This window comes from Janthinobacterium woesei (assembly GCF_051380875.1).
In the GTDB taxonomy this organism is placed as follows: Bacteria; Pseudomonadota; Gammaproteobacteria; order Burkholderiales; family Burkholderiaceae_D; genus Janthinobacterium.
In genome coordinates this window covers 224,817-334,861 of record NZ_JBNYXW010000003.1, presented here as the reverse complement: position 1 = coordinate 334,861, position 110,045 = coordinate 224,817, and the positions used below count along the sequence as shown (strand labels likewise).

Sequence of the window (110,045 nt, the reverse complement as noted above, 5' to 3'; positions counted from 1 at the left end):
CATTATTTCTTGTGAACATTTGATATTTTAAGTTAGACGCCAATCCGAAGATCGACGCTGCACTTGCATCAAATGTCCACACTTATCGACTGTTAATTGTTAAAGAACTGTGATCGGTACTACTTTCGCGCTATCGACAAAGCGTTGTGTTTGTCAGCTGCGAAGAAGAAAGAGTATGAAGCGTTTCGGCTACTTTGTCAACCTTCGTTTTTCAGCGCATTGCGCTTAAAAACTTACTACCCAGCCCCTGAAGGCTGTCCCTTTTGTGCCGCAAACCAGTGCGTCTCATCGGGGAGGCGAACTATAACAAAGCACCCCAGCGGACGCAAGGCTTTTCCGGGCTAATTACGTTCAACTGCTACAATTTCGCCCCCTCAGCGCAAATCCGCGCCTACCTACTATAGAACCATAGAAGATTCACCATGAAACAACAAGCTCAAGGATCAGGCCTGACCCTGAAACGAGCTGGCTTTACCACTGGCTTCGGCGTGCTCGCCGCCACCCTCGGTTCCGCAGTCGGTCTCGGCAATATCTGGAAGTTCCCGTATCTGACGGGCGCCAATGGCGGCGCAGGCTTTCTGCTCATCTATTTACTCGCCACCTTATTAGTGGGCCTGCCCGTGATGATCGCGGAAATCACCCTGGGACGCCGCGCCAAGGTCAACCCCATCTCAACCATGGAACAGCTGGCACCCAAAGGCAAGCCCTGGTGGCTGGTCGGCCTCATCGGCATGGTGGCGGCGTTCCTGATCGTCGCGTTTTACTCGGAAGTGGTGGGCTGGGTGTTTGCCTATATCGCCAAGGCCATCGACGGCTCCATTCTCAGCAGCGACAAGCTGGTGACGCAAGCAGCCTTCGCCTCATTGATCAGCAATCCCCTGCAATCGCTGTTGTGGCAGTGGGGCGTGCTGCTGTTTATTGGCGGCATCCTGATGCTGGGCGTGACCAAGGGCATCGAGGCGATCGCCAAGAAACTCATGCCGCTGCTGTTCCTGCTGCTACTGTTGTTATGTGCGGTCAGCCTGTCGCTCGATAAAGCGGGTGAAGGCCTGGCCTTTTTGTTCCGCCCGGACTTCAGCAAGCTGACGGCTTCCGTCGTGCTGACGGCCATGGGCCTGGCTTTCTTCAAGTTGTCCGTCGGCATGGGCACGATGATGACCTACGGCAGCTATTTCCGCGACGACCAGAATATCCCCGTTACCACCTTGCGCGTGATGGCGGCCGACCTGGGCGTATCCATGCTGGCCGGCATCGCCATCTTCCCCGCCGTGTTCACGTTTGGCTTCGCGCCCAGCGCGGGACCGTCGCTGGTATTCATTACGATCCCGGCCGTGTTCTCGCAAATTCCCATGGGGCAAACCCTGATGGTGGTGTTTTTCATCCTCGCCGCCGTCGCTGCTACGGGCGCGATGCTATCGCTGATGGAAGTGCCCGTGGTGATTTTCCATGAGCGCTTCGGCTGGACGCGTCCCAAGGCAACCGTCGTGACCATGCTGCTGCTGGCCGTGCTCGGTTCCGTGTGCGCCCTGAGTAACAGTACCCTGGCCGATTTCAAGCTGTTTAATTTGAATATGTTTGATCTGTTCGACTTCGTCTCGTCGAATATCTTCCTGCCCGTGGGCGGCATCGCGATTGCCTTGTTTGCAGGCTGGGCCTGGGGCAAGGACAATTTTATCGAAGCGATCAGCAATCATGGCCAATTGCAGAACAAGAGACTGGCGCATGTGCTGCTGTTCCTGTTGCGCTTTGTCTCGCCCGCGCTGATCCTGATCGTGATGCTGAAAGGCCTCAACGCATTCTAGTAACTAGAGTACCCGGGTGTAGGTCTGGCGCACCAGCACCCGGTCGCCGCAATCGAAATGCCACCATTCACTGTTGATGCCGAAGAAGCCTGCCTGGAACATGGCGCCGCGCAACATGCGCCTATGCGCCACTTGCTGCTGCGTGATTTCCCCTCGCTCCAGCAACATCAACTCCAACGCTGGGTGCGAGCGCTCACTCAAATCGTCAAACCCCGTGCCCATGTCCAGTTCCTGTCCGTCGGGGCCGACAATCGTGATGTCGAGCGCCATGCCAAACGAGTGGATGGAGCCGCGCGACGGTTCGGCGATATAGCCCAGCAATTCAGTTCCCTGCAGCGCATCCCACAGTTGCTGCTGCACCCGTTGCGGGCGCAAGGCGTCGAGCACCAGCAGATGATGCCCGGGATGCTGCCCGGCCAGCCACGCCACGGCCGTTTCCAGTGCAGCGGCGGCATCGCGGTGCAGCCAGGCACAGTCGATGGGACTATACAGATCGCGGCCGACGAAATTATCGGGCGTGGCGTAGCGCAAGTCGATGGCGATGCCGGCGATGCTGCTCAGGTGGCGAAATTGCGGATCGCTGTCGACCGCTTCCAATTGCAAACTTGCAACAGACATTACATTCCTCTTTCCAGACAGTTGCGCGCCGCCACGCCGATGCTGTCGGCCAGGCGCCGCGCGCCATGCGACAGCGGCGAGTGGCTGGCCGTCAATAAATACAGTTGTATGGGAATGGCTGGCGCCCATGGCCGGCGCTGCAGGCGCTCGGGCGAACCGGACGCGGCCGTAAATGGATCGACCACGGCCATGCCGCCGCCCGCTTCCACCAGCGAACGGGCAATTTGATAGGTCTGCACTACGGTACTGAATATGGGGTGGATGTCTTGCGCTTCACAGGCGGCGACCACTAATTCGCCCAGCGGATCATTGTCGGCATGGCCGATCAGCTCGCCAGACAGGCCATGCGCCGTCAGCGGCGTGCCGCAATCGGCCGCATGCCAGGTGCCCGCCGGGGCGATCACCGTCATGACGCCATGCGCGATCGGTTCGGCCACGATGCCAGGGTGGCGCGGGTCTTGCAAGGAGACGGCCAGGTCCGCCTCACCCAAGCGCAGGGTGTTGACGATCTCACCCGTGTGGTGGGTGGCTAATTGACAACGTGTATGGGGAAAGTCGCGCCGCCATTCGGTCATGGCGAACGGCAAGACGCTGATGGCAATGGTCGGCGTGGAGACCAAGCGGATGGTTTCCACCGCATGGCCCTTCAGGCTGGCCGCCAGGCGGCGGATGCCCAGCAAGTCGCGGTTGAGCTTTTCCGTCTCGACAAACAGGCGGTGCGCCTCGGGTTTCGGATACAGCTTGCCCCGCACGCGCTCGAACAGCGGCATGCCCAGTTGCAATTCACAATGCTGCAAGACCTTGGTCACGGCCGGCTGCGAGATATGCAGCACCTGGGCGGCACCGCTGATGGTGCCAACTTGCATGATGGCGTGAAACACTTCGATATGACGCAGCCGCATGAGCTATTCCTTTACCTTGCTTTGACCACCTGGGCCGTAAGAGTTCAGCATATAAGAAAAAGTCATGGGCTGGAACGGCCATGCTACTTTGTTGCAACAGCTGGCGCCGGCGTCGTCAGCACTTCCAGCAAGGCTGCCGTTTCACCATCCGGTGTACCGTCGAACAGCTTGTTGCGGTATTTCATCTGGAAGGCGATCAGCACATTGCGCGTCGCTTCATCGAATTCGCCTGTAGCCGGCGTCGCATAGCCATGCTGGGCCAGCTTTTTCTGGAACCAGACGGCATCCGGCACTTGCTGCTCAAAAATAAGGCGTTGCGCGGCAACACGGTTGGCATCCGGCCAGACGATCAAGCCCGCATCGGCCAGCTGACTCCACGGAAACAGCGGTCCCGGATCCTGCTTGCGCTGCGGTGCAACTTCGTTGTGACCCAGAATGTTTTCCGGCGCAATGTTGTAACGGGAGACGATATCCTTGAGCAGCGGAATCAACTCATCGATCTGCGCCTGCGAAAACGGATACCAGATGCGGCCTTCCGGCGTGTCCTTGAAACCGGGATTGACGATCTCGATGCCGATCGAGCTGACGTTCAACTGTGTATAAGTCTTCCAGTTACTCACCCCCGCATGATTGGCCTGGCGCGATTCGTCGACCAGCACGTAAAACTTGGGCTTGTCCGTATCCGTCAGCAAATAATGGCTGCTGACCACTTGTTCCGTCAGGATCTTGATCGAGCGGGGCAGGTCGGCAACCGTGTAATGGATGACGATGAACTTCACGCGCGGGCTCTGGCTGCGCGCCGTCAAGCTATGGTCGAGGTGCGGCGCGGGCGTGCTACAGGCGGACAGCAGTGCCACCAGCATGGCGAGGGCGATTTTTTTCATGAAAGATCCGTGATCTGGTTAATAAAATGTTCAGTTTTTACAAGCGCCATGGCAGCCACCTTGGCCGCCTGCCTGGCCGCTGCCTCATGCGGACGGGCAATTTTTTGCTCCATTGTCAACGATACCGGCAAGGCGGCGCGCATGGCTGCCGCGATGGCCGGGTGCAACTGTGCCGCGCGGCCCGCCAGCACCACGGGACGCGGACCGTGGCGCGCCGTCAGCGCCAGCGCCAATCGCGCCAGTTCCTGTCCCGCGCGCTGCAAGATCTCCAGCGCCAGCGGATCGGCCTCGGCACTGGCGGCAACAGCCAGCGCCAGCCGGCCGATGCTGCCCCGCTCCTGGCCATACATGAAGGCGCGCGACAGCGACCAGTCGCTGCCGCCAATATGCGCAAATACGGCCTTGGCCATCGGTGACGCCTGCCAGCTGCCGGGTGCTTCATCTTCGCGGCGCCAGATCTGGCGCAACGCTTCGCGGGCGATCCAGTAGCCACCGCCGCCATCGTCGAGCAGCACGCCGCGCCCGCCCGCACGGTGAAACACGCCATCCGTATCGATCCAGGCGGCAATCGAGCCCGTGCCAGCGTAGACCAGATAACCCTGGCCCGGCTCAAAACTGTCGCGATAGGCGATCTCGATATCATTGCATATCGTCACGTCGCCGGCATCGAGCGCCAGCAGGGCCGCCAGCGTTTGCGCCAGCGCAACATCGTCGCCGCCAAAGCCCGTCAAGCCCGCCACCACGGCGCGCGGCTGGCCGACCGCCAACACGGCGTGGCACAGCTTGGCAAACGTCGCGTGCAGACCTGCGCGGCCAGACTCGCTGCCCATTTGCAAGGCAGACAAGCCGTCCACCGCGCCGTCGGCCACGATGGCGCCATCCACGCGGGCCAGGGCCCAACGCGTCTGCGTGCCGCCCGCGTCGATGCCCAGGCCCAGCACGGAGGTGGCAGTATTGGCGGTAGGAAAGGAAATCATGGCATAAGTGTAAAGCCAAGCGGGGCTTGCAGGCATGAAAGCTTGCGCATGTTTCATGCCTGCAGGTTATAGACCGCCGGTGAAGGCTGAAAAATTACCTGGCGGCGGCGGCAAATGGAGCGCGCAAGGTGACGCGCGCGCTTTCATTGCCCAGGCGGTCCACGGCGCTGACCACCACCGCGTTGACTTTACCGCTGACATCGTCGACCAGGGTCAGTTCTCCTTGCAAACCGGAAACGACGCTAAAGCGCCAGTCTTCGCCATAGCGCGCCCAGAGCGCATATTGGGCCACGGGTTTGCCGCCGCCCGCCGTCAGTTTCACATTCAGGCTGGTGGAATCGCGGCGCACGGCCAACGCCGGCGTGCCGGGCGCTTGCGTGCCCAGCCACGGCGTGGCGGGAATCAAGGCAGGGCTTTGATACACGGTGGCTTTGAGTTGCTCGCTAACACCCTTGCGGTTCTGCATCAGGGGCGCCATGCTGAAATGCACTTGTCCATTCGCGCCGGGGCGCGTGCGCGTCACTTCGATCTGCTTGATGATCTCTTGCGGCGTGAAGGATTTGGCGGAATTGTCGATGCGGCTCGTGTACAGGCCCGGCCACACATGGCGGCCATAGGGATTTTGCGCCAGCCAGTAGTCGAGCAGCACGCCAAACGCCTGCGGTGCCTGCGCCACCGGCCAGTACAACTGCGGCGACAGGTAGTCGAGCCAGCCCTTGGCCAGCCACAGTTCCGCATCCGCATACAGTTTATCGTATTGGCTGAAACCGACGATGCCGGCAGGGCGGCGATCGGGACGGCCGATGCCAAACGGACTGATGCCGAAACGCACCCAGCTCTTTTCGCGGTGGATGCCAGTATACAAGGCTTCGATCAGCTGGTTGACGTTCTGGCGGCGCCAGGAAGGGCGGTCCAGTTGGCCGCCGGCCAGCAGATATTGCTGCCAGGAAGGCTCATCGGGAAACGGCAGTTCGCGCCTGGCGCCGCCATTGCCGGCGTCCAGCGCGGCGGTCTCGGCACCGGCACCGGCCCCGGTCCCGGCGCCAGGCACGTCGATCGGATACGGATAAAAGTAGTCATCGATGTGCACGCCGTCAATATCGTAGCGGCGCACCACGTCGAGCACCACGTCCGTCGTGTGCTTTGAGGCGGCCGCATCGCCCGGGTCCATCCACAGGTAGCGCCCGTATTGCTTGACGGACGCCGGGTTGGTGGAGGCGAAACTGTCGCGCGCCAGCGGCGACTTGGCCGTGGCGTGGCGCGCCCGGTAAGGGTTGAACCAGGCGTGCAATTCCAGGCCCCGCGCATGTGCCTGGGCTACCCAGAAGGCCAGCGGGTCATACAGCGGCAATGGCGGCTGGCCTTGCTTGCCGGTCAGGTATTCCGACCATGGCTCCAGCTGCGAGGGGTAGATGGTGTCGGCGCTGGGCCGCACCTGCAGCACGATCGCGTTCAGATTCAAGGACTTGGCGCGGTCGAGGATGGCGATGGCCTCGGCTTGCTGCTTGGCCACCGGCAAGTTATTGCGGCTGGGCCAGTCGATATTGGCCACCGTCGAGACCCAGGCGGCGCGAAATTCGCGCGGCGCCGGCGGCGGCACTTCACCCGTGATGTGCTGTACGGGCGGCACGGCAGGCAGGCTCGTTTCGCCCGGCGTCACTGCGGATGGCATTTTGGTGCTGGTGCAGCTGCTGAGCAATGTGGCGGTAGCCAGCGCAGCGAGCACGCCGGCGGTGGCGCCCAGGCGTTTTTTTAAAGTAGACAACAAAACAATTCCTTGCAGTGGTGGAGCGCAGGTCTATCGGTGCGGGTATTTTACTGTGCACCCGCCTTCCTTGCGGGCGCACAATTGAACAGTGTCAAAGAATCAGGGTAGCGCCTTCTTGCCGAATTCCGGGTCGATTTTCACCAGCGCGGCCAGGATGAAGGCGGGAATGGTGGCGATGCAGACCCAGATGAAGAAATGCTGGTAGCCCAGCATTTGCTGGATCCAGCCGCTGGCCATGCCCGGCAGCATCATGCCCAGGGCCATGAAACCCGTGCAAATGGCGTAATGCGCCGTTTTATGCGCGCCATCGGAGACCATGATCATGTACAACATATACGAAGCGAAGCCGAAGCCATAGCCAAATTGCTCCAACGCAATACCCCCGGCGATCAGATAGATATTGCTGGGCATGGCGGTGGCCAGGTAGACGAACACCAGGTCGGGCAAATGCACGGACAGCACCATGATCCACAGGCAGCGTTTCAAGCCGAAGCGGGAAATGATGAATCCGCCCAGCAAGCCACCCAGGGTCAGGGCGATCACGCCGATGGTGCCATAGACCAGGCCCACCTGCTCTGTCGTCAAGCCCAGGCCGCCCTTGGCGACGGGGTCGAGCAGGAAGGGCGCGGCCAATTTGAGCAATTGCGCTTCGCCCAGGCGGAACAGCAGCAAAAAACCCAGAATGACGAAAATGTCCTTCTTTTTAAAGAAGGCGGCAAAGGTGGCGACGAATTCCTGCAACGGAGAAATACCCGCTTCCTGGATGCTGGACCGGTCATCCAATGGTGTCGGCAAGACAAAATAGTGGTACAGGAAGAGGGCGATGAACAGGCCTGCCAGGATGGCAAACACGACAGACCAGGCCAGCTGCACATTACCCGTGGCGTGCGTCAGGTAGCCGGCCAGGTACACCAGGCCGCCCTGGCCGGCGATCATGGCCAGGCGGTAAAACGTGCTGCGCACGCCGACAAAGGCTGCCTGCTGGTGCTCTTCCAGGCCCAGCATATAAAAGCCGTCGGCGGCAATATCATGCGTGGCGGAACTAAATGCCATCAGCCAGAAGATGGCCAGGCTGAGCTGGAAGAAATGGGGTAGCGAGGTCGTCAGGGCCACCAGCGCCAGCGCGGCGCCGATCACCAGTTGCAGGCCGACGATCCAGAAACGCTTGGTGCGGTACATGTCGATGAAGGGCGACCACAGCGGCTTAATGACCCATGGCAAGTACAGCCAGCTCGTGTAGAGGGCGATATCGGTGTTCGAAAAGCCGTAATTCTTGTACATGATCACGGACAGCGTCATGACCACGACGTAGGGAATGCCCTGGCCGAAATACAGGGAAGGGATCCACAGCCATGGGTTTTTCGCGCGCGCAGGGGCGGTTTGTTTCACAAGCTCCATACATCCTTCGTTGTCTCCCAGACAGAAGAATGCCGCGCCATCGGATCACGCCGCCAGTGCCGCCCGCACACTGCCGTCCGCGCCGGCCAACAATGCCTGTGCCTGGTTTGTAGTGATTTTTTTTACCAAGGCAACAATCGCCACCTTGACGTGATATTGGCATTGCTCCAGCACGGCCCTGGCCTGCACCTCGTCAGCGCCGGTGGCATGCATGGTCAGACGCACCGCCCGCCAGATCAGCTTGGCGTTGGTCGGCTTCAAGTCTACCATCAAGTTTCCGTACGTTTTATGCAAACCGACCATCAAGGCACTGGAAATCGTGTTCAAGGTGATTTTTTGCGCCGTGCCCGCCTTCAAACGCGTGCTGCCGGAAATGACTTCCATGCCCGTGTCGAGCACGATGCCGCATTGCGCCTCGTTCGCCACGGGCGCGTCCACGTTGTTGGCGATGCCGATGGTCAAGGCGCCCGCCTTACGCGCGGCCAGCAGGGCGCCCAGCACATACGGCGTGGCGCCGGACGCGGCCAGCAGGATCACCACGTCGTTTGCTTGCGGCTGCAGGGCCAATAAATCGCTCTCGCCTTGCGGCAGGTCATCTTCCGCGCCTTCGACGGCCACGAACATGGCGCCCGCGCCGCCAGCCAGGATGGCCACGGCACGCTCGGGCGGCCAGGAAAACGTGGGATTGAGTTCAACGCTGTCGAGCACGCCCAGGCGGCCCGAGGTTCCCGCGCCCACATACAGCAAACGCCCGCCGCCAGCGATGCGGGGCAGGGCGGCCGTGATGGCCGCCGCGATCTGCGGCGACGCCAGGCGCACGGCTTCGACGGCCCAGAACTGGTCATCGACCAGCACCGCCACCAGTTGCTCGACCGGATACAGATCCAGATCCGGATGCCGCCGGCTCGGGGTTTCAGTTTTCAACATGATTTCCGAACATGGTTGAAGATGAAACCAGTTTAATACCGATGGGAGCAAGCAGCCATGAAAGCTTGGCGTGCGGGCATAACAGGAGCTTATGGGTAAGAATTATGGATAAGACGAAACTGAGCCGTTACCAGCTCAGGCCGCGTCGTTACGGGGCGCGGCGCATCTCGGCGACGAAATCGTAATGGTCGCTGCGGCAATACGAATGCGTCAGTTCCACCGCTTCGCCCGACTCCAGGTAGGCGATGCGCGTGATGAACAGCACGGCCTGGCCATCGGGGATGCCCAGTTGCTTGGCCAGCACGTCCGTCGCATTCATGGCGCGGATATGCTGCAAGGCGCGCACGGGAGCTTTCCTGATGCTACTCAAGTATGTATACAGCGAGTCGCCCACGGCGCCCGGGTCCGGCACCACGCTGAACGGCAGCACGCTCACTTCATACGCCATTACCACATCGTCGGCCAGGCGCAAGCGCTCCAGGCGCGCCACTTTCGTATTCTGCGCCAGGCCCAGGCTCAGCTGTTCATCGCTGCTGGCGATGACGACATCGCGCTTGAGCCAGCGCGAACCGGGACGGTAGCCGCGTTGCTGCAGTTGTTCGGAAAAGCTGGACAGGTTCGACAGCGGCTGCTCGATGCGCGGGGCAATATAGTTGCCCGAACCGCGGCGGCGCACGACGAGGCCTTGCTCGACCAGTTGATCGATGGCCTTGCGCGCCGTCACGCGCGATACGTCGAGCAGTTCGGACAGGCTACGCTCAGAGGGCAGTGCCTGGTCCACCTGGTAGCGGCCGTTGCGTACGTCATCGCTCAGCTTGCGGGCGATCTGCATATATAAAGGCGAATTGTCATTCAAATCGACCTTGAGTGCTACGCTGGTCTGGCTCATACAGTTCTCCTTGTCTGCCTAGTGTAATAGCGATGGCGCTTGCGCGTATCCCATCCACCCATGAATAAATGGAAATTAGGCATAAATAACGGTTATACGCTTAAAAAAACGATGTTTTACCGTACGTATAACCAGGCATTATAGATAAATAAGCAATTTTCATTAGCCTTGGAAACTTTCCCACCCTATGCTGGCAACGCATCCACACGGGCCAGAAAACAGATGAAAAAGACAATGACGGGTTTATTCGGTTTGCTGCTGCTGGGCGGTATCTGGCCAGCCATGGCCGCAGCGCCGGGCAGCAGCGCCAGCACCAGCGTGCCAGAGAAGCAGCGCGCGCTCGATGCGGCCCTGTCGGCCATCGTTGACGATGCCGCCCACCCGCTGGCCAGCCTGTCCGTGCTGGCCATACGCCAGGGAAAAGTGTCGTATCAGAAACAATTTGGCTACCGCCATCTGGGCGCCACGCCGGCAGACAGCTTGCCGGTGACACCAGCCACCTTGTTCCGCATCGCTTCGATTTCCAAGATGATGACCACCCTGGGCCTGATGCGCTTGCTGGAACAGGGCAAGCTGAGCCTGGACCAGGATGTCGGCATTTACCTGGGATTTTCACTGCGTAACCCGCACTTTCCCCAGCAAGCCGTGACCTTGCGCAGCTTGCTCAGCCATACTTCCTCGCTGCGCGATGCGGGCGGCTACTCCTGGGGCCCCGAGCGCAGCTTGCGCGACGTGTTTACGGCCGGTGGCGATGCCATGTGGGACCGCGCCAAGACCCCCGGTCATTACTTTACGTATGCCAACCTGAACTGGGGCGTGATCGGCACGGTGATGGAAAAAGTCACGGGCGAGCGCTTCGACTTGCTGATGCAGCGTTTGCTGCTCGATCCCATGGGGCTGCGCGGCGGCTACAACCCGGCAGCCTTTTCGGCCGACGAGGTGGCAAATACGGCCACGCTGTACCGCAAGCGCACGCTCGACACGGAAGTGTGGCAGCCGCAAGGACCGTGGATCGCGCAAGTGGACGATTTCCATGCCCGCGCACCCGCCGCACCGGCTGGCCTCGATCGCTACGTGATCGGCAACAATGCCACCGTCTTCAGCCCCACGGGCGGCTTGCGCATCTCGGCCGCCGGCCTGGGCACGGTCATGCAGATGCTGCTCGATAGCGGGCGCTACCAGGGAAAACAGATCTTGCAGCCGGCCAGCATCGCGCTGATGTTTGGCCGGCAATGGCAGCTGGCGCCCGATGGCAGCAATGGCGATAGCGAGCGGGGCCTGTTCCGCGCATGGGGCCTGGGCAACCAGCAGTTTGATACGGTGGCGGGGCAAGGCAACCGCCTGGTCGAGGGCGCCAGCTTCCAGGCAGTAGGCCACTTGGGCGAGGCGTATGGCCTGGTGTCCGCCTTCGTGCTCGATTTTAAGAACAAGCATGGCATGGTGGCCCTGGTGGGTGGCACGGGCAGCGATCCCGAGCGCTACCCGGGCAGCTATTCCGCCATGGCACGCTCCGAGGAATTGATACTCACGGCGCTGTATCGTGGTGTGATTGCCAACATTCAATAATTGCACCAACATAGTGCATTCCTGAAAGTTATGGCTGCACCATGATGTTTCATTGGCTCCGTTCACGGCCAGCCTCTAAGCTCTTCCCGAATGCTCCCGCACCATGGGAGCGCAACGCAGCGAGGCAACATGCAACAACAAGTCATCATCATCGGTGGCGGCGTCGTCGGTCTGACTTCGGCCTGGTGGCTGGCCGAGGCCGGCTACAAGGTCACCCTACTGGAACGCAACGAACAGGTGGCGATTGCCGCCAGCTACCGCAACGGCGGCCAGCTCAGCTATCGCTATGTGGCGCCCCTGGCGGACACCGGCGTACCGTTGAAAGCCCTGCAATGGCTGCTGCAGAAAGACGGCCCGCTACGCTTCCGTCCCGAGGCTGACTGGCGCCAATGGCGCTGGATGGCCAGTTTCTTGCGCAATTGCAACAGCGCCAGCAATGCCCGCACCACGGCCAAGCTGCTGGAACTGGGCGAATGGAGCCGCGCCGGCATGGCGCAACTGGAATTGAGCATCGCTCCTGAAGCGTATGCGCGGCGCGATGCGGGTAAGCTCATCGTCTACCGTTCGCCCGCCATTTTTCAACGGGCCGTGGCCCGCCCGGAATCGGAAGAGGCGCGCGTCGTGCTGTCGCCAACGGAAGCGGTGCAGCGCGAACCGGCGCTGGCCGCCTTGCAGGGCTCATTGGCGGGCGGCATCTTTACCGAAGGTGAAGCGGTGGCCGATTGCCATGCTTTTTGCCTGGCCCTGGAAGCGCAGCTACTGCAACACCCGAATTTCTCGCTCTTGTTAAAGGGCGAAGCGCGCCGCCTCGTCACGCACGGTGGCAAGATCACCGGCATCGACACCAGCCTGGGCCTGCTGCAAGCGGATCATTACGTGCTGGCGGCGGGCATCCAGAGCCGCGACCTGGCCGCCACGGCGAATATTTACCTGCCCCTGTATCCATTGAAGGGCTACAGCCTGACGGCGCCCATCCGCGCGCAGGACCGGGCGCCCGAGATCAGCATCACCGATTTCGAGCGCAAGGTGCTGTATGCGCGCATCAAAGGCAATCTGCGCGTGGCCGCCATGGTCGACATGGTGGGCGCCAACAACAGTATCGACTGGGGCCGCATCGCCGGCCTGACGCGGCTGGCACGCGAAGCCATGCCGCACGGCGCCGATTACGACCAGGCCACGGCCTGGGCCGGCTTGCGCCCCGCCACGCCGAACAGCGCGCCGCTGGTGGGCGCCAGCAAATATGCGAACTTGTGGCTGAACGTGGGCCACGGCCCGCTAGGCTTTACCTTTGCCGCCGGCACGGCGCGCATCCTGGCAGACTTGATGCAGAACAAAACGCCACCGTTCGCGCTGGACTTCCTCAGTCCCAAAAGATAGACGGCAAGCGGCGCCCGGCGCCGCCGTTATGGCGGATAATTGCGGAACTTTCCTATTCCCACGTCTGCCAGCGCATGCCCACACCCTCCAAATCGCCTGCCTGCCCCTGTGGCGGCGCGGCCTACGCCAGCTGCTGCGGCCCGTATATCACGGGCGCGGCCCTGCCGCCGACGGCCGAAACACTGATGCGCTCGCGCTACACGGCCTTCACCATGCGCGATGAAGCGTACCTGCGCGCCACCTGGCATGCCAGCACCTGTCCCGCCGACGCTTTATTTGCCGAAGAAGAAAAAGTCCACTGGCTGGGACTTGAGGTAAAATCTGCTTTACGTTTACGTCAACGTAAAGCAGAATCTGCCAATCAAGCCGAAGAGATGAACCGCGACAGCGTGGAATTCGTGGCCCGCTACAAGGTCAACGGCCGCGCGCACCGCCTGCATGAAGTGAGCCGCTTCGTGCGCGAAGCCGGTGTTGGTGGCATGCGCTGGTTTTATCTCGACGGCAGTTTTCCCGAATAGCGCGACCCGAGAGACCGGGCGATAAGAAAAAGGAAGCACCATGCCGCACATCGAAAGCAAACTCAATCCGCGCAGTGACGATTTCAAGGCCAACGCCGCGGCCATGCAAGCCATCGTCGACGATTTGCGCGACAAGGTGGAGAGAATCGCGGCCGGTGGCGGCGAAGCGGCGGCCGCCAAGCACCTGGCGCGCGGAAAACTGCTGCCGCGCGACCGCGTGCAGATGCTGCTCGATCCCGGCACGCCCTTCCTCGAGTTTTCCCAGATGGCGGCCTACGCCATGTACCAGGACGCCAAGGGCGTCGATGCGGCGCCTTGCGCCGGCATCATCACCGGCATCGGCCGGGTATCGGGCCAGGAATGCGTCATCGTGTGTAACGACGCCACCGTCAAGGGCGGCACCTACTACCCGATGACGGTGAAAAAGCACTTGCGCGCCCAGGAAATCGCCGACCAGAACAATCTGCCGTGCATTTACCTGGTCGATTCTGGCGGCGCCAACCTGCCGAACCAGGACGACGTCTTCCCCGACCGCGACCATTTCGGCCGCATCTTCTACAACCAGGCGAATCTGTCGGCCAAAGGCATCCCGCAAATCGCCGTGGTGATGGGCTCTTGCACGGCTGGCGGCGCGTATGTGCCAGCCATGAGCGACGAATCGATCATCGTCAAGGAGCAGGGCACGATTTTCCTCGGCGGCCCGCCGCTGGTGAAGGCGGCCACCGGCGAAGTGGTGACGGCCGAAGACCTGGGCGGCGGCGACGTGCATACGCGTTTGTCCGGCGTGGTCGATCATTTGGCGCAAAATGACTTGCACGCGCTGTCGCTGGCGCGCACCATCGTCTCGAACCTGAACCGCACGAAGCCGCAGCAGATGGCCTTGCGCGACTCCGTCGAGCCGAAATACCCGACGCAGGAACTGTATGGCGTGATCCCCGTCGATACGCGCAAGCCCTTCGATGTGCGCGAAGTGATCGCGCGCATCGTCGACGGCAGCGATTTCGACGAATTCAAGGCCCGCTACGGCACCACCCTGATCTGCGGCTTCGCGCATATCTACGGCGTGAAGGTCGGCATCATCGCCAATAACGGCATCTTGTTCTCCGAGTCTGCCCTGAAAGGCACGCATTTCATCGAATTGTGCTGCCAGCGCAAGATCCCGCTGGTCTTCCTGCAAAATATCACCGGCTTCATGGTGGGCCGCAAATACGAAAACGAAGGCATCGCCCGCAATGGCGCCAAGATGGTCACCGCAGTAGCCACGGCTGCCGTGCCGAAATTCACCGTCATCATCGGCGGCAGCTTCGGCGCCGGCAATTACGGCATGTGCGGGCGCGCGTTTTCGCCCCGCTTCATGTGGATGTGGCCCAATGCGCGCATTTCCGTCATGGGCGGCGACCAGGCGGCCTCCGTGCTGGCGACAGTCAAGCGCGACGGCATCGAAGGCAAGGGCGGCCAGTGGAGCGCGCAAGAGGAGGCGGCCTTCAAGCAGCCGATCAAGGATCAATACGAGCACCAGGGCCACCCGTATTACGCCACCGCGCGCCTGTGGGACGATGGCGTGATCGATCCGGCCGACACCCGCATGGTGCTGGGCCTGGGCCTGTCGGCCGCGCTCAATGCCGAAATTGCCGAGACGAAGTTCGGCGTCTTCCGCATGTAATGGAGAGTGAGCATGGAATTTGAAACCCTGAAACTGGTCATCGAGGGCAATGTCGCCACCGTGACCCTGAACCGCCCCGACGTGCGCAATGCCTTCAACGAGACGACGATTGCCGAGCTGGCACGCGCCTTCGAAGGGTTGGGGCGCAGCGACATGGTGCGCGCCATCGTGCTGGCGGCGAATGGCGCGGCCTTTTGCGCCGGTGCGGACCTGAACTGGATGAAGAAGATGGCCGGCTACACGCATGCCGAAAACCAGGCTGACGCGCTGCAGCTGGCGCAGATGCTGCGCACCATCTACCTGTGTCCCAAGCCCGTGGTGGCGAAGGTCCAGGGCGACTGTTATGCGGGCGGCATGGGCCTCGTCGCCGCATGCGATATCATTCTGGCTGCGGAAGACGTGCATTTCTGCCTGAGCGAAGTGCGGCTGGGACTGATCCCGGCCACTATTTCACCGTATGTCATCAAGGCCATGGGCGAAAACTCGGCGCGCCGTTACTTTATCTCCGCAGAGCGATTCTCTGCTAGGGAAGCGCTGCGCATCGGCTTTGCCCACGAGGTAGTCGCCGGCGACGCACTGGACGCGAAAACCGCGGAAGTGCTGAAAGCGCTGACGGGCAACAGCCCGCACGCCGTGGCGCAAGCGAAAACGCTGGTGCGCGAGATCGCCGGCCAGCCGGTCAGCGACGCGCTGCTGGAGGACACGGCCGAGCGCATCGCGCAGATCCGCGCATCGGAACAGGGCCGCGAAGGCGTGCAATCGTTCCTCGACAAGCGCAAGCCGAGTTGGCTCATGGGCTAGCAATATCATTGGAGCAGTTTTGAAAGCAGAAAAACAATCGGGCTGGGTCGAACGCAGTCTGCGCAGCGTGTGGCATCCGTGCACGCAAATGCAGCATCATGCGAATGGCAACGACAGCGTTCCCTTGATCCCCGTCAGCCACGGCCGTGGCGCCTGGCTGTACGATCACGAAGGCAGACGCTACCTGGACGCCATCAGCTCCTGGTGGGTGAATCTGTTCGGCCATGCCAACCCGCGCATCAATGCGGAACTGAAAGACCAGCTGGACCGCCTGGAACACGCCATGCTGGCCGGTTTCACGCATGAACCGGTGATCGAACTGTCGGAAAAACTCTCCGCCTTGACGGGCGGCGTGCTGGGACACAGCTTTTATGCCTCCGATGGCGCATCGGCCGTGGAAATCGCCCTGAAAATGAGCTTTCATGCCTGGCGCAACAGCGGCAAGAGTGAAAAACAGGAATTCGTCTGTCTGAAAGGCAGCTACCACGGCGAAACCATCGGCGCGCTGGCCGTCACCGACGTCGCCCTCTTCAAGGATGCCTACGGCCCTCTGTTGCGCGCCTCGCAGACCGTGATGTCGCCCGACTTCCGCCAGGCGAACGAAGGCGAAACGCCACAGGACGTGGCGCGCCGCGCCGCCGCCGAGGTGGAACGCCTGTTCCAGGAAAAATCCGGGAAAATCGCCGCCATCATCATCGAGCCGCTGGTGCAGTGCGCCACCGGCATGGCCATGCATGACCCGCTGTACCTGTCCCTGGTGCGCGCCCTGTGCGACCGCCATCAGGTGCACCTGATCCTTGACGAAATTGCCGTCGGCTGCGGCCGCACGGGCACCTTCTTTGCCTGCGAACAGGCCGGCATCTGGCCCGATTTCGTCTGCCTGTCGAAAGGCATCAGCGGCGGCTACCTGCCCTTATCCTTGGTAATGACGCGCGAAGATATCTATCAAGCCTTCTACAGCACCGACGTGCGCCGCGGCTTCCTGCATTCGCACTCGTACACGGGCAACCCGCTGGCTTGCCGCGCGGCGCTGGCGACGCTCTCCATCTTCGAGGAAGACGATGTGCTGGTGGCCAACCGGGTGCGCGCCGACAAGATCACGCAAGCGCTGGCGCCGCTAGCGCAACACGAGCGCGTGCGCCACTTCCGCCAGCAGGGCATGATCTGGGCCTTCGACGCGGTCGATGCGGCGCCTGATTTTTCGCGCCGTTTCTTCAGCACGGCGCTGGAACACGAACTGTTGATGCGCCCCATCGGTTCCACCGTCTACCTGATGCCGCCGTATATCCTCGACGACGCGGAAATCGCCGGCCTGGGCCAGCAGACGCTGGCTGTCTTCAATCAAGTGATCGGATCCTGAGATGGAACTGATCACGCGCTTGAAACAGCAGTTGCAAGCCCTGGAAGAGCGCAGCCTGATCCGCCGCCGCCGCACCGTCGACACGCCGTGCGCGCCGCGATTGAGCGTGGACGGGCGCGACATGCTGGCCTTTTGCAGCAATGACTACCTGGGCCTGGCCGCGCATCCGCGCATCGTCGCCGCACTGAAAGAAGGCGCCGACCTGTATGGCGCCGGCAGCGGCGCCTCGCACCTGATCAGCGGCCATAGCCGCGCCCACGCGCAGCTGGAAGAACGCCTGGCCGATTTTGTTGGCGCCAACCTGGAACAGGCGCGCGCGCTGTACTTCTGCACCGGCTACATGGCCAACCTGGCCGTGCTGACGGCCCTGTCGGCGGGCGATGCGCAAGCCGAGATTTTCTCGGAAGCGCTGAACCACGCCTCGCTGATCGACGGCACGCGCCTGGCGCGTGTCAAGACGCGCGTGTATCCGCATGCCGATCTCACCGTGCTGGCGGCCCTGCTGGCGGAAAGTAAAGCGACGACGAAAATCGTCGTTACCGACAGCGTCTTCAGCATGGACGGCGACCTGGCGCCGCTGCCCGCGCTGCTGGCCCTGTGCGAACAATACGGCGCCTGGCTGGTGGTCGACGATGCGCACGGCTTCGGCGCACTGGGTGAACAGGGACGGGGGGCGCTGGAGCACTTCGATCTGCATTCGCCGCACCTGGTGTATGTGGGCACCCTGGGCAAGTCGGCTGGCGTGGGCGGCGCTTTTGTCGCCGCACACGACGCCGTGATCGAAACCCTGATCCAGAAGGCGCGCCCGTATATCTTCACCACGGCCGCCGCGCCCGCGCTGGCGCATGCACTGCTGGCCAGCCTGGATATCATCGCCGGCGACGAGGGCCGGCAGCGCCGCACCCACCTCGCTGCGCTTGTGGCGCAATGGAACGCCGGCTTGCAGCTGCAACGCTGGCAAGCCTTGCCGTCATTGACCGCCATCCAGCCCGTTATCGTCGGCGAGAACGCCGAAATGATGGACATCGCCGCCAGCCTGTACCAGCAAGGCCTGTGGGTCGGTGCGATCCGCCCGCCCACCGTGCCCGTGGGCACGGCGCGCCTGCGCGTGACCCTGTCGGCCGGCCACACGGCGCAGGAAGTGGCGCAATTGATCAACGCAGTCAACACACTGGAAAGGACTCGCCATGAGCCTTGATGACCCTATCGTAGCCGACGTGCTGGCAGACCTGGCGCCGGCCGTACAGCGACAGCCCGCGCCGGCTGGCGCCGGCCTGCCATCGCGCTTTGCCTGCTTCGTCACCGGTACCGACACGGAAATCGGCAAGACCCTGACCTCGTCGGCCCTGCTGCATGCGCTGGTGGCGCGCGGCGTGCGTGCCTGCGGCATGAAGCCCGTCGCCGCTGGCGCGGAAATGCGCGATGGCGAACTGCATAATGAAGACGCCGACAGCCTGATCGCCGCCGGCAACGTCAGCATGCTGCGCAGCCTGACCACGCCCTACATGCTCAAGGAACCGGCGGCGCCGCATATCGCCGCCGCCCTCGAAGGCGTCAGCATCGAATCGGTGCCCATCCTGGCCGCCTACCTGGAAATCGCCGCCGCCTCGGACGCGGTGGTGGTCGAAGGCGTGGGCGGCTTTCGCGTGCCGCTCTCCATCGGATTCGATTCGGCCGACCTGGCGCAGCAGCTCGACCTGCCCGTGATCCTGGTGGTGGGCATGCGCCTGGGCTGCATCAGCCAGGCCTTGCTGACGCTGGAAGCCATCGAAGCGCGCGGCTTGACGGTCATCGGCTGGGTCGCCAACACCCTGGAAGTGGAAATGCGCTTCCTCGACGAAAATATCGATGCGCTGATCGAGCGCATTCCGGCGCCGCTGCTGGGCAGGGTGCCGCGCCTGGCGCAGCCCAGCGCCGCAGCGGCGGCGTCCCATCTCGATTTCACCGGCTTGCCCAACTGGCCGGCGCAGCACCCGAACAATTAAACATCTCCAAAAAATAGAAGCGAAGGAATCACCATGTCTCACGTCCAAGAAACTGCAAAAACCGTCGAACTGCACCGTCCTGCAGCGCGCATCACCCTGCCGGAAGCGGCCACCTGGCCCATCGATGATGTGCTGGCCCTGTTCGACCTGCCGTTCAATGACCTGATGTTCAAGGCCCAGCAAACCCACCGCATCAACTTCCCCGATGGCGACGTGGAGCTGGCAACCTTGTTGTCGATCAAGACGGGCGGCTGCGAGGAAGACTGCGGCTACTGCCCGCAGGCAGCCCGCTACGACACGGGCGTGGAAGCGAAAAAACTCCTCGACATCGACACGGTGCTCGACGCGGCGCGCCAGGCGAAAGCCAACGGCGCCACGCGCTTCTGCATGGGTGCCGCCTGGCGCAGCCCGAAAGAGCGCGACATGGAAAAAGTCGAAGAAATGGTGAGCAAGGTCAAGGCGCTGGGCCTGGAAACCTGCGCCACCCTGGGCATGCTGGAAGAAGGACAAGCGGACCGCCTGAAAAACGCTGGCCTCGATTTCTACAACCATAACCTGGATACGGCGCCCGAGTTCTACGACAACGTCATCTCCACGCGCCAATACCAGGACCGCCTGGACACGTTGGGCCGCGTGCGCGAAGCGGGCTTGAAAGTGTGCTGCGGCGGCATCGTCGGCATGGGCGAGACGCGCTTGCAACGCGCCGGCCTGATCGCCCAGCTGGCCAACCTGAATCCATATCCTGAATCGGTGCCCGTGAACCACCTGGTGCAGGTGGAAGGCACGCCTTTGTTTGGCCTGGAAGCGCTCGACCCGTTCGAATTCGTGCGCACCATCGCCGTGGCCCGCATCACCATGCCGAAAGCGCGCGTGCGCCTGTCCGCCGGCCGCCGCCAGATGGGCGAAGCCGTGCAGGCGATGTGCTTCCTGGCTGGCGCCAATTCCATCTTCTACGGCGACAAGCTGCTCACCACCGACAACCCGGAAGCGGAAGACGACCGCACCCTGCTGGGCAAGCTGGGCCTGCAGACGCGCGGTGCCATGCTCGACTCGGTGCAGAAAGAGAAGTGCGGCTGCTGATCCAGCCATCGGGATGCGCCCCGCCAGGGCGTATCGCCTCCCAGCGACACCTCAGATAAAAAAACTTCCAGCCACGAGCTGCAAAGAGAGAGACCATGTTCACTAAAATCCTGATCGCCAACCGCGGCGAAATCGCCTGCCGTGTCGCCGCCACCGCGCGCCGCATGGGTATCCAGACTGTCGCCGTGTATTCGGCAGCAGATGCCAATGCCAAGCACGTCGCCGTGTGCGACGAAGCGGTGCTGATCGGCCCCGCGCCGGCCAAGGAAAGCTATCTGTGCGGCGACAAGATCATCGCCGTGGCGCTGGCGACAGGTGCCCAGGCGATCCACCCGGGCTACGGTTTCCTCTCCGAGAACGCCGACTTCGCCGATGCCTGCCACGCAGCAGGCCTGGTCTTCATCGGCCCGCCGGCATCCGCCATGCGCGCCATGGGGTCGAAGTCGGCCGCCAAGTCGCTGATGGAAAAGGCCAATGTGCCGCTGGTGCCCGGCTACCATGGCGAAGAGCAGGATGCCGACTTCCTGCACGCGCAAGCCGACAAGATTGGCTACCCCGTCCTGCTGAAGGCATCGGCCGGCGGCGGCGGCAAGGGTATGCGCGTCATCGACAATTCAAACGATTTCAAGGCCGCGCTGGCCTCGTGCAAGCGCGAAGCGATCAGCTCTTTCGGCGACGACAAGGTGCTGGCCGAAAAATACCTGTCGCGCCCGCGGCATATCGAAATCCAGGTGTTTGCCGACACCCTGGGCAACTGCATCTATCTGTTCGAGCGCGATTGCTCGGTGCAGCGCCGCCATCAAAAGGTGCTGGAAGAAGCGCCAGCGCCGGGCATGCCGTTTGACCGCCGCGCCGCCATGGGCGAGGCGGCCGTCGCTGCCGCCAAGGCCGTCGGCTATGTGGGTGCGGGCACGGTGGAATTCATCGCCAACCAGGATGGTTCGTTCTACTTCATGGAGATGAACACGCGCTTGCAGGTCGAGCATCCGGTGACGGAAATGATCACCGGCACCGACCTGGTGGAATGGCAGCTGCGCGTCGCCTTTGGCGAAGCGCTGCCGAAAAAACAGAGCGAATTGACCATCCACGGCCACGCCATCGAGGCGCGCATCTATGCGGAAAATCCGGAAAAAGGCTTCCTGCCGTCGATCGGCACCCTGCGCCACATGCAGGCGCCGCCCGCCGTCACGTTCGAGCTGGGTGGCACGCCCGTGCCGGCCAGCGTGCGCATCGATTCGGGCGTGCGCGAAGGCGATGCGATCTCGCCATTCTATGACCCGATGATCGCCAAGCTGATCGTCTGGGGCGCGGACCGCCGCGAGGCGCTGGCGCGCATGGCGCAGGCGCTGTCGGAATTCCAGATCGTCGGCCTGGCCAGCAATATCGCCTTCTTGAAACGCCTGGTCGAAGGCCAGGCATTTGCCAGCGCCGACCTCGACACGGGTTTGATCGAGCGCAATCACGATACCCTGTTCCCCGCCCTGCAGGCAGCGCCCGACACGGCCCTGGCGCTGGCGGCAGTCAGCCTGCTGCTGGAAGAAAAAACAGCCAGCGAAGCGCAATCAGCCAACCGCGCCGACCCGTGGGGCAATGCCCTGGGCTGGCGCTTGAACAGTACGCTGGGGCGCAAGCTGTCATTTGCCGACGAATTTACGCTGGCCGGCGACAGCAAGGCCTATGTGGCGCGCATCGCGTACCAGACAGACGGCTGGCTGTTCAACGGCCAACCCCTCACCTTGACGGCACGCAAAGGCCTGGAGCTGCACATCAAGCTCGGTGAGCGGGCCGTGCATGGCACCGTGCTGCGCGACGGCGAACAGTTCCACGTGTTCATGCGTGGCGCGCACTACACCTTGCACTACAACGACCCGATGGCGCATGCCGGCGAAATGGAGGCGGAAGGCGGACGCCTGACGGCGCCGATGCCGGGCAAGGTCGTCGCCGTACTGGTCAATAAAGGGCAAGACGTCAAGAAAGGCGAGCCTCTGGTGATCATGGAAGCGATGAAGATGGAGCACACCATCGCCGCGCCGCACGACGGCCTGGTGGAAGACGTGCTGTATGCGGTCGGCGACCAGGTCGCCGATGGCGCGCCGCTGCTGGCCTTCAAAGCGGCCGCTTAAGGGTAGCTCACAATGCGCATACTCCTGCAACGTGCGGACGGCAAAGAAGCGGCGTGGATCGCCGACTTCAAGGACTTGCTGCCCGAAGCCGAGATCCACTTCTGGCGTGAAGGCACACCAGCGCCAGCTTGTGATTACGCCGTCGTCTGGCAACCGCCAGCGGCCATGCTGGCGCATCTGGCCAATATAAAAGCCATCTTCAATATGGGCGCCGGCGTCGACGCCCTGCTCAAGTTCAGCGAGTCGCTACCGGCACACGTGCCGCTGGTGCGCCTGGGCGATGCGGGCATGGGCGTGCAGATGGCGGAATATGTCAGCCACGCCGTGCTGCGCCACTTCCGCCGTTTCGACGACTACGAAGCGCAGGGCCGCGCGGGCATCTGGCAGCCGCTGCCCGCGTTTGACAAGGCGGACTTTCCCGTCGGCGTGCTGGGCATGGGCGTGCTGGGCACGCGCGTACTGGAAGCGCTGGCGCAATTTGAATTTCCCCTGCGTGGCTGGAGCCGCAGCCAGAAGCAGCTCGATGGGGTGCAGTGCTTCGCGGGCGAAGAGGGGCTCGACGCCTTCCTGCGCGGCACGCGTGTGCTGGTGTGCATGCTGCCGCTGACACCCGACACGCATAACCTGCTGGACCGCGCGCGCCTGTCCATGCTGCTGCCGGGCGCCTACGTCATCAACGTGGCGCGCGGCGCGCATATGGCCGAACCGGATTTGCTGACCCTGATCCGCTCGGGGCATATTGCGGGCGCCACCCTGGACGTGTTCCGCAACGAGCCGCTGCCGCAGCAGCACCCGTTCTGGCAAGAACCGCGCATCACCATCACGCCGCATATTTCGGCCGCCACCCTGCGCCGCGAAAGCGTGGCGCAAATCGCCGCCAAGATGCGCCGCCTGCATGCCGGAGAGCCTGTGGCCGGCATCGTCAACCGTTTGCAAGGATATTGACATGAACGTACTACCAAATTTGCCGAAACAGGTCAAGATCGTCGAAGTGGGCCCGCGCGACGGCCTGCAAAATGAAAAGGAAACCATCAGCGCCGCCGTCAAGATCGAGCTGGTCGACAGGTTGACGCTGGCGGGCTTCGCCAATATCGAGGCGGCGTCGTTCGTCTCGCCCAAATGGGTGCCGCAGATGGCCACCAGCGCGGAAGTGATGGAGAAAATCGCGCGCCGTGCCGGCACCATGTATTCGGCGCTGACGCCGAACATGCAAGGTTTCGAGGCTGCGCTGGCGGCAAAGGCTGATGAAGTGGTGATCTTCGGTTCCGCCTCCGAGGCGTTCTCGCAAAAAAACATCAATTGCTCGATCGCCGAATCGATCGCCCGCTTCGAGGGCGTGGCCAAGGCGGCCAAGGATCATGGCCTGCGCCTGCGCGGCAGCATCAGCTGCGCCTTCGGCTGCCCCTACCAGGGCGACGTGCCGCTCGACGCCGTGGCCGACGTGGTGGGACGCATGCGCGACCTCGGTTGCGACGAAATCGACATCGCCGACACCATCGGCGTGGCCACGCCGAGAAAAACGCAGGCGGTAATGGAGCGCGCCATCGCGGCCTTCCACGTGGGCGGCCTGTCTGGCCACTTCCACGACACCTACGGCCAGGCGCTGGCAAATATCTACGCCAGCCTGGAGATGGGCATTGCGATTTATCATTCGTCCGTCTCGGGCCTGGGCGGCTGCCCGTACGCCAAGGGCGCCACCGGCAATGTCGCCACGGAAGACGTGCTGTACATGATGGCCGGCCTGGGCATCGCCACCGGCATCGACCTGGACCTGGTGGTGGACGCGGGCCAGTTCATCGCGCAGCAACTGGGCCGCAAGGGTTCCAGCCGCGCCGGCAACGCCATCGCGGCGAAACGCCTGGGGTAAATGGAAAGGGGCTACGGCCCTGCTGCATGCCGCTGGGGCATGCAGTACGGACGAAAAAAAACCCAAGAGTCGAAACTCTTGGGTTTTTTTCTACAAATTTGGTCGGAGTACAAGGATTCGAACCTTGGACCCCCTGGTCCCAAACCAGGTGCGCTACCGGGCTGCGCCACACTCCGAAGACCAAGATAATACAGCCCGTATCGACTTCGGTCAAGGGTCAGGTGAAACTCTGTGTAAATTATTTACGCGCGACACCGATACGCATGTATTTATCAACACTATCGAAGTATGCGACACTCACCAGGCAAGTTTTCCCGCTCAGACATGAAGGCGACGACGGCAATGGAATTGCGTATGGAAAGAAGCGGCGCTGGCCAGCCCATGGCGAATCGCCGCGGCATCGCGCTGGGCATTGCCGTGTCCCTGCTGCTGCATGGCGCGCTGGTGTACCTGTGGCGCCATGCGCAGCCACCCGCCCTGCCAGACGCGGCGCGGCGCGTGGAATCGGTCACCGTGTGGATACGCCCGCTGGCTGCCAAGCCGCCGCCACCGCCCGTCGAAGTGCTCAAGCCGAAACACGAACCCAAGCCCATCAGCAAGGCAAAGCGCAACACCGTCCGGAAAACGCCAACGACGGCAGCCACACCAGCATCGAGCCAGAATACGATCACCGTGGCGCCCACGGCAGCAATCACGCCAACGGTCAGCCCCACTACGCTAACGCCAGATACGCCGAAGTTCGACATGGACGCGGCCAGGAAGACGGCGCGCAAGGTGGCTGGCGAACGCGACCCGTCCAAGGTGGGTACGGCCGTGGGGCAAATCCCCGACAAGCCGCTGCAAACGGAAAGCCAGCTGGCGCGCGACATCGCGCAAGGCAAGCGCGGCGATTGCCGTACGGCCTATGCGGGCGCGGGCTTGCTGGCGCCCGTGCTGATGCTGCTCGACAAGAAAGATAGTGGCTGCAAGTGGTAATTATGTAAGGGCATACCCAATCGGGCATGCCGGAATCGCGTTATTCCTGCCCCTTCAACTGCAGCGCCCGCTCGTACAGGGCGTTTTTCTTGCGGCCCGTGATCTGCGCCGTCAGGTTGGCAGCCTGCTTGACGCTGCATTCGGCCAGCAAAATGTTCAGGATGCGCTCCGCTTCCACGTCTTCCGCGTCCTGCGCTTCGGTGGCGCCTTCCAGCAGGACGACAAATTCGCCCTTTTCGCGGTGCGCGTCGGCACGTATCCACGCTTCGGCTTCGGACAAGGGGCAGCGGTGGATTTCTTCGAACATTTTCGTCAGCTCGCGCGCAAACACTACCTGGCGCGTCGGCTCGAACGCCTCCACCAAGGCCGTGGCGCAATCGAGGATACGGTGCGGCGCTTCATAGAACACCATGGTGGCCGTCACGCCGCGCAGGCTGTGCAGCATGTTTTCGCGCTGCTTGGCCTTCGCCGGCAGGAAGCCGATAAAGTAAAACTGGTCATTGAGCAAGCCGCTGGCGGAAATGGCGGTGATCGCCGCCGACGGGCCGGGCAAGGGCAGCACGCGCAAGCCGGCCGCGCGCACGGCGTCGACGATGCGCGCACCGGGGTCGGAGACGGCAGGGGTTCCCGCGTCGGAGACCAGCGCGATGCGCTCGCCGGCATGCAGGCGGGCAATCAGGGTTTGCGCCACTTCGCGCTCATTATGTTGGTGCGCCGCAATCAATGGCTTGTTCAGGCCAAAGCGCGTCAGCAGGTGCGCCGTGTTGCGCGTATCTTCACAGGCAACGGCATCGGCAATGCTCAGCAAATGCAGCGCGCGCAGGCTGATATCGGTCACATTACCGATCGGCGTGGCCACTATATACAATGTTGCGATAGGATAGACCTGGTGCGCCGCCTCTGTCATGATGGGCAGGCTGGCGATGGAGCTGATTTCTTGTACGGTCATTTTGGAGGTTAAATGCTTGCTAATAGTGTGAAGTTACTGCTTGTTTGTGCCGCGACCGGCATGCTGAGCGCTTGCAGCACGCCTTGCGACGCGCCCGGGCAATTGTGCGCGCCTATTGAATCTAACACAAGGGCACTGCCGCCTCCGCCACCGCTGCCACCACCCGTGCCGCCCAAACCGCAGCCGCCCGAACCGGTCACCTTTGCCGTGGCCGTGCCCGATATTACCTCGTACGACGAGAATGGCGCGCCGCTGGCGCCCGTCAGGAACAAGCCGGCTACCGGCACGGCTATCGATATGCCAGCGGCCACGGCGCCGGCACCCGCCGATGGCAATGTCCACCACATCGGCCTGCTGCTGCCGCTGCGTTCGGCGTCCCTGGGACCGGCCGCCGAACTGCTGCGCGCCGGCTTCATGGCCGCCTATGAGCGCGACCGCAGCGGCTTTGAAGTGACGGTGATCGACACGGGCGACGGCAGCAGCGACACCCTGAACAAATTTGCGCAAGCGCAAGAAGAGCAAGACATCGTCGTCGGCCCCCTGTCGCGCTCGGCCGTCACGGCCGTGGCCAACAGCAATCTGGTGCGTAAACCCACCATCGCCCTGAACCACCCGGATAACCGCGGCAACGCGCGCCTGCCGGAAAAAATGCTGGTAATGGGTTTGTCGATCGAGGCGGAAGCACGCCAGGTCGCCGCCTGGGCTGCCAGCGAACAGCCTGGCGCCAGCGCACTGATCCTGTCGGCCGGCTCGCCCTCGCAGCGCCGCACCAGCGCCGCCTTCAAGCAGGAATGGCTGCGCCAGGGCGGCAAGATCGAAACGATGGACTTGACGGCCACGAATGGCTACCTGAGCGATGCCGAACTGGTGCAGCTGCGCGCGCGTCTTGCCGCCACGCCGCCGGGCCTGCTGTTTGCCGCGCTCGACGCCGACCAGGCGCGCCAGCTGCGCGTGGCCATCGGCGGCGATTTGCCCCTGTATGGCACCTCGTCCATGAATCCGGGCGCCGGACGCGGCGCCAGCGGCCCCGAGCTCGACGGCGCGCGCCTGCTGGACTTGCCATGGCAGGTGCAGCGCGACCATCCGCAGGTGATGGTGTATCCGCAGCCGCCGCAGCCAGGCGAACGGCGCCTGACGGCCGACATGGAACGCCTGTATGCGCTGGGCATCGATGCCTTCCGCGTGGCGCGCGAAGTGGCGCTGCGCCCGGATGCACCATTCACGCTCGATGGCGTGACGGGCCGCCTGGCCGTGCGCTTTGAAGATGGTCAAACCATCTTCGAACGCACGGAACAGGCCGCCAGCTACCAGCAGGGCGTGCTTGGCACCTGGCCACCGAAGGAAATCGCCACGCCAGCGGCCTTGCCGCAGGCACAATAAGGACCTTCCATGCCGCGCCTGCCTTTCCAGACGAAACAGGAACGGGGGCGGCAGGCGGAAGACGATGCGCTGGCCTACCTGTTGCTGCAAGGCTTGGTGCTGCTGGAGCGCAACTATCTGTGCAAGGGGGGCGAGCTGGACTTGATCATGCGCGATGGTGATGGCGTCGTCTTCGTGGAAGTGCGTCTGCGCTCGGGCGCGGCCTTCGGCGGCGCCCTGGCCAGCATCACGCCGGCCAAGCAGCGGCGCATGGTGGTGGCCGCGCAAACCTGGCTGCTGGGGCAAAAGCGCTTGCCGGCCTGCCGCTTCGATGCGCTGTGCATCGATGGCGGGCGTATCAGCTGGCTGAAAAACATTTTGGATATGTAAGCATTTTTAACAGTGCTTGTCCGCCACGCCGCGCGCCTGCACTATAATCGGCAGACTATGAATAATCAACGCATCCTCTCGCACTTCCACGAAAGTGCCGAACTCAAGATCCAGGCCGCTAGCGTACTGGCGCCGCCTATTGCGCAGGCGATCGACCTGATGTTTTATGCATTGTCCAACGGCAACAAGATCCTGGCCTGCGGGAATGGCGGTTCCGCCGCCGACTGCCAGCATTTTGCAGCCGAGCTGGTGGGCCGCTTCGAGCGCGAGCGCTTTCCGCTGCCGGCCCTGGCGCTGACGACGGACACCTCGATCCTCACAGCCGTGGCGAATGACTACAGCTACCGCGAGATTTTCTCGAAACAGGTGCAGGCCTTCGGCCAGGCGGGCGACATCCTGCTGGCCATCTCCACGTCGGGCAATTCGGCCAACGTGATGGCCGCCGTGGAAGCGGCGCTGGAGCGCGAAATGCGCGTCGTGGCGCTGACGGGCAAGGACGGCGGCGCCATCGGCAAGATGCTGACGGATGCCGACGTGCATATCTGCGTGCCCGCCGAACGCACGGCGCGCATCCAGGAAGTGCACCTGACCACCATACATTGCATTTGCGACGGTATCGATGTCGCCCTATTCGGAGGAGACGTGAATGACTAAATTCGGTACTGGCCCAGGCTGGAAAGGCGTACAACGCCCGTTGGCGACCTTTCTTTTGTGCGGTGCCATGCTCACCTCGCTCACCGGCTGCATCGAATTGATGGTCGGTGGCGCGGTGATGGGCGGCGTCGCCGCCGCAGACCGCCGCACCCTGGGCGCCCAGACTGAAGACAAGTCGATCGCCCTGAAAGGCGAGTCACGCATCCCCTCCATCGTTGGCGACGTGGGCCATGTGAACGTCACCAGCTTCAACCGCCGCGTCCTGCTGACGGGCGAAGTGCGCGATGAAGCGATGAAAAATGCCGTCGAGCGCGAAGTGCGCAACATCGATGGCGTGGAATCGGTGGCCAACGAGCTGATCATCGCCGGCCCTGCCACCTACACCTCGCGTTCGAACGATGCGCTGATCACCACCAAGGTCAAGGCCAGCCTGGTGGACATGAAAACCATCTCGGCCGCCTCGTTCAAGGTCGTCACGGAAAACGGCACCGTCTTCCTGATGGGCCGGGTCACCCAGCGCGAAGGCACGGTCGCCTCCGACGTGGCGCGCGGCGTGGGCGGCGTGCAGAAAGTGGTCAAGCTGTTCGACTACATCTCGGAAGCGGAACTGAAGCAATTGCAGCCCGATGCGCCGCAGCGCACCACCAGCGACGCCGTCAGCCAATAAGGCGCGCCGTCTGACCTGCAGCAAGGACGTCACGATACGGCTACAATAGCCGCATCGTGGCCGCATCGCCGCGCTTTTCAAGTGAACTTATTTCAACTTCGCCATGTCAACTTCGCCATCCGTTAGCAAATCCTGGCTCAAGCCAGCCCTCATCGCCGTCTTCGTGGCGGGCGTGGCAGCGGCCGGCTATCTGTCGCTGAATGACAAGCAAAGCGCGCCGGACGTGACCTTCCATGGCATCCATGGCGAGAAAATCACCTCGGCCAGCCTGCGCGGCAAGGTGGTGATGGTCAATTTCTGGGCCACCTCGTGCACCACCTGCGTGGCGGAAATGCCGGAAATGGTCGACACTTACAACAAGTACAAGGGGCAGGGACTGGAATTCGTGGCCGTGGCCATGAAATACGACCCGGCCAACTACGTGCTGAACTTCGCCGAAACACGCCAGCTGCCGTTCAAGGTGGCGCTCGACGTGACGGGCGAGGCGGCCAAGGCCTACGGCGACGTGGCCCTGACACCCACCACTTTCGTGCTCGACAAGCAGGGCAAGATCCTCAAGCGTTATGTGGGCAAGCCCGAGTTTGCCGAATTGCACAAGCTTTTGGAAACAGCCATCGCCGGCTGATCCACCCCATCAACACCGCACAAAACCTTGTTGCCAACTGTTGCCAAACTGTTATAACCTTCTCATGCGTGATCCGATTCACCTTGTGAAGGCCAGCCGTGTCCCTAGCCGCTCAACCGCCCGACCCGCAACAACTCAAAACCTGGCTGCTTGCCGCCGGCAACAAGGACGCCATCGCGTTCCGCCAGCTATATAACTGCACATCATCGAAACTGTTTGGCTTCGCGCTGCGTATATTGCATAAGCAAGAGCTTGCTGAAGAAGCCTTGCAAGAGGGTTTCGTCGCTATCTGGAACAATGCCGCCACCTACCAGAGCCATCTGGCGGCGCCCATGACCTGGATGGCCACCATCGTGCGCAACAAGGCGTTCGATGTGCTGCGGCGCAGCGACGACACCGTGGAAATCGATGCCGAACAGTTTGATAGCGAAGTCATGAATGCACTCCGAGACCCCCAGGCCACGCCCATCGAGTCGCTGCAAATGAGCGGCGACGCCAAGGCGCTGGCGTTTTGCATGTCGGCCCTGGAAGGGCTGCACCGGCAGGTGGTCGCCCTGGCGTATTACCATGACCTGTCGCACAGTGAAGTGGCACAGCAGATGTCGCTGCCGATCGGCACCGTGAAGACCTGGATACGCCGCAGCCTGGAGCGGCTGCGAACGTGCCTGGCGAAACGGGAGGCACCATGAATATCCGCGGCAATGACAGCCTGCGCCAGAAACTGGCATCCGAATACGTGCTGGGCACCCTGAAAGGGGGCGCGCGGCGGCGTTTCGAAGGCTGGCTGCACAACGACGCCGACTTGCGCAATATCACGGCCGAATGGCGCCAACGCCTGGAACCGATGGCGGAATTTGCCACGCCGGTGGCGCCGAGCAAGCGCGTGTGGCAGCAGATCGAGCGGCGCTTGCACCTGGCGCCGCAAGACAGCTGGGCTTTTTTCCGCGATTCGCTGTCATTCTGGCGTTCGTTAAGCATGGCGTCGAGCGCCATCGCGGCGCTGCTGGTGATCGTCATCGCCACGCGCCTGTTTGACGCACCGCAAATCAGCTATGTTGCCAGCCTGACGGACGAAAAAGCGCAAACGGCCCTGCTGCTGACGGCCGACAGCCGCCACGGCGCGCTCGAGGTGCGCATGGTGGGCAACGCGCCCGTACCTGCTGACCGCGACCTGGAACTGTGGGCCGTGCCGAAGAGCGGCAACCCGCGCTCCCTGGGCTTACTGGCCGACAAGGGCAGCGTGAAACTGGCCCTGTCGGAGCGCGCCATCGGCAACGACGTGGCCTTGCTGGCCGTTACCCTGGAGCCGAAAGGCGGCTCGCCCGATCCGAACGGACCGACGGGACCGATACTCTACAAGGGTAACTGGATAAAAATCTAAGCTTGCTTGGGATACAGAATCATCTGCGTGCAGCGAAACAGGGCAATCGTCTTGCCCGTTTCCTTGCTTTTCACCACGGCATCCCACACTTGCGTGTTGCGGCCCTTGTGTTCGACCTTGGCCGTGCAGGTGATGGTGCCATCGCGGGCCGTGCCCAGGTGGTTCGACTTGAGTTCGACGGTGGTGAAATTGCTGGCGCCTTCGGGCAGGTTGACGATGCAGCCATAACCGGACGCCGTGTCGGCCAGGGTCACCACGCTGCCGGCATGCAGATAGCCATTCGGCGCCAGCAAATGCGGCAGCACGGGCAATTCTGCCGTCAGCTGGCCATCGCCCACTGCCGTGATAACGATGCCCAGATGGCCGGGCAGGCGGCCCACGCCGCGTTCATTCAACAGTGCTACGGTGATTTCCGGATTGCTCATAGTGCTCCTTGTGAACCTCGTGGTCCTTGTGATTGAGTGGCTCCGGACAGGAAGGCTGCCGGAAAACACTGTGATCATAGCAATGATCCACGCTTCGGTTTGAAGACCCGCTATTTCCCCTTGCGCCGCCGTTTCCACCACACCAGGGTGCCAGTCAGCATGAACAGCAGGGGCATCAGGCCGAAAAGCGTAATAAAGCTGCGCCCGGCCACGCCGAAGGCCTGGCCCGAGTGCAGCGGGAATTGCCAGCCCAGGAAGCGTTCGCCATACGACGCCGTCAAGGGGTCGCGGATGCGCAGGGCCATGCCGCTGCGCGCATCGAGCGTGAGGCGGGTGGCGCCGTCGCCCTGGGCGATTTCGTCTGGCTGGCGCACGCGGATGTCATACGGCTGATCCTTCCTGGCCGGCAGCACGATGCGCGACACGCGCGCCTGCGGGTAAATCCTCTGCGCGGCCACCATGGCCTCGCCCGCATCGAGCAGCGCCCCGTCCTGCGGCACATTCTTGAGCTTTTCCGTGGCCGGTACCGTCGACACCAGCCCCACCAGCGGCACCACCAGCTGCGGCAAGTTGAAATAGATGCCGGAAAAGGCGATCACGGCCAGCACGGGCGCGGCAAAGAAGCCAGCGGCCTTGTGAAACGTGTAGTTGAAACGGGGCCAGGAACCGCCATGCGACACCGTCAAGGCGCGCCGGATGGCCGTCCACTGCAGGCGCGGCCACCACAGGTAGATACCGCTGATGGCCATCAGCAGCAGCATCACGCCGGAAATGCCGGTGACGGTCTTGCCCACTTCGCCCGACAGCAAATAGCGGTGCAAATGAAACATGCCCGACATCAAGAGCGGGCGCGTGAGGCCGAAGCGGCCCCATTCCCGCTCGCCCTTCACTTGCAGGGTGTACGGGTCGACCATCACCTGGCGCACGATGGCCTGGCTGAACATGGACGGCTTGCCGGGCTGGCGATACGAGGCCACATACACGTCGCGCGCATCGGCGGGCGGATTGATCTGCGCGGGCTTGCCATAGGCGGGATCGGCCGTGAGGCGCTCCACCACCGTTTGCACGGCGCGCGGCGTGACCTGGAAAACCTGGCCAGGCGGGGGCGTGCTGGCCTGCAATAGGGTGGGATTCAGATACGCATCAAGCTCCGGCATCCAGGCGATGGCGGAGCCCGTCAAGCCCAGCAGGACGAACAGGGCGCCGAACCATAGCCCCGCATACAGGTGCAGCTTGGTGATCAACCACTTGCTCAGGCGTTTCGACATTTGAGGGGAGACTCGGGGAATTTTGGCTGCGGAACGATAGCATGAAAGAAGCGGAGTGAAAATCATTATCAGGCGGCCACCCTGTCATGCCCCCATTAGCGCAAATGAATTGCAACAAGCGCTGACAACGATGCGATTTTCTTGCTACTATTCGCCCATGTCTTCCCGCCACTCCACCCGCAAGCGTGCTCATCACGGGACGTCCGCCCTCGCGCGCACGCCGTGGCGTTTGTGCGTGGCCCTGTTCAGTGCGCTGGCCCTGGTGTTTTTGCTATCGACGGCCGCCTCGCACTTGCACAAGACCAGCCTCGGCGCGGAAGAGTGCGCGCTGTGCACCACGGTCATCGACAAGGTGGCCGATATCGCCGTGCCGCCGGCCATCGTGGAGCCGCCCGCACAATTATTGCCCTACCGCTTGCTGGCCGCCGCGCCAGCCACCCTGGCGCCCGTCGCCGCCATCGTCTTGCCGCCCGTGCGCGGCCCGCCTGCTACCTCGCTGTAATTCCCACGCTCTTTCTTTTTTTCAGGCTGCACCGCCGCGTCTTATGCGCGCCGGGCCGCCTGGCGTTGACTATTTTCGAGGTATCCCATGCAACACACTCCCCGCCTGAGCGCGCTATCGCTCGCCCTTGCCAGCCTGTTTACTATTTCCGCCCATGCCGCCGAGCCTGCGGATGCCAGCACGGCAGCAGATGTTGTGCCGCAAGACATGCAGACAGTGGAAGTGACTTCCGCCCACCTGAAAAGCGCCCGCATCGACCTGTCGCCAAAAGTCGGCACCACCATCTACAGCATCGACAGCCACATGGTGGACATGCTGGGGCAGGGCGACAACACGCCATTCAATGAAGTGCTGCTGCGCCTGCCTGGCGTGTCGCAAGATTCGAAGGGTTCCGGCGCCCTGCACGTGCGCGACGATCATGCCAACGTGCAATACCGCATTAATGGCGTGCAATTGCCAGAAAGCATCAGCGGCTTCGGCCAGGCTATCGACACGCGCTTGATCGACCATACGGATTTCATCACGGGCGCCTTGCCGGCCCAGTTCGGCCTGCGCACGGCGGGCATTGTCGATATTGAAACAAAAGAAGGCGGCATGACGCCGGGCGGGCGCATCGGCATCCTGGTGGGCAGCCACGACCATGTGGAGCCGAGTGCTGAATTTTTCGGCAGCGTCGGCAAGTTCAATTATTACCTGTCCGGCAGCTACCTGGGCAATGCGCTGGGCGTGGAAAACCCGCAAGACACGCGCAGCGCCCTGCACGACAAGACGCGCCAGAACAAGTCGTTCGGCAGCCTGTCGTATTTCCTCGATGACAACACGCGCCTGGGCGCCATGTTCGGCACGTATAACGGCCGCTTCCAGATTCCCAACAACCCGGACCAGGCGCCCGCCTTCTCCCTGGCCGGTCACAGCGATGCGCAGGCGGGCACGTCCAATCTGCCGTCCTCGCAACTGGACGAAAACCAGCGCGAAGTGAACCGCTTCCTGGTGCTGTCGCTGCAAAAAAGCATGGGCGACATCAATTACCAGCTATCCGCCTTCCACCAGTATTCGGAACTGCACTTCACGCCCGATCCCATTGGCGACCTGATCTACAACGGCGTGGCCTCCGATTCGCGCCGTTCGAACAACGCTTCCGGTGCCCAGTTCGACATCAGCTACAAATTGCAGCAAGACCACACCCTGCGCGCCGGCCTGGCCTACACGCGCCAAAAAACCACCAGCGACAACACGGTGGCCGTCTTCCCCGCCCTGGACGGCGCGCAAAGCGCCAGCACGCCCGTCACCATTCTCGACAACAGCGGCAAGACGGGCACCCTGGCCAGCTTTTACCTGCAGGATGAATGGCATATCAGCAAGCCCTTGACCCTGAACTACGGCGCCCGTTTCGACAAGGTCTCGGCCTACACCAGCGAGCAGCAATGGAGCCCGCGCATCAACCTGGCGTATCAAATTGCCCCGGGCACGGCCCTGCACGCAGGCTACTCGCGCTACTTCACGCCGCCGCCACAGGAACTGGCCGCGCAGGGCAGCATCGACCTGTACGCGAACACGACGAATGCGCCGGAAATCGGCCAGTCGGACAACGTCAAGGCCGAGCGCACGCACTATTACGACGTGGGCATCAGCCACCAGGTCAATTCAAAACTGACCCTGACGGCGGACGCCTATTATAAAAAGATCAGCAACCTGCTCGACGAAGGCCAGTTCGGCCAGGCGCTGATCCTCACGCCATTCAATTACGCGCAAGGCTACGCCAAGGGACTGGAATTGTCGGCCATCTACAGCGAGAAGAACTGGGGCCTGTTCCTCAATGCCAGCACGCAAAAGGCGCAGGGGCGCAACATCAATTCGGGCCAGGCCCTGTTTGGCGCCGATGAGTTGAACTACATCAGCTCCCATTATGTCTACCTCGATCATGACCAGAAATATACGATGTCCGGTGGCGCCCATTATCACTTCGGCGATTCGAAAGTGAGCGCTGACTTCCTCTACGGCAGCGGCCTGCGCATGACGCCGGATGGCGGCGCACCGAATTCCGCTCATCTGCCCAGCTACTTCACCGTCAACACGGCGCTCACGCACACGTGGAAAAACACGCCCGTGGGCAAGGTGGAAGGACGGCTGGCCCTGCTCAACCTGTTCGACAAATCGTATCTGCTGCGCGACGGTTCCGGCGTGGGCGTGGGGGCACCGCAATACGGCGCCCGCCGCAGCCTGTATGCGGGCCTGTCGACCAGCTTCTAGGGCGCGCGAGGACAGCGGCAGGGAGCAACGCCTGCCGCTGTCTCAAACGCAACACGTCATACCCGGCCCCGGACGACCACCGCCTGGCCATGCACAGGCAAAAAAAAACCGCCCGGCTCTACAGCGGGCGGCTCTTGATACAGCGCAAGGTGCTTAGAAATTCAGCGCCGATTCCACGCCGGCGCTGTGCGCCTGTTCGTCCGCGTGGTAGGAGCTGCGCACCATGGCGCCCACGGCGGCGTGGGTGAAGCCCATTTTATAGGCTTCTGCCTCGAACATCTTGAAGACGTCCGGGTGCACGTAGCGGCGCACGGGCAGGTGGCTGCTTGAGGGCGCCAGGTACTGGCCGATGGTCAGCATGTCGATGTCGTGCTCGCGCATGTCGCGCATCACTTGCAGGATTTCCTCGTCCGTCTCGCCCAGGCCCACCATAATGCCGGACTTGGTTTTCACGCCCGGGTACATGGCCTTGAAGTCTTTCAGCAGTTTCAGCGAATGCATGTAGTCCGAACCGGGGCGCGCTTCCTTGTACAGGCGCGGCGCCGTTTCCAGGTTGTGGTTCATGACGTCAGGCAAGCCATCCTTGAACAGCAGCAAGGCTTTTTCCAGGCGGCCGCGGAAGTCGGGCACCAGCACTTCGATGCGGGTGTTCGGCGACAGGGCGCGCGTTTGCTGGATGCACTCGACGAAGTGGCCGGCGCCGCCGTCGCGCAAGTCATCGCGGTCGACGGAGGTGATGACGACGTAGTTCAGGCGCAGCTTGGCGATGGTTTTCGACAAGTTGGCCGGCTCGTCCTTGTCCAGCGGGTCCGGGCGGCCATGGCCGACGTCACAGAACGGGCAGCGGCGCGTGCACTTGTCCCCCATGATCATGAAGGTGGCCGTGCCCTTGCCGAAGCATTCGCCGATATTCGGGCAGCTAGCTTCTTCGCACACGGTCACGAGCTTGTTTTCGCGCAGGATGTCCTTGATTTCATAGAAACGGGTCGATGCCGAGGCGGCCTTGACGCGAATCCAGTCCGGCTTTTTCAGGCGCTCGACTTGCTCGATCGGAATGATCTTGATCGGGATGCGCGAGGTCTTGCTGGCGCCTTTTTGCTTTTCGCTCGGATTGTAGGCGGGAGCGGCGGGGGCGGGGGCGGTGCTGGAAATGGTCTCAGAAGTCATGGCTGCAAGCCCTTGACGGGCGTGTTGGTTTGTTTGCTCAGGCATCCGCTGCCTGAGGCGCGCCTGCGGCGCTGTTTACTTCGGTTACATCGAGTAATACGGTCAATTCTTGGGCCAGGGCCCGCTGCACCTCGGCCAGCGGCGCCACCACGCCCATGCTGCGCATGTCCACCGTCTTCAGGCCGGAATAACCGCAGGGGTTAATCCAGGAAAACGGCGCCAGGTCCATCGCCACGTTGAGCGATACGCCATGGTAGGTGCAGCCATTGCCGCGCACTTTCAGTCCCAGCGCGGCGATCTTCGCACCCTTGTCTGGCCCGCCGGCAATATAAATGCCAGGCGCGCCATCGATGCGCTCGCCAGCGAGATTATACGCCGCCAGCACGTTGATGATGGCTTGCTCGATTTTTTGCACGAACTGGCGCGCATACAGCTTGCCGCCCGGCTTGTTGCGGCGCAAGTCCATCAGCAGGTAAATCACCACCTGGCCGGGGCCGTGGAAGGTGACTTCGCCGCCCCGGTCGGTCTGGATCACAGGAATCGCGTCGGCGCCGGCCAGCAAGTGGCCGCGGTCGGCCGCCAAGCCCAGGGTGAACACGGGCGGATGCTCGACGATCCACAGTTCGTCGCGCGTGTCCGTCGTGCGCGCATCGGTAAAGGCGCGCATGGCGGCAAAGGTCGGTTCGTAGTCGACGCGGCCCAGCTCGCGGATCAGCGCCGCTTCGGTTCGGGTGGTGGTCATGACAGATTCTGTGCTCAGGCGGCGAAGCCGTGATTATAAGCCAGGCCGCCGTTTCATTCAGGCCCAGGCACGGGCAGCAACAGCAGCCTGCCCAATTTTTGTGCAGCATGGCGCACCTGGGCCAGGTTGAGGGCCGTGTAGCCAAGCAGCACGGCCGGCGCCAGCCTGGTGCTATGGCAAAAATCACCGAGCGGCTGCAGCGCCAGCCCTTCCTGCGCCGCGCGCGCGCAAAATTGGCGCTCATCGCTGCCCGCTGGCAGCCACAGCACGCAATGAAAGCCCGCCTGCTGGCCCGAAATGGCATAGCGCCCGGGCGCGGCCTGTTCGAGGCAGGCCAGCAACAGGTCGCGCCGCTCCTTGTAGGCCAGCCTGGCCTGGCGCAGATGGCGCACGAAACCGCCTTCCTCCATCCAGGCGGCCAGCGGGAGTTGTTCCGTCACGCCCACCGAACGGCCCGTCAGCTGCAAGGTGCGCAGCAGCAGCGGGCGCAAGCCGGGTGGCAGCACCATGAAGCCCACGCGCAAGCCCGCAAACAAGGTCTTGTTGAAACTGCCACAGTAAATGACGCGCTGGTACTGGTCGAGCGCCTTCAGGGCCGCCAGCGGCGCACTGTGGTAATTGAATTCACTGTCGTAATCGTCTTCCACCACCCAGGCGCCGTTGTCGTTCGCCCATTCCAGCAAGGCCAGGCGGCGCGTGACGGACATTGTCACGCCCAGCGGCGACTGGTGCGCCGGCGTCACATACGCGAGGCTGGCGTCGCCGTGCAGGCGCAGCACGGCGCTGTCGATGCCCTCGGCGTCAACGGGGATGTCCACTGGCACGGCACCGGCGAGGGCGAACAGGGCGCGCGCGGCCGGATAGCCGGGCTCTTCCAGGCAGACCTTGTCGCCATCGCGCACGATGCTGCGGGCCAGCAAGTCGATCGCATGGCGGATGCCGGTGGTGACAACGATGTCTTGCGGGTCGCAGCGGATGCCACGGTATTTGCCCAGGAAATCGGCGATCTCCTGGCGCAGCCGGGGCTCGCCGGCCGGATCGGCGCTGCACAGCTGCTCCGGCGTGGCGGCGGCCAGCGCCCGCGCAGCGCATTTGGACCAGGCGGCCATGGGAAACAGGCTGGCGTCGGCGCGCCGGGCAACGAAGGGCAGGCCGTCGCGCACGCCAGTATCGGACACAGGTGCCGGCTCGGAAAATGGCCCGGCCGGGGTGGCATCTCCAAATCCTGCCATCAAAAACCGTTCCGGCACCACGGCGCACACGCGCGTGCCGGAACCGGGCACACGCGTCACATACGCTTCCGCATGCAAGCGGTCGAAGACGGTTTCGATGGTGCCGCGCGACAACTCCCACCGTTCGGCCAGGGTGCGGCTGGACGGCAAACGACCGCCCGCCGGCAGCATCTTCGTCAGGATGGCCGAGCGCAGCGCTTCATACGCGCCGTCCTGCTTGTTGACGCCAGCCTTGTCGAGCCAGCTGGTTGGGCGGGGCAAGTCCAGCGCTAGCGGTGATTTTCCTCGCGGCATGATGATGATCGTCCAAGTGGTCCAATGAATTTTCTGTTGACTGGCACTTCGTATTACACCACAAACATTTTACTCTCACCGTTCTGGTGCGCCAATCGGGCGCGCCACGCCGCTATCGGGATCGGGATGGAGGTCGTGTGCATGGAGAAGGGAACTTGCCGGCCACACCAGCGCTGGCGCAGACGGGCTTGCCGCTGGCGGAGCCGGCGAGCGGCGTGATGGACGAGGATTTGCCGATGCCGATGCGCCGTCATCAAGGGTGACGGCGTGGTGCTGCAGGAAGTGGGCAGGGCTGCGCCTGTTCGATACGCTGGCGTCCAGCGCCGGCGTGTAGCTGATCAATCCATGCGCGCCTTGCGTGCCTGGCTGGAAGTGGAAGCGGCCGCCATCCAGGCACGCGAAGCGCTGATCAATTGCCTACATGACAATCTTGACCATCGGGTGGCCCGACAGCGCCATGTACAGGGCATCGAGCTGCTCGCGGCTGATGGCGCGCACGGTCACGGTCAGGCCCGTGTAATTGCCCTTCGGCGATGGACGCTCTTCCATGCGGCCCACATGGAAGGTCGGATCGTGGATGATGACCAGTTCCAGCATGGTGGGGGCGAAGTCAACATGCGTCGGGCCCATGATTTTGATGGGAAAATCGCTCGGGTATTCGATCAGCGATTCGCTGTGAGGAATCGTCTGTTCGCTGGGAGGGGTGGTTTGCATAGGAAATCCAATCAGTGCCGGTAAGGACAGGCGGCGCAGCGCACATCGCGCGGCGGCTGCATAAAAGCGTATTGTAGCCAACTTTGATGGCGGGCGCGCCCGTTACCCTGGCGCCCCCGTGGCGGCAAAAAAAAGCCAGCCGGGTAAGCTGGCGAAAAACCATTTTGCGTGGACAAAATAGCCGGAAAAATCGCTGCTGCCACGCTGCGTGGCAACAATGTCACCACGGTAGAGAACCCAGCACCGCTTTTCTTCCGGCATGTGACGAACTGCCGCTTTTGCGCCCTGAGCTCGCCATGGCGCGGCCAGGCGCGATGGCTGCTGGCGTCAGCGCTCCGCTTCCTGCTGCTGCCGGCCGTTGCGCCCGGGGTTGCCGCGCTCATTACCCCTCTCATTATTCCGCTCATTGGTCCGCTCACGCGGTGGATTGGCGCGTTCGCCGCGCGCTTCCTGCGGCGCACGCGCGGCCGGCGCCGGCATCGGCGGCGGTGCGGGCCGTGGGGCGGCAACGGGCGGTGCGGCCGGGGGCGGCGCCGTTTGCTGCACCTCGCGGCGGTTGCCGCGCTCCCAGTGGCCGCCGTCAGGGCGCGGCGCGTCGGCAGGACGCTCCATGACGGGGCGCTGTGGCCGTTCGGCGCGCGGCGCATCGGCGCGCGGACGCTCCTCGCCACGCCACGCGGGTGATCGGCCCACATGCTCCTGCACGGGCGGCATGGCTGGCATCACGGGCTGGGCCGGCACGGCGGGCGACGGCGGCTGAGATGGCACGGCGGGCACGGGCGGGCGGTTCGGCATCACCGGACGGGGCGCCATGTGCGTCTGGCCATCATCCGTCTGCAAGCGGCCAGGGCGGTTGGACCAGTCGCGCCGGGGGACGTTATCCATGCGCGGCGCCTGGACGGGGCGCTGCCAATTGGCTGCGGGCGGTGGCGCCGTGCTCAAGGGCAAGCTTTGCATGACGGGCGGCGGCATGGTGGTGCGGTTGCGGCGCGGCACGTCGACCGTGCGCTTCCCGTCAAAACGCTCGCCGGGCAGCATGCTCATGCCATCGCGGCGTTCGCGCTCGCCCGCCACGGGATGGCGGCCATCGGCGTAGCGGTTGAGGCGGCGTGCATACTCGCTGCTGGCGCGGTAGCCGGGCACGTAGCGCTCGTGCGGCGCGAGGGGGAACCAGCCCACGCCGGGGCGCGAGCCATGCTGTGGCCCATGATTTGGCCCGTGATTTGGCCCATTACTGCCACCAACCCAGCCCACCAGCGCCGGCGCCCAAGGCACGCGTGCGCGTTCACGCCCCGGCGCCCAGCCCCAGCGCTGGCCGCGCAGCACCCAGCGGCCGTAATGCGAGGGCGCGTAGCCCCACGGCGCGTTGTCGACCCAGGTCCAGCCCCACGGCGCGATCCAGGTCCAGCGTCCATCGCTGTACGGCGCCCAGCCCAGCGGCACGCTGCTAGGCAGCCACAGGGGGCCGTATTGCGCATCATCCTGCCAGGCGCCGTAGCGGTCCAGCTCTTCATAGCCGGTGGTATCGGCCGTGACATAGCGCAAGGCTGGCGTGGCGATGGGCAAGGCTTCGGGCCAGTTGTCAAAGGCCACGCGCTGCAAGGCGCCCGTGCGCACTTCCCCGTCCGTCAGTTCGGCGCGCTTGCCGGCACGCAAGGTCACGCTGGCCGTGGTGCCATCGACCTCGGCCGCGCCTTCGAGCACGCTGACGACGCTGGTGCCGGGCTGGCGCTCGGCATCGATGCGCACCCAGCCCGGCTCGCTCAGGGTCACGCGGGCCTGGCTGGTCGTCAATTCCAGGCCGCGCAGCGCGTCCGGATTGCGCACGCGTACGCTGACACTGCCATAGCTGAGGTGCAAGCGAAAACTGTCATCATCGAGCTCGCTCACTTCCAGCTCGGAATCGCCGTCGAGGCGCACGGCCGCCGCGCCCACGCGAAACTCGGCCAGCGCGCCGCGCATGGTGCTCAAACGGTTATCCGTGGTGACGGGCCAGTTCAGCAAGGCGTTTTGCGCCTCGCCATCGCCGGCACGCACCAGCACCTGCCCTTCGACAGTCGAGATGCGGCCCACGCGGGCGGGTGGATCCTGTGCCAGGGCAAAGGTACACGCCGACGACAGCAGCACGGCGCACAGCGTTTTCAGCAGGGGGAGAGAGAGGGTCGGACGCATGGCAGCGCTCCAGGCAGGACGTACACGAATGACAAAAATGGATTACAAGCTGTAGTACAGCCTTCTTCGGCCGGCATCGCAAGCGAGCTTACAAATGTTTGCATGTTGCCCGGCTTCAGGACGCCGCGTGGCTGCCGCGCTTGACGAAGAACAGGGCCGCGCCGACGGCCATCAGCAAGCCGCCAAAGAAGCGGTTCTGTTTTTTCACGGCGCGGGCATCGCGAAAAAAGCGCTGCATCGACGACGCCAGGAATGCGTAGCCGTGCATGATGAGCAAGTCGATGCTGCACATGGTGACGGCCAGTATCAGCAATTGCGGCAGCAGCGGCGCGTTGGCGCTGATGAATTGCGGCAACACCGCTACCATGAAGATGATGCCTTTCGGATTCGTCACATTCGTCAAAAAACCCGTCAGCACGCGCCGGCGGCCAGACGGCAGCACGGCCTCGGCATGCAAGTCGCCGGCCACGGCCACCCTGGCGCGCCACTGCGACAGGCCCAGGTAGATCAGGTACAGCGCGCCCACCGTCTTGACGATATTGAATGCCACTTCGGAGGCCAGCAGCAGGGAACCCACCCCGGCGCCGGCGATGCCCAGCACGACCAGCAGGCCCAGCTGCAAACCGAGGATAGTGGCGCTGGCCTTCTTCACCCCGTACGACAAGCCATGCGACATCGACAACACGGCGCCCGAGCCGGGCGAGACGGCGATGATGGAGGCGGCAATGACGAAGGTGATCCAGGTGGCAAAGTGCATGCGGTTTCCAGAAAATGATGAAGTAGAGCAATTTTACCCCGCCCCGTGCGGCCCTGCCGGCCATCCCTGGGGTAAGATCAGGGTCACGCTGTCCCTTGCTGCACAACCAAGAATAACATCATGAAAAACAACACTTTCCTAGCTCCAACATTCCCATCCACCACCGTGGGAGCGCGCTGAGATGGCCGGCTCCAGCCTGCTGGCCCTGCTCGACGACATCGCCAGCATCCTCGATGACGTTTCCCTGATGACCAAGGTGGCCGCCAAGAAGACGGCCGGCGTGCTGGGCGACGACCTGGCCCTGAACGCGCAGCAGGTGGCCGGCGTGCGCGCCGAGCGCGAACTGCCCGTGGTGTGGGCCGTCGCCGTCGGTTCCATGAAGAACAAGGTCATCCTGGTGCCCGCCGCGCTGGCCATCAGCGCGTTTGCGCCGTGGGCCATCACGCCGTTGCTGATGGTGGGCGGCGCCTACCTGTGCTTCGAGGGCTTCGAGAAAATCGCCCACAAATATTTGCATCCGGACGACAGCCACAAGGCCGAGCTGGCGCAGGCGCTGCGCGATCCGCAGGTCGACCTGGTGGCGCTGGAAAAGGACAAGATCAAGGGCGCCATCCGCACCGACTTCATCCTGTCGGCGGAAATCATCGTCATCGCCCTGGGCACGGTGGCCACGGCCACTTTCGCGCAGCAGGTGGCCGTCGTGGTCGGCATCGCCATCATCATGACGGTGGGCGTGTATGGCCTGGTGGCCGGCATCGTCAAGCTCGACGATGCCGGCTTTTATCTGGCCGCGCGCAAGGGCGCGGGCGCGCTGATGGATGGCGTGCGCAGCTTTGGCGGCATGCTGGTCTCGGCGGCGCCGAAACTGATGAAATTTCTCTCCGTGGTGGGCACCCTGGCCATGTTCATGGTGGGTGGCGGCATCCTCACCCACGGCTGGCCATGGGCCAGCGGCATGCTGCATCAGGCCGAAGTGGCGCTTGGCAGCGTCGCTGGCATCGGTCCCGTGCTGGCGGCCGTCACGCCCAGCCTGATCAACGCCATTGCTGGCCTCATCGCCGGCGGCCTGGTGCTCGCTGGCGTCACGGCCGTGTCGGCTTTGTTGCGCCGGCTCAAACCGGGCAAATAAGCTTTCTGTTCTGATGGAGCGGCAGGCGCATCCGTGCCTGCCGCCCCGGCCATGCCTGCGGCGCCTGCCCGTCCATGGAGACTCTATGCTGCCATCCCCCATCCAACGCCCCAGCAGCGCCTTTATCGGCGCCTCCTGGGCTGCCATGCTGATTGGCGTCATCACCTACCTTTCCGGCCTGTGGAACGCCACGATGGCGCTCAACGAGAAGGGCTATTACTTTACGCTCCTCATGTATGGCCTGTTCGCCGCCATCTCGCTGCAAAAATGCGTGCGCGACCGCACGGAAGGCATTGCCGTCACGGGCATCTATGTTGGCCTGTGCTGGATCTCCGTGCTGCTGGCCTTGCTGCTGCTGACGGTCGGCCTGTGGAACGCCAGCTTGCAAAACAGTGAAAAGGGCTTCTATGCCATGGCATTCCTGCTGAGCCTGTTTGCAGCCGTGGCCGTGCAAAAGAATGTGCGCGACGTGACACGCGCTGCGCCAGCCACGCCCACCGAGGCGCCGGGAACCTAAACCGCGCCCGCGCGTCTATCTGACCGCGACAAGGTGGTCGGCGTGTTGCCGGACGGCGGGCGCCGACTAAGCGATTAAACGACTAATCGAGTAAGCGCTGCAGGAATGCAGCGTCAGCTGTCCCAGGCCGGTGCAGCGGCGAGCGCGTGTGGCGCAGGAAAGCCGCGCACGCGGTAGCGCACGGGATAGCATTCGACTTCCTGCATCAGCTCGCCGCCGATGGCCAGCGCATCGTCCCACGCCAGCAACTTGGTGGCGCTGTCGCCGCCATTGTCCGCCGGCACCACCATGGCCACGATATCGGTGCGCGGCAGCAAGGTATCGACGCCACGGGTCCAGGTCGCCAGCGAGACCACACCCTCGCGCTCGCCCCCCTTCGACTGGAACAGCATGCAGGCGGCAACGCACACGTTCTCGCCGCGCTGCGCGTTGAGCTGGTCCCACTCTTGCTTCTGCTCGCCATAGTGATGTGCGCGCAGCATCGCCTGCAGGCGCGCCAGCGCTGCGGCGACCGCCGCGTCCGCGGGCTGGCAGGCGACAATTTTTCCATTGCGCACGCCATACATGGCGGGCGACACCTGCCGGCCCTCATCCTGCATCAGCTTGTCGGCCAGGGCAATCATCTGCAGCTGGCCCGCCACATTATGCGATGACGCCAGCAGGAAACGCCCGCGCGTGGGGATCATCACCAGCGGCTCGCCGCCCTGGCAGGCGCGGTACAGCAGGTCGGGCAGCAGCAGGCGCGAGGAATCGTAGGCATCGTGCCATTCGCCCATCAGCAAGCCATCGCCCAGCGCCAGGAAGCTGTGCGGCGTGCGCGCGCGCAGATTGTCCATCGCCGCCGCCAGCGCCTGCTCGAACGTCACGCCCCATTGCGCCAGCGTGGCCTGGCCGATGGTGGCCATGGACGACGCCGTGTCGTGGGCCAGCAAGATGAGCGCATCGTCGTCGAGCGCACGCCAGGCATCGGCCAGCGCCGGGCGCGGCGGCTGCTGCAGCGCCAGCAGGCGCAGATAATCACCCTGGCTGCGGCTGCGGATCATCGGCATCAGGTGCTCGCGGGCCTCGGCAAAGCTGGCCGGCAAGGCTGGCACGTCGATGCCGGCCAGGTGATTTTGCAGCACCTGCGTGCGCAGCTTGCGCGGCGCGGCGCAGTAATCGCGGTAGGCATGGTCCAGGTTGAAAATCTGCTGCGCATCGCTGCCAAATACGATGCGAAACGGCTGCGCTTCGTACAGACATTGCCGCGCCGGGTGGCGCTGGCGAACCTGGCGCAGCACGGCGTGCGCAAAGCCGTCAGGCGTCGGGCGGGCGCGAAAGAAATCGAAAAAACCCATGCTGCTCCAGTAATGACCGCACTAAAAATATGATGCTTGGCAAAAGAAATAGGCAAATTGGCAAATTGGCACTGTAAACGAAAACCTGGCCCGGCGAAACTGGCACACGCTGGTTTGCCACGGCAAATTAGGCAAGCCAATCTGGAGGATTTTGATCTACATCAATAAATTTGCCTGGACGACTCCTTACACTGATCTTCGTTCTTGCAATCGTGCAAGTCTCATTCACCAATTACCTATTCATTTGATCAGGAAGCCGCGACCATGCGCCAAAATTTGCCAGTGACTAACCGTGAAGTCCTCGTCCTGGACGATCAGGCCATCGTGTCGAAAACGGATATGAACGGCAATATCGTGTATGTGAACCCGTACTTCAGCCAGGTCAGCGGCTTTAGCGAGGCAGAACTGCTCGGTGCGCCACAAAACATCGTGCGCCACCCGGACATGCCGGCCGAGGCGTTTGCCGACCTGTGGGCCTCGATCCAGGCGGGCACGCCGTGGACGGGACTGGTCAAGAACCGCTGCAAGAACGGCGACTTTTACTGGGTGCGCGCCAACGTCACGCCGATTCGCGAAGCGGGCAAGACCACCGGCTACATGTCGGTGCGCGTGAAAGCCGACAAGGATCAGGTCAAGGCGGCCGAAGAAGCCTACGCGGCCATCCGCAGCAAGCAAGGCGGCAAGATCGTCATCAAGAACGGGCAGATCGTGCGCCCGGGCCTGGCGCACCTGCTGCACAGCCTGACGCACATGTCGCTCAACCTGCGCATCTGGATGGCGACGTCCATCGTCAACTGCATGCAATTGCTGGTGTGCATCATCAGCCTGTTCGCCAGCGGCGGCAAGATCACCAATTACGCCATCTTCGGCGCTACCCTGGTCGGTTTCCTGATCAACGTCTTCCTCTGGTACACCTTGCGCATTTCGGTGCTCAAACCGCTGGGCAAGGCCCTGAACGGTGCGCGGGCGATTGCCGCCGGCGACCTGTCGGGCAGTTTTGAGACGGAAAGCACCGATGAAATGGGGCAATTGCTGCGCGCGCTGCAGCAGATGAACAGCAACCTGATCGCCACCATCCGCGACGTGCGCATCAACGTGGAAACCATGGCCGTGGCAACCAGGCAAATCGCCGTCGGCAACATGGATTTGTCGGGCCGCACGGAATCGCAGGCAGCCAGCCTGGAAGAGACGGCGTCGAGCATCGAGGAATTCTCGTCCACCGTGAAACAGAATGCGGATAATTCCGTGCAGGCAAATGAATTGGCCGTGGCCGCCTCGAAAGTGGCCGTGCAGGGTGGCGAAATCGTCGCCGACGTGATCACCACCATGGACGAAATCAATACCTCGTCGAAGAAGATTGTCGACATCATCGGCCTGATCGAAGGCATCGCCTTCCAGACCAATATCCTGGCCCTGAATGCGGCCGTGGAAGCGGCCCGCGCCGGCGAGCAGGGCAGGGGTTTTGCCGTGGTGGCGGGCGAAGTGCGCAACCTGGCGCAGCGCTCGTCGGTGGCGGCGAAAGATATCAAGCAACTCATTGAAATTTCCGTCGGCAAGGTAGGCGCAGGCATGCTGCAGGTCAACCGCGCCGGCGCCACCATGGAGCAGGTGGTCAGCTCGGTCAAGCAGGTGACGGCCATCATGCAGGAAATTTCCATCGCCTCGCGCGAACAGAGCATCGGCGTCGACCAGGTCAACCAGGCCATCGCCCACATGGACCAGGTAACCCAGCAAAACGCGGCCCTGGTGGAGGAAGCGGCCGCAGCCGCCACGCGCCTGGCGGAAGAAGCGGCCAGCCTGTCGCAAGCCGTGAGCCTGTTCAATTTCGGCAAGATGCCGCCACCGCGCCGTGTCGCCATGCCCGGCGGCAAGACAGGCGCCGCAGGTTCAGCACATGCCGGCAAGAGCGCCGGCCTGAAACGCCTGGCCGCCTAAACCTTTCAAGACTGCCCCCATACCATGCCTACACTACTCAGCAGTGCTTCCACCGAACTGGACGCCGTCGTCGAATTCGACCCGGTCATCATCGGCAAGATGAGCCAGTCCGGCCCACGCTACACGTCCTACCCTACCGCCGACCGTTTTCATGCCGACTTTGGCTACGGCAATTTTCTTGAGGCCCTGGCTGCGCTGCGCCTGCGTGGCGGCCGCCGCCCCCTGTCGCTGTATGTGCACGTGCCGTTCTGCGACACCCTGTGCTACTACTGCGCCTGCAACAAGATCATCACCAAAGACCGCAGCAAGGCCGTTACTTATCTGAGCTATCTGAAGCAGGAAATCGCCATGCAGGGCAAGCTGTTTGCCGGCATGAACCAGATCGAGCAGCTGCACTTCGGCGGCGGCACGCCCACTTACCTGAGCGAAAAGCAGATGGACGACCTGATGGCGCATCTGCGCCAGCATTTCGAGTTCGCCTCCGATGAAGATGGCGAATATTCGATCGAAATCGACCCGCGCACGGTGTCGCGCGAGCGCGTCTTTTCGCTGCGCGCGCAAGGCTTCAACCGCATCAGCCTGGGCGTGCAGGATTTCGATGCCGACGTGCAAAAAGCCGTCAACCGCATCCAGCCGGAAGCGGAAACGGTGGCCATCATGCAGGCGGCGCGCGACGCCGGTTTTCGCTCGATCAGTATCGACCTGATCTACGGTTTGCCCAAGCAAAACCTGGCGACGATGACGGAAACCTTGCGCAAGGTCATCTCCGCCAGCCCCGACCGCATCGCCCTGTACCACTACGCGCACATGCCGCACCTGTTCAAGCCGCAGCGCCGCATCCTCGACGCCGACATGCCCGACAGCGCCACCAAGCTGGCCATGCTGGGCCTGTGCATCGCGCGCCTGACGGCCGCCGGCTATGTGTATATCGGCATGGACCATTTCGCCAAGCCAACGGACGACCTGGCCGTGGCGCAGCGCCAGGGCCGCTTGCACCGCAACTTCCAGGGCTATTCCACGCGCGCCGAAGCGGACCTGATCGCCTGCGGCGTGTCGGCCATCAGCTCGGTGGGCGCCGTGTATAGCCAGAACGAGAAAACGCTGGACGCCTACTATGAAAAGCTCGACGAAGGCGTGCTGCCGATCGCGCGCGGCATCAAGCTCGACACGGATGATTTATTGCGCCGTATCATCATCCAGATGCTGATGTGCAATTTCGAATTGTCGATCGCCAGCATCGAGCAGGCCCATCCCGTGACCTTCCGCAGCTATTTCGCCAGCGAACTGGACAAGCTACGCGAACTGGCGCGCGACGGCTTGCTGGTCATCGAGGAAGACTGGCTGACGGTGACGCCGAAAGGGCGCTTGCTGATCCGCAATATCTGCATGGTCTTCGACCGCTACCTGACCCTGGCGCGCGCCAATGCCGCGCCAGATGCTGTGCAGCCGCTGCGCTACTCGAAAACGGTGTAAGGCCACGCGATGAGCGCCCTGAGCCTCTTGCCGTTGTTCATGGTCGGCCTGGCCGGCAGCGTGCACTGCATCGGCATGTGCGGCGGCATCGTCAGTGCGCTGTCGCTCAGTGGCAGCGCCACGCCGGCACCGTTCCCCGGTCGCGCGGTGATCGCCATCGCCTTGGCGCGCCCCGCGCTGCAGGCAACGCTGCAAACAAACGTGCTGCGCGTGCTCGCGTACAACGGCGGGCGCATCGCCAGCTACATGCTGGCAGGCGCGGTGGCCGGTGGTATTGCCGGCGCCGGCATGCTCAAAATTGCTACGCTGCAAATGGCCGGCTACTGGCTGGCGAACCTGATGCTGGTCGCCCTGGGCCTGTATTTGATGGATGCCTGGCGCGGCCTGGCCCACCTGGAAGCGGCCGGCAATATCGTCTGGCGCCGCGTGCGTCCCCTGTTGAAACCGCTGATGCCGATGGATACCGCCTTGAAAGCGCTGGCCGTGGGCGGCCTGTGGGGCTGGGTGCCGTGCGGCATGGTCTACAGCGCCCTGCTAACGGCCATGCTGCAAGGCTCGGCACTGAACGGCGCAGCCGCCATGGCCGCCTTCGGCCTGGGCACCCTGCCCATGCTGTTCGGCATGGGACTGCTGGGCACGCGTTTGCGCGCGCAGCTGCAGCGCCGTCCCGTGCGCATCGCCAGCGGCGTGCTGGTGCTGGGCTTTGGCTTGCTGGGCCTGCTGCGCGCCGTCAATGGCGTGTCGCTGGGCTGGCTCGACGCCCTGTGCGTCACGGGCCATCCATGAAAAGAATCGCATGAATGCTGTTTTAAAACTCTCAGCCTGCTTCCACTGCGGCTTGCCCGTGCCCAGCGGCTCCAACTGGAACGTCAGCATCGACGACGCGCCGCGCGCCATGTGCTGCCCCGGCTGCGAGGCGGTAGCGCAAACCATCGTCGACATCGGCCAGAGCGCGTACTACCGCGAGCGCGACGAATACGCCGTCAACGCGTTTGATGCCACCATGCTGCCACCCGAATTGCGCCTGTACAGCAATGACGATGCGCAATTCGCGCGCGACGCCAGCAGTTGCGAGGCAACCCTGTCGGTCGAGGGCATCCGCTGCGCCGCCTGTGTCTGGCTGATCGAGCGCCAGCTAACGCGTTTGCCCGGCGTGCAGGCGGCCAGCCTGAACGTTGCCACCGAGCGCCTGTACGTACGCTGGAGCCGCGCCCAGTGCGAACCGGGCGATATCCTGCAAGCCGTGCGCCAGGTGGGCTACACGGCCTATCCGTACGACGCCGTGCGCCATGGCGAACGCCTGCAACAAGCCAGCAAGACCCTGGGCCGCCAGCTGTTCGTCGCCGGCCTGTCGATGATGCAGGTGATGATGTACGTGGCGCCCGCCTATTTGGCCGAGGATGGCACGCTGGACGACAACATGGCCAGCCTGATGCGCTGGGCCAGCCTGCTATTGACGTTACCGGCGATCTGCTATTCGGCCATGCCGTTTTTCCAGGGTGCCTGGGCCAGCCTGCGTGCGCGCACCCTGGGCATGGACGTGCCCGTGGCGCTGGGCATCCTGGCGGCGTTTTTCGGCAGCGTGGTGGCCACCTTCACGGGCCGCGGCGAGGTGTATTACGACTCGGCCACGATGTTCATCTTCCTTTTGCTGTGCAGCCGCTATTTCGAGCTGCAGGCGCGCCGCAAGGCCGCTTCCGCGCTGGAACGGCTGCAGCACGCCTTGCCCGCCTCGGCTTCGCTGATGGCCGGCTTTCCCGACAGCCGCGCCACCACCCTGGTGCCGGCCGGCAGCCTTGCCGTGGGCGACATCATTTTAGTGAAACCGGGCGAAGCGATTGCCGCCGACAGCGTCATCGTCGATGGCAACAGCGCGCTCGACCTGTCCTTGCTGACGGGCGAGAGCGCGGCGCAGCGCAGGAAAACCGGCGAACGGGTGCCGGGCGGGGCGATCAACGCCAGCGCAGCACTCATCTTGCGCGTATTGAAACCGGCGTGCGACAGCACCCTCTCCGATTTGCTGAAACTCATCGAACGGGCCGGCAGCGGCAAGCCGCAGATCGCCCAGTGGGCGGACAAGGTGGCTGCCTGGTTCGTGCTGGGCCTGCTGCTGTTTGCCGCCGCCGTGTTCGCTTTCTGGAGCTGGCATGATCCAGCGCAAGCCTGGCCCGTGGCCATTGCCGTGCTGGTCGTCTCGTGCCCGTGCGCGCTGTCGCTGGCCACGCCGTCGGCACTGGCGGCCGCCACCGACAGCCTGCTGCGGCGCGGCGTGCTGATCGTCCAGCCGCACGTACTGGAGACCCTGCACCGCGCCACCCACATCGTCTTCGACAAGACGGGCACCCTGACGCTGGGCCGGCCCGTACTGCAGCAAATCGAAGGACTGGGCAGCATGACGGAAGATGCTTGTTTGCAAGTGGCGGCGGCGCTGGAAGCGGGCAGCGCCCATCCGCTGGCGCAAGCGATCCTCGATGCGGCGTGCGCAGGCACGCCGAGCGCAGGCACGCCGAGCGAGCAACCGCGCGCGCATGCGCAGCACTTGCAGGAAGTGCAGGGGCAGGGCCTCGAAGGCGTGATCAGCGGCGTGCGCTACCGCCTGGGCAATGCAGCCTTTGTTGCCGCCATCGCCGGGCCGCCGCTGGGCGACACGGCCGTCGGCGTGCAGGGCATGACGCCGCTGTACCTCGGCATGCAGGGGCAGTGGCTGACGCGCTTTTTACTCAGCGATGCGCTGCGCCCGGAAGCGCGCGAAGTAGTCGACTATTTCCACTCGCGCGGCAAGCAGGTTGTGCTGCTGAGCGGCGACCAGGAAGCGCTGACGCAGGCCGTGGCGGCGCAACTGGGCATCGTCACGGCCTGCGGCGAGTGCCTGCCCGATGAAAAGCTCGATTTCGTGCAGCAATTGCAGGCGACTGGCGCCGTGGTGGTAATGGTGGGCGACGGCATCAACGACGCCGCCGTGCTGAGCGCAGCCGACGTTTCGTTCGCCATGGGTTCCGGCGCCGCGCTGGCGCAGGCGCATGCCGATACCGTCCTGCTCTCAAACCAGCTGCGCTCGGTGCTCGACACGGCGCAAACGGCCGCCCGCAGCATGCGCATCATCCACGAAAACCTGGGCTGGGCCACCTTGTACAACGTCACCGCCATCCCGGCCGCCGCGCTGGGTTTCCTGAACCCGTGGCTGTCCGGCGTCGGCATGGCCGCCAGCTCGGCCGTCGTCATCGCCAACGCCCTGCGCCTGCGGAAAAGTTGAAGCATGGAAGCCCTCTACCTCCTCATCCCCCTCAGCATCGTGGTCGTCTTCATCGCCCTGTGGGTCTTCTTCACGGCTTCGGATGGCGGCCAGTTCGACGACCTGGTGGGACCCGGCCTGCGCGTCTTGCAGGATGACGATACGCCACCAGCGGTACCACCGGCGCCTCAGCGCGAATAACCTTGCGAACCGGGCCGCGCATCGAAGCGCAAGCCCCACCAGGGCAGGAAGACGGTGTTGCCGCCGCGTGCGCGAAACCAGGGCTTGTCGTGATCGACGGGCCGCACCACGGCTGGCGGCGCCACCACCAGGGCCGTGACTTGCGCCGCATCGCTGGTGCCCGCCACCAGCACGGGCCGGCCCACGTGGTGTGCATGCGCGATGGCCAGCGCCACATTCGTCAGCGCCGTGCCGGCGCCCGTTTCGCCCAGCAAGGCCGGCATGTTAAAGGTCTGTTGATTGAAATCAAAGTCGGGCAATTGCTGCGTCAGGCTTTGCGCCAGAGGGCCGATGCGTTCGGACGACGCCGGAAAGGTGGTGCCAGCATCGTGGATGACATAGCCGATGGCGCTGTCGGAAAGCTGTGCATTCTTCGCGGCATCTTCAATCGCGCTGCTCCACGCCTGCACGGCGCGCGGAGATTGCCCCTTTTCAGCCTTGAAATCGGCGACACTGCGCGTGGCAGGAAAGCCCAGCCACGCCAGCGGTGCGCGCTGCGTTTTGTAGCCGGGGCCGGCCAGCACCAGCAAGACCATGTTTTCATTGATCTGCTCATCCTTGGGCGGATAGCTGGGCGCATCCCAGTTCATCACCCACACCGTCTTGTCGGGATGGGCTTGCAGATAGGCCAGGCCCGCCGCCAGTGACGTAAATCCCGCGTTGGCGCCGCCCATGGTCACGCGCACGTCGGGCGGCGTGGCCGTGGTCCAGGAATCGGGTGCATGGGGATTGCCAATGCTGAATGTATCGACAATCTCATCGCGCACATATTCTGCCGCTTCCACTGGATCGAGGCGTCCAGCGGGCAAGGCATATTCGACATGGATGCCAGCCAGTTCGCGTCGCGTAGATTTGTCGGTCAGCGAATGGGCATTGTAAAAATAATCTTCGTTAGAAAAGTAAATGTCATGAAACAACGTGATCAGTTCCTCCACGTACTTTTCGTGATATCCGTCTAATGTTTCTCGACCATTGTTACCCGAAGCAATCATGCCGATCGATTGCACCTTTCCAAAGCGCACAGGATTGTCTTTAACTTTGCTATCGTCCTTGTTCGGCTTGGCCAAGCCCAGTGTCCACAGCAATTGCCATTCGGTAGGATAGTCGCGCCGCTGCAGAGGATTGAGCCATTGCACCCCCACCACTTGGGCCATGTATGGCTGCGTAGACGCAGCGGCCGCGACAGCGGCAATCGGTGCGGCCACAGGCGCCTTGCTGGCGCAGGCCGACGTTAAAAAAAGGACGGCAAGCGCCAGCAAGGCTGGCATCAACAATAGTCGTTTCATTAGGAGTCCTTCTTCAAGAGGAGCATCGGGTGGCGAGGCCTGCAATACAGACCAGAGTGCAATGCCAAATGCAAGGCTGAATACGAACATGCACCAGCCCAGCCGGCGCGGAAAGGTAGCAATCAAATTGCGCATCAAGATGTCTCCGGACGCTTGTACATGCGCTCGTCCACAATTTCAGAAGGCATGCCCCCTGTGCTGCCATCACTTTGAACCCACTCCAATAAAGGCATCTTTTTAAACAAACCACGCTTGAAATATTCAAAAAAAATTCTGTTTGAATTACCCCTTTTTTCCAACTCCTTCAACAACCGCCAATCCGCAATCACCCTCAGTTCTTGCATCGCCTCTTCACCGATATGACACACCCCAATGGCCACGTCATACGCCAGCGCCTGCTCCGCATGCCTGGGATTCGTCAGAATGGTGGAATGGTCGGTCGCATGTGTGTCGCAGGTCGCCACCAGTTGGCGCTCGATTTCCTGCCTGCGCCATTGCCGGTAGTCCGGCGTGGCGGTGGACAGGTCATCTTCCATCCCCACCTTGGCACCATTGCTATAGAGCTTCTCGCGCCGGGCCTTCATGCGCAGGCGCGCATGGTCTTCGTAGCGCAGCCCCGCTTCGGTATCGCGGTTGCCTGCCGGCGTGCCGCCCAGTTCCGCATTTGCATAAGGATCATCTGCGCTGCGCGCCTTATCCGCATGGCGATGCGTGCCGGGTGGGTCGATATCCTGGTCGAACTGCGGGCTGGGCACGCCAAAGCGCACAGCTTGCGGTGTAAAAATTTCCGGCAAGACAGGTGCCGTCACGGGAATACGCCAATCGTCGGGCGGCACGGCGTGGATGGGGATCTTCAGCCACTTCATCAGCGCGGACGTGGTGGCGGCAGTACGCACGGTGGCCGCCTTGCCTTCCGCGCTGATACTGGCGCGCACGCCTTTGTCTGGATCGTATTTGGACATCGGCGAATGCGGAAACCAGAAGTCCGGGCTGCCCCGCTTGGGCTGGCGGTAATGGTTGCTCCAATAATCATAATCGCCGTGCTGGCCAACCGGATAGCCCTGCGCAAAGACGCGCTGGGTAAACACGCCGTCGCCGCGCGTGGCCTTGATTTCTTCGGCGCAAAGGCCCAGCCAGCCGATGCCCTGAATGGGCGTGGCGGAAATGACCTGATCGTGCGGATTGCAATACAGGGTGACGCGCCCGCGCGTCGATGGCTGTGGTCCGCAGGCATAGGCCGCCTTGTCCTTCTCCAGGGTGAAATCATGGCGCACATTGGCGGCCATGCGCGCCAGTGCGGCGGACAGGGGCGGCTCCTTGGCTTGGCCGCGCACGATGTCGAAGAACGCCTCCATGGTCTTGCGGCGCGCCTTGCCGCTTTGCCGGCCGACATTGCCATCGACATCCCTGACTTGCCCCTGCAGCCAGCCTTCCGTGTCATTGCGGCGCAACAAGCTGTAAGGCGGGTTGCACAAGACATAGGTATCAGCCACGCAGCGGCCACTTTTTCCCGCCGCATCCTGCACATCGGCCATCTTGTTGCCAAGAAACGCCGCCGCCATGCCCACCATATTGCCCTGGCTGTGGCAAACCAGGGTAATGGGCACATCGGCCTGCTGCTGGCGGATGGCCGCCACCAGGTGCGCCAGGCGCAAGGCGGCCAGCACGAAGTAGGGCCGCGGCGGACAGGCATACACGATGCGGTCGTTGACGGGGTTCAGATGCTCGATATGGATGAACAGGAAGAGGGCGTCCGACAAGCCTTCGCCCCACAGGTCCGGCAGCGAAGAGCAGCCATTCGCGAACGGGCCGCCGCCCCAGTAATCAAATTCGTTCAGGTAGACGGAATCGCCATATTTCTGTAGTTCCTTGGCGCTGGCCTTGTAGCCCCAGCGGAACTGGATCACGGGGGAAAAATGTGCCTGCGCCTGGATAAAAGTACTGGCCGCGTAATCGGGATCGACATAGCCATCATCGCTCAATTCGCTCCTGTAGCGCAGCGGCGTCAATTGCCCGGCCTGCGGCGTGGCATGGCACAGGTGCTCATCGCAGCGCTTCATGCGTGTATTCAAGCCCTTGCACAAGCCCTCTTCGGCCGCACGGTACCACTCGCCGTCGGAATTGACGCCATGCACGAAGATGATGATGCCCGGCGACGGCATTTGCTGCAGGCAATCGAGCAGGCAGTGGCTGAACAGCGTCGTACCCTCGGCCATGCCCACGACCAGGTCAACCTCTGGATCAAATGGATCGCGGCGCTCCGTCTCACCCATGGCTGGCCTTCATCGTGGCTGGACTGACCAGTCTAAGCCCTTGCTCATGCGCACGTTTTACGCCATATCAAGCAAGCTGTTGCGGAGATCTTGCCTGGCTTTTTTACCGGCATCGCGTTTTATTTCGATGCCACTTCGCTACGCTACTTTCATCTGGGGAATTTTGATCCACATCAAAGTTTTTTAGCGGTCAAACACTTACTCTCTGGCCATCATCATAAATAGTAATTCCAGGGAGAGTGTTTGTGGATCAATCGCTGAACTATAACTACAAGGTCGTGAAGCAATTCGCGGTCGCTACTGTGGTATGGGGCATCATCGGCATGCTGGTTGGCGTCATCATCGCCGCACAGCTGGCCTGGCCTGCCCTTAACCTCGACATACCGTGGCTCACATATGGACGCCTGCGTCCGCTGCACACGAATGCGGTGATTTTCGCCTTCGGCATCTGCGGCCTGTTCGCCACCTCGTACTACGTTGTGCAACGCACCTGCCAGGTGCGCCTGTTTTCCGACAAGCTGGCCGCCTTCACGTTCTGGGGCTGGCAAGCGGTGATCCTGTCCGCCGTCGTCAGCCTGCCGATGGGCCTCACGCGCGGCAAGGAATACGCCGAACTGGAGTGGCCCATTTCCATCCTCATCGCTGTCGTCTGGATCGCCTACGCCATCGTTTTCTTCGGCACCTTGATCAAGCGCAAGGTCAAGCACATCTACGTGGCCAACTGGTTCTTCGGCGCCTACATCCTGGCCGTGACGATCTTGCACGTGGTCAATGGCGCCGTCATGCCGGCCTCGGCCACCAAGTCGTATTCCGCCTACAGCGGCGTGCAGGACGCCATGATCCAGTGGTGGTACGGGCATAACGCGGTGGGCTTCATCCTGACCGCCGGCTACCTGGGCATGGTCTACTACTTCATTCCCAAGCAGGCCGAGCGCCCCGTGTACTCGTACCGCCTGTCGATCGTCCACTTCTGGGCGCTGATCTTCACCTATATGTGGGCCGGCCCGCACCATTTGCACTACACGGCCTTGCCGGACTGGACGCAATCGATCGGCATGGTCTTCTCGCTGGTGCTGCTGGCGCCAAGCTGGGGCGGCATGATTAACGGCATGATGACCCTGTCGGGCGCCTGGCACAAGCTGCGCACCGACCCGATCCTGAAATTCATGATCGTCTCGCTGTCGTTCTACGGCATCGCCACCTTCGAAGGTCCGATGATGTCGATCAAGACCATCAATTCGCTGTCGCACTACACCGACTGGACTGTTGCCCACGTGCATGCGGGCGCCCTGGGCTGGGTCGGCTTCATCACCATGGGTTCGATCTACTACCTGCTGCCGCGCCTGGCGGGCCGCACGCAGATGCACAGCACGCGCCTGGTCGACGTGCACTTCTGGGTGGCCACCATCGGCATCGTGCTGTATATCGCCGCCATGTGGATCGCCGGCGTGATGCAGGGCCTGATGTGGCGCGCAGTCAACCCGGACGGCACCCTGACCTACACCTTCGTCGAAGGCGTGAAAGCCACGTATCCGTACTACGTGGTGCGCGTCGGCGGCGGCCTGCTGTACCTGGCCGGCATGTGCGTCATGGGCTACAACACCTGGATGACCTTGCGCGGCAGCAAATTGCCCGTCGCCCGCATCCCGGAACTGAACGCGGCGCACGCCTGATAGGAGCGAAAGCAAATGAAATTTTCACATGCATGGATTGAAAAAAACCCCTGGCTGCTGATCGCCCTGGTCACGGTAGTGATCAGCATCGGCGGCGCTGTCGAGATCGTTCCCCTGTTCTTCCAGAAGAGCACCACGGAACCCATCGCCGGCTTGAAGCCATACTCGCCGCTGCGCCTAGCGGGGCGCGACATTTATGTGCGCGAAGGCTGCTACAACTGCCACTCGCAGATGATACGTCCGCTGCGCGCGGAAACGGAGCGCTATGGCCATTATTCGGTGGCCGGCGAGTTCGTGTATGACCGGCCGTTCCAGTGGGGTTCCAAGCGCACGGGGCCCGACCTGGCCCGCGTGGGCGCGCGCTACAGCGATGAATGGCACCGCACGCACTTGAACAACCCGCGCGACGTGGTGCCCGAGTCGAACATGCCGTCCTACCCGTGGCTGGCGAAAGCCAGGCTGGTGCCCGACGAGATCATGCCGAAGATGCGCGCGCTGCGCCGCCTGGGCGATCCGTACAGCGACGCGGAAATCGCCGCCGCACCGGCCCAGCTGCAAGACAAGACGGAAGAAGACGCCCTGGTTGCCTATCTGCAAGGCCTCGGTACATTAATCAAGACAAGGAATTAGCATGGCAATCGACAACCTGTTTGACAGCGCCAGCAGCGTCATGACGGTAGTTTCCTTTACAACCTTCATGGGCATCCTGTGGTGGACGTTCAGCCGCAGCAATAGCGACTTCGACGCGGCGGCGCACCTGCCGTTCGCCGACGACGCGCTGGACCAGCCGGCTGCGGCCGCGCCAGTGCCAGAAAAGGAGCGCAACCATGGCTGACTTTACCAGCGGTTTCTGGAATATCTACATCATCGTGCTGTCCCTGCTGGGCATCATCGGCTGCGGCGTGCTGCTGTACTCGCAGTCGAAGGTCACGCTGATCCCTGGCGCGCCCACCGACGGCACCACGGGCCACGTCTGGGACGAGGACTTGAAGGAACTCAACACGCCCATGCCGCGCTGGTGGATGTGGCTGTTCTACATCACCATCGTCTTCGCACTGGCCTATCTGTACCTGTATCCGGGCCTGGGCAACTACGCCGGTAGCCTGGGCTGGAAATCGACGGGCCAGTACGCAGAAGAGCTGAAAAAGGCGGAAGCCGACTACGGCCCCCTGTTCAACAAGTATCTGGGCCAGGACTTGAAGACGGTGGCCGCCGATCCGCAGGCGCAAGCCATCGGCCAGCGCCTGTTCCTCACCTATTGCGCGCAATGCCACGGTTCGGATGCGCGCGGCAACAAGGGCTTCCCCAACCTGACCGACAAGGATTGGCTGTATGGCGGCGAACCAGACGTCATCAAGACCACCATCCTGCATGGCCGCAATGGCCAGATGCCGCCGATGGGTGCCGCCCTGGGCTCGGAAAAGGATGTCGAGAACGTGGCCCATTATGTGCTGAGCCTGTCCGGTTCCACCGCCGACCCCGTCAAGTCGGTGCTGGGCAAGGCCAAGTTCGGCGCCTGCATGGCTTGCCACGGTGCGGACGCCAAGGGCAACCAGATGCTCGGCGCGCCCAACCTGACGGACAAGACCTGGCTGTATGGCGGCAGCGCCGATACCATTATGGAAACCATCCGCAAGGGGCGCAGCAACACCATGCCGGCCTTTAACGATTTCCTTGGGGAATCAAAAGTGCATGTGCTGTCGGCCTATGTCTGGAGCCTGTCGAATCCCCAGGCGCCCGTGAAATGATGTGATGGAACCTCAAGTCATCCAGATGTATGCGGCCCGCGAGCAGATCTACCCTCGCGAGGCCAAAGGACGCTACGCTACCTGGCGATGGGTATGCGTCTGGCTTACCCAGCTGGCGTTCTACGGCTTGCCGTGGTTGACCTGGAATGGCAGGCAAGCCCTGCTGTTCGATTTGACCACGCGCAAGTTCTACATTTTCGGCGTCGTGCTGTGGCCGCAGGATTTCATCTACCTGGCGGCCCTGCTGATCATCTGTGCGTATTTACTGTTCCTCGTCACGGCCATTGCCGGGCGGGTGTGGTGCGGCTTTTCCTGCCCGCAAACGGTGTACACGGAAATCTTCCTGTGGGTCGAACGCAAGATCGAAGGCACGCGCAGTGCCCGCATGGCCCTCGACAAGCAGGGTCCGTCGCTGCACAAGGCAGCTAAGAAGACGGCCAAGCACCTGGCGTGGGGCGCCATCGCCCTGTGGACGGGCTTTACCTTCGTTGGCTACTTCACGCCCATCAAGGAACTGGCGCACGCGGTCACCACCTTGAATTTCGGTCCCTGGGAATGGTTCTGGGTCTTGTTCTACAGCCTGGCAACCTACGGCAACGCGGGCTGGCTGCGCGAGCAGGTGTGCAAATACATGTGCCCCTACGCGCGTTTCCAGAGCGCCATGTTCGACCAGGATACCCTGATCATCACCTACGATGCCAAGCGGGGCGAACCGCGCGGCGCGCTGAGCAAGAAAGCCGGCAACAACGACAAGCTGGGCGACTGCATCGACTGCACCCTGTGCGTGCAAGTGTGTCCGACTGGCATCGATATCCGCAACGGCCTGCAGTATGAATGCATCGGCTGCGCCGCCTGCGTGGACGCCTGCAACAGCGTGATGGACAAGGTCGACCGGCCACGCGGCCTGGTACGCTACAGTACCGACCACGCGCTGGAAAACAACTTCAATGCGCAGCAGATCCGCCAGCGCGCCATGCGCCCGCGCGTACTGATCTATTCCGCCATCCTGGCCCTGATCATCATCGCCGTGGCGACCTCGCTGTTCCTGCGCACGCCGCTGAAAATGGACGTCATCCGCGACCGTGGCTCGATGGGACGCGAAGTGGAAGATGGCATGATCGAAAACGTCTACCGCCTGCAGATCATGAATACCTCGGAGCAGCGCCAGCACTTCAGGATCAGCGTTGCCGGCTTGCCCGGCCTGGCCCTGCTGACGCGCGATGAAGTTACCCTGCAGCCGACCGAAACGCTGGGCTGGCCCATCCGCCTGCGCGTGCCGCACGGCGTCGGGGAAAAGGGTTCGAACAAGATCAGCATCGAGCTGCAATCGCTGGACGATCCATCGCTGCATGTGCGCGAAAGCGCCGTGTTCATCGTGCCGCGCTAACAAGGAAAGGCGTGTTTTTGAGGGCTGACCCCAGAATATGCCGCCACAAGGAGAAATAGCATGTCGGAAAGTATCAAGCTGCAAGCCCCCGTGGAACCCTGGTACAAGCACCGCTGGCCGTGGCTGCTGATGGTGGGGCCCGGGCTGTCCGTCATCGTCGGCAGCTTCATGGGCTATATCGCGTTTACGCAGCCGGACGCGCTGGTGGTGGGCGACTATTACAAGCAGGGCAAGGCGATCAACCAGGACTTGCGGCGCGATACGGCCGCCAGCAACCTGGCCATGTCGACCAGCCTGACCTATGATGTAGCTGCAGCGCGCCTGACCGGTTCCGTGCAAAGCTTCGGCAAGGCTTACCCGGCGCCTTTGCTGCTGCACCTGGCGCATGCCACCTTGCCCGAAAAGGATATCAAGCTGCTGGTGCAGCCCGATGCGGCCGGCAACTTTTCGGTGGCGCTGCCGATGTTAGAGCGCAGCCGCTGGCAAGTGCTGGTGGAAAACAACGCGCGCGAATGGCGCTTGTCAGGCATCTGGACCTGGCCTTTGCAGCGCAGCATCGCGCTGCATGCGGATGAAGAACTATAAGGTACAGCACCGTTATTATTTGCAGGTGTCCGTGCCGGCCGTAATGGCCTTCAATTTTGCTGGCTGCAGGATTTCAATCTCGCGGTTCGACACGCGCAGCCAGCCTTCTTTCTTGAACTTCGACAATAAGCGGCTGACGCTTTCGATGGTCAAGCCCAGGTAATTGCCAATTTCCTCGCGCGACATGCGCAGCTGGAAGTTGCTGCCCGAATAGCCGCGTGCCTCGTAGCGCGAGGCCAGGTTGACGATGAAGGCGGCAAAGCGCTGCGTCGCCTGCATATTGCCCAGCAACAGCATGACGCTTTGCTCGCGCGTGATTTCCTGGCTCATCATGCGGTGGAAATGGCGCAGCAGGGTCGGTATACTGCCCAGCAATTGTTCCAGGCTGGAAAACGGAATTTCACACACTTCGCTGTCTTCCAGCGCCACCGCGTTGCAATGGTGGCGGTCGGCGCTGATGGCGTCCATGCCCAGCAATTCGCCAGCCATCTGGAAACCCGTCACCTGCTCGTCGCCGCCCGGATTGATCTGGTACGTCTTGAAGTGGCCCAAACGGATCGCGTACAGGTTCTGGAACGAATCGCCGATGCGGAACAGCAAGGCGCCACGCGCGACCTTGCGGCGCCGGCCGATGATCTGGTCCAGCCGGTCCATATCACCCACATCGAGCCCCATCGGCAGGCACAATTGATGCATGCTGCACGTCGAGCATCGGGCACGCAACGCCTCCACGGTCACTGCGGGCAAGGCTGGAGAGAGTAGCGCTTCTGTCATGTCAGTACCTTTTATAAAATGCAATAACAAGTTTACTGCATAGTGCGTTGCCATGTGCCAATTTCGCGGAAATTCACCGCAATTCGCCCTAATTTCGCTGAATAAACGACGTTCTGCATTTAATTTTATGCCGACATCCTCTAAAGCCTGCTCCACAGCGCAAAATTACACGCCCCACGCTTGCCAAGTTGATGTATTGATAGGAAAATTCCTGACAGCATTATCTGCCGCCTGTACCGCCCGGTACTCAAAAGGAAATCATGAAGCCTCTCGGCATTAAAGCAAAAGTCGCGCTGGCCACCAGCCTGACCTCGATCGCCATGATCGCCCTGGTGACGATGGTCCAGGTGAAACACATGCGCGACGATTTCACGCAAGTCTTGCTGAGCCAGCAAACGGCGCTGATCGAGCGCACGGCCGAAGAACTCGATGACAAGCTGGCCATGCTGCTCGACATCATCACCCAGACCGCGCGCCACCAGCCACCCGCCCTGATGGATGACCCGGCGCAATTGCGCCACTACTACACGCAGCGCGCCATGCTGGCCCTGTTCGACGACGTGCTGGTGCTCGATACGCAGGGCAAGGTGGTCGCCGACGTGCCCGAAGTGCAGGGGCGCAACGGCACGGACGTGGCCGACCGCGCATACTTCCAGACGGTGATGCGCACGAAAAAAGCCATGATCACCGAGCCGATGCTGGGCAAGACCAGCCATTTGCCCATCGTGCAGATGGTCGCCCCCGTGCTCGACAAGGATGGCGAGGTGGCCGGCATCGTGATCGGCGTGCTGCGCCTGTACAAGGACAATATGCTCGGCCATTTGCGCACGGCCAAGGTGGGCAAGAGCGGCTATTTCTTCATCCTCACGCGCGAGGCCGTGCCGCGCTACGTGCTACACCCGGATGCCAGCCGGCTGCTGCAGCCGCGCGCGCCCAACGCCAACCAGATCACCACGCAGTTGCTCAAGGATGGTGGCGAAGGCAGCATGGTCAGCACCAACAGCGGTGGCACCACGGCCGTCAACAGCTTCAAGCGACTGAAATCCGTGAACTGGCTGCTGGCCGCCTCGCTGCCCGTGACCGACGCGTTTGAACCGTTCAACGGCGTGCTGTACCGGCTGGTGCTGTGGAGCATCTGCGCTTCGCTGCTGGCCGCTGCCGTGCTGGCCTGGCTGACCGTACGGCTGCTGTCGCCGCTGGTGCGCCTGCGCAATACCTTGCTGTCGCTGCGCGCTTCCGGCAGCCGCTTCACGCCCGTGCCGGTGCTGCAGCGCGACGAAATCGGCGAGCTGACGGAAGCGTTCAACGGCCTGATGAGCGAACGCGACCGGCTGCAGCAGGAGCTCGAGGCGCGCGCGGCAGAGCTGGAGCGGGAACGCGACCGGGCCGAGGCGGCGAACCGCGCCAAGAGCGATTTCGTGGCCAACATGAGCCATGAAATCCGCACGCCCCTGAACGCCGTGCTGGGCATGGTGTATCTGCTGGGAAATACCAAGCTCAACACCGAGCAGCGCAAGTATCTGACCATGGTACGCGTGGCGGGCCAGTCGCTATTGGGCATCCTCAACGATGTGCTCGATTTTTCCAAGATCGAGGCGCGCCGCATGGATCTCTCGCCCGTCGAGTTCGACCTCGATGAAGTCATGAATACGCTGGCAACGACGATGACCATGAATGCCGGCGAGAAAGAACTGGAACTGGCCATCGCCGTCGAACCGGACGTGCCGCGCCGCCTGGTGGGCGACGCCCAGCGCTTGCAGCAGATCCTCGTCAACCTGGCCGGCAATGCCATCAAATTTACCGGCAGCGGCGAAGTGGTGGTGGCCGTCAGCCTGGCCGAAAGCAAGCACGGGCGCGCCTGGCTGCGCTTCGAAGTGCGCGACACGGGCATCGGCATGACGGCCCAGCAGCAGGCCCAGCTGTTTACGGCCTTTTCGCAGGGCGATCAAAGCATTACGCGGCGCTTCGGCGGCACCGGGCTGGGCCTGGCCATCAGCAAGCACCTGATCCACATGATGGGCGGCGAGATCGCCGTGGCCAGCAGCGAGGGCAAGGGCAGCCGCTTCTGGTTCAGCGTGCCGTTCGAGGTGCTCGAACAGCCGGCCGGGGCGCGCCGCACGCCGGCCCTGGGTCCGCTGCGCCTGCTCGTGGCCGATGACAACCGCACCACGCGCGAGCTGATCGTCAAGCTGATCCACGCCTGGGGCTGGAGTGCCGATGAAGTGGACTCCGGCTTTGCCGCCATCGAGCTGTACCGCGAGCGCCTGGCCCAGCAGCAGCCCTACGACGTGGTGCTGGCCGACTGGCACATGCCCGTGATGGACGGCCTGGCCACGGCCAAGGCCATCCGCCAGGCCGCTGCCGGCCAGCGCCAACCCATCGTGGTGATGGTCAACGCCTTCGCGCGCAATCGCCTGGAAGAAATTTCCAGCGCGGCCGAGGCCGATGTCGTCCTGATGAAGCCGATCACCGGGTCGAGCCTGTTCGACGCCCTGCACCAGGCGCTCATCGCCAAGGAGGAGGTGGGCGGCGAGCAGCGCATGCTGCAGCCGCCGCTGGGCACGGAACTGGCCGGCGTGCATTTCCTGCTGGTGGAAGACAATCATTTGAACCAGGCCGTGGCGCGCGGCATCCTGGAACACATGGGCGCCACCCTGGACGTGGTGGGCGACGGCTTGCAGGCGGTGGAACGGCTGCGCACGGAAGCGCTGCGCTACGACATCGTGCTGATGGATATGCAGATGCCCGTCATGGATGGCTTCAGCGCCACCCAGCTGATCCGCACTGAACTGCGCCTGAACCTGCCCGTGATCGCCATGACGGCCGGCGTGCTGGCCTCCGAGCGCGAACGCTGCATGACGGCCGGCATCACCGATTTCATCGCCAAGCCCGTGGTGGTGGAAGAGATGATGGAAGTCATCCTGCGCCACCTGCCGAAACGTCCGCCCGCGCAGGTGGCCGGTGCGGCGGCGCCCGTCGACGACGAAGTGTTTTCCATGGCCGCGCTGATGCGCGTGATGGGACGCGATGCGAAGGGGCGCGGCGTGCTGCGGCGCATGGTGGAAGATGCGCTGAACAAGGGCCTGACGCCCGTGCGGGAGGCGCAAACAGCCTTGCAGACAGGCCGCCACAGCGACGTGACGCGCATCTTGCACGGCGTGCGCGGCTCCGTGGGCACCCTGGGCACGAAGCGCTTGATACGCGCCGCGTTCGCCACCGAGGAAGCCATCGATGCGGGCCGCATCGACGAGGTGCCGGCACTGCTGGCGGCCGTGGGAGAGGAACTGGAACAGGCGCTGGCGGCCGCGCGCGAGTGGCTAGCACACCTGCACGATTAGCGTTAAGCGGGCACGCCCAGGATCACGCTGGAAGCTTTAAAAATCGCCGTCACGCTGCTGCCGATGGCAATGCCCAGGTCCGTGCTGCTCTGGTTGGTGATGATGGCGGCAATCGTGCCGCCGCGCGGCAAGTCGAGCACCACTTCCGTGTTGACGGCGCCCGTCTGCACGCGGATGACGCTGCCGGCCAGCTGGTTGCGGGCGGAAAAACGCGCGCCGTCACTGTCGGCCACGAGGATGATGGACGAGGCCTTGATCAGCGCGAACGCTTCCACGCCGGCGGCCAGGCCCAGGCTTTCGCTGCTGCTCTGCGTGACGATGGCGACGATGTGCTGGCCGCCCGGCAATTTCAGGGTGACTTCGTCGTTCACGGCGCCCGTCTTGAGTTCGGCAACCTTGCCCAGGAATTGATTGCGTGCCGTGGTTTTCATGGCCATTCTCCGTATGAGTAACAAATCGTCGGCAATGCCTTCCGCCTGGCTGCCCAGCTGGCGCAGGTAGCGCGCATGCTCGCGCTCGATGATGCGGAAATTGTCGACCAGCTGGCGCCCCCGTTGCGTCAGGTGTGTGCCGCCGCCGCCCTTGCCGCCCGTCAGGCGCTCGACCAGCGGCTCGCCGGCCAGGTTGTTCATGGCGTCGATGGCGTCCCAGGCCGCCTTGTAGCTCATCTTGACGGCTTTCGCCGCCTGCGTGATGGAGCCGCACTCGGCAATGGCGCCCAGCAACGCCACGCGGCCGGCGCCGCCCAGGTGTTCGCCGCCCACCGTCATCCATACCGAGCCTTGCAGGCCAATTTCCGCTGTTTTATCCACTGAATTTATCCACCAATGCCACCTTGTTGTCCATGCTGTCGATTTTTCCGTCGCGCAAGTAAAGCACATGTTCGCCCAGGATGCGCGCATCTTCCGGATCATGTGTGATCAGGATCATGGGCACGGCCAGGCGCTGCTGCCACTGGCTCAGCTCCAGGCGCATTTTGACACGCAGGTCGGGGTCGAGGGCGGCAAATGGCTCATCGAGCAGCAGGGCGGCAGGCTCGGCCACCAAAGCCCTCGCCAGCGCCACTCTTTGGCGCTGGCCGCCGGACAACTCGTCGGGGAACTGGTGCGCCAGTTCCAGCAGGTCAAATGCGGCCAGCCAATGCTCGACCTTGGCCAGCTTTTCGCGCGCGCGCGGATTGAACCAGCCCCGCGCCAGGCCAAAGCCCACGTTCTGGCGCACCGTCAGGTGCGGGAACAGGGCGTAATCCTGGAACAGATAGGCCACGTTGCGCTGCTGCGGCGGCAGGTTGATGCCGGCGGCGGAATCGAACAGGGTGCGGCCATTCAGGCGGATATGGCCTGCGTCCGGTGTATACAAACCGGCAATGGCTTTCAGGGTCATGCTTTTGCCGGCCCCGGACGGGCCATACATGGCGATGCGCTGGCTGCCGGACGTGCATTGCACGTGCAAGTCAAAACGGCGTTTGCCGGAGCGCAAGGTGGCGCGAATGTCGAGATCAAGTTGCATGGCGGTCATTTGTGAGCGATGCGCCCGGGCGCCAGGCGGCCGGCCGACAGCAGCACCACGATGCAAACAAAGGAGGTGATCAGCACCAGCGTGTTGGCGACATCGTCCTGGCCTGCCTGCACGGCTTCATACACGGCGACCGATAAAGTCTGCGTCTTGCCGGGAATACTGCCAGCCACCATCAGGGTGGCGCCAAACTCGCCCAGCGCGCGCACAAAACCCAGCAGCACGCCGGCCAGGATGCCGCGCCACGCCAGCGGCAGGGTGACGCGGAAGAAAATGGCCATTTCCGAGATGCCCAGCACGCGGGCAGCCTGCTCCAGCTGGCCATCGACAGCCTCGAAGGCGGCGCGCGCCGGTTTGAAGACGAGGGGGAAGGCCACCACCGTGGAGGCGATCACGGCGCCTTGCCAGGTGAAGATGAGATTGATGCCAAAGTTGTCCTGCAGCCAGATGCCGAGCGTGCCGCGCCGGCCCAATAACACCAGCAAGTAATAGCCGAGCACGGTGGGCGGCATCACCATCGGCAAGGTCAACAGGGCGTCGAGCAGCTCGCGCCCGGGAAAACGCGTGCGCGCCAGCAGATAGCCGGTACCGATGCCGAGCAGCAAATTGAGCGCCGTGGCCCACGCCGCCACTTTCAGCGACAGGGCCAGCGCGGTCCAGGCGATATCCATGCGCGCGCGTCAGCTTATGGCTTCTTGAAACCGTTAGCTTGCTTGAATCCATAGCGGGCCAGGATCGCTTGCGCCGGCGCCGTCTGCAGGTAGCTGACGAAACGCTTCGCCTCGGCCGCATTGCTGCTGTCCTTGATGGTGGCGATCGGGTACAGCACGGGCGTGGCCAAAGGCACTTCCAGCACCACGTTGACTTTATCGTGCATGATGGCCGCGTCGGTGGCGTAGACAAAGCCGGCATCGACTTCGCCGCGCGCCACGTAGTCGAGCGACTGGCGCACGTTTTGCGTGCTGATGGCCTTGGCCTGCACGGCTTCCCACAGCCCGGCCTTCTTCAGCGCGCCTTCCGAATAGCGCCCGACGGGCACGCTGGCCGGATTGGCGATGGCCACGCGGGTCACGCCCTTCTGCGTCAGGTCAGCCAGGCTCTTGATGCCCAGCCGGCTGTCGTGCGGCACGATCAGCACCAGGCTGTTGCTGACGAAATCATGGCGGTCGGCCGGCAATACCAGCCCCTGCTTTTGCGCCGTATCCATGGTTTCCTGGTCGGCCGAAGCAAACACGTCGACGGGCGCGCCCTTGACGATCTGCTGCAGCAGCACGCCCGAGGCGGCAAAATTCAGCGACACCTTGCTGCCCGGATACTGCGCCTCATAGCCCTGCGCCGCATCCTTGAACGCATTCGTCAGGCTGGCCGCAGCCGACACCACCACTTCGCCGGCAGAGGCGGACGAGGCGGCAGTGGCCAGCAAAGCGGCGCCGAGGAGTTTGGCGATGGAAGTGAGGCGCATGGTCGTATCCTTGAAGAGAAGAGAACAAGGAGCGTAATATACACTTATATATAGCGCCTTGCCATCGCGAAGGTCAAGCATTCCGGGATAAGGGCCAGCGAATGGCAAACCTCGACCTCGGCGGTGCGACGGTTTGCATTCAGACTAAACTTTTGTCGATTGCACGGCAGCGCCATCCGTTCCCGGGCCGGCTACTTCGGCCACCGCAGGCCGGGCGCGCCAGGGCTTGTGCAGCACCAGGTATGCCAGCGAACCGATCGCCACGCCCCAAAAGGCCGAGCCCAGGCCGCCAATCGACATGCCGGAGGCGGTGGCGAGAAAGGTAATCATCGACGCTTCGCGGTGATCGGCGTCATGCACCGCGCCCAGGATATTGCTGCTGATTGCGCCGATCAGCGCCAAGCCCGCCAGCACGGCGATAAAGGTATTCGGCAAGGACGTGAACAGCAGTACGATGGTTCCTGCAAAACAGGCGCCCAGCAGATAAAACACGCCATTGGCGATCCCTGCGATATAGCGCTTGTCGTGGTCTTCATGCGCCTCCTTGCTGGTGCACAGCGCGGCAGTGATCGCCGCGATCACGATGGTGATGCCGCCGAAGAAAGCGACCGCCACCGATACCAGGCTCAGGCTGGCGATCAGCGGCCGTGCCGGGGTGTTGTAACCGGAACTGCGCAAAATCGCCATGCCTGGCAAGAGTTGCCCGGTCAGGCTGACCAGGACCAGCGGAATCGCCAGGCTCAGGGTGGCATGCCAAGTCCATTCCGGCTGGATGAATATTGGCTTGGCCAGCGTCATCGTCACGCCATGCAGATTCGCTCCCTCCAGGCCAACGGCCAGCGCCACGCCGGTGGCCAGCAACAGCACCAGGCAATAGCGGGGAAACAGGCGCTTAAAGAAGATATAGGCGACGATCATGCCGAAAGCCAGTGCCGGCGCCGACTTCACGGATTGAAAGGCACCCACGCCAAACTGGAACAGGATACCGGCCATCATGGCGCAGGCGATGCCCTTGGGAATGGCGCGCATCAGCTTGTCGAAATAGCCGGACATCCCGATCAGGAACAGGATGACGGCCGCAGTGATGTAGGCGCCGACGGCCTGGTTCAGGCTCATCTCGGGAAACAGCGTCACCAGCAGCGCCGTGCCTGGGGCCGACCATGCAGTCACGACCGGCACCTTGAACCACCAGCTCAGCGCAATGCCCGACAGCCCCGCCCCGATCGAAATCGCCCAGACCCAGGAGGCGATCATCTCGGGCGCGACCTGGGCGCTCTTTGCCGCCTGGAAAAAGATGATCAGCGGACCGGAATAGGAAATCAGCACCGCCAGGAAACCCGCCGTTATGGCCGAGATCGAAAAATCCTTGTGAATCATATTGTTCTCCGTATTGTTTTATGCATGGCAGGCATGCTGAACGATAGCCGCGTCTAGCATGGACAACGAAGTATATTTGCTAAGGAGTAATTGATAAATAGGCGTAAAATTGCAACTCTATTCAGAAAAACTGAACAAAGTTTCGACGCCATGGACCGTTTTCAAGCAATGCAGCTCTTTACCCGAATCGTGGAACTGGGCAGTTTTACCAAGGCGGCGGAGCAGCACGGTCTGTCGCGCGCATCGGCGACCGCCCTGATCAAGCAGCTAGAGGCCCATCTCGGGGCACGCCTGCTGCAGCGCACGACCCGCCAGGTCAGCGCAACACTGGACGGGCGCTCCTACTACCAGCACTGCGTGGCCATCCTGGCCGACATCGACGAGGCCGAAAGCGTGTTTTCCCAGGCCGCCTGGCATCCGCGCGGACGCCTGAAAATCGACCTGCCGGCCTCCCTGGGACGCTTGGTGGTGATCCCCGCGCTGCCCGACTTCCACCAGCGCTATCCCGAGATCGTGCTGGAGATCGGTGCCGGCGACCGCATGATCGACCTGGTGCGCGAAGGCGTCGATTGCGTGGTGCGGGTCGGCGAACTGGACGACTCGACCCTGGTCGCGCGGCGCCTGACGGCACTGCGGCAGGTGAGCTGCGCCAGCGCCGCTTACGTGGCCCGGCACGGACTGCCGGATAGCCTCGAGCAGCTCGAACAGCTTCAGAGCATCGATTACCTCTCCTCCACCACCGGCAAATTGCAGGCGCTCGAATTCTGCGTCGATGGCCAGGTGCAGACCCGAACACTGCGCGCCAGCATGGCGGTCAACAATGGCGAATCGTATGTGGCCGCCTGCGAGGCCGGCTACGGCATCGTGCAAGTGCCGCACTACCATGTCGCTCGTCAGCTTCAGGAAGGGGAACTGGTCGAATTGCTGCCTCAGTACCGGCCGCCCGATCTAACGATAACGGCCTTGTATCCGCACCATCGCCACATGACGCCCCGGCTGCGGGTGTTCATCGACTGGCTGGCGACGCTATTCCAGAACGGGTCCTCACCCATCTAGCCCTTCCTAGCCAGAAGCCTGCCATTCGGACATGATCTCAGCCTGAACTCGCCTTATGCCTATCGTGTATCGTGCTTTAAAAGCAGACATTGCTTGATTCACTGAGCGATAGACATGATTGTGGCATCCGTTGGTGCTGCTACTTTAGCAGTTAAGGGGCCGGGAATAAATAAGTGTTACGTTTGGGGGACTCTGGCGGGATGCGATGCAAGGCGGGAGAAGGAGCCATAGCGAGCTATGGCGACGACGAGCAACGCCGCAGCGCGCCGGCCAGAGACGATCCAAATGTGACAGTCATTTTTGAACGGCTCCTAAGTATGACTGAGGCCGTGTCTGATAGGCAGACCCCGACGCGCTTCGCGAAGTAGTCAGGCGCGTGCGGCTGACCGGCCTTGGCGGCCGGCGCTTTCCTGCCGCTCGCCGCGGCTCGCCGCGCCACCTCGCCGGTAAAGCATCAAGGTCGCCACCAGCCCGCACAGTGCCGCGAAACTCATCCACAGGCCGGGCGAAGCCTTGTTGGCGGTCAGTTCGATCAGATAGGTCGATATGGCAGGAGTGAATCCGCCGAAGACGGCGGTGGCAAGGCTGAAGGCGAGTGAGAAGCCGACTACCCGGACGTTGACAGGCATGACTTCTGTCAGCGCTACCACCATGGCGCCGTTGTACATGCCGAAATAGAACGAGAACACCAGCAACACCGCCAGCAAGTGTCCGAAGCTGGGGTTGGCGACCAGCCACGACATCGCCGGGTAAGCGGTCAGCAGCGCCAGCAGGGAGATGCCGACCAGGATGGGTTTGCGGCCGATGCGGTCCGATAGCGCACCGCCGATCGGCAGCCAGACGAAATTGGACAGTCCCACCAGCAGCGTGACCAGCAGGCTGTCGGCCGTACTCAAATGCAGCACGGTACGGCCGAAGGTCGGCGTGTAGACGGTGATCAGGTAGAAAGTGGTGGTGGTCATCGCGACGAACAGCATGCCGGTCAGTACCGTGCGCCAGTTCCGCAGCATCGAGTCGAATACTTCGCGGGTGTCGGGATGATGGCGGCGCGCCTGGAACTCGGCGGTCTCTTGCAGGCTTCTGCGCAGAATGAAGATGAAAGGCACGATCGCGCAGCCGATCAGGAACGGGATGCGCCAGCCCCACGCGGCCACCTCAGCCGGCGACAGCCACTGATTCAAGCCGTATCCCAGCGCCGCCGCCATCACGATGGCGACCTGCTGGCTGGCCGATTGCCACGCGGTGTAAAGGCCCTTGCGGCCTGGCGTGGCGATCTCCGCCAGGTAGACTGAAACGCCGCCCAGTTCGGCCCCGGCCGAGAAGCCTTGCAGCAGGCGACCGATCAGCACCAGCGCGGGCGCGAACAGGCCGAGCGATGCGTACCCTGGAACCAGGGCAATCAGGACCGTGCCGCTGGCCATGATCGAGAGCGTGACGATCAATCCCTTGCGGCGGCCAACCTTGTCGATGTAGGCGCCGAGGATGATCGCGCCGAGCGGGCGCATCAGGAAACCGGCGCCGAACACCGCGAACGTCAGCATCAGCGACGCGAATTCGCTATCGACTGGAAAGAATACCTTCGAAATATAGTGCGCGTAGAAGCCGAACAGGAAGAAGTCGAACTGTTCGAGAAAGTTGCCGCTGGTCACACGCAGTACGGCGCCGAACTTCGATGGGGGCGCAGCAACCGTTGCGCCTGTGTGGCTGGTTTTGCCGGTCATGTTGGTGTCTCCGTTTTTTTTTGGTTATGCCGTTGGTCCTGACCGCGATGCGCCGGGCAAAGGCGTCATCGGACGTAAAACGCTTGCTGCTCAGTCGTCTCCCAGCTGCAGCGTGTTCGGCTGGCGCTTCTCGATCGCCCACTTGAGAAGGGCCGCGCTACGGAAGATGCCATGGGCAAACTTGCCGTATGGCAGTGTGAGGAAGAGTGCCATCACCGTGCCGAGGTGCATGCACAGCACCAGCGTCAGGGCGGGGGTGCCGCGCGCCAGCATCAGCATCAGGCCGCTCGCGGCCGTCAGGAACAGCAGCGCAATGAAGCCGCGGTCCATCGGCTTCTGGGCGGCATCGCCTTGCAGGGGATGGCGGCGCACGTTCAGCACGAACAGGCCGGCGGTGCCGAGCAGCAACGCGACGCCACCGGTGATGCCCAGCAGCTTGGGTAGGCTGCCGAAAGCGTAGGGCGCCTCCCAACCGAACAGGTAGTGATACAGGGTGGCCGTGCTGGTCGCCGCGAAGCACAGCATGAAGCCGTAAAACGTGAGGTGATGGCAGCGCCGCCGTGCCACCGAGAAGGCATCGTCGGCGTTGTTGCAGCCGGCGCCATGCCCGCCGCCCAAAAATTTCAGGCGCAGCACCTTGCCGGCGGCGTCGCCGACGGCGGCCGCCGAGGCGGCCCCGGGCGTGACGTCGCGCCAGAAGCGCCGCACGCCCAGGCCCAGCGCCAGCAGTGCGAACAGGAAGATGGGCGCGAACAGGCTCACCATCAGGTTGTGCGGAAAGATCGTATAAAAGCTGCCGCCCATCGGTACCTGCAAGAGCGAACCCTGGCCGCTGGCGGCGAGCGCCAGGAATAGCGCCAGCCCGGCCACCAGCGCCAGCGACAGCGCCAGGCCGTTGCGTTTGTACAACGCCCCCAGGGCGGGCGGCCAGGCGTAGTCGGTATAGGTTTCGAGGCGCACCTTGGCCATGGCCTGCGGCACGTTGATGGCGAATTCGTGCGGCGGCGCGTATTGGCAGGCATGCAGGCAAGCGCCGCAGTTATGGCACAAGTTGGCCAGGTAGTTGATGTCGGCCTTGCTGAATTCCAAACGCCGTGTCATGGCGGGGAACACGGCGCAATAGCCTTCACAATAACGGCAGGAATTGCAGACCGTCATCTGGCGGCCGACTTCGGCCTCATTCGCGCTCAGGATAGGGATCGTCGGATAGCTGCCCTTGGCCAGCGTGCTGGCTTCGCGCATCAGGGATTCAAGCTGTTGCATGTTGTACTTTCTTTGCAGCGAGTGCTGCCTGAGTGCCGGCGATACGCCCGAAGGCGGTGCCGATGGCCATGCCGACGCCGGCGGTGTAGCCCTGGCCGAGCACGTTGCCGGCCATCATTTCCCCGGCGACGAAGAGATTGGGACTGGGGCGGCCGCCGAAGTGCACGGCGGCGCGTTCGTCGACCTTCAGGCCAAGGTAGGTGAAGGTGACGCCCGGGCGCAGCGCGTAACCGTAGAACGGCGCGGTATCGATCGGCCGCGCCCAGTGCGTCTTGGCGGGCGCCAGGCCGGCGGTGCGGCAGTCGTCGAGCGCGGTGTGATCGAAGTTGCCGGGACAGCAGGCGGCGTTGTAGTCCTGCACGGTCTGCACGAAGGCTTGTTCAGGCAGGCCGAGCAGGCGGGCCAGTTCGGGCAGCGTGTTGGCCACGGTGCCGGGAAACACCGGCGGCATGAAGCGGCCGATGGCTTTCTGGTCGGTGATGGAGTAGGCGATCTGGCCCGGCTGCTGCGCCACCAGGCGGCCCCAGATCGCGTAGCGCTTGGGCCAGAAGTCCTCGCCCTCGTCGTAAAAACGGTCGCCTTCGCGATTCACCACGACCCCGAGCGAGACGCAGTCGATGCGGGTGCAGATACCGCCGTCGTAGAGCGGCGCGCGGGCGTCGATCGCCACCATGTGGGCCTGGGTCGGGTCGCCGATCGCATCGGCGCCGGCAGCGATCATGTACTTGAGCAACACGCCTTCGTTGAAGCGCGTGCCACGGATCAGGAAATTGTCGGACGGCCATTCGCCGCGTGCGTTCTGGCCCCATGCTTCACGCAGCCATTCGCGGTTCGACTCGAAGCCGCCGGCCGCCAGCACACAGCTTTTCGCGGCGATGCGTTCGCCCTTGGCTGTATGCACGGCAACAAAGCGGTCGCCGTCGAGCTCGACGGACACCACCGGCGTGTCGTAGCGCACCTCGACGCCGAGCTGTTCGGCGCTGCGGAAATAGGCGTTCACCAGGGCCTTGCCGCCGCCCATGAAAAAGGCGTTGGTGCGGGCCACATGCAGCGCGCCGGACAATGGCGGCTGGAAGTGCACGCCATGCCGGCGCATCCAGTCGCGGCAGCTCGACGAAGCGCGAATGGCGAGGCGCGCCAGCTTTTCGTCGGTGATACCGCCAGTGACCTTGAGCAGGTCCTGCCAGTATTCTTCCTCGGAATAAGCGTCGATCAGCACGTCTTGTGGCGCGTCATGCATGCAGCGCAGGTTGCGCGTGTGTTGCGAGTTGCCGCCGCGCCATTCACGCGGCGACGCCTCGATCAGCAGGACCGAAGCGCCCGCTTCGCGCGCCATCAGGGCCGCACACAGTGCCGCATTGCCGCCACCAATGACCAGTACATCCACCATCATTTACCTCCTTGTTGTGGGGTAAATTCTAGGTGGACTGGTTCAACTCCGGTAGTCGCCGCTTACACAAGCCGCGTTCAGGATTCGTGAAGACTTGCGCCAGGCCATTTGGCGCCGGCGACCAGTTCGCGCACCACGTCGCGCAGCACGATGCGGGTGGCCAGTACCGCCGGCGAGAGCTCATCCTCAGGCAGGCTGGCCAGCAGGTTGCGGCGGCGCACGCCGGCGTCCACCACCTGCACCAGCCGCACCTCGGAGGCGGGAAGGCGCGAGGTTGCCGCGCCGGGCTGGATGGTCGCCGCCAGCCCGGCGCGCACGACATCCATCAAGATGGCCAGGCCGTCGATGTCGGCGACGATGTTCGGTTCGCACCTGACCTGCGCAAACGCGGTTGCCACGATCGCCCGCAAGCCGTGGGTGCCGCTCGGCATGGCCAAGGGCAAGGCGCCGATCTCCCGCAGGCGCACTTGCTTGCCCTTCGGCATGCCAACCAGCTGCGGGGAGCCGATGACAAACAGGCTTTCATCGAGGAGCGGCGCCGCGCTCAGGCGTTTGGCCCCGTCCGTCTCGAACACGATCGCCAGATCGAGTTGGCGCGCATTGAGCATGGCTGCGAGGTTGCCTGACAGGCTTTCGACAAGATGCAAACGGATGTCGGGGTAGCGGGCACGCAAGCCGTTCATGAACGGCAGCGCCAGCACCGATGCCGTCGATGGCGCAAGACCGACGCTCACGTGCCCGGACAGGCGCGCGTGCTGCGCGGCGCGGGCCGCCTCGTCGACATGGCGCAATGCCAGCTGCGCCTGGCGCCAGAAGGCAAAGCCAGCGTCAGTGGGGACGACGCCCGTCGTCGTGCGGCGTAACAGGCGGGTGGCGAGTTCGCCCTCCAACCGGCTGATTTGCTGGCTGAGGGTAGACGTGACCACGCCCAGGTCTGCGGCCGCCCGGCCCATGCTGCCCAATTCGACGACGCGGATGAAATAGCGGAGCTGCCTTAGTTCCATGGTTCACCGGTGCAATAAAACGGGGATAGTAGCATGCGCCATTGCGCAGCAAAGGCCTGCCACTCAGACACGGCCTCAGCCATACTTGCTCACTGCCACCTCTTCGTCGCGCCGCGCATATTTCTGCGCGATCACGGCGCACACCATCAGCTGGATCTGGTGGAACAGCATCAGCGGCAGGATCACCATGCCCAGCGAACGGGTGGAGAACAGTACCTTGGCCATCGGCACGCCGCTGGCCAGGCTTTTCTTCGAGGCGCAAAAGACGATGGCGATTTCGTCTTCCTTGCTAAAACCCAGGCGGCGGCTGACAAAAGTGGAAATACCCAGCACCAGCGCCAGCAGCAAGATGCTGATCAGGCCCAGGGCGACCAGGGTTTCCACCGAGATGGTATGCCACAGGCCTTCGCTGACGGCTTCGCTGAAGGCGGTGTAGACCACCAGCAGGATCGAGCCCTGGTCGACGAATTTCAGGCCAGCCTTGTGGCGGTCGACCCAGCGGCCGATCCAGCGGCGCAGGAACTGGCCAGCCAAAAACGGCAGCAGCAACTGCATGACAATGGACAACACCGCGTCGATGGACGACTTGCTTTCCGCGCCCTTGGCCACCAGCAAGCCCACCAGTATCGGGGCGAGGAAGATGCCGATGAAATTCGAGGCCGAGGCGCTGCAGATGGCGGCCGGCACGTTGCCGCGCGCCATGGCCGTCATGGCGATCGACGATTGCACAGTGGACGGCAGGGCGCACAGGAACAAAATGCCCATGTACAGGTCGGGCGTGAGGAAGGTCAGCGCCAGCGGGCGCAGGGCCAGGCCCAGCAGGGGGAACAAGATAAACGTGCTGGCCAGCACCAGCAGGTGCAAGCGCCAGTGCATGGCGCCCGCCACCACGGCCTCGCGCGACAGCTTGGCGCCGTGCAGGAAAAACAGGGCGCCGATGGCGATGGTGGTGATATTGCCGAAGACCACGGCCGTCGTGCCCGTGCAGGGCAGGAAACTGGCCAACGCCACGGTAACGAGCAGGGCGATGGTGAAATTATCGGGTTTCAGATTGCGCAGCAGGGCGGCGGGAGAGAAAGAAGACATGCAGTAGCCTGGTAGCGGCGCAGCCGTGCAACACTGTGCCTGGGATGACAAAAGCGCCGGAAACGGCGCCAGTGCTGGCTATTCTACCCGCTTCCAGGCAGCTTGCCTGGAAGCATTAATGTCCTCCTTAGACGATGCCGCTGCTGCTGGCGCCAGCCTTCGCTGGCCGCGCACGCCCCGTTTCCTCGCGGTAGCCGCTGGCGCGGTAGCAGGCCACCGGGTCGACGGCGGCGCCCGAACGCAGGCGCGCCATGGCCAGGATGGCGCCGACGTCGGTGCGAAACGCTTGCTTGAGCGCCTGCGCCGAGGCGTGCACGTCGTTTGCCTCCTGGTGATGGCGCAAGGCAGCGCGGTCGACCAGCGCGGACTGGATAAAGGCGCGCTGCACCTCGACGGCGCTGCTCATCAGGCTTTCAATCGGGTCCGTCACGTTATGCGACTGGTCCAGCATGTAGGCGGGCTTGAAGGCGGCGCCGTCGCGGGCGGCCGCGTCGGCCAGTTCGTTGAAGACCAAGAACAGCTGGAAGGGGTTGATGCTGCCCGAATCGAGGTCGTCGTCGCCATACTTGCTGTCGTTGAAATGGAAGCCGCCCAGCTTGCCGAACTGTGCCAGGCGCGCGACGATCATTTCAATATTCGTGTTCGGCGCATGGTGGCCCAGGTCGACCAGGCATTTGGCCTTCGGCCCCAGCGCGCTGGCGCAGGCGAAGCTGGTGCCCCAGTCGGCGATAGTGGTGGCGTAAAAGGCCGGCTCGAACAGTTTGTGCTCGATAAAGATATTCCAGTCGGCGGGCAAGGCGCCGTAAATGTCGCGCATGCTGTCCAGGTAACGCTCCAGTGCGCCGCGCAGATTGTGCTGGCCCGGGAAATTGGCGCCGTCGCCCACCCATACCGTCAGCGCCTTGGAACCGAGCGCCCGGCCCAATTCGATGCAGTCGATATTGTGCTCGACGGCCTGCGCCCGCACGGCCGCGCTGTGCGAAGTCAGGCTGCCGTATTTGTACGATTGCGCCTGTCCCGCCTGGTCCTGGAAGGTATTCGAATTGACGGCGTCAAAACCCAGCCCATGGCCGTGGGCAATTTCGCGCAGGGCCGCCGTGTCGCTGACCTTGTCCCATGGAAAATGCAGGGAAACGGCGGGCGTGGCGCGCGTCAGCTGGTGGATCACGGCGCAGTCTTCGAGCTTTTCAAACACGTTGCGCGGCTCGCCCAGCCCGGGAAAGCGGGCGAAGCGGGTGCCGCCCGTGCCCGCGCCCCAGCTGGGCACGGCCACGGCAAAGGTTTGCGCCAGCGCAGTCAATTGTTCGATATCCTGGCCACGGCGTGCCAGCACGCCGCCCAGGGCTGCATAGTCGGCGTCCAGGTTAGCTTGCAGCGTGGCATTGTGTTCGGCCACCAGGCCGCTGTCGATGATGGGGTGCATGCTGTGTCTCCGTTATCTGCAGTCCGGCGCTGGCCGGCTGCGTTTTTTTTGGGTGCAATTATCGGGATTATCGGGTAAAGGCGGCGGCGTTGCCCGCGTCGACATTGAGGATATTGCCCGTGCTCTTGGCTGCTTTTTCGCTGGACAGGAAATACACGGCTTCGGCTATGTCTTCCGGCAACACGCTGCGTTTGAGCAAGCTGCGCTGGCGGTAGAATTCCTCGATGTCGCCCGTCTCGATCTTGTTCGAGGCGGCCCGCTCTTCCTTCCATTTACCGTCCCAGATGCGCGAACCGCGGATGACGGCGTCCGGATTGACGACGTTGACGCGGATGCCGTGCGGCGCGCCTTCGAGTGCGATGCAGCGGGCCAAATGGATTTCCGCCGCCTTGGCGGTGCAATAGGCCGAGGCGCCGCCGGAAGCCACCAGGCCATTCTTGCTGGCAACAAACACCATGCTGCCGCCCAATTGCTGCTGCTGCATGATGCGGAAGGCGGCGCGGCTGACGAGGAAATAACCGGTGACGAGGATGGACTGGTTGCGCTCCCACATGTCCAGGGTGGTCTCTTCCAGCGGCGCCGAGGAAGCGATGCCGGCGTTCGAGACCAGCAGGTCGATGCCGCCGAAACGCAGCGCGGCCGCGTTCAGGATCGCTTCGACCTCGTGCTCGCCCGTGATGTTGGCGCGTATCGTGGCGATATTGTCGCGTCCGGCCACTTTCAGCAGGTTCTGCTCGGCTTCTTCCAGGGCGGCGCCGTCGATATCGGTCAGCAACACGCACGCGCCTTCCTGCAGCAGCTGGCGCGCCACGGCCTGGCCGATGCCGCCGCCGCCGCCCGTCACCAGGGCGATGCGCCCGGCCAGGCTCTTCGGCTTGGGCATGCGCTGCAGCTTGGCTTCTTCCAGCAGCCAGTATTCGATGTCGAAGGCTTCCTGTTCCGGCAAGCCGACATAGGTGTCGACGCCATTGGCGCCGCGCATCACGTTGATGGCATTGACGTAGAACTCGCCAGCGATGCGCGCCGTGGCCTTGTCCTTGGCAAACGACAGCATGCCGACGCCGGGTATCAGGTAAATGATGGGGTTGGCGTCGCGCACGGCGGGGCTGTTGTCGTGCTTGCAGCGCTGGTAATAGGCAAGGTAGTCGGCGCGGTAGGCCGCCAGCGCGGCGTCGAGGCCCGCCACCAGCTTGTCGAAGTCGGCTTGCGCCGGATCAAAGTCGATGACGAAAGGACGGATCTTGGTGCGCAGGAAATGATCGGGGCAGGAAGTGCCCAGCGCAGCGAGGGGCAGCAAGTCGGCGCTGCAGACAAAATCGAGCACGTTGGCGCTGTCGTCGAAGTGGCCCAGTTTGTACTCGTCCTTGCTGATTTTGCCGCGCAGCAATGGCATCAGGCGCTGGGCCAGCGCCGCCCGCTCAGCCGCCGGCAGAGGGGCGACCCGGGCGCCGCCAAAGGCCGGCTGCCGGCTGTTCGCCGCCAGCCAGTCTTCGGCCCGCTTGATGATGGCCAGCGTGGTTTCATAGCAGGACTTGGACGTGTCGCCCCAGGTAAACAAGCCGTGGCCTTCGAGGATGATGCCTTTCAACTGCGGCTGCGCCTGCGACAACGCTTCGAGTTTCAAGCCCAGGTCGTAGCCGGGGCGCTGCCACGGCAGCCAGCCCAGCTCGCCTTCAAAAATCTTTTGCGTCAGCGTACGGCTGGCAGCGCAGGCGGCAATCGCGATCACGGCGTCCGGGTGCATATGATCGACATGCTTGCGCGCAATGTAGGCATGCAGGGGCGTATCGATGCTGGCCGCGCGCGGATTCAAATTAAAAGTGCAGTGCGGCAGGTAGGCGACCATTTCGTCTTCCAGCACCAGGCCACGGTAGCGTCCCTTCAGGGCGCGCAGCTTGTCCATGTACAGGGTGGAAAAGCCATCGAGCTTGATACTGCCCAGGTCGCCACCGGAACCCTTGACCCACAAGACCTCGGCTTGCTCGCCCGTCAGGGGATCGGTCATGGCGATCTTGGCCGAGGTATTGCCGCCACCGAAATTGGTGATGCGCATGTCTGAACCGAGCAGGTTGGAGCGGTACAGCAGGCGCTCCGGCTCACTCAAGGTCGCGGCATGCGCATCATCCCACAGCGAGGCCATGGGCGCTGGCGGCTTGGTGTCTATCGTGGCGGTCATACGGTGTCTCCATTATGGTTATGAATGCGTCCTGCCAATGGCCGCCTGTGTGCGCGCAGCAGCATGACGGCAGCAGCACTCAGTAGAAATCAGCGGCCCCATCATGTCAATCAACAAGCAATCAAAATGATGAGTGAAACGCAAATAATCATCATGTTGATCGGAGTACCGCTCAGTGATTTGCGCGCTGGGCAAATAATCACCATGTTGATTGATTGAATGTTGACATGCACTGCTCAACTGCTTAGGCTGACTCACCGATAAAGAAGTCGTCCCTGAGCCGCAGGCCAGGAGAGGACTCAATGAGGAGACAACGTGGTCAATCACAAACGCCGCAAAGGCTTGCTGAAACTACTCGCCGAACACAGCGTGGCGAGCGTCGATCAATTGGTCGACTGGCTCAGTTCCTCGCCAGCGACGGTGCGGCGCGATATCGCCTGGCTGGCCGAGCGCAATCTGCTGGTACGCAGCCGTGGCGGCGCGGAAAGCCTGCCGCCCAAGAAGCAGCGCACGTTTGCGCTGTCGGGCGAAACGTTTCAAAACAATATCGACCGCTGTGCCGCGCAAAAACGCGCCATCGCCCGGCACGCCTGCGGCCTGTGCGCCGATGGCGACACCATCATCATCAATGGCGGCACCACGACCTACCGCATGGTCGAATTCCTGGTCGACAAGCGCCTGAAAATCCTCACCAATTCCTTCCTGATGGCCGAGCGCCTGCTGATGAGCAGCGAAAACGAAATCATCTTGCCCGGTGGCAAAGTGTATCGTGAGCAAAACGTCATCTTGAGTCCGTTCGACAACGACATCAGCCAGCACCATTACGCCGGCAAGATGTTCATGGGCGTGTATGGCCTGTCGATGCTGGGCCTGATGGAAGCGGATCCCTTGCTGATCCAGGCGGAGAAGCGCCTGATCAGCCAGGCTGAAGAGTTGATCGTCCTGGCCGACAGTTCCAAGTTTGCCAGGAAGGCGGGCCTGATCCTGTGTGGCCTGAACCGCGTGTCTTGCGTCATCACGGACACCGGCGCGTCCGACGCCGCAGTACAGATGCTGGAGCAATCCGGCGTCAGGGTACTGGCGGTAGCACCCGAAGTTGTAGCGGAACCGACCTTGCCGCTGTCCCAAGCGGAACGGGAGTGGCAAGGAGCATAAGCAGAGGGCTGGCGACATGGTGTCGACCACCACGATGAACCATAAAAGGAGACGTGGCATGAAACTGAACAAGATGATGGTGACGGCATTGAGCATGTGCATGATCGGCGCCCTGGCCAGCAGTGCCCAGGCGGCGGACAAGCTGAAGATCGCGATGGTCGTCAAGAACCTGGGCAACGGCTTTTTCGACGCCGCCCACGAGGGCGCGAATGAAGCGGCCAAGCAGCTGGGCGACGTGGAAATCATTTATACGGGCCCCACCACGGCCACGGCCGAAGGCCAGATCGAGATCATCAGCTCGCTGATCAGCCAGAAGGTCAACGCCATCGTCATTTCCGCCAACGACGCCAATGCGCTGGTGCCGATCACCAAGAAAGCCATGCAGCGCGGCATCAAGGTGATCTCGTTTGACAGCGGCCTGGCCAAGGAAGGGCGCTTGATGCAGCTCAATCCATCGAGCCCGCCCCTGATCGGCCTCAAACAGATTGAAATGGCCGCCGACGCCATCGGCGGCGCTGGCGAGATCGCCATCCTGTCGGCCACCGCGCAGGCGACGAATCAAAACATCTGGATAGCCGAAATGAAAAAGACGCTGGCCCTGCCTGCGTATTCCAAACTCAAGCTGGTGGCCACCGTGTATGGCGACGACCAGTCGGACAAGAGCTATCGCGAAGCGATCGGCTTGTTGCGCAGCAATCCCAACCTGAAAGCCATCATCGCGCCGACCACGGTGGGCATCAATGCGGCCGGCAAGGCCGTGGTCGATGAAAAACTGGTGGGCAAGGTGTATGTGACGGGTCTGGGCCTGCCATCGGAAATGGCCGGCCACGTGAAAAGCGGCGCCGTGAAGAGCTTTGCCATCTGGAACCCCATCGACCTGGGCTACGCCGCCACCTATGCCGCGCATCAATTCGTCACCGGCAAGGCCAGCGCCAAGCCCGGCGAAGTCATCGCCGTCGGCCGCATGGGCAAGCTGACCCTGGACGCCAACGGTGAAGCGGCGCTGGCGCCGCCATTCACCTACAACAAGGATAACGTCGATAAGTTTTCCAAGATTTTCTAAGGCAAGCTGTCGACCGCCTGCGCTGGCTGCCTGACGGTGGCGGCCAGCCTTACTCCATCGTTTTCGGTGCACAAACCATGTCATTGCATTCCAGTAGTTTCCCGCAGGCAGGGCTGGCGCAGCAGGCGAATTTCCCCGTCTTGCGCCTGTCCGGCATCTGCAAGCATTTCCAGGGCGTCGTCGCGCTGCACGAGGTCGGCTTGACGGTGCGCGCCGGCGAAGTAATGGCGCTGATCGGTGAAAACGGCGCCGGCAAGTCCACCCTGGTCAAGACCCTGACGGGCATCTATCAGCCGGATGCGGGCAGCATGCAGTTGGACGGGAAAGCCGTCATTTTTTCCAGCCCGCAAGAGGCAATGGCTGCCGGCATCACGGCCGTGCACCAGGAAACCGTGATGTTCGAAGAGCTCAGCGTGGCCGAGAACATCTATATCGGACGCCAGCCGCAAACGGGGTTTCCCGCGCGCATAGACTGGGCCCGCATGGCGGCCGATGCGCAGCAGATCTTCGCCCGCCTCGAAGTGCAGTTGCCGGTGCTGGCCAAGGTCAGGGAACTGAGCGTAGCGCAGCGCCACTTTGTTGAAATCGCCCGCGCCCTGTCGCAGGATGCGCGCGTGGTGATCATGGATGAACCGACGGCGTCGCTGTCGCAGCGCGAAATCCACGAGCTGTACCGCATCATCGCCCAGCTGCGCGCGGCGGGCACGGCGGTCATTTTCATTTCGCATAAATTCGACGAGATTTTTGCCGTCGCCGACAGCTATACCGTGCTGCGCGACGGCCACTTCGTCGCTGCCGGCGCACTGGCCGATATTACCGAGCCGCAACTGGTGTCGCTGATGGTGGGCCGCACCATCGAGCAGGTGTTCCCGAAGGTGGACATTGCCCTCGGCAAGACCTTGCTGGAAGTGTCGAATTTTTGCCATCCGACGGAATTTCGCGATGTCAGTTTTTCCGTCAAGCAAGGTGAAATTGTCGGCTTCTACGGCCTGGTGGGCGCCGGCCGCTCGGAAGTGATGCAGGCGCTGTTCGGCCTGACGCCCGGCGTCAGCGGCAGCATCGCCATCGACGGGCGGCAAGTGGCCATCGCCTGCGCCAGCGACGCCATCAAACACGGCATCGCCTATGTGCCGGAAGACCGGCAGCACCAGGGCGCGCATTTGTCGATGTCCATCGTGCACAACATTACGCTGCCGATTCTTGACGGCATCGGCTGCTTCCTGTGGCCACGGCGCGCCCAGGAAACGGCCATCGCACGCCAGTTGAGCGAGCAGCTGGAATTGAAGGCCAGCCACTTTACGCAGATGGTGTCGGAATTGTCGGGCGGCAATCAGCAAAAAGTGGTGCTGGCCAAGTGGCTGGCCACCAAACCCAAGGTGATCATCCTCGACGAGCCCACCAAGGGAATCGATATCGGCTCCAAGGCGGCCGTGCACCGCTTCATCAGCGAGCTCGTCACGCAAGGCCTGTCGGTGATCCTCGTGTCGTCCGAGCTGCCCGAAGTACTGGGCATGGCGGACCGCATCGTGGTGATGCACCAGGGCCACATCCACCGCGTCTTTGCGCGCGCGCAAGCGACGCCGGAAAACGTCGTCGCCGCCGCGTCCGGCAGCAGCCACACTAGCGAGGAGTTGGCATGCGCTACCTGAAACAACGCGAAATCCAGCTGGCCCTGCTCATTGTGCTGCTGGTGCTGCTGGTGGGCCTGCGTTCGCCCGTTTTCCTGACCGTGGGCAGCCTGGCCAACCTGCTCACCGACAGCACCTTGCTGATCATGCTTGCGCTGGCGCAAATGTTCGTCATCATCACGCGCGGCATCGACCTGTCGGTGGCATCGAACCTGGCGCTGTCGGGCATGCTGTCGGCCCTGCTGGCGGTGCACTACCCGCACTTGCCGCTGGCGCTGGTGGTGCTGGCGGCGCTGGGCATCGGTCTGCTGCTGGGCCTGCTCAACGGCTACATGATCGGCTACCTGGACTTGCCGCCCATCGTCGTCACCCTGGGCACCATGAGCGTGTACCGGGGCTTGGTGTTCGTGCTGTCGGGCGGCGCGTGGGTCTCATCGCACCAGATGCCCGCCGCCTTCATCGATTTTCCGCTGACGCGCCTCTTGGGCGTGACGCACCTGGTGTGGATCGCCCTGGCGGCCATCCTGGCGACCTGCTACCTGGCCCGCTACACGCGTTTTGGCCGCGACCTGTATGCGATCGGCAACCAGCCGCAGGCGGCGCGCTATGTCGGCATCGCCACCGCGCGCCGCCTGCTGTGGACGTATGGCCTGTCGGGTATGATGGCCGGCCTGTGCGGCTACCTGTGGGTGGCCCGCTACGCGGTGGCGTATTCGGAAATTGCCTACGGCTTTGAATTTACCGTGATCGCCGCCTGCGTGATCGGCGGCATCAGCATCGCCGGCGGCGTCGGCACGGTCAGCGGTGCGGTGCTCGGCGCGCTGTTCCTGGCCGTCATCAACAATGCCTTGCCGATCGTCAAGGTATCGCCCTTCTGGCAAAGCGCGCTGACGGGCATCGTGATCCTCACGGCCGTCTTGATCAATGCACGCGGCAATAAAAAGGCCGGGCGCCAGATCTTGCCGCTGGCCATGCTACAACCGACCACCAGGAACGCCACGTGAACGCCACCTCCCAAAACTTGCACAGCGGCGCGCCAGACACGCTTCCGGCCCCGGTCCCGGTCCCCGCGCGCTCGCGCTACACCATCCTCGACCGCAAGGCGCACCGCATCGGCCACTACCTGGCCCATTGGGAAGCCTTGCTGGCGCTGCTGCTGGTGGCCGTGTTCGTCGGCAACAGCGTGTTTTTGCCGCATTTTTTTGACGCCTACAACCTGGCCGACAGCACCTTCAATTTCAGCGAAAAGGCGCTGATCGCGCTGCCCATGGCTTTGCTGATCATTTGCCGCGAGATCGATATTTCCGTCTCCGGCATCCTGGCGCTGTCCTCGGTGGCCATGGGCTATGCGCACCACGCCGGCGTGCCGCCGCCCGCCTTGCTGTTCGTGGCGCTGGCCACAGGCACGGCCTGCGGCTGCCTGAACGGCGTGCTGGTGACGCGCTTTGCCCTGCCCTCTATCGTCGTGACGATAGGCACCGTGGCCCTGTTCCGCGGCCTGGCCAGCGTGATGCTGGGCGACCAGGCCTATACCGGCTATCCGCAACTGCTGATCGACTGGGGCCAGGGCTACTTTTTTGACTTGATTCCGCGCCCCTTCGTGATCCTGCTGGTGTTCGCCGTGCTGTTTGCCGTGCTGCTGCACGCCACCAGCTGGGGCCGGCGTATCTATGCCATCGGCAGCAATCCCGGCGCGGCGCGCTTTTCCGGCGTCGCCGTCGACCGCTACCGCTTTGCCCTGTTCATGGCGACGGGCGCCATGGCTGGCCTGGCCGCCTGGCTGCTGACGGGGCGCATCGGCAGCACGCGCCCGAACATCGCCATGGGCTGGGAACTGGAAGTGATCACCATGGTCATCCTGGGCGGCGTCAGCATCGCCGGCGGCAAGGGCAGCATCGCCGGCGTGATGCTGGCCGTGCTGCTGCTGGGCATGGTCACCTATGGCCTGGCGCTGGTGAATATTCCCGGCGTCATCATGACCATCGTTGTCGGCATCCTGTTGTTGGTCACGATTGCCGTGCCACGTTTGATCCAGCGCAAGCAAGGCAAGAAATAAAGACCATGGAACAGATCGCCTTCACAATGCAGCTCAAGCCCGGACACGCCGCCGAATACCAGCGCCGCCACGACGCCATCTGGCCCGAGCTGGCCGCCCTGCTGCACGACTCGGGCGTGCATGACTACAGCATCTTTCTCGACGCCGGCAGTGGCGCGCTGTTTGCCGTGCTGCGCCGCAGCGACAACCATGCGATGGCCAGCCTGGCGCAGCATCCCGTGATGCGCCGCTGGTGGCTGCATATGGCCGACCTGATGCACACCGAGGCCGACGCGGCGCCCGTCTGCGTGCCGCTGTTGCCCGTATTTCACCAGGATTAAGGACCTCACCCGCCCATGCAAGCGACTGTCGTACTCGATATCGGCAAGACCAATGCCAAGCTGACCCTGCTCGATCCTGCCGGCGCCATCCTGGCCGAGCAGCGCTGCGCGAACACCATCGTCAACGCCGCACCGTACCCCCACCATGATACGGAGCGGCTATGGGCATGGCTGCAGGCAACGCTGGCTGCGTTTGCGCGGCTGGCCCACATCCAGGCCATCGTGCCCGTCACGCATGGCGCCACGGCGGCCCTGGTCGATGACGACGGCCTGGTGCTGCCGGTGCTCGACTATGAATCCACGCTGCCGCAGTCTCTGGCAACTGAGTATGCCGCGCTGCGGCCACCATTTGCCGACACCCTGTCGCCGCAACTGCCCTGCGGGCTCAACCTGGGCCTGCAACTGTTCTGGCTGGCCAAAACGTTCCCGTTGGAATTTTCCCGCGCGCGCCATATCCTGACCTATCCCCAGTACTGGGCCTGGCGCTTGTCGGGCGTAGCGGCCAGCGAAGTGACGTCGCTGGGCTGCCATACGGATTTATGGCAGCCGCTGCAAGGGGATTATTCGTCGCTGGTCGAAAAGATGGGCTGGCGCACCTTGTTCCCGCCGCAGCAAGCGGCATGGAACGCGCTGGGGCCGGTATTGCCGGCATGGCGCGAGCACAATGGCTTGCCGCCCGATTGCCAGGTACTGTGCGGTATCCATGACAGCAATGCGTCGCTGCTGCGCTATCTCGATACGGGCGCGCAAGCCCGGCCCCGCACGGTATTGTCGAGCGGCACCTGGCTGATTGCCGCAGCGTTTGGCGTGCCCTTGCAGCAGCTCGATGAAACGGCCGACATGCTGGCCAATGTCGATGCGCTGGGCCGGCCCGTAGCCTGCATGCGCTTCATGGGCGGACGCGAGTTTTCCATCCTGGCGGGCACGGCGCCGCAAATGTGCGGCATCGACGATCTGGCACGCCTGGTCAAACAGGGCACGCTGGCGCTGCCGTGTTTTGCCGAGTCCGGCGGCCCGTTCGTGGGGCAGGCCGGACGCATCGTCGGACCGGCGCCGCGCTCGCCCGGGGAACACTATGCGCTGGCGACCCTGTATTGCGCCCTGATGAGTGACTATTGTCTCGACGCCCTGGGTGCCCAGGGGCCGGTCACCGTGGAAGGCAGCTTCACGGACAACCCGCATTTTGCGCCCCTGCTGGCAGCCTTGCGGCCGGGGCAAGCGGTGGCCGTGTCGCAAGACGCCAGCGGCACCACCTGCGGCGGCTGGATGCTGCATCACTGGGGCAAGGCGCCCACACTGCAGGCAGCGCCGGCCAATGCGCCGGACCTGGCCGGCCTGGCGGCCTACCGCGCGCGCTGGCGGGCGCTGGCGCTGGAAGCAGAGGCAGCAACACCTGCGGAGGCGCTGCCAGCGTAAGCTCTTCAGGCAAATATTCCAGGCAAAAAAATGCCCTGTCCGCAGACAGGGCAACCCGGAGTAAAGTACAGCGCGAGGCGTTACCGCGTGGCGTTACCGCGAGGCGATTAGCCGGCGGCTTTGACTTTCAGTTGGTTCTTGATTTCTTTCACGCCGCTGACGGAAGCGACGATCTGCACGACGCGGTCACCCGCTTCGGCGCTCGGCACGTCGCCCGACAGGACGACTACGCCTTGCTGGGTTGCAACCTTGACTGGCAGGGCGGCGGCTTGCGCATCGGCGCTCAGGGCGGCCTTGGCCGAGGAAGTGATGGTTTCATCTGGTACGGCGGCGGCGGCATTGGCGGCGACCACGGTGTCGGCAGGAGCTTTTGCTTTTGGTGCGGAGTCAGCTGCATGCGAAGCGGTGATCGAAGCGCCCGACAGCAGGACGGCGGCAACCAGGGTATTGAACAGTTTCGATGTTTGCATGGTAGTTCCTCTCAATGAGTTTAAAAGCTTCTTACTTGGATAAAGCAACACTTTGAAGCGTCACATCTACCCTTACAGCAAGCACCGTGCCAGCTTTTAAAATCCCTTTAAAATCAACGACTTAGTTTAAAACTTGATTTTTCCGCGCCGTTTCGCAGCGATCTGGCCCGGAAATCCGGGCTTTTTGTCGCCTGACAGCGACAGCTTGTAGCAACATTATCAATGCTTTAATGCAAGCCATTGATTCCAAAGACTTTATTTTTGTCGCTATTCAGCGACAGGGTCGCCGTCAAGCCTGAATAGGGCTGGCGTGAGCTCGTATTTCTGCAGCAAACGGTAAAACTCCGTACGGTTGCGGTCGGCCAGGCGCGCCGCGTCGGCCACGTTGCCATCGGTCAGGCGCAGCAGCTGGATCAGGTAGTCGCGCTCGAAACGCTGCTTGGCTTCGTTGTAGCTGAGCGCTTCGAGCGACGGCACGCGCAAGGCCCGTTGCACCAGGCTCAGGGGCACCAGCGGCGCCGTGGCCAACGCGCACACTTGCTCGACGACATTGACCAGCTGGCGCACATTGCCGGGCCATGGCGCAGCCACCAGGGCCGTCAAGGCGTCCGGGGCGAAGCCGTTCAGGGGCTTCTGGTACTTGGCCGCCAGTTTCTGCAGGAAATGATTCGCCAGCAGGGAGATATCTTCGCGGCGCTCGGCCAGCGGCGGCAAGGTCAAGGTGACCACGTTCAGGCGGTAATACAGGTCTTCGCGGAATTGCCCCTCGGCCATGGCCATGTCCAGGTCGCGGTGCGTGGCCGACAGCAGGCGCACGTCCACCGGGCGCGTCTGGTCGGCGCCGACGGGGCGCACGGCCCGCTCCTGCAGCACGCGCAGCAGTTTGACTTGCAGCGGCAAGGGCATGTCGCCGATCTCATCTAAAAACAGGGTGCCGCCATCGGCCGCCAGGAACAGGCCTTCACGGTTGCCGACGGCGCCCGTAAACGAGCCCTTCACGTGGCCGAACAGTTCCGATTCCAGCAGTTGCTCGGGGATGGCGCCGCAGTTGACGGCGATGAACGGCGCCTTGGCGCGGCGGCTGGCGTTGTGCAGCGCGCGCGCCAGCAACTCCTTGCCGGTGCCGCTGGGGCCGCGTATCAAAATACTGGCATCCGAGCCAGCCACCAGCTTGGCTTCGGCCAGCAGCTCGGCCATCTGCGCGCTACGGCTGATCAGCTCGGCACGCCAGCTCTCGTCGCCGGACGCCGGGGCCGGCATGACAGTGGACAGGTTGATGGCATACGCCACTTTTTCCATCAGCAACTTGCCGTCGAACGGTTTCGTCAGGTAGGCAAAGGCGCCGCGCGCCGTGGCTTCGACGGCGTCGGGTATGGTGCCGTGGGCAGTGAGCAAGATGACGGGCAGGGCCGAGTGCTGGCGGCGGATTTCATCGAACAGGGCCAGGCCGTCGCGGCCCGGCAATTGCACGTCGGTAATGACCAGCGCCGGCAATTCCACGGCCAGGCGCGCCAGCGCCGCTTCCGCACTGCCGACAGCCGTGACGCGATAGTTGCCCGCTTGCAGGCGGATGGTCAGCAATCGCAGCAGATCGGGGTCATCGTCGACCAGCAGGATATGCGCATGTTCGCTCATTTCGGCGCTCCCACGGCAGGGCGCACGGACAGGCTGCGCTCGATGTTTTTCAGCGCTTCGAGCTTCTCATTCAACTGGTCGATGCGCCGCTGGGCCTCGCGCAGCTGAGTGTTGAGTTTGTCGATGCTGTCTTCCTGGCGGCGCAGCTCCGCATAATGGCTGCTGAGCAACTGCGCCAGCGGCGCCAGCAGTTGCGCCTCCTTGCCCGTGGCCGTGGCCAGCGGTTCGAGCAGCGCTTGCGCGCGCGCAAGGTCGCCGGGGCCGTGCACGCTTGCTTGCAGCATGGCGCGGCGCAGCGTGTTGTGCGGCGCACTGTCGGCCTTGGCCAGGTCTGCCTGCGCCTTCGCCAGTTCCGACGGCGTCATCAGGCGCACACTGTTTTGATAGGCCAGCAGTTCGCTGAGCTGGGGATCGGTCACCAGCACCACGCGCGGCGGCGTTTGCACCAGCACGGGCGTCTGTGTGGGCTTGGTGGCGCAAGCGCCCAGTAGCACCGCGCAGGCGGCCATGCCAGCCATAGAAATTCTCGTCATCATAAGGGCAGTTCTATCCGAAAATGTGCGCCGGCCGGGCGCGGTAAAAGAGTGACGCTGCCTTCGTGGGCGGCGATATATTCGCGCACGATGGACAGGCCGATGCCATTGCCGTTGCGCGCGCCGGCTGCCTGGCGCACGCCCTGGTAAAACGGCTCGAAGATGCGCTCGGCATCCTCGGGCGCCACGCCCGCGCCTGCGTCGATGCAGTCGATATGCGCGCGGCCACCGTCGCACGACAGCGTAAAGCGCACGCTGCCGCCTTCCGGACTGAAGCGCACGGCGTTCGACAGGATATTCGCCAGCGCCGTGGCCAGCTTGTCGCGGTCCGCCTGCACGGTCAGGGACTCGCCCTGCACCTCGACGCTCAGGCGGCGCGCCTGCCACTGCAAGCGCTGGCCGGCCACCACATCTTGCAGCAAGACCAGCAAGTCCACCTTGCTGCGCGCCAGGTGCTGGGCGTCAAAAGCGGCGGTATTGTAGCGCAGCAAGTCTTCGATCTGCGTTTGCAGCGAGGCCGTGTTTTGCTGCAGGATGCCAGCGATTTCGCGCTGGCCATCGCTGAGCTTGCCGGCCACCTCGTCTTCCAGCAGGGCCACGCCTTCACGCAGCGCCGCCAGCGGGGTTTTCAGCTCGTGCGAGATATGCCGCAGGAAACGTTCCTTGTCCGCATCCAGGTCCGCCAGGCGCTGGCGCAGCCAGTCCAGCTGCTGTCCCAGGCGGCGCGTGTCGGCGGGGCCGCCGACGACGATGCGCTGGTCATAGCGTTTCTCGCCGAGCCGCTCGATGGCCGTCTCGATGCGGCGCAGCGGTCGCGACAGCAAGAAGCCGAAGCAAGTGGCCAGCACGGCCGCCAGCAGCACGGCGCCGATGACCAGCGCGCCCAGCACGCCGCGCTGGCGTTCCAGTTCGACCAGCAAGGCGTCGTTGCGGCTGCCGATTTCCGTCTTGCTCTCGCGCGCCAGGGTGTCATTGATCTGCGTCATGCGCGCAAACGCGCGGTACACGACGGCGTGGCCATCGCGCTTGCGGCGCTTGCCCGCCTGCAACACTTCCCACGCCGCTTGCGCCTGCACCAGCCACTCGTCGGCCAGTTGCGGTGCGAACTCAGGCGTGGCGCGATTGAGTAACTGCAGCGCCGCCGCCGCTTCCGCGCGGGCGGCCGCGTAGCGTTCACGGAAGACCGGGTCGTCCAGCACGAGGAACTGGCGCGCGCTGCGCTCCATGGCCAGGGTGCGCTCGGACAGGCGCTGCGACTGTTCCGTCAGGGTAATCGCCTGCGCCGCCGTCTCGCGCCCCAGCCGCGCCAGGTGTTCCAGGGTCAGCAGGGCTTGCACGGAGGTGGCCGTCAAAATGCCTGCCGTCAGGATGAAGGCGGCAAATAACAGTTGGCGAAAGGAAAGTCTGGACACCATACGGGCCTTCGCTGCAGTCAGCAGGGGGAAAAGGCGCATGGTACGCTAAGCGCCCATTGCGGGACGCCGCCCACCGAAAGTGACACATATAATAACATTGCCATCTTTACCAAGCCGCCTCCAGCGGCGGCGCATGACTACTCCTAGTACAATAGGCAAAGACGTTACACCGGCATCAAAGTGGTCCCCCGCCTTGGCGCCTAGCCCTGGCATTACGCCGCTTTGCCCCCAGATGCGATGCACGTCCAGCGCAATTCCGAATCATCTACCGAAGAGATCCCATACCGCATGAGCACATTTGAAAAAGTCAGCAGCAACTTCATTCCAGTCTTGCAGGCGACCATCGAGCAATATGTCGACCCGGCAACGGGCATGCGCCACATCCACATGCATACCGAACAGGCTGAAATGGTGTTCCTGGTGGCCTTTCCCACTGTGCCTGAAGTGAGCGATGGCCGCGCGCATATCCTGGAACACCTGGCCCTGTGCGGTTCGGCCCGCTACCCGGTGCGCGACCCCTTCTTCTCGATGCTGCGCCGCTCGACGGCTACCTTCATGAATGCGATGACCTACCCGGACCGCACCGTGTACCCGTTCGCCAGCACCGACCGCAAGGATTTCTTCAACCTGCTCGACGTCTACCTGGACGCGGCCTTCTTCCCGAACCTCGATTACCTCAATTTCCGCCAGGAAGGCTGGCGCCACGCATTCGAAGGCGACAAGCTGGTGTACCAGGGCATCGTCTTCAATGAAATGAAGGGCGCCTTCAACAGCCCCATGCGTGCGCTCGACAGCGGCATCGCCAGCACCTTGCTCAAGGGCACGACCTACGAAGTGGAATCGGGCGGCGACCCACTGGTGATCCCGGAACTGACGCATGAAATGCTGAAAGAATTCCACGCCAGCCACTACCACCCGTCGCAAGCCGTGATCATGACTGCCGGCAATATCGAAGCGTCGGCCGTGCAGGAACAGGTGGCCCTGCGCGTGCTGTCAAAACTCAGCGGTTTTTCCGAACGCCGTTTGCCGCAGTTGGCGCCCGCGTGGAGCGCGCCACAGGAAAATGTTGTCAAAATTCCTTCACAGGAAGCACGCGACGATGAGTTCGGCTTGCAATTCGCCTGGCTGATGGGCGAATCGAGCGACCCGATCGCCTACTACCACGCGCATTTGCTGTCGCACGGCTTGCTGGGCGAATCGTCGGCACCCGTCATGCGCGCCATGGAATCGGCCGGCTATGGCCGTCCATCGGACATGAATGGCCGCGACGCGGGCATCCGCCAGATGGTGTTCCACATCGGCATGGAAGGCTTGACGCAGGAACAGATCGCCGACGCCCATCAGCGCATCTGGACAGCTTTGGAAGAAACGGCGGAAGAGGGCATTCCGGCCGCCGTGCTGCACGCGGCATTGCGCGATATCAAGTACAGCCAGCGCGAAATCAGCAGCGGGCGCACACCTTACGGCCTGGGCCGCTTGCTGCACGCCTTGCCGCTGGCCATGTATGGCGGCGACGTGATGGATGCGTTCGACAATGCGGCCATCCTGGAAACGCTGGAACAGCAGATCGAGGACCCGCAATTCTTCAAGCAACTGGTGCGTGAACTGATCGCCAATCCGACCCGCTTGACCACGCAGGTGGTGCCCGATGCCGCCTACTTCACGGACCGCGCCGCCCAGGAAGACGCCAGGCTGGCGGCCCTGCAGGCACGCCTGACGGATGCCGAGCGCGAGCACATCGTGGCCGAGTCCGCCGCGCTGGAAGCGCATCAGCAATTGCCGTCGAATTCGGAAGTCTTGCCGCGCATCCGCCCCGGCGACGTCAGCGCGCTGCCGCGCCCGGCCTTGCCGATTCCCCCGGCCGTCGATGGCGCCGTGGCGTTCAGTATTGCCTCGAACGGCATCAGCTATGCCAACGTGCTGTACGACGTATCGAGCCTGCCGGAAGCGTCGTGGCCGTGGCTACGCCTGTACACGGATCTGGCGCCGGAACTGGGCGTGGGCGACATGTCGTTTGACGACGCCAGCGCCTGGCGCCAGAGCATGGTGCCGTCCTTCCACATCGGCCTGGAAGCCATTCCCCGGCCTGAGCAGGCGATGCGCGTGGAACTGTCGTTCTCGGCCAGCGGCTTGCGTGAAGAACACGTGGCGATTGCCGCCGTGCTGTCGGCCTGGATCGCCAAGCCCCGCTTCGATGAAGAAGAGCGCCTGGCTTTCCTGATCGAAAGCCTGGTGCAGGATAAATTGACCAGCCTGGCCGAATCGGGCAACCGCTACGCCATGCTGGCCTCGACGGCGCCGCTGTCGGCCATGCGCCGCTTCGACGATATCGTCGGTGGCCCGGCCGCGCTGCCGTTCTACCGCCGCCTGCAGCAACTGAGCAAGACGTCGGCAGGCTTGCAGGAAATCGCCCGCGAGCTCGACACCCTGCACGCGCACATCATCGTCCAGCTGCCGACCGTGCTGTGCGCCGGCCTGGAGCAGGATGGCGAAGTGCTGGCCCGCTTGCTGGAATTGCCAGCGGCCAGCAAGGGAGTGGCAGCACTGGCCGAGACCGCAGCGCCAGCAGCATTGCCGCTGGCCAATACGGCCCTGCATGCGACGAGCCAGATCAACCATTGCTTCGTTTCCTGGGCCGTGCCCGGCGTCCACAATCCGGACGCTGCGGCCCTGGCCGTCGCCGCCGAACTGATGACCAACCAGGTGCTGCATACGGCCCTGCGCGAAAAAGGCGGCGCCTACGGCGGCAGCGCCAGCTATGCGGCCGGTGCCGGCACGTTTACGCTCAGTTCCTACCGCGATCCGCGCCTGGCCGGCACGTTTGCCGACTTCGGCACGACGCTCGAACAGATCCTCGATGGCGATTTCTCGCAAGAGCAGGTGGAAGAAGCCATCATCTGCGTCATCAAGGGCCTCGACAAGCCGCACTCGCCGTACGCGGAAGCGCTGACGGCGTGGAACATGCTGCAACGGGGCACGACGGAAGCCGTGCGCCAGCAATTCCGCACCGGCGTGCTGACCTGCACCTTGAGCCAGATCAAGGATGTCACGCGCACCTGGCTGAAAAACGGCCAGCCTAGCCGCGCCGCGTTTGCGGGCAACACGACGCAAGACCTGGCAGGGCTGGCCGTGGTCGATCTGCTGGCGCTGGCCAGCTAACCGTTGCAACGAACGCCGTTAGCTATTGCGGCACGGCGTTCGGTTCCATGTACATCAATTCCCATTGATGTCCATCCAGATCCTGGAAACTGTGGCCATACATGAAGCCGAAATCGATCGGCTCCTTGTACAGGCTGCCGCCCGCCTTGACGGCCTTCGCCACCAGCGCATCGACTTCGCCCCGGCTCTCGGCCGACAGGCACAGCAGCACTTCCGTCGCCACCTTCGTATCGCACAGCTCTTTGGGCGTAAATTGCCTGAATTTGTCGTGCGTCAATAACATCACGAAAATATCCTCGGCAACGATCATGCAGGTTGCCGTTTCATCGGTGAAATGGGCATTGAAACTGAAGCCCAGCGCCGTGAAAAACGCCACGGAACGTTCCAGCGACTGGACGGGCAGATTGACAAAGATTTTGCGGGCCATCATGTCTCCTTGAAGTGGGGTCGATCACTGCTGCCCGCCGATTCTACACCGGCTTTTTACGCGCCTGCGCGCCCCAGCGGACGGCGAGCAGCCAGTCAAACCTTCGCCAGCGCATCGCCCACGGCATCGAACACCAGGCGCAGCCGCTGCGCCAGCGGGCCCCGCTGCGGGCGGTAAATGTAGATGTCCCATGGCGCCGGTTCCACTTCACGCATGACAGCCACCAGGCGGCCGGCGGCGATGTGGCTATCTGCCAGGAAACTGGGCAGCTGGCCAAACGCCAGGCCGGCCAGCACGGCCGACAGTTCCGCCTCGGCGTCGTCGCACATGAAGCGCGCCCCGGTGGGATAGATATGCTGGCCGTCGGCAAACATCCACGGCCAGGCGCGCCCCGTGTTGCGGTCATGCATGGCGGTGGTGGGCAGGCGGTTCAAGTCCTCGAACGCGCGCGGGGCGCCGTGGCGCGCGATGCACGCGGGCGTGCCCACCACGTACAGTTGCGTCTTGGCTACCTTGCGTGCGACGAAACGGTTGTCGCGCAGCACGCCGATGCGCACGCCGATATCGATCTTTTCATTGACCACGTCGACCAGCTCGTCGCTGAGGCGCAAGTCGAAATTGATTTTCGGGTGGCGCAGGGCCAGGTCCGTCAAGGTCGGCAGGATCACGGTGCGCGCCAGCGAGGCCGGCGCCGTCAGGCGCACCAGGCCAGCCGGTTCATCGCCGCTGCCGATGTCGTCGTGCTCGAAGAGCTGGTCGACCTGCTGCACGGCTTGCTGCGCAAGAATGGCCAATTTTGCACCAAATGCGCTCAGCTGCACCTGCCGCGTATTGCGGTGAAACAGCAGTTCGCCCTGCAAGCGCTCCAGCTCCTGCACTGCGCGCGTGACGGCCTGCGGGGAAATGGCCAGGCGGATGGCGGCTTCCTTGAAACTGCCCAGCTCGGCAGCGCAGCAAAAAATACGCAACATTTCCAGTCGATTCAACATATGGCGGCCTCGCGATGCTTCCCATTTTTGGAATTGTGCAAGCTTATCACTTCCCATTCTGGCCGCACCGGGTGCGCCGCAGCGTATTTACACCACGCCGCCTTGCAAGGAGGCGATGAGCAGGGCCGCCAGCCGTTCGACGGGCGGCTTGGGCGCACTGATCCTGCCCAGTCTGGCATCGCGCTACGGCTTCATGCCCGTCTTCGGCGCCCTGGCCCTCGCATGCGCCCTGTCGGCGTTTTTTACCTGGAGATGGATGCATGAACCCCTTTTCACTGCCGAGGCCGCCAATAGCCCGTAAAACGCGTCCAAAGGCTTGATTAAGGGCAAGGCGGCGTCGCCATTGCCTGGCCCGCTCAAAAACGCCCGCGTCTGGCACATGGTGGCCGCCATCGGCCTCTTGTGCGTGCCGCAATTTGCCGTGTTCAGCTATGCCACCGTGTTCCTGCACGACCATGGCCACCTGGGCCTGGCGGAAATCACGGCCGTGATGGTGGCCCTGCAGGCGGGTGCCATGGTGATGCGCCTCTGGAGCGGACGCCACACGGACCGCCATGCCAACCGGCCCGCCTACCTGCGCGGCTCGGCCCTGGTGGCGCTGGCCGCATTCGTGCTGCTGGGAATTGCCGCCGCGTGCAATGCGCCGGGCTGGCTCTTGATGGCTGCCGTCGTGGCCGCCGGTATCGCCGTATCGGCCTGGCATGGCGTGGCCTATACGGAACTGGCCACCGAATCGGGCGCCGCCAGCGCGGGCACCGCGCTGGGCATGGCCAATACGGCCGTGTATGTGGGATTGTTCCTCACGCCGATCACCCTCCCGCACCTGTTGGCCGCCAGCAGCTGGCCCGTCGTGTGGTGAGCTGCGGGGCTGGTGGCGCTCGCTGCCCGGCCGCTGTTTCCCAAGCCTTAGGGCAATGGAGAAATGCGGTAGATACAGCGCAGCGCATTCGTCAATAAATGCTGCTCGCGCACGATGCTCGCCGTCGGCCCCACCACTTCCTGGAACAGCTGCAATTCGGAGCGGCAAAAGCCCTGGCAGGTGCGCGCGGCAGCGCAGATGGGACAGTGGTCTTCGATCAGCAGCCAGTCCTCGCCGTCCGCTTCCACGCGGGCCATATAGCCCTCTTCATCGCGCACGGCCGCCAGTTGCTGCAAACGCGTGGGCAAGTCCGCTGCCGGGCATGCCAGGGCGTAGGCGCTGCGGCTTTCCTCTTCGCGCTGCATGATGAGTTTATCCAGGCCCGCTTCGCCGAACAGCTGGCGTACCGAGCCGATCAGCTTGACCGTCAGCTGCGCATGCGTGTCGGGAAAGCGCGCATTGCCCGCCTGCGTCAAGACCCAGTTCTGGCGCGGCCGCCCGGCACCCGCCTGCCCTTCCTGGCGTCCCTCGATCAGGCCTGCCGCCACCAGCTTTTGCACCTGCTGGCGCGCCGCCTCGCCCGTCATCTCCAGGGTCTTGGCCACGGTTGCCGTGGAGACGGGTCCCTTGGTCTTGATGAAATACAGGATGCGCTCCGTGGTTTGCGGCGCCTCTTTATTATCCAAACGTTTACTTGTGTAATTCATTTCACTCAACTATCATGGGCCTAGTTAACCAACTAATTGCTTGCATAATAGGCCGGTAGCTCCCCGCTGTCGAGGAGTTTCCACGTCCGCATGCCGGCAAGACACTCTTTGGACTGGAATCCCATGCAGCTGCAGCACACCATCTGGCTGTTTCACGCCATCCTGGCCACCGGCCTGGCCACCTGGCTAAGCCTGGCCGCCATCAACAACCTGCACGCCTTCCACGATGCCGTCTGGGCCATCGGCAACACCATGCGCATGGACCCGCTGCGCCAGGACCCGACCATCCAGACCCCGCTGCTGCGCCGCGCGCGAACTTCCCTGCTGCTGCACCGCCTGGCCCTGAGCGTGGTGCTGGCGCTGCAGCTGGCCGCCGCCATCGCCGCCTGGACGGGCGTGGCGCTGTTCTTCGGCGCCGGCCTGATGGATGCCCTTCCCTGGCTGAACCTGGCCCTGTGCGCCATGGCCGCCTTTTTGCTGCTGATGCACCTGGGCGGCCTGTGGTTTGGCTACTGGATCGCGCAGGAAGGCTTGCAGACGACGCATCTGGTGCTGCTGCTGTGGACCCTGGCGCTGTTCTTTCTCTTCAACGCGGACCTGATCAGCCTGCGCTGCGCATCTGTTACCTCCTCATGAAAGACTTCATCATGCATACGAAAATCGCCGGCGCCTCCGCGCTGGCATCTGGCCCCGCGCCCCGCGCCACCAAGGTGGCGCTGTTGCCCGTCGTGCTGACCACGCAGGAACGCTACTTTACGGGCGTGGGCGAAAACGCGGAAAGCAGCCATGCGCGCTTGCGCCAGATGGTCAGCGAAAAGGCCGCCACGCAGGAGCAGCTGGACAGCGCGCTGGCCGCGCGCGACGCGGCCCTGGGCGACGTGCGCCAGACGCTGGCGCTGATCGCGCAAAAGACCATCCGCGCGCCATTCGCGGGACTTGCATGATTTAAGTTAAATCAAGCGTCCTTTGACGCCACCCATGTTTCGTGCAAATGGCGCCACAGCAGCATTCCAGCCGGTGTTTTGTCATAGACGACGGTGGATAAACGCTCGGTGTTTTCTCCGCCGGGCAGCGACTGGCACTCGCGGTAGGACACGGTCGCGCCGGCGGCGCTTTCCTGGATGAGCACCAGCGCATAAATGCGCATTTCCAGGCCCGCACGGCTGGCACCGGCGGCGCGGAAAAACGCCGTCACTGCGGCAGAATCGAGCTGCCTGCCGCCGGGCGCCACCATCGAAAAATCGGGCGAAAAACGCACCAGCAAGGTGGCGAGAATGTCCGGCGCAGAAGCCTCGCCACTAAGCCATTCGCGGATCAAAACATGGGTCGACAACACGTCGTCAAAATAAGCATTCGTCGTATTCATTTCTAGCTTTCCTGAGGATGGGATAAGAGGTTCAATACAGCGCGATTATCGATGCGCATGCACAGCGCCAGCGGCAGCACGCACGCGCTGGCGGCCAGTGCAAAACACCAGTGAAAAACCTGCGCCACACGCGCATGCTGGGCGGGGTCGTCCAGCGACGAAATACCTTGCGCCGCCAGCAGGATATTGAGCAGCACACTGAGTAGCGCGACGCCCAGGCAAAAGCCCAGTTGGCGGTTGATATTCCACAAGGCGCTGGCCTGGCTCAGCTGCGCGTCGGGCGTGCGCAAAAAGGCCGTGCTTTGCGCCGTGCTGCTGCACAAACCACCGCCAAAACCCATCACGGCATACGCGCCGGCCAGCCAGAAAATCTGGCCCGCGCCATCCACGCGCAGCAGCATCAGCATGCCCGCCGCCTGCAGCAGCGCACCAAAGATGAACAGCGGCTGCGGGCCCACGCGGCGATAACTTTTAGCCGTCAGCGAAATGGCTGCAAACGAGGCGAATGCCCACGGCAGCATCAGGGCGCCTGCCGCCGACGCAGACAGGCCAAGCACGCCCTGCAAATACAGCATGGCCAGCAAGCTCACGCCCATGAACACGCCCGGCACCAGCAAATACATGAGCATGGAGATGCGCAGCAGCGGTTCGCTGGCCAGGCGCAGCTTGAGCAGGGGCGCCGATTTCTTCAGCGCCCCGCGTACATACAAGGCGGCGCAAACGGCGCCCAGCGCCAGCACGCCAGCACCGGTCCACGCCTCGCCTGGCGTACCCAGCATGGTCAGGCCCAGCAACAGCAGCAAAATGGCCACGCTGCCCGCCAGCAGGCCACCCACGTCGAGGCGCGGCACGGCGCCGGGGACGCGCGGCGAATCAGGACGCAGCCAGCAGGCGGCCAGCAGCAGCGCCAGGGCGGCAAACGGCACGTTCAGGTAAAAAATCGCCCGCCAGGACAGGCTGTCGACGATCACGCCGCCCAAGGCGGGGGAGAGGGCCGGCGCCAGCAAGCCCACCAGCATGATGACGGACGACAGGCCGGGGCGCTCGGCAGGCTGGTACAGCTGATACGTCATGCTTTGCCCCAGCGGGATCAGCAAGCCGCCGCCCAGGCCCTGCACGCAGCGCCAGGCGATCAGCGCCTCGATCGACGGCGCCAGGCCGGCGCCCACGCTGGCGCATAAAAAAGTTAGCAACGAGGCCATAAACACCGTTTTGCTGCCATAATAGGCAGCAAGCCAGGCGCTGGCGGGGATGACGATGGTCAGGCCGAGGATATAGGCGGTGCTGATCCAGGCCAGCTGCGCCACCGAGGCGCCCAAGGCGTGGCCGATGTCGGGGTAGGCGACGCTGGTGATGAACATGTTGATCAGGTCAACGAAAAACCCCAGCAGGTAGATGGCCGCGACTTTTTTGCGATAGTCCATGGTGCTCCGAATGGCAAACGGCCAGCTTAAGCGCCACAGGCCATTTGCGTAACGGGCCAGCCCCGATTACACTGTCAAACATATTTTGACAAACCCGTGGAACACGCATGCCTCCTCATTCTTTGCCATGATCAGTCTCGACCGTCTGGGTATTTTCATCGCCATCGTCGATGCCGGTTCGCTGACGGCCGCCGCCGCCGTACTGGGCCAGAGCAAGGCTGTCGTCAGCTTCAATTTGAAACAGCTGGAAGCGGAGCTGGGCGTGTCGCTGCTGACGCGCAGCACGCGCAGCCTGTCCCTCACCGACGTAGGGCGGCGTTTTTACGAGGATTGCCAGCGCGTGCTCAGCGAAGCGCATGGCGCCATCGAGACGGCGCGCCAGGGCCACCAGGGCTTGCGCGGCACCTTGCGCCTGACCACCACCGTCGAGTATGGCAACCGCACCGTGGTGCCCGCGCTGATCGCCTTCGCCGCCGCCCACCCGCAGCTGCAGATTCAACATTCGTCGTCGTCCTCGCATGAAGACCTGATTTCCGGGCGCTACGACGTGGCCATCCGCATGGGTTCACTCAGCGATTCGAGCTACCGCGCTTCGCTGGTGGAACACTACGCCATCTGGCCCGTCGCCTCGCCCGCGTATCTGGCCAGCCTGCCCGGCAAGGGCATCGCCACGCTGGACGACTTGCAGCGCGCGCGCTGGCTGGCGCACAGCCGCCTGAATGCGCCCTTGCGCTGGGAAGTGCAGACGCCGGACGGCATAATGGGCTTTGCCGCGCAGGACGATGCCGCCATCCATTCCGACTCCGCCTCGGCCCTGCTGGGCTTTGCCTTGGGTGGCTGCGGCGTGGCCCTGCTGCCGCAGTGGCAGGTGGAAGGGGACGTGCGCGCGGGACGTCTGCGCCATTTGCTGCCCGAGGTCATTTTCCCCGAGCAGGGCGTGTACGCCGTGTATCCGAACACCCAGCATATCGCGGAAAAAGTGCGCGCCTTCATCGACTTCCTGCGCGCCTTCGTGGGGACGCCGGAGTGAGGTTGCACGTGGCGCCGCAGCGAGTTGCAACGCATCAATAATTGATGAACATAACGATTTCCAGAGGCAAACGAACGCCCTTTTCGCGTTGAACGGCCTACACTGAAAGGACGTAGTTCATCGATTGGAGACTATCATGGCACACACATTGGCAGCAGTTTTCGCGCAACGCGACATGGCCGAGCAGGCGCGGCAAGACTTGATCGTGGCGGGCTTTCCCAGCGCTAACATCCGCCTGCACGATGCGGGCAGCGACGGTGTTTCCGCCGCGCAAGTCACGCACGATGACGACAGCCTGCTCGACAGCGTGAAGCATTTCTTTTCGGACCTGTTTGGCAGCCACGCCGACCACCACGTGTATGCGGAAGCCGTGCGGCGCGGGCATATCGTGCTGACCCTGGAAGAGGCCAGCGATGCCGATATCCAGCGCGCCACCGACCTCGTCGAGCGCTACACGCCCATCGATATCGACGCGCATGCGGACCACTGGCGCGCCGGTGGCTGGCAAGGCGCCCCGCTAGCGGGCGACAGCGCGATGCGCCAGGGCGCCAGCATGCAGTCGGGCGCGGCGTCGCAGCAAGGCACGCCCGCCGGCAATTTCAGCGAGGCAGCGGCTGGGTCGCAGCAGTTTGCCGGCAGCATGCCAGCGGCCACGCCGCCAACGGGCACGGGCACGGGCACGGGCACGGGCGCCACCGTACGCCACTATCCCGGCGCCGACAACCTGCCGCGCACCAGCTACGACGACGAGCAGTATTACCGCAACCACTGGAGCAGCCAGTACGCGGCCAGCGGGACGCGCTTCGACGACTACGATCCCGCCTACCGCTATGGCCATTCGATGGCAGGCAGCGACAGTTACCGGGGGCAAAGCTGGGAGCAGGTCGAAGATGAACTGCGCGGCACCTGGGAACATACGTATCCGGAATCGGCGTGGGACGACTTCAAGGCGGCCGTCAAGCATGGCTGGGAGCGCATTACGTCCTGATACCCGCCGCGGCGCTGACTAGCCTTCTCAGCCTGTCAGCGCCCCTCATACGTCAGCTTCAGGAAGTGATTCAATATGTGGAAGTGGTCTTCGAAAAATTCCTCTTCCATGGCCGGCAGCGATGACACGGGCACCCACTGCGCCAGCGCCGCATCGTCGGCCGCCGCCACGGCCGGCAGCTGGCGCGTCTTCAGATCAAAGTAATGCGCATGGGTGATGGTGCGCCCGCGCTGGCTGCGGTCCGGATGGTCGAACACGGCCACGCCAACCAGTGCCTCGACCAAGGTGGGCGCCAGCACGCCCAGCTGCGTTTCTTCCGCCAGTTCGCGGATGGCGCCCTGCAGCAGGCGTTCGCGCGGTTCCAGGAAGCCGCCAGGCAGCGCCCACAAGCCCTTGCCCGGATAGCCGCCCCGGCGCACGAGCAGCACGTGGCCGGCCGTCTGCACCAGCGCATCGACGGTGCTGAAGATGGGCGGATACGGCGCCGCGCGCCAGCGCGCCTTGTACGCTTCTATGGCGCGGTATTCCTGCACCAGCGGCGCATACCACGGCAACAAGGTCCACGCCTTCAAATACTGGCTGATGGGGCCCGGCAGCAGTTGCGCCACGGCGCTCAGCGACACGTCCACGTCCTCGGCCTCGAACAGCACGTTGCGGATCGCCGTGGCGCCGATGGGCGCGCCCGGGTCGATTTCCCGGTTCAGCAGCTGCCAGTGGGGGAAGTGGTGCAGATAGTAGCTGGTGGCGTCCTTGAAACAGGCCACCAACGTCACGCGCGGCGCCCTGGGCACGGCGAGCGCCACGGCGCGCCGCACGGCATCGGCCCACAAGCCATCGTCGTAGTAGTCGCGCACGGCGACGTAATGCACGCGCTCGCGCTGCGCCTCGGGCAGGGTGGCGGCGACCATGGCGGCCCGCTCCTGCCACGTAAACGGGTTCTTCGGGCTGCGCGCATGGAAGGCCGAGCCCAGCACCACCACCACGTGGGCGGCAGTGGCCAGCGCCGTCTGCAGCAAGCCCGCATGGCCGTGATGAAACGGCTGGAAGCGGCCGATCAGGATGGCCGCGTCGGCAGGATAGGCGAGTGTCATGCGTCGTCTCCGGTGGGGTAGTGGGCGGCGATCGGCAATTGCCGGCCGCTGCCAAAAGCGCGCGAACGCACGCGGATGATGGGCGCCGCCTGGCGCCGTTTATATTCGTTGCGGGCGACCATGCCGAGGATGCGCGTCACCAGCGCTCGCCCGTCATCTGTCTCGCGCAGCTGGTCGACTAGGGTCAAAGCTTGCGCGCTTTCGGCCGCCGGCAGGCGTTTTCCCTCGATATGCCATTTGAGGATGTCATCGAGCACGGGGTATGGCGGCAAACTGTCGGTATCGCGCTGGCCCGGCGCCAGTTCCGCCGAGGGTGGCTTGACCAGCACGGCGGCGGGGATCAGTTCGCGCCCGGCGCTGGCGTTCAGGTGGCGCGCCAGGGCGAATACCTCCGTCTTGTACAAGTCACCGATCAGCCCCAGGCCGCCATTCGTGTCGCCATACAGGGTGCAGTAGCCCACCGAAATTTCGCTCTTGTTGCCGGTGGTGAGCAGCAGGGCGCCGAACGCATTCGAGTACTCCATCAGGATCGTGCCGCGCACCCTGGCCTGCAGGTTTTCCAGCGGCAGCCCCTGCAGCTTGCCGTCAAAGGCGGCCGCGTAGCCCGTTTCATAGTGGGCCACGATGTCGCGAATCGGGTGCGTGTAGAGGGCGATATCAAGGTTGGCGCACAGGGCCACGGAATCGATGACGGAGCCGGCGCTGGAAAAGACCGATGGCATGGTGATCCCCACCACGTTGTCCGCGCCCAGCGCCTCGACGCCCAATGCCAGGGTTAGCGCCGAATCGATGCCGCCCGAGCAGCCGACGACCACTTTGCCAAAGCCGCAGCGGCGCGCATAGTCGCGCAAGCCGAGCACGATTTGACGCCGCGCAAACTCCACGGCGGCGATGCCATCCGCGTCGGGCACGGGGAATGGCGAGCCATCGCCCTGCGCGAAACGGCCGTCGCCGAAGCGCAGCAATGGAAAATCTTCAACGAAGCGGGCCGCCTCGAACTGCAGGCCAAGGGTGGCTGAGATGGCGAACGAGGCGCCGTCGAACACCAGCTGGTCCTGGCCGCCCACCTGGTTGACGAACAGCAAGGGCAAGTGCAGGCGCGTGCAGGCGGCGCCAAACACGGCGTGGCGCTGCGCGCGCTTGCCGATGTCGGACGGGCTGGCGTTGATGCTGACCACCAGGTCGGGATGCGCAGCGTGCAGGGCCTCGAATGGATTGACGGCGTAGGCGCGGCCATCGTCGTTCCAGCCATCCTCGCAAATCATGAAGCCGACCTTGCCGCCGGCGTTGTTCAACGTGCAGGCGCCGGGTGGGCCGGGTTCAAAATGACGGCCTTCGTCGAAGATGCCGTAGGTCGGCAACAGCTGCTTGTAGTATTCGGCCACGATGCGCCCGTCGCGCAGCGCCAGCAAGGCGTTGTACAGCGGCTTGCCGACGCCGGGATTGGGCCGTGCCGTGCCGATGACGGTGACCAGCGCCGGCCAGCGCGTGGAAGCGTGCAGCAGCGCATCCAATGCCTGCTGCATGCGCTGCAGGAAGGCGGCATCCTCGAACAGGTCGCCCGGGTAATAGGCGCATAGCGACAGCTCGGGACACACCAGCAGATCCGCACCATCCTCGCTGGCGCGGCCCATGCGCGCGATGATGGCGGCGACATTGCCGTCGAAGTCTCCCACGGTTGGATTGAGCTGGGCGATGGCGATGGTCAGCATGATGATCCTTCAGTTGCTTGCGCTGGAAACTTCCGTGGGCCCTATCCTGCCTGAAATTGAGCGGAGCGTATTAATGCAATCGTGCAATTGAAGTTGCCAGCACATTCTGGCCCGCCACGCTCAGCATAGTCGGCTTGCCGCCACCGCACCAGTATTTCCTTCCCGATGTTTCACGTGAAACCTATGCAGCGCAAACCAGATGGGCAGCCGATCGCCGGTATGCCTCCCATATCGCGGGCTTAGGTGCTCAGGGGCGGCGTCACGGCCGCCGCCGGTGCCGCCGCCGAAATCGGCGGCGCCTCGGGCTGCGCCGGCAACGTGCTCAGCACCATGGTGCTGGGCTTGGAAATCGGCATGTCGGCCGCGTGCAGGCGCTTGAGCAGGTCGAACAGCAGATTGCTGCGCACGCCATACGCCAGGCGCGGCGAGGCAACATAACCGCTGGCGTTAAACATCAGATAGCCATTGTCGATGCCGTCGAGCTGCACGCTGGGCGCCGGCGTCGCCAGCACGTCGTGGTTATCGACAAAGGCCGCCAGGATCAGCGCGCGCGCCTCGTCCGCATCGGTGGCCAGGGGCAGCGGCAGCTTCAGTTGCACCAGGCCCAGTGGATTGGCGTGGGTGACATTGCGTACCGTCTTGGTGATGAATTCCGAATTCGGCACGATCACCGTGGAACGGTCGCCCAGCTGGATTTCCGTGGCGCGCACATTGATGCGGCGAATATCGCCCTCCACGCCGCCCAGCGAGACCCAGTCGCCCACCTTCACGGGCCGTTCGGCCAATAAAATCAGGCCCGAGACAAAGTTCTGCACCACCGCCTGCAAGCCAAAACCGATACCCACCGACAAGGCCGATGCCACCCACGCGATGCGTTCCAGGCCGATGCCGACCGCCGACAGGGCCAGCGCCACAGCCAGCACGCCGCCGATATAGCCGAACAGGGTAATGAACGACACTTGCATGCCGGAATCGAGATTCGTCGTCGGCAAATAGCTGTTTTGCAGCCAGCGCTTGAACAGGCCCAGCGCAACGAAGCCCACCACCAGCACCAGCAGCGCCTGGATCATGGCGGCCGGGCGAATCGCCACCTCGCCGATGGCCAAGCCATCCTGCAGCTTGCCGACGCGCTGGAACAGCTCGCCCGGCCCTTCGCCGAACGGCGCCAGCAGCAGCATCAGCGCCAGCAGCACGACGATGGCGCGGCCGATGCCCGACAGCAGGACGGCCGCCTGGTCGCGCGCCTTGGGCGTGGCCAGCACGGGGTTGGTGGCGTCCGGCGGCGGCGGCGTGGACGCCAGCAGCATGCAGATATCATCCACCAGCACCGTCAGCAGATACGTGCTGCAGAGCACCACGATGACCCAGGCGATTTGCTTGGCGACAAAGCTGCCAAACGCCACATAACCGATCAGCAGGCTGATGACGCTCGATGCCAGCGCCAGCCACAGCAGCACCGTGACGCAGCGCAGCCACAGCGGCGTGACGAGATTGGCGGGATCGGCCTCGCGCAATTGCCGCCAGCAGCGCTCGGCGCGCATCAAGCCGTAGGCGATCGTCGTGCTCATCACCAGGGCGACGATGCAATTGACGGCCACGGCCGTCGACAGGCCCGCGTTGATGACGATGGTGGCCCGCTCCGTCGCCCACACCAGCACCACGATGAAGGAAAACATGGAGGGGAAATGGCGCATGCGGTGCGCCAGCGCATCGGGCAGCGGCAGCAAGCGCCACGATACGCGGCGCGGCGACAGCAGCGCGTGGCCGAGCCCGGCCGTAAAACCGGAAAAACAGATGATGCCAATCAAGCTGCTGAGGAAAGTCGAGGTTTTCTCGGACAGGCTGCCATCCCAGCGCAAGCCCATGGCCAGCAATTCAGCCACCAGCCCCGGCGTGGCCAGCGCCAGCACGATGACGGCCAGCGCATGCAGGGAGCGGCGCAAGCGGCCATGCGGCACGCGCGTGGCCGTGAGCACCAGCAAATAGCGCGACGCCCAGACGCTGGCGGCAATCACCGCCACCATGGCGGCCAGCAAGCCGGCCCAGGCCGACCACGGCGTGGCGCGCGCCGCGGTGGCCAATTCCAGTTCCAGCGCCCACAAGCGCTGCAGATTTTGCGGCAATTCGCCATGCAGCTGCTTCCAGAAGGAACCCGCCAGAATGGACGCCGTGCGCTCACCCAGGCGCGCCTGCAACTGCGAGCGGCGCACCGTCGATACTTGCTCGGACGCTTGCGTCGCTTCCACCGCCAGCAGCCGCGCCAGTTTCACCTGCGCATCGAGCGCGCTGCTGGTGCGGTCGAGCTGGCTGCGCTGCGCCGCCACGTCGGGCGCTTCCTTGCTGCCCGCCGCCGGCGTCCCCAGCTCGGCCAGCCGCGCCTGCACGCTGGACAAGGTCGGCGTGAGCGACTCGGCCACCTTGTCCGCCTCGGCACTGGCCGCCAGCGCATCGGCCTTCATTTGCGACAGCGTCGCGTCGTCCAAGTCGGCCTCGCCATCGAGCGCCTTCTGGATGCCGGTGATCTGCTTGCGCAAGCCATCGAGGCGCTGGTCGGCCGTGGCGGCATCATCGACGGGCTGCGACCAGGCGGGCGGTGTTGATAAAGAACAAGCCAGCAGCATGGTCAACAGCAGCGGCAACAGCCAGCCGCGCCAGGGCCGGCCCGTGGAACGGGGAATGGGGTTACGGAAAGAAATCATGCAGTCCTATCGGCCAGGTCAGTACGGGTGGAGTCAAGACGGCATCGCGCCGGCAGGCACAGCGGCCAGGAGCGGCAGCGGCGGGCGCCGGGGCGATGGATGTTACGGGAGTTGCTTAACTGTACGGCAAACAGCGACAGACTAGCGCAATCCTGCGATGGGCGGCGGAACTTTTCGTGCGGCAACGTGATGAGTGGTGACAGTCGTGCTGAACATAAAATTGAATTTAGAGGGGATAAATTCAGTTTTATGTTCATTCAAAAAACCGATGTGTAATACGCTATCAACAACATCGTATGTCAAGCACGCAGTATCTCTTCAGCCATGTTGTCCAGCTTTTCTTTAATACCATGCCAGCCAGGCATGGTTCGGTCCAACGTTTTGTAGAACTTGGGTCCATGGTTGTGATCTGGAGTACCGCCAGAACTAATCCGTGCAATCTTACCCAAAGTAGATTGTTGCCAGCCATTAGGAA

99 protein-coding genes, 1 tRNA gene and 1 pseudogene (2 of these 101 cut by a window edge) are annotated in these 110,045 nt (G+C 63.4%); 52 read left to right on the top strand and 49 right to left on the bottom strand.

Features of this window, described 5'->3' with window-relative positions; all coding sequences use genetic code 11:
* The first annotated feature begins 422 nt into the window (after nt 1-422).
* A complete protein-coding gene (locus ACQ4W6_RS04850; RefSeq protein ID WP_436566046.1) occupies nt 423-1,802 on the top strand; it encodes a sodium-dependent transporter in 1,380 nt (459 codons plus the stop codon).
* A 3-nt stretch (nt 1,803-1,805) separates the two neighbouring features.
* Here ACQ4W6_RS04850 and ACQ4W6_RS04845 read toward each other — a convergent pair whose 3' ends face one another.
* The 8 genes from ACQ4W6_RS04845 to ACQ4W6_RS04810 all read right to left on the bottom strand — a co-directional run bounded on the left by ACQ4W6_RS04845 (nt 1,806) and on the right by ACQ4W6_RS04810 (nt 10,165).
* Nucleotides 1,806-2,420 (bottom strand): M15 family metallopeptidase, encoded by a 615-nt coding sequence (locus ACQ4W6_RS04845; RefSeq protein WP_436566045.1) that lies wholly within the window; start codon nt 2,418-2,420, stop codon nt 1,806-1,808.
* Nucleotides 2,420-3,322, bottom strand: a complete 903-nt coding sequence (locus ACQ4W6_RS04840; RefSeq protein WP_436566044.1) for a LysR family transcriptional regulator — start codon at nt 3,320-3,322, stop codon at nt 2,420-2,422. The genes ACQ4W6_RS04845 and ACQ4W6_RS04840 overlap by 1 nt, the downstream gene beginning before the upstream one ends.
* An 83-nt stretch (nt 3,323-3,405) precedes the next feature.
* Nucleotides 3,406-4,206, bottom strand: coding sequence for an N-acetylmuramoyl-L-alanine amidase (locus tag ACQ4W6_RS04835; protein WP_436566043.1), 801 nt, complete (start codon nt 4,204-4,206; stop codon nt 3,406-3,408).
* Complete coding sequence (locus ACQ4W6_RS04830; RefSeq protein ID WP_436566042.1) at nt 4,203-5,183, bottom strand: BadF/BadG/BcrA/BcrD ATPase family protein; 981 nt, start codon at nt 5,181-5,183, stop codon at nt 4,203-4,205. Before ACQ4W6_RS04830 ends, ACQ4W6_RS04835 begins: the two co-directional genes overlap by 4 nt.
* Nucleotides 5,184-5,277: 94 nt before the next feature.
* Nucleotides 5,278-6,951, bottom strand: coding sequence for a glycoside hydrolase family 10-like protein (locus ACQ4W6_RS04825; protein WP_436566041.1), 1,674 nt, complete (start codon nt 6,949-6,951; stop codon nt 5,278-5,280).
* Between the two features lie 99 nt (nt 6,952-7,050).
* A complete protein-coding gene (locus ACQ4W6_RS04820; protein ID WP_436566040.1) occupies nt 7,051-8,349 on the bottom strand; it encodes an MFS transporter in 1,299 nt (432 codons plus the stop codon).
* A gap of 45 nt (nt 8,350-8,394) precedes the next feature.
* A complete protein-coding gene (locus tag ACQ4W6_RS04815; protein WP_436566039.1) occupies nt 8,395-9,276 on the bottom strand; it encodes an N-acetylmuramic acid 6-phosphate etherase in 882 nt (293 codons plus the stop codon).
* A gap of 148 nt (nt 9,277-9,424) precedes the next feature.
* Entirely contained in the window at nt 9,425-10,165 is a 741-nt protein-coding gene (locus ACQ4W6_RS04810; RefSeq protein WP_436566038.1) for a GntR family transcriptional regulator, read from the bottom strand.
* Nucleotides 10,166-10,387: 222 nt separating this feature from the next.
* Between ACQ4W6_RS04810 and ACQ4W6_RS04805 the strand changes: the two genes are divergently transcribed.
* The 12 genes from ACQ4W6_RS04805 to ACQ4W6_RS04750 all read left to right on the top strand — a co-directional run bounded on the left by ACQ4W6_RS04805 (nt 10,388) and on the right by ACQ4W6_RS04750 (nt 24,505).
* Nucleotides 10,388-11,731, top strand: coding sequence for a serine hydrolase domain-containing protein (locus tag ACQ4W6_RS04805; protein WP_436566037.1), 1,344 nt, complete (start codon nt 10,388-10,390; stop codon nt 11,729-11,731).
* A 90-nt stretch (nt 11,732-11,821) separates the two neighbouring features.
* Nucleotides 11,822-13,108 (top strand): D-amino acid dehydrogenase, encoded by a 1,287-nt coding sequence (locus tag ACQ4W6_RS04800; RefSeq protein WP_436566036.1) that lies wholly within the window; start codon nt 11,822-11,824, stop codon nt 13,106-13,108.
* 74 nt (nt 13,109-13,182) lie between these two features.
* Nucleotides 13,183-13,626, top strand: coding sequence for a YchJ family protein (locus tag ACQ4W6_RS04795; RefSeq protein WP_436566035.1), 444 nt, complete (start codon nt 13,183-13,185; stop codon nt 13,624-13,626).
* 40 nt (nt 13,627-13,666) lie between these two features.
* Nucleotides 13,667-15,289: a carboxyl transferase domain-containing protein gene (locus ACQ4W6_RS04790; RefSeq protein ID WP_436566034.1), complete on the top strand. Its 1,623-nt coding sequence runs from the start codon at nt 13,667-13,669 to the stop codon at nt 15,287-15,289.
* A gap of 12 nt (nt 15,290-15,301) precedes the next feature.
* Nucleotides 15,302-16,090, top strand: coding sequence for an enoyl-CoA hydratase/isomerase family protein (locus tag ACQ4W6_RS04785; protein WP_436566033.1), 789 nt, complete (start codon nt 15,302-15,304; stop codon nt 16,088-16,090).
* Nucleotides 16,091-16,109: 19 nt separating this feature from the next.
* Nucleotides 16,110-17,450, top strand: a complete 1,341-nt coding sequence (gene bioA, locus ACQ4W6_RS04780) for an adenosylmethionine--8-amino-7-oxononanoate transaminase (protein ID WP_436566032.1) — start codon at nt 16,110-16,112, stop codon at nt 17,448-17,450.
* A 1-nt stretch (nt 17,451) separates the two neighbouring features.
* Entirely contained in the window at nt 17,452-18,648 is a 1,197-nt protein-coding gene (bioF, locus tag ACQ4W6_RS04775) for an 8-amino-7-oxononanoate synthase (protein WP_436566031.1), read from the top strand.
* Nucleotides 18,638-19,435, top strand: coding sequence for a dethiobiotin synthase (bioD, locus tag ACQ4W6_RS04770; RefSeq protein WP_436566030.1), 798 nt, complete (start codon nt 18,638-18,640; stop codon nt 19,433-19,435). Before bioF ends, bioD begins: the two co-directional genes overlap by 11 nt.
* 33 nt (nt 19,436-19,468) lie before the next feature.
* A complete protein-coding gene (gene bioB / locus ACQ4W6_RS04765) occupies nt 19,469-20,515 on the top strand; it encodes a biotin synthase BioB (RefSeq protein ID WP_436566029.1) in 1,047 nt (348 codons plus the stop codon).
* A gap of 95 nt (nt 20,516-20,610) precedes the next feature.
* Nucleotides 20,611-22,638, top strand: a complete 2,028-nt coding sequence (locus tag ACQ4W6_RS04760) for an acetyl/propionyl/methylcrotonyl-CoA carboxylase subunit alpha (RefSeq protein WP_436566028.1) — start codon at nt 20,611-20,613, stop codon at nt 22,636-22,638.
* A gap of 12 nt (nt 22,639-22,650) precedes the next feature.
* Nucleotides 22,651-23,583, top strand: a complete 933-nt coding sequence (locus ACQ4W6_RS04755; protein ID WP_436566027.1) for a 2-hydroxyacid dehydrogenase — start codon at nt 22,651-22,653, stop codon at nt 23,581-23,583.
* Between the two features lies 1 nt (nt 23,584).
* Entirely contained in the window at nt 23,585-24,505 is a 921-nt protein-coding gene (locus tag ACQ4W6_RS04750; protein WP_436566026.1) for a hydroxymethylglutaryl-CoA lyase, read from the top strand.
* Between the two features lie 99 nt (nt 24,506-24,604).
* Here the strand turns inward: ACQ4W6_RS04750 and ACQ4W6_RS04745 are convergent.
* Nucleotides 24,605-24,681, bottom strand: a tRNA-Pro gene (locus tag ACQ4W6_RS04745).
* 178 nt (nt 24,682-24,859) lie between these two features.
* Between ACQ4W6_RS04745 and ACQ4W6_RS04740 the strand changes: the two genes are divergently transcribed.
* The gene (locus ACQ4W6_RS04740) at nt 24,860-25,480 is read left to right on the top strand and encodes a hypothetical protein (RefSeq protein ID WP_436566025.1); all 621 of its coding nucleotides are present in this window, start codon (nt 24,860-24,862) and stop codon (nt 25,478-25,480) included.
* A gap of 40 nt (nt 25,481-25,520) precedes the next feature.
* Here ACQ4W6_RS04740 and rsmI read toward each other — a convergent pair whose 3' ends face one another.
* Nucleotides 25,521-26,429 carry a 16S rRNA (cytidine(1402)-2'-O)-methyltransferase gene (gene rsmI, locus ACQ4W6_RS04735; RefSeq protein ID WP_436566024.1) on the bottom strand — a complete coding sequence of 303 codons (909 nt, stop codon included), beginning with the start codon at nt 26,427-26,429 and terminating at the stop codon, nt 25,521-25,523.
* A gap of 165 nt (nt 26,430-26,594) precedes the next feature.
* On the opposite strand from rsmI, the gene ACQ4W6_RS04730 reads away from it, so the two are divergent.
* The 7 genes from ACQ4W6_RS04730 to ACQ4W6_RS04700 all read left to right on the top strand — a co-directional run bounded on the left by ACQ4W6_RS04730 (nt 26,595) and on the right by ACQ4W6_RS04700 (nt 31,505).
* A complete protein-coding gene (locus ACQ4W6_RS04730) occupies nt 26,595-27,809 on the top strand; it encodes a penicillin-binding protein activator (protein ID WP_436566023.1) in 1,215 nt (404 codons plus the stop codon).
* Nucleotides 27,810-27,818: 9 nt separating this feature from the next.
* Entirely contained in the window at nt 27,819-28,178 is a 360-nt protein-coding gene (locus tag ACQ4W6_RS04725) for a YraN family protein (protein ID WP_436566022.1), read from the top strand.
* A gap of 57 nt (nt 28,179-28,235) precedes the next feature.
* A complete protein-coding gene (locus ACQ4W6_RS04720) occupies nt 28,236-28,832 on the top strand; it encodes a phosphoheptose isomerase (RefSeq protein ID WP_436566021.1) in 597 nt (198 codons plus the stop codon).
* Complete coding sequence (locus ACQ4W6_RS04715) at nt 28,825-29,499, top strand: BON domain-containing protein (RefSeq protein ID WP_436566020.1); 675 nt, start codon at nt 28,825-28,827, stop codon at nt 29,497-29,499. The genes ACQ4W6_RS04720 and ACQ4W6_RS04715 overlap by 8 nt, the downstream gene beginning before the upstream one ends.
* Nucleotides 29,500-29,602: 103 nt before the next feature.
* Nucleotides 29,603-30,124 carry a peroxiredoxin family protein gene (locus ACQ4W6_RS04710; protein ID WP_436566019.1) on the top strand — a complete coding sequence of 174 codons (522 nt, stop codon included), beginning with the start codon at nt 29,603-29,605 and terminating at the stop codon, nt 30,122-30,124.
* Between the two features lie 98 nt (nt 30,125-30,222).
* Nucleotides 30,223-30,813 carry a sigma-70 family RNA polymerase sigma factor gene (locus tag ACQ4W6_RS04705; protein ID WP_436566018.1) on the top strand — a complete coding sequence of 197 codons (591 nt, stop codon included), beginning with the start codon at nt 30,223-30,225 and terminating at the stop codon, nt 30,811-30,813.
* On the top strand, nt 30,810-31,505 hold the full coding sequence (locus tag ACQ4W6_RS04700; RefSeq protein WP_436566017.1) for an anti-sigma factor: 696 nt from the start codon (nt 30,810-30,812) through the stop codon (nt 31,503-31,505). The genes ACQ4W6_RS04705 and ACQ4W6_RS04700 overlap by 4 nt, the downstream gene beginning before the upstream one ends.
* Here the strand turns inward: ACQ4W6_RS04700 and ACQ4W6_RS04695 are convergent.
* Both ACQ4W6_RS04695 and ACQ4W6_RS04690 read right to left on the bottom strand, forming a co-directional pair.
* Nucleotides 31,502-31,930, bottom strand: coding sequence for a PaaI family thioesterase (locus ACQ4W6_RS04695; RefSeq protein WP_436566016.1), 429 nt, complete (start codon nt 31,928-31,930; stop codon nt 31,502-31,504). The two genes, ACQ4W6_RS04700 and ACQ4W6_RS04695, sit on opposite strands and share 4 nt — an antisense overlap.
* Nucleotides 31,931-32,040: 110 nt before the next feature.
* On the bottom strand, nt 32,041-33,198 hold the full coding sequence (locus ACQ4W6_RS04690; RefSeq protein WP_436566015.1) for a PepSY-associated TM helix domain-containing protein: 1,158 nt from the start codon (nt 33,196-33,198) through the stop codon (nt 32,041-32,043).
* Nucleotides 33,199-33,355: 157 nt separating this feature from the next.
* Between ACQ4W6_RS04690 and ACQ4W6_RS04685 the strand changes: the two genes are divergently transcribed.
* Together ACQ4W6_RS04685 and ACQ4W6_RS04680 are read left to right on the top strand one after the other, a co-directional pair.
* Nucleotides 33,356-33,700 (top strand): hypothetical protein, encoded by a 345-nt coding sequence (locus tag ACQ4W6_RS04685; protein WP_436566014.1) that lies wholly within the window; start codon nt 33,356-33,358, stop codon nt 33,698-33,700.
* Nucleotides 33,701-33,787: 87 nt separating this feature from the next.
* On the top strand, nt 33,788-35,950 hold the full coding sequence (locus tag ACQ4W6_RS04680; RefSeq protein ID WP_436566013.1) for a TonB-dependent receptor: 2,163 nt from the start codon (nt 33,788-33,790) through the stop codon (nt 35,948-35,950).
* Nucleotides 35,951-36,103: 153 nt separating this feature from the next.
* Here ACQ4W6_RS04680 and lipA read toward each other — a convergent pair whose 3' ends face one another.
* From lipA to ACQ4W6_RS04645, 7 genes are all read right to left on the bottom strand, one after another.
* Entirely contained in the window at nt 36,104-37,117 is a 1,014-nt protein-coding gene (lipA, locus tag ACQ4W6_RS04675) for a lipoyl synthase (protein ID WP_436566012.1), read from the bottom strand.
* A 37-nt stretch (nt 37,118-37,154) separates the two neighbouring features.
* Nucleotides 37,155-37,859 carry a lipoyl(octanoyl) transferase LipB gene (lipB, locus tag ACQ4W6_RS04670; RefSeq protein ID WP_436566011.1) on the bottom strand — a complete coding sequence of 235 codons (705 nt, stop codon included), beginning with the start codon at nt 37,857-37,859 and terminating at the stop codon, nt 37,155-37,157.
* 53 nt (nt 37,860-37,912) lie between these two features.
* On the bottom strand, nt 37,913-39,385 hold the full coding sequence (gene pdxR / locus ACQ4W6_RS04665) for a MocR-like pyridoxine biosynthesis transcription factor PdxR (protein WP_436566010.1): 1,473 nt from the start codon (nt 39,383-39,385) through the stop codon (nt 37,913-37,915).
* A 417-nt stretch (nt 39,386-39,802) separates the two neighbouring features.
* Nucleotides 39,803-40,099 carry a DUF493 family protein gene (locus ACQ4W6_RS04660; RefSeq protein WP_436566009.1) on the bottom strand — a complete coding sequence of 99 codons (297 nt, stop codon included), beginning with the start codon at nt 40,097-40,099 and terminating at the stop codon, nt 39,803-39,805.
* Nucleotides 40,100-40,201: 102 nt separating this feature from the next.
* A complete protein-coding gene (locus ACQ4W6_RS04655; protein ID WP_436566008.1) occupies nt 40,202-40,360 on the bottom strand; it encodes a hypothetical protein in 159 nt (52 codons plus the stop codon).
* A 66-nt stretch (nt 40,361-40,426) separates the two neighbouring features.
* On the bottom strand, nt 40,427-42,271 hold the full coding sequence (locus tag ACQ4W6_RS04650; RefSeq protein ID WP_436566007.1) for a DUF6600 domain-containing protein: 1,845 nt from the start codon (nt 42,269-42,271) through the stop codon (nt 40,427-40,429).
* A 115-nt stretch (nt 42,272-42,386) separates the two neighbouring features.
* Nucleotides 42,387-43,028, bottom strand: a complete 642-nt coding sequence (locus tag ACQ4W6_RS04645; RefSeq protein WP_436566006.1) for a LysE family transporter — start codon at nt 43,026-43,028, stop codon at nt 42,387-42,389.
* Between the two features lie 181 nt (nt 43,029-43,209).
* On the opposite strand from ACQ4W6_RS04645, the gene ACQ4W6_RS04640 reads away from it, so the two are divergent.
* A complete protein-coding gene (locus tag ACQ4W6_RS04640; protein WP_436566005.1) occupies nt 43,210-44,157 on the top strand; it encodes a DUF808 domain-containing protein in 948 nt (315 codons plus the stop codon).
* 85 nt (nt 44,158-44,242) lie between these two features.
* Nucleotides 44,243-44,674, top strand: coding sequence for an inner membrane protein YiaA (gene yiaA, locus ACQ4W6_RS04635; RefSeq protein WP_436566004.1), 432 nt, complete (start codon nt 44,243-44,245; stop codon nt 44,672-44,674).
* A gap of 113 nt (nt 44,675-44,787) precedes the next feature.
* Here the strand turns inward: yiaA and ACQ4W6_RS04630 are convergent, their stop codons facing one another.
* On the bottom strand, nt 44,788-46,011 hold the full coding sequence (locus ACQ4W6_RS04630; protein WP_436566003.1) for a DUF1444 domain-containing protein: 1,224 nt from the start codon (nt 46,009-46,011) through the stop codon (nt 44,788-44,790).
* 264 nt (nt 46,012-46,275) lie between these two features.
* On the opposite strand from ACQ4W6_RS04630, the gene ACQ4W6_RS04625 reads away from it, so the two are divergent.
* From ACQ4W6_RS04625 to ccoS, 5 genes are read left to right on the top strand one after another with little or no spacing between them, the layout of a single operon-like run.
* Nucleotides 46,276-47,946, top strand: coding sequence for a methyl-accepting chemotaxis protein (locus tag ACQ4W6_RS04625; protein WP_436566002.1), 1,671 nt, complete (start codon nt 46,276-46,278; stop codon nt 47,944-47,946).
* Nucleotides 47,947-47,970: 24 nt separating this feature from the next.
* Nucleotides 47,971-49,419: an oxygen-independent coproporphyrinogen III oxidase gene (gene hemN, locus ACQ4W6_RS04620; protein ID WP_436566001.1), complete on the top strand. Its 1,449-nt coding sequence runs from the start codon at nt 47,971-47,973 to the stop codon at nt 49,417-49,419.
* A 9-nt stretch (nt 49,420-49,428) separates the two neighbouring features.
* A complete protein-coding gene (locus tag ACQ4W6_RS04615; protein ID WP_436566000.1) occupies nt 49,429-50,205 on the top strand; it encodes a sulfite exporter TauE/SafE family protein in 777 nt (258 codons plus the stop codon).
* A 10-nt stretch (nt 50,206-50,215) separates the two neighbouring features.
* A complete protein-coding gene (locus tag ACQ4W6_RS04610; RefSeq protein ID WP_436565999.1) occupies nt 50,216-52,672 on the top strand; it encodes a heavy metal translocating P-type ATPase in 2,457 nt (818 codons plus the stop codon).
* 3 nt (nt 52,673-52,675) lie between these two features.
* A complete protein-coding gene (gene ccoS / locus ACQ4W6_RS04605; RefSeq protein ID WP_436565998.1) occupies nt 52,676-52,852 on the top strand; it encodes a cbb3-type cytochrome oxidase assembly protein CcoS in 177 nt (58 codons plus the stop codon).
* Here the strand turns inward: ccoS and ACQ4W6_RS04600 are convergent.
* Together ACQ4W6_RS04600 and ACQ4W6_RS04595 are read right to left on the bottom strand one after the other, a co-directional pair.
* Nucleotides 52,840-54,312, bottom strand: a complete 1,473-nt coding sequence (locus tag ACQ4W6_RS04600) for a virulence factor (protein ID WP_436565997.1) — start codon at nt 54,310-54,312, stop codon at nt 52,840-52,842. The genes ccoS and ACQ4W6_RS04600 overlap by 13 nt on opposite strands.
* Nucleotides 54,312-56,450 (bottom strand): T6SS effector phospholipase Tle3 domain-containing protein, encoded by a 2,139-nt coding sequence (locus ACQ4W6_RS04595; RefSeq protein WP_436565996.1) that lies wholly within the window; start codon nt 56,448-56,450, stop codon nt 54,312-54,314. The genes ACQ4W6_RS04600 and ACQ4W6_RS04595 overlap by 1 nt, the downstream gene beginning before the upstream one ends.
* 245 nt (nt 56,451-56,695) lie before the next feature.
* Between ACQ4W6_RS04595 and ccoN the strand changes: the two genes are divergently transcribed.
* From ccoN to ACQ4W6_RS04565, 6 genes are read left to right on the top strand one after another with little or no spacing between them, the layout of a single operon-like run.
* Nucleotides 56,696-58,123, top strand: coding sequence for a cytochrome-c oxidase, cbb3-type subunit I (gene ccoN, locus ACQ4W6_RS04590; protein WP_436565995.1), 1,428 nt, complete (start codon nt 56,696-56,698; stop codon nt 58,121-58,123).
* 15 nt (nt 58,124-58,138) lie between these two features.
* A complete protein-coding gene (gene ccoO / locus ACQ4W6_RS04585; protein WP_436565994.1) occupies nt 58,139-58,753 on the top strand; it encodes a cytochrome-c oxidase, cbb3-type subunit II in 615 nt (204 codons plus the stop codon).
* A gap of 1 nt (nt 58,754) precedes the next feature.
* Nucleotides 58,755-58,958 (top strand): cbb3-type cytochrome oxidase subunit 3, encoded by a 204-nt coding sequence (locus ACQ4W6_RS04580; protein WP_436565993.1) that lies wholly within the window; start codon nt 58,755-58,757, stop codon nt 58,956-58,958.
* Nucleotides 58,951-59,871 carry a cytochrome-c oxidase, cbb3-type subunit III gene (gene ccoP, locus ACQ4W6_RS04575; protein WP_436565992.1) on the top strand — a complete coding sequence of 307 codons (921 nt, stop codon included), beginning with the start codon at nt 58,951-58,953 and terminating at the stop codon, nt 59,869-59,871. Before ACQ4W6_RS04580 ends, ccoP begins: the two co-directional genes overlap by 8 nt.
* Nucleotides 59,872-59,875: 4 nt before the next feature.
* A complete protein-coding gene (ccoG, locus tag ACQ4W6_RS04570; protein WP_436565991.1) occupies nt 59,876-61,258 on the top strand; it encodes a cytochrome c oxidase accessory protein CcoG in 1,383 nt (460 codons plus the stop codon).
* 60 nt (nt 61,259-61,318) lie between these two features.
* A complete protein-coding gene (locus ACQ4W6_RS04565; RefSeq protein WP_436565990.1) occupies nt 61,319-61,843 on the top strand; it encodes a FixH family protein in 525 nt (174 codons plus the stop codon).
* 15 nt (nt 61,844-61,858) lie between these two features.
* Here the strand turns inward: ACQ4W6_RS04565 and fnr are convergent, their stop codons facing one another.
* Nucleotides 61,859-62,617: a fumarate/nitrate reduction transcriptional regulator Fnr gene (fnr, locus tag ACQ4W6_RS04560; protein ID WP_436565989.1), complete on the bottom strand. Its 759-nt coding sequence runs from the start codon at nt 62,615-62,617 to the stop codon at nt 61,859-61,861.
* 260 nt (nt 62,618-62,877) lie between these two features.
* On the opposite strand from fnr, the gene ACQ4W6_RS04555 reads away from it, so the two are divergent.
* Nucleotides 62,878-65,955 (top strand): HAMP domain-containing sensor histidine kinase, encoded by a 3,078-nt coding sequence (locus ACQ4W6_RS04555; RefSeq protein WP_436565988.1) that lies wholly within the window; start codon nt 62,878-62,880, stop codon nt 65,953-65,955.
* Nucleotides 65,956-65,957: 2 nt separating this feature from the next.
* Here the strand turns inward: ACQ4W6_RS04555 and ACQ4W6_RS04550 are convergent, their stop codons facing one another.
* The 5 genes from ACQ4W6_RS04550 to ACQ4W6_RS04530 all read right to left on the bottom strand — a co-directional run bounded on the left by ACQ4W6_RS04550 (nt 65,958) and on the right by ACQ4W6_RS04530 (nt 70,309).
* Nucleotides 65,958-66,725, bottom strand: a complete 768-nt coding sequence (locus ACQ4W6_RS04550) for a TOBE domain-containing protein (RefSeq protein WP_436566056.1) — start codon at nt 66,723-66,725, stop codon at nt 65,958-65,960.
* A gap of 34 nt (nt 66,726-66,759) precedes the next feature.
* Complete coding sequence (locus tag ACQ4W6_RS04545) at nt 66,760-67,464, bottom strand: sulfate/molybdate ABC transporter ATP-binding protein (RefSeq protein WP_436565987.1); 705 nt, start codon at nt 67,462-67,464, stop codon at nt 66,760-66,762.
* Nucleotides 67,465-67,469: 5 nt separating this feature from the next.
* Nucleotides 67,470-68,141, bottom strand: a complete 672-nt coding sequence (gene modB, locus ACQ4W6_RS04540) for a molybdate ABC transporter permease subunit (protein ID WP_436565986.1) — start codon at nt 68,139-68,141, stop codon at nt 67,470-67,472.
* 14 nt (nt 68,142-68,155) lie between these two features.
* Entirely contained in the window at nt 68,156-68,932 is a 777-nt protein-coding gene (gene modA, locus ACQ4W6_RS04535; RefSeq protein WP_436565985.1) for a molybdate ABC transporter substrate-binding protein, read from the bottom strand.
* A 144-nt stretch (nt 68,933-69,076) separates the two neighbouring features.
* Nucleotides 69,077-70,309: a benzoate/H(+) symporter BenE family transporter gene (locus ACQ4W6_RS04530; RefSeq protein WP_436565984.1), complete on the bottom strand. Its 1,233-nt coding sequence runs from the start codon at nt 70,307-70,309 to the stop codon at nt 69,077-69,079.
* A 150-nt stretch (nt 70,310-70,459) separates the two neighbouring features.
* Between ACQ4W6_RS04530 and ACQ4W6_RS04525 the strand changes: the two genes are divergently transcribed.
* The gene (locus ACQ4W6_RS04525) at nt 70,460-71,365 is read left to right on the top strand and encodes a LysR family transcriptional regulator (protein ID WP_436565983.1); all 906 of its coding nucleotides are present in this window, start codon (nt 70,460-70,462) and stop codon (nt 71,363-71,365) included.
* 368 nt (nt 71,366-71,733) lie between these two features.
* Here the strand turns inward: ACQ4W6_RS04525 and ACQ4W6_RS04520 are convergent, their stop codons facing one another.
* From ACQ4W6_RS04520 to ACQ4W6_RS04490, 7 genes are all read right to left on the bottom strand, one after another.
* Nucleotides 71,734-73,086 carry an MFS transporter gene (locus ACQ4W6_RS04520; RefSeq protein WP_436565982.1) on the bottom strand — a complete coding sequence of 451 codons (1,353 nt, stop codon included), beginning with the start codon at nt 73,084-73,086 and terminating at the stop codon, nt 71,734-71,736.
* A gap of 90 nt (nt 73,087-73,176) precedes the next feature.
* On the bottom strand, nt 73,177-74,349 hold the full coding sequence (tcuB, locus tag ACQ4W6_RS04515) for a tricarballylate utilization 4Fe-4S protein TcuB (protein ID WP_436565981.1): 1,173 nt from the start codon (nt 74,347-74,349) through the stop codon (nt 73,177-73,179).
* Complete coding sequence (gene tcuA, locus ACQ4W6_RS04510; RefSeq protein WP_436566055.1) at nt 74,336-75,739, bottom strand: FAD-dependent tricarballylate dehydrogenase TcuA; 1,404 nt, start codon at nt 75,737-75,739, stop codon at nt 74,336-74,338. Before tcuA ends, tcuB begins: the two co-directional genes overlap by 14 nt.
* Before the next feature lie 77 nt (nt 75,740-75,816).
* Nucleotides 75,817-76,743, bottom strand: coding sequence for a LysR family transcriptional regulator (locus ACQ4W6_RS04505; RefSeq protein WP_436565980.1), 927 nt, complete (start codon nt 76,741-76,743; stop codon nt 75,817-75,819).
* A gap of 75 nt (nt 76,744-76,818) precedes the next feature.
* On the bottom strand, nt 76,819-77,829 hold the full coding sequence (locus ACQ4W6_RS04500) for a bile acid:sodium symporter family protein (RefSeq protein WP_436565979.1): 1,011 nt from the start codon (nt 77,827-77,829) through the stop codon (nt 76,819-76,821).
* A 127-nt stretch (nt 77,830-77,956) separates the two neighbouring features.
* Complete coding sequence (gene rhaI, locus ACQ4W6_RS04495) at nt 77,957-79,252, bottom strand: L-rhamnose catabolism isomerase (RefSeq protein WP_436565978.1); 1,296 nt, start codon at nt 79,250-79,252, stop codon at nt 77,957-77,959.
* Nucleotides 79,253-79,319: 67 nt separating this feature from the next.
* Entirely contained in the window at nt 79,320-81,428 is a 2,109-nt protein-coding gene (locus ACQ4W6_RS04490; protein WP_436565977.1) for a bifunctional rhamnulose-1-phosphate aldolase/short-chain dehydrogenase, read from the bottom strand.
* Between the two features lie 24 nt (nt 81,429-81,452).
* On the opposite strand from ACQ4W6_RS04490, the gene ACQ4W6_RS04485 reads away from it, so the two are divergent.
* The 8 genes from ACQ4W6_RS04485 (at nt 81,453) to ACQ4W6_RS04450 (ending at nt 89,066) form a co-directional block, all read left to right on the top strand.
* Complete coding sequence (locus ACQ4W6_RS04485) at nt 81,453-81,647, top strand: hypothetical protein (protein WP_436565976.1); 195 nt, start codon at nt 81,453-81,455, stop codon at nt 81,645-81,647.
* Nucleotides 81,648-81,743: 96 nt separating this feature from the next.
* A complete protein-coding gene (locus tag ACQ4W6_RS04480) occupies nt 81,744-82,583 on the top strand; it encodes a DeoR/GlpR family DNA-binding transcription regulator (protein ID WP_436565975.1) in 840 nt (279 codons plus the stop codon).
* Nucleotides 82,584-82,677: 94 nt separating this feature from the next.
* Entirely contained in the window at nt 82,678-83,646 is a 969-nt protein-coding gene (gene rhaS, locus ACQ4W6_RS04475; RefSeq protein WP_436566054.1) for a rhamnose ABC transporter substrate-binding protein, read from the top strand.
* A gap of 77 nt (nt 83,647-83,723) precedes the next feature.
* The gene (locus ACQ4W6_RS04470; protein WP_436565974.1) at nt 83,724-85,295 is read left to right on the top strand and encodes a sugar ABC transporter ATP-binding protein; all 1,572 of its coding nucleotides are present in this window, start codon (nt 83,724-83,726) and stop codon (nt 85,293-85,295) included.
* Nucleotides 85,283-86,278: an ABC transporter permease gene (locus ACQ4W6_RS04465; RefSeq protein ID WP_436565973.1), complete on the top strand. Its 996-nt coding sequence runs from the start codon at nt 85,283-85,285 to the stop codon at nt 86,276-86,278. The genes ACQ4W6_RS04470 and ACQ4W6_RS04465 overlap by 13 nt, the downstream gene beginning before the upstream one ends.
* Nucleotides 86,279-86,361: 83 nt before the next feature.
* Nucleotides 86,362-87,330 (top strand): ABC transporter permease, encoded by a 969-nt coding sequence (locus ACQ4W6_RS04460; RefSeq protein WP_436566053.1) that lies wholly within the window; start codon nt 86,362-86,364, stop codon nt 87,328-87,330.
* Nucleotides 87,331-87,335: 5 nt separating this feature from the next.
* Nucleotides 87,336-87,650 (top strand): L-rhamnose mutarotase, encoded by a 315-nt coding sequence (rhaM, locus tag ACQ4W6_RS04455; RefSeq protein WP_436565972.1) that lies wholly within the window; start codon nt 87,336-87,338, stop codon nt 87,648-87,650.
* Between the two features lie 15 nt (nt 87,651-87,665).
* Nucleotides 87,666-89,066 carry an FGGY-family carbohydrate kinase gene (locus ACQ4W6_RS04450; protein WP_436565971.1) on the top strand — a complete coding sequence of 467 codons (1,401 nt, stop codon included), beginning with the start codon at nt 87,666-87,668 and terminating at the stop codon, nt 89,064-89,066.
* A gap of 107 nt (nt 89,067-89,173) precedes the next feature.
* On the opposite strand, the gene ACQ4W6_RS04445 is transcribed toward ACQ4W6_RS04450, so the two are convergent.
* The 4 genes from ACQ4W6_RS04445 to ACQ4W6_RS04430 all read right to left on the bottom strand — a co-directional run bounded on the left by ACQ4W6_RS04445 (nt 89,174) and on the right by ACQ4W6_RS04430 (nt 93,119).
* Complete coding sequence (locus tag ACQ4W6_RS04445; RefSeq protein WP_436565970.1) at nt 89,174-89,536, bottom strand: BON domain-containing protein; 363 nt, start codon at nt 89,534-89,536, stop codon at nt 89,174-89,176.
* Nucleotides 89,537-89,803: 267 nt separating this feature from the next.
* Nucleotides 89,804-91,171 carry a sigma 54-interacting transcriptional regulator gene (locus ACQ4W6_RS04440; RefSeq protein WP_436565969.1) on the bottom strand — a complete coding sequence of 456 codons (1,368 nt, stop codon included), beginning with the start codon at nt 91,169-91,171 and terminating at the stop codon, nt 89,804-89,806.
* Nucleotides 91,168-91,689 (bottom strand): hypothetical protein, encoded by a 522-nt coding sequence (locus tag ACQ4W6_RS04435; protein WP_436565968.1) that lies wholly within the window; start codon nt 91,687-91,689, stop codon nt 91,168-91,170. Before ACQ4W6_RS04435 ends, ACQ4W6_RS04440 begins: the two co-directional genes overlap by 4 nt.
* Nucleotides 91,690-91,703: 14 nt before the next feature.
* On the bottom strand, nt 91,704-93,119 hold the full coding sequence (locus ACQ4W6_RS04430) for a HAMP domain-containing sensor histidine kinase (protein ID WP_436565967.1): 1,416 nt from the start codon (nt 93,117-93,119) through the stop codon (nt 91,704-91,706).
* Between the two features lie 288 nt (nt 93,120-93,407).
* On the opposite strand from ACQ4W6_RS04430, the gene ACQ4W6_RS04425 reads away from it, so the two are divergent.
* Complete coding sequence (locus ACQ4W6_RS04425) at nt 93,408-96,278, top strand: insulinase family protein (RefSeq protein ID WP_436565966.1); 2,871 nt, start codon at nt 93,408-93,410, stop codon at nt 96,276-96,278.
* 22 nt (nt 96,279-96,300) lie between these two features.
* Here the strand turns inward: ACQ4W6_RS04425 and ACQ4W6_RS04420 are convergent, their stop codons facing one another.
* Nucleotides 96,301-96,705, bottom strand: coding sequence for a VOC family protein (locus tag ACQ4W6_RS04420; protein ID WP_436566052.1), 405 nt, complete (start codon nt 96,703-96,705; stop codon nt 96,301-96,303).
* Between the two features lie 95 nt (nt 96,706-96,800).
* Nucleotides 96,801-97,676, bottom strand: coding sequence for a LysR family transcriptional regulator (locus ACQ4W6_RS04415; protein ID WP_436565965.1), 876 nt, complete (start codon nt 97,674-97,676; stop codon nt 96,801-96,803).
* Between the two features lie 160 nt (nt 97,677-97,836).
* Here ACQ4W6_RS04415 and ACQ4W6_RS04410 point away from each other — a divergent pair.
* Nucleotides 97,837-98,553, top strand: a pseudogene (locus tag ACQ4W6_RS04410) (MFS transporter); the annotation flags it as partial.
* Nucleotides 98,554-98,600: 47 nt separating this feature from the next.
* Here ACQ4W6_RS04410 and ACQ4W6_RS04405 read toward each other — a convergent pair.
* Nucleotides 98,601-99,260 (bottom strand): helix-turn-helix transcriptional regulator, encoded by a 660-nt coding sequence (locus ACQ4W6_RS04405; RefSeq protein ID WP_436565964.1) that lies wholly within the window; start codon nt 99,258-99,260, stop codon nt 98,601-98,603.
* A 123-nt stretch (nt 99,261-99,383) separates the two neighbouring features.
* On the opposite strand from ACQ4W6_RS04405, the gene ACQ4W6_RS04400 reads away from it, so the two are divergent.
* Entirely contained in the window at nt 99,384-99,896 is a 513-nt protein-coding gene (locus tag ACQ4W6_RS04400) for a DUF2165 family protein (protein WP_436565963.1), read from the top strand.
* An 11-nt stretch (nt 99,897-99,907) separates the two neighbouring features.
* On the top strand, nt 99,908-100,204 hold the full coding sequence (locus tag ACQ4W6_RS04395) for a hypothetical protein (RefSeq protein ID WP_436565962.1): 297 nt from the start codon (nt 99,908-99,910) through the stop codon (nt 100,202-100,204).
* 11 nt (nt 100,205-100,215) lie between these two features.
* On the opposite strand, the gene ACQ4W6_RS04390 is transcribed toward ACQ4W6_RS04395, so the two are convergent.
* Together ACQ4W6_RS04390 and ACQ4W6_RS04385 are read right to left on the bottom strand one after the other, a co-directional pair.
* A complete protein-coding gene (locus ACQ4W6_RS04390; RefSeq protein WP_436565961.1) occupies nt 100,216-100,626 on the bottom strand; it encodes a DUF4440 domain-containing protein in 411 nt (136 codons plus the stop codon).
* A 2-nt stretch (nt 100,627-100,628) separates the two neighbouring features.
* On the bottom strand, nt 100,629-102,050 hold the full coding sequence (locus tag ACQ4W6_RS04385) for an MFS transporter (RefSeq protein ID WP_436565960.1): 1,422 nt from the start codon (nt 102,048-102,050) through the stop codon (nt 100,629-100,631).
* 127 nt (nt 102,051-102,177) lie between these two features.
* Here ACQ4W6_RS04385 and ACQ4W6_RS04380 point away from each other — a divergent pair, with 127 nt between their 5' ends.
* Together ACQ4W6_RS04380 and ACQ4W6_RS04375 are read left to right on the top strand one after the other, a co-directional pair.
* Nucleotides 102,178-103,080 carry a LysR family transcriptional regulator gene (locus ACQ4W6_RS04380; protein ID WP_436565959.1) on the top strand — a complete coding sequence of 301 codons (903 nt, stop codon included), beginning with the start codon at nt 102,178-102,180 and terminating at the stop codon, nt 103,078-103,080.
* A 136-nt stretch (nt 103,081-103,216) separates the two neighbouring features.
* A complete protein-coding gene (locus ACQ4W6_RS04375) occupies nt 103,217-104,068 on the top strand; it encodes a hypothetical protein (RefSeq protein WP_436565958.1) in 852 nt (283 codons plus the stop codon).
* A 35-nt stretch (nt 104,069-104,103) separates the two neighbouring features.
* Here the strand turns inward: ACQ4W6_RS04375 and ACQ4W6_RS04370 are convergent, their stop codons facing one another.
* Nucleotides 104,104-105,159, bottom strand: a complete 1,056-nt coding sequence (locus ACQ4W6_RS04370; protein WP_436565957.1) for a bifunctional nicotinamide-nucleotide adenylyltransferase/Nudix hydroxylase — start codon at nt 105,157-105,159, stop codon at nt 104,104-104,106.
* Entirely contained in the window at nt 105,156-106,871 is a 1,716-nt protein-coding gene (locus ACQ4W6_RS04365; protein WP_436565956.1) for an NAD+ synthase, read from the bottom strand. The genes ACQ4W6_RS04370 and ACQ4W6_RS04365 overlap by 4 nt, the downstream gene beginning before the upstream one ends.
* A 239-nt stretch (nt 106,872-107,110) precedes the next feature.
* A complete protein-coding gene (locus tag ACQ4W6_RS04360; protein ID WP_436566051.1) occupies nt 107,111-109,492 on the bottom strand; it encodes a DUF3772 domain-containing protein in 2,382 nt (793 codons plus the stop codon).
* 377 nt (nt 109,493-109,869) lie between these two features.
* Nucleotides 109,870-110,045 carry the 3' portion of a hypothetical protein gene (locus ACQ4W6_RS04355; protein ID WP_436565955.1) on the bottom strand. The gene runs 7 nt beyond the window's last position, so the window shows 176 of its 183 coding nt (coding positions 8-183); the start codon falls outside the window, past its right edge; its stop codon occupies nt 109,870-109,872.
* Nucleotides 110,039-110,045, bottom strand: partial view of a virulence RhuM family protein gene (locus ACQ4W6_RS04350; protein WP_436565954.1) — the end only. It continues 1,031 nt past the right edge of the window; the window shows 7 of its 1,038 coding nt (coding positions 1,032-1,038); the start codon falls outside the window, past its right edge — the gene reads right to left on this strand; its stop codon occupies nt 110,039-110,041. The genes ACQ4W6_RS04355 and ACQ4W6_RS04350 overlap by 14 nt, the downstream gene beginning before the upstream one ends.

Bases quoted from the DNA above. Each gene is read 5' to 3' on its own strand.
- ACQ4W6_RS04400 (WP_436565963.1), top strand. From the start codon at position 99,384: ATGCAGCTGCAGCACACCATCTGGCTGTTTCACGCCATCCTGGCCACC.
- ACQ4W6_RS04435 (WP_436565968.1), bottom strand. From the start codon at position 91,689: ATGGCTGGCATGGCCGCCTGCGCGGTGCTACTGGGCGCTTGCGCCACC.
- ACQ4W6_RS04550 (WP_436566056.1), bottom strand. From the start codon at position 66,725: ATGACGGTGGGCGGCGAACACCTGGGCGGCGCCGGCCGCGTGGCGTTG.
- bioB (WP_436566029.1), top strand. From the start codon at position 19,469: ATGTCTCACGTCCAAGAAACTGCAAAAACCGTCGAACTGCACCGTCCT.
- tcuB (WP_436565981.1), bottom strand. From the start codon at position 74,349: ATGCAACAGCTTGAATCCCTGATGCGCGAAGCCAGCACGCTGGCCAAG.
- yiaA (WP_436566004.1), top strand. From the start codon at position 44,243: ATGCTGCCATCCCCCATCCAACGCCCCAGCAGCGCCTTTATCGGCGCC.
- ACQ4W6_RS04450 (WP_436565971.1), top strand. From the start codon at position 87,666: ATGCAAGCGACTGTCGTACTCGATATCGGCAAGACCAATGCCAAGCTG.
- ACQ4W6_RS04465 (WP_436565973.1), top strand. From the start codon at position 85,283: ATGCGCTACCTGAAACAACGCGAAATCCAGCTGGCCCTGCTCATTGTG.
- rhaM (WP_436565972.1), top strand. From the start codon at position 87,336: ATGGAACAGATCGCCTTCACAATGCAGCTCAAGCCCGGACACGCCGCC.
- rhaS (WP_436566054.1), top strand. From the start codon at position 82,678: ATGTGCATGATCGGCGCCCTGGCCAGCAGTGCCCAGGCGGCGGACAAG.
- ACQ4W6_RS04500 (WP_436565979.1), bottom strand. From the start codon at position 77,829: ATGTCTTCTTTCTCTCCCGCCGCCCTGCTGCGCAATCTGAAACCCGAT.
- ACQ4W6_RS04810 (WP_436566038.1), bottom strand. From the start codon at position 10,165: ATGAGCCAGACCAGCGTAGCACTCAAGGTCGATTTGAATGACAATTCG.
- ACQ4W6_RS04715 (WP_436566020.1), top strand. From the start codon at position 28,825: ATGACTAAATTCGGTACTGGCCCAGGCTGGAAAGGCGTACAACGCCCG.
- ACQ4W6_RS04740 (WP_436566025.1), top strand. From the start codon at position 24,860: ATGGAAAGAAGCGGCGCTGGCCAGCCCATGGCGAATCGCCGCGGCATC.
- ACQ4W6_RS04645 (WP_436566006.1), bottom strand. From the start codon at position 43,028: ATGCACTTTGCCACCTGGATCACCTTCGTCATTGCCGCCTCCATCATC.
- ACQ4W6_RS04375 (WP_436565958.1), top strand. From the start codon at position 103,217: ATGGCACACACATTGGCAGCAGTTTTCGCGCAACGCGACATGGCCGAG.
- ACQ4W6_RS04685 (WP_436566014.1), top strand. From the start codon at position 33,356: ATGTCTTCCCGCCACTCCACCCGCAAGCGTGCTCATCACGGGACGTCC.
- ACQ4W6_RS04610 (WP_436565999.1), top strand. From the start codon at position 50,216: ATGAATGCTGTTTTAAAACTCTCAGCCTGCTTCCACTGCGGCTTGCCC.
- ccoS (WP_436565998.1), top strand. From the start codon at position 52,676: ATGGAAGCCCTCTACCTCCTCATCCCCCTCAGCATCGTGGTCGTCTTC.
- ACQ4W6_RS04380 (WP_436565959.1), top strand. From the start codon at position 102,178: ATGATCAGTCTCGACCGTCTGGGTATTTTCATCGCCATCGTCGATGCC.
- ACQ4W6_RS04815 (WP_436566039.1), bottom strand. From the start codon at position 9,276: ATGTTGAAAACTGAAACCCCGAGCCGGCGGCATCCGGATCTGGATCTG.
- ACQ4W6_RS04840 (WP_436566044.1), bottom strand. From the start codon at position 3,322: ATGCGGCTGCGTCATATCGAAGTGTTTCACGCCATCATGCAAGTTGGC.
- ACQ4W6_RS04800 (WP_436566036.1), top strand. From the start codon at position 11,822: ATGCTCCCGCACCATGGGAGCGCAACGCAGCGAGGCAACATGCAACAA.
- bioD (WP_436566030.1), top strand. From the start codon at position 18,638: ATGAGCCTTGATGACCCTATCGTAGCCGACGTGCTGGCAGACCTGGCG.
- ACQ4W6_RS04395 (WP_436565962.1), top strand. From the start codon at position 99,908: ATGCATACGAAAATCGCCGGCGCCTCCGCGCTGGCATCTGGCCCCGCG.
- ACQ4W6_RS04525 (WP_436565983.1), top strand. From the start codon at position 70,460: ATGGACCGTTTTCAAGCAATGCAGCTCTTTACCCGAATCGTGGAACTG.
- ACQ4W6_RS04820 (WP_436566040.1), bottom strand. From the start codon at position 8,349: ATGGAGCTTGTGAAACAAACCGCCCCTGCGCGCGCGAAAAACCCATGG.
- modA (WP_436565985.1), bottom strand. From the start codon at position 68,932: ATGCGCCTCACTTCCATCGCCAAACTCCTCGGCGCCGCTTTGCTGGCC.
- ACQ4W6_RS04390 (WP_436565961.1), bottom strand. From the start codon at position 100,626: ATGAATACGACGAATGCTTATTTTGACGACGTGTTGTCGACCCATGTT.
- ACQ4W6_RS04470 (WP_436565974.1), top strand. From the start codon at position 83,724: ATGTCATTGCATTCCAGTAGTTTCCCGCAGGCAGGGCTGGCGCAGCAG.
- ACQ4W6_RS04760 (WP_436566028.1), top strand. From the start codon at position 20,611: ATGTTCACTAAAATCCTGATCGCCAACCGCGGCGAAATCGCCTGCCGT.
- ACQ4W6_RS04365 (WP_436565956.1), bottom strand. From the start codon at position 106,871: ATGCTGACCATCGCCATCGCCCAGCTCAATCCAACCGTGGGAGACTTC.
- ACQ4W6_RS04505 (WP_436565980.1), bottom strand. From the start codon at position 76,743: ATGGAACTAAGGCAGCTCCGCTATTTCATCCGCGTCGTCGAATTGGGC.
- ACQ4W6_RS04360 (WP_436566051.1), bottom strand. From the start codon at position 109,492: ATGCTGCTGGCTTGTTCTTTATCAACACCGCCCGCCTGGTCGCAGCCC.
- ACQ4W6_RS04755 (WP_436566027.1), top strand. From the start codon at position 22,651: ATGCGCATACTCCTGCAACGTGCGGACGGCAAAGAAGCGGCGTGGATC.
- ACQ4W6_RS04695 (WP_436566016.1), bottom strand. From the start codon at position 31,930: ATGAGCAATCCGGAAATCACCGTAGCACTGTTGAATGAACGCGGCGTG.
- ACQ4W6_RS04615 (WP_436566000.1), top strand. From the start codon at position 49,429: ATGAGCGCCCTGAGCCTCTTGCCGTTGTTCATGGTCGGCCTGGCCGGC.
- ACQ4W6_RS04595 (WP_436565996.1), bottom strand. From the start codon at position 56,450: ATGGGTGAGACGGAGCGCCGCGATCCATTTGATCCAGAGGTTGACCTG.
- ACQ4W6_RS04750 (WP_436566026.1), top strand. From the start codon at position 23,585: ATGAACGTACTACCAAATTTGCCGAAACAGGTCAAGATCGTCGAAGTG.
- ccoG (WP_436565991.1), top strand. From the start codon at position 59,876: ATGGAACCTCAAGTCATCCAGATGTATGCGGCCCGCGAGCAGATCTAC.
- ACQ4W6_RS04625 (WP_436566002.1), top strand. From the start codon at position 46,276: ATGCGCCAAAATTTGCCAGTGACTAACCGTGAAGTCCTCGTCCTGGAC.
- modB (WP_436565986.1), bottom strand. From the start codon at position 68,141: ATGGATATCGCCTGGACCGCGCTGGCCCTGTCGCTGAAAGTGGCGGCG.
- ACQ4W6_RS04370 (WP_436565957.1), bottom strand. From the start codon at position 105,159: ATGACACTCGCCTATCCTGCCGACGCGGCCATCCTGATCGGCCGCTTC.
- ACQ4W6_RS04600 (WP_436565997.1), bottom strand. From the start codon at position 54,312: ATGCGCAATTTGATTGCTACCTTTCCGCGCCGGCTGGGCTGGTGCATG.
- ACQ4W6_RS04385 (WP_436565960.1), bottom strand. From the start codon at position 102,050: ATGGACTATCGCAAAAAAGTCGCGGCCATCTACCTGCTGGGGTTTTTC.
- ACQ4W6_RS04790 (WP_436566034.1), top strand. From the start codon at position 13,667: ATGCCGCACATCGAAAGCAAACTCAATCCGCGCAGTGACGATTTCAAG.
- ACQ4W6_RS04520 (WP_436565982.1), bottom strand. From the start codon at position 73,086: ATGACCGGCAAAACCAGCCACACAGGCGCAACGGTTGCTGCGCCCCCA.
- ACQ4W6_RS04640 (WP_436566005.1), top strand. From the start codon at position 43,210: ATGGCCGGCTCCAGCCTGCTGGCCCTGCTCGACGACATCGCCAGCATC.
- fnr (WP_436565989.1), bottom strand. From the start codon at position 62,617: ATGACAGAAGCGCTACTCTCTCCAGCCTTGCCCGCAGTGACCGTGGAG.
- ACQ4W6_RS04420 (WP_436566052.1), bottom strand. From the start codon at position 96,705: ATGGCCCGCAAAATCTTTGTCAATCTGCCCGTCCAGTCGCTGGAACGT.
- ACQ4W6_RS04650 (WP_436566007.1), bottom strand. From the start codon at position 42,271: ATGCGTCCGACCCTCTCTCTCCCCCTGCTGAAAACGCTGTGCGCCGTG.
- lipB (WP_436566011.1), bottom strand. From the start codon at position 37,859: ATGACCACCACCCGAACCGAAGCGGCGCTGATCCGCGAGCTGGGCCGC.
- ACQ4W6_RS04440 (WP_436565969.1), bottom strand. From the start codon at position 91,171: ATGAGCGAACATGCGCATATCCTGCTGGTCGACGATGACCCCGATCTG.
- ACQ4W6_RS04710 (WP_436566019.1), top strand. From the start codon at position 29,603: ATGTCAACTTCGCCATCCGTTAGCAAATCCTGGCTCAAGCCAGCCCTC.
- tcuA (WP_436566055.1), bottom strand. From the start codon at position 75,739: ATGGTGGATGTACTGGTCATTGGTGGCGGCAATGCGGCACTGTGTGCG.
- ACQ4W6_RS04725 (WP_436566022.1), top strand. From the start codon at position 27,819: ATGCCGCGCCTGCCTTTCCAGACGAAACAGGAACGGGGGCGGCAGGCG.
- ACQ4W6_RS04490 (WP_436565977.1), bottom strand. From the start codon at position 81,428: ATGACCGCCACGATAGACACCAAGCCGCCAGCGCCCATGGCCTCGCTG.
- ACQ4W6_RS04805 (WP_436566037.1), top strand. From the start codon at position 10,388: ATGAAAAAGACAATGACGGGTTTATTCGGTTTGCTGCTGCTGGGCGGT.
- ACQ4W6_RS04830 (WP_436566042.1), bottom strand. From the start codon at position 5,183: ATGATTTCCTTTCCTACCGCCAATACTGCCACCTCCGTGCTGGGCCTG.
- ccoO (WP_436565994.1), top strand. From the start codon at position 58,139: ATGAAATTTTCACATGCATGGATTGAAAAAAACCCCTGGCTGCTGATC.
- ACQ4W6_RS04445 (WP_436565970.1), bottom strand. From the start codon at position 89,536: ATGCAAACATCGAAACTGTTCAATACCCTGGTTGCCGCCGTCCTGCTG.
- ACQ4W6_RS04630 (WP_436566003.1), bottom strand. From the start codon at position 46,011: ATGGGTTTTTTCGATTTCTTTCGCGCCCGCCCGACGCCTGACGGCTTT.
- rhaI (WP_436565978.1), bottom strand. From the start codon at position 79,252: ATGCACCCCATCATCGACAGCGGCCTGGTGGCCGAACACAATGCCACG.
- ACQ4W6_RS04580 (WP_436565993.1), top strand. From the start codon at position 58,755: ATGGCAATCGACAACCTGTTTGACAGCGCCAGCAGCGTCATGACGGTA.
- ACQ4W6_RS04785 (WP_436566033.1), top strand. From the start codon at position 15,302: ATGGAATTTGAAACCCTGAAACTGGTCATCGAGGGCAATGTCGCCACC.
- rsmI (WP_436566024.1), bottom strand. From the start codon at position 26,429: ATGACCGTACAAGAAATCAGCTCCATCGCCAGCCTGCCCATCATGACA.
- bioF (WP_436566031.1), top strand. From the start codon at position 17,452: ATGGAACTGATCACGCGCTTGAAACAGCAGTTGCAAGCCCTGGAAGAG.
- ACQ4W6_RS04795 (WP_436566035.1), top strand. From the start codon at position 13,183: ATGCCCACACCCTCCAAATCGCCTGCCTGCCCCTGTGGCGGCGCGGCC.
- ACQ4W6_RS04485 (WP_436565976.1), top strand. From the start codon at position 81,453: ATGCGTCCTGCCAATGGCCGCCTGTGTGCGCGCAGCAGCATGACGGCA.
- ACQ4W6_RS04680 (WP_436566013.1), top strand. From the start codon at position 33,788: ATGCAACACACTCCCCGCCTGAGCGCGCTATCGCTCGCCCTTGCCAGC.
- ACQ4W6_RS04430 (WP_436565967.1), bottom strand. From the start codon at position 93,119: ATGGTGTCCAGACTTTCCTTTCGCCAACTGTTATTTGCCGCCTTCATC.
- ACQ4W6_RS04530 (WP_436565984.1), bottom strand. From the start codon at position 70,309: ATGATTCACAAGGATTTTTCGATCTCGGCCATAACGGCGGGTTTCCTG.
- ACQ4W6_RS04565 (WP_436565990.1), top strand. From the start codon at position 61,319: ATGTCGGAAAGTATCAAGCTGCAAGCCCCCGTGGAACCCTGGTACAAG.
- ACQ4W6_RS04700 (WP_436566017.1), top strand. From the start codon at position 30,810: ATGAATATCCGCGGCAATGACAGCCTGCGCCAGAAACTGGCATCCGAA.
- ACQ4W6_RS04405 (WP_436565964.1), bottom strand. From the start codon at position 99,260: ATGAATTACACAAGTAAACGTTTGGATAATAAAGAGGCGCCGCAAACC.
- ACQ4W6_RS04850 (WP_436566046.1), top strand. From the start codon at position 423: ATGAAACAACAAGCTCAAGGATCAGGCCTGACCCTGAAACGAGCTGGC.
- ACQ4W6_RS04655 (WP_436566008.1), bottom strand. From the start codon at position 40,360: ATGCCGGAAGAAAAGCGGTGCTGGGTTCTCTACCGTGGTGACATTGTT.
- hemN (WP_436566001.1), top strand. From the start codon at position 47,971: ATGCCTACACTACTCAGCAGTGCTTCCACCGAACTGGACGCCGTCGTC.
- ACQ4W6_RS04835 (WP_436566043.1), bottom strand. From the start codon at position 4,206: ATGAAAAAAATCGCCCTCGCCATGCTGGTGGCACTGCTGTCCGCCTGT.
- lipA (WP_436566012.1), bottom strand. From the start codon at position 37,117: ATGACTTCTGAGACCATTTCCAGCACCGCCCCCGCCCCCGCCGCTCCC.
- ACQ4W6_RS04415 (WP_436565965.1), bottom strand. From the start codon at position 97,676: ATGTTGCGTATTTTTTGCTGCGCTGCCGAGCTGGGCAGTTTCAAGGAA.
- ACQ4W6_RS04690 (WP_436566015.1), bottom strand. From the start codon at position 33,198: ATGTCGAAACGCCTGAGCAAGTGGTTGATCACCAAGCTGCACCTGTAT.
- ACQ4W6_RS04545 (WP_436565987.1), bottom strand. From the start codon at position 67,464: ATGCAACTTGATCTCGACATTCGCGCCACCTTGCGCTCCGGCAAACGC.
- ACQ4W6_RS04660 (WP_436566009.1), bottom strand. From the start codon at position 40,099: ATGCAAACCACCCCTCCCAGCGAACAGACGATTCCTCACAGCGAATCG.
- ccoP (WP_436565992.1), top strand. From the start codon at position 58,951: ATGGCTGACTTTACCAGCGGTTTCTGGAATATCTACATCATCGTGCTG.
- pdxR (WP_436566010.1), bottom strand. From the start codon at position 39,385: ATGCCGCGAGGAAAATCACCGCTAGCGCTGGACTTGCCCCGCCCAACC.
- ACQ4W6_RS04555 (WP_436565988.1), top strand. From the start codon at position 62,878: ATGAAGCCTCTCGGCATTAAAGCAAAAGTCGCGCTGGCCACCAGCCTG.
- ACQ4W6_RS04845 (WP_436566045.1), bottom strand. From the start codon at position 2,420: ATGTCTGTTGCAAGTTTGCAATTGGAAGCGGTCGACAGCGATCCGCAA.
- ACQ4W6_RS04720 (WP_436566021.1), top strand. From the start codon at position 28,236: ATGAATAATCAACGCATCCTCTCGCACTTCCACGAAAGTGCCGAACTC.
- ACQ4W6_RS04425 (WP_436565966.1), top strand. From the start codon at position 93,408: ATGAGCACATTTGAAAAAGTCAGCAGCAACTTCATTCCAGTCTTGCAG.